Origin of the sequence: Nonomuraea fuscirosea (assembly GCF_003001935.1) — a bacterium.
Classification (GTDB): Bacteria; Actinomycetota; Actinomycetes; order Streptosporangiales; family Streptosporangiaceae; genus Nonomuraea; species Nonomuraea fuscirosea.
In genome coordinates, this window is record NZ_PVNG01000001.1 from 57672 (window position 1) to 171562 (window position 113891).

A 113891-nucleotide genomic window follows, 5' to 3' on the forward strand; every position below is an offset into this window, starting at 1 on the left:
TGAGCGGTTTGCCGCACCTGGTGTGAGCGTTCTGCCGTCCGTGTTGTGGTGTTCTGTTGCTCGGTGGTCTGCGCCGGTGGTCGTCGCGGGGGGGGGAGTGGGTCAGCGGCCCTGGCGGCCCTTGCGGTTGTGGCGAGGGGGTGGGGTGCGGCGGGGGGTGGGCTTGCGGGTGGTCTGTTGGGGTTTGGGGGTTTTGGTTTTGGTCTTGGGGGTGGGTTGGGTGCGGCCTCGGGAGCTGTTGGAGGTGCGGCCGCGGACTATGCCGATGAAATCCTCTACCTGGTCGGTGGTGGCTTCTGCGGGCCAGGCCAGGGCTATCTGGGATTGGGGGGCGTCCTGGACGGGGCGGTATGTGAGGTCGCGGCGGTGGTGGAGGCGGGCCAGGGATTGGGGGACCAGGAGGAGGCCGGTGCCGGAGGCCACGAGCTCGATGGCGTTGGCTGTGGTGGGTGGGCGGGTGAAGGCGGGGTTGCCTGGGAACGACGGCCATTCCAGGGTGTCGTCCAGGGGGTGGAAGATGTCTTCGTCGGCCAGGTCGGCGAGGGTGAGCTCGTCTACGGCGGCTATCGCGTGGTCCTTGGGGACGACGACCACCGTGGTCTCCACGTACAGGGGGATGACGCTCAGGCCGTCGCGGTCGATCGGGAGGCGGACGAAGGCGGCGTCGGCTGCACCCTCGCGCAGGAGGGGCACCAGGTCGGCGGCGGGGACCGTGGTGAGGGTGAGGGGGATGTCGGGTATCCGCTCGGTCCAGACGTTGACCCATTTCGCGGGGGTCACCCCGGGCGCATAAGCCAGGCGGAACTCGGTGCCGGTCTCCCCATCAGTCATGGGGTCAGGGTATCGATGTCATGAAACCCGTTCTGACTGGCTACCCTCGACGCCATGACCTCGTCCAAGCCGAAGACCGTCCAGACGATGAAGCCCGAGACCGCGGCCAAGAAGCTGGGGGTGCTGCTGGCCGCCACTCCCGAGGAGTTCCGGGCGGGTGTCGTCTCCAGGGACGAGCTGAACGCGTTGCAGTCGGCGCCGCCCGCCTGGCTCGCCGACCTGCGCCGCAACGGCCCGCACCCCAAGCAGGTCGTCGCCGCGAAGCTGGGTGTCTCCATCTCCGGCCTGGCCAGGGGTGGAATCACCGAGCCGCTCACCACCGCCGAGATCGAGCAGTTGAAGGCGGAGCAGCCGGAGTGGCTGGAGCGTGAGCGGGGCATCCAGGCCGAGGCCCGCAAGGAAGCCGCCCGCCTCAAGCAGCGCTAGGTCTGTCTTCCCTGGGTCTGCCCTGGGTCTGCGCAAGGTCTTCCCGGTGGTGGGATCGCTGTCGAGGGCGGGGGCTGTTCGACGGTGCGGGGCGCGGGATCGTTCCCCGGAGTCGCCCCGTTTCGCCGGCGGTGCCGCCGGGCTCAGGCGTGTGGATGCACGGTGAGGAACGGGCCGTGGGTCTGAGTGCCGTCCGGCTTCGACCAGGCGCCGGAGACGTGGCCGGTCGCTTCCGGTGGGAGAGGGGTGGCGGCGTGGAGGACGCGGTGCAGGCGGAGGGTTGTGCCGGGTGGGCCGGGGAGGATGGTGCCCTCCGCGTCGTCCGTGGTGCCGCTCGCCGAGGCCTGTGTTGAGGTGCTGTTCGCCGGGGTCTGTGCTGTGGTGGCGCTCGCCTGGGCTTCTGTGGTGGGGTCGCTCGGCTGAGCTGCTGTCGAGGTGGCGGTGTATGAGCGGGTGATGTGGGGGGCGGGGGCGTCGGTGGTGTTCTGGTCCTGGGGTTGGGCGCGGCCTTCGACCAGGGCCGTCAGTTCGGCGATCAGCACGGGGTCGTGGCAGCCGTCGTAGATCCAGCGCCGGCCCAGCACCCCGTGCTCGGCGGTGCCGATGAGCGCGTGGCCTGCCTCGTCGAGCGGAGCCCCGCGGTACGTGAGCGGCACCAGGTACGCCGTCGCCCGCCCGTCCGAGACGTCGTTGACCACCATGAACTCGATGCCGACCGCGCCCTCGGGGTCGTCCAGCCGGAAGCCGCCGCCCTTGGCCAGCTCGGGGCCGGCCGGGCCGCCGCGGTACCACGGCCGGGTGGGGAGCCAGGTGGTGAGCAGCTCCAGCTTGGTCGGGGTGAGGGTCGTGTGGTGGATGACGGCCATGCTGGAGGTCGCTTTCGTCGTGCGGGTAGGGACCTCCGGATTGTACGGATAGTACGGATGGAGGGGGCGGCGGGGGCAGATCGGGACAGGGCGGGCGTCAGGTCGTGACAGGAACGGGTGTCAGGTCGTGACCGGGGCGGGCGTCAGGTCGTGACGAGGGCCGGCGTCAGGTTGTGACGGGAGCGCCGTTGGCGGTGACGTTTTTGAGGACGAGGTTCTCGGGTTGAACCCGTGCCCAGGCCCCTCGAACCTGGTCGGGACCAGCGGCAGGTACGCCTTCGGGTCGGTGCTGAACAGCAGCGTGGCCCCGGCGGTGACGTGCGGGTCCACGTTGCTCAGCGGGTGGACGGCACCGGTGCGGAAGCGTCCCTCCGGCACGTCCACGTGGCTGCCGCCCGCCTGGTGGCAGGCTCTGATCGCGGTACGGATGGCCGCCGTGCAGTCCGTCACCCCGTCCCCGACGGCGCCGTAGCTCCTGATGTCGAAACGACGGTGGGGGAACTTCGGGCCTCGTACGTGGGCGGCTATCCGGTTGGCGCGGGCCCAGGGGTCGGGAGTGATGGCTGGTGCGGCCCCAGTGAAGAGGAGCGGAGTGGCGAAGGCGGAGGCGGCCACGGTGCGCATGGCGTCACGGCGACTGATCCCGGGTGCCCAGAATGGAGGCGGCTCCTGCTGGAGGAGGTGGGTGCGAAGGCGGGTCGGGTGTGGAGGGGTCGGACACGAAGGGCGGGAACGCCCGCCGCCGCTAGACCGGGCAGGCCACGGAGGTGCCCGAGCGGATCGAGTACAGGTACACCTGCCGCAACCCCGGCGGCACCACGCCCCGGCCCGCGCAGAGCACGAAGTCGCCGTTCAGCGCGTGCAGGACGACCTGGCAGTCCGGCGGCGGGGCGTTGGTGAAGGAGCCCACGGTCCGGCCGAGGAGTGAGCCGATGAACGGTGCGCACTCGTCGTACACGATCTGCTTGACCGGGTTGGTGTAGGTGGTGCTGGAGTAGAGCGTGAACTCCCCGGCAGGCGCCGCGGCGGAGGCGGGAACGGCGGCGGTCAGAGTGAGGGCGGCGATGGCGGCGGCGGCGATGGCCGCGCGGCCGTGGCGCAGGATGCGTAACATGCTTCTCCTCGGAAAGGACGGACGCGCGCTGTGCACGCCCGCGAAGAGGAACCCCGTTGCGCGGCGCATCCGCCATGAAAGTGCCCCAGGACGCGCGCGTGGCCTCATCATGAGCGCGGCGGGCACTTCTGTAAAGCGACCCCGCCGCACGAGGCCTTCGCCGCACGAGACCTCTCCGCACGAGACCTCCCCGCATGAGACCTCCCGCAAGAGACCTTCGCCGTAAAGCGACCTCGCCGTAAAGCGACCCCTGTTCCCTCTTGCCTGAGCGCGCCAGTAAGGCGAATGTGGAGGTACGCATCCCCGGGGGTCGCGATCCCCGGTGGACGGTCCGGCCCGGACAGCGAGATGGGTGGCGGTGGCCGAGAGGCCACCAGACCTGCCGCCGCTTGACGGTGCCTCTGCTGGTCCGGGCCGGATCTCGATCAGTGCGGCCGGATCTCAAGCCGTGCGGGTCAGCCTCGGGTCTCCACCCACATGCTGACCGTCGTGTGCGGCGTGATGCCCGTGTAGGACACGGTGCCGACGGGCTGCCACGGGCCCTCGATCGGGATGAGCCCGACCTCCGGCAGGAAGTGGCGCTGCAGGACGCGGATCCGGTGCTCGCCGGTGCCCGAGGTGCACAGGCTGTACGCCCCGCGCGTCTCGGTGGCGAACTGGGCCGTGCATCCGGTGGGGGTGGCGGAGGCGGCGGGGGAGGCCGCGATGAGCAGGGCGGTGGTCAGGGTGGCCGAGGCGGCGCCGGCCGCCCACCTTCTTCTCGCGTGCATGGTGGCTCCTCATGGGGGATGGGTGGAGCGGGCGAGAATGCTTAGGAAAGTTTCCTAAAAGTGGGCGGCGGCGTCAATGGGCTACCAGCGGTCGTGCACCTGCGGCCGGATGAGCTCGTCGTAGACGTCGCGCACCGCGTCGAGCGTGGCGGCGTCCAGCGGCGGCACCGAGGCGGCCGAGGTGTTGCCGGCGGCCTGGCCCCGGTTGCGCGCGCCGGGGATCACCACCGAGACGCCCTCCTGGTCGAGCACCCAGCGCAGCGCGAACTGGGCCATCGTGAGACCCTCGGGCACCAGCGGCGCCAGCCGGCGCACCGCCTCCAGGCCGGTGGCGAAGTCGACGCCGGAGAAGGTCTCCCCGACGTCGAACGCCTCGCCGTGCCGGTTGTAGGTGCGGTGGTCGTTGTCGGCGAACGTGGTGTGCTCGTCGTACTTGCCCGACAGCAGCCCGCTGGCCAGCGGAACGCGGGCGATGATGCCCACCCCGGCGGCCCGCGCGGCCGGGATGACCCGCTCCAGCGGCTTGAGCCGGAACGCGTTGAGGATGATCTGCACCGTCGCCACGCCGGGCCGGGCGATCGCGGTCAGCGCCTCCTCGCAGGTCTCCACGCTCACGCCGTACGCGGCGATCTTCTTCTCCGACACCAGCGTGTCCAGGGCGTCGTAGACCTCGTCGGAGGAGAACACGGAGCTCGGCGGGCAGTGCAACTGGACCAGGTCGAGTGTGTCCATGCCCAGGTTGCGGCGGGAACGCTCGTTCCAGGCCCGGAAGTTGGCCAGCACATAGTTCTCCGGGACCTGGTCCATCCTGCGGCCCATCTTGGTGGCCACGAACAGTCCCTGCCGCTCCTTGATGAAGCGGCCGATGAGGCGCTCGCTGCGCCCGTCGCCGTACACGTCGGCGGTGTCGATGAGGGTGACGCCCCCGTCCACCGCCGTCTCGAGCGTGGCGAGCGCCTCGTCCTCGGTCATCTGGCCCCAGTCCGCGCCCAGCTGCCAGGCGCCGAGGCCGACCACGCCGACCTGGCGTCCGGTACGTCCCAACACGCGCTGTTCCATGGTCGTCACCCTTTCTCGTACGTGAGCAGCACCAGTGTCGCGGATCGCGGGCGCTGCCACGTACCCGGCCCGATCAGGACACGGTCAGGCGGCGGTGCGGCGGGCCAGCCGGTGATCGTCGAGGGTGCGCGCGATCGTGTGCACGGCCCGGCGCAGCGTGACCCCGTCCAGGTGCCCGAACCAGAAAGCGATCCCGTTGCGGGGCGCCCGGCCGGGATGATGGAACGCGGCCAGCTCGGCCACGTGGACCCGGCGCGCCCGCAGCAGCCGGACCACCGACTCGGCCGGGACGGCGGACGGCAGCAGGAGCGCGGCCGAGGCGCCGGAGTGCGTGCCCAGCAGGCGGGTGCCCGGGTACGCCCCGAGTGCCTGGCGGACGAGCGCCCGCTTGGCGCCGTACAGGAGGGACAACTGCTCCGCCCGCCTGGCCACGAAGCCCGAAACCAGCAGCTCCGTGAGCGCGAGCTGGCACGTGACCGCCGGCCGCTCCCGCCGCGAGCGCACCGCGCTCAGGTCCCGCTCCACCTCTCCGGCCGGCCGGCGCGGCAGCACCGCGAACGACAGCCGCAGCGCCGGCGGGAGGAGATCGCGGAACGAGCCCGTCATGGCGGTCGACCACGGATCCCCGAGCGCCGGCCCGCTGGCGAACCGGCCGTCGAAGGCCGGCTCCAGCACCAGCCCGCCGCTGTCGCGGGCCCACGCGGCCAGGGCGCGGCGGCGTCCGAGCGGCAGGCGGGTGCCGTACGGGACGCCCCGGTCCGGCAGGACCACCACGACGTCGCAGGAGCGCGGGATCAGGTCGGGGCGGGCGCCGGAGCCGTCCGCGGGAAGGGGCAGCACGGTGCCGAGCCGGGCGAGCTCGGCCCTGAGCCAGGGCGGCGCGGGATCCTCCAGGGCGATGACGGGATCGGGCCCGCCCCGCGCGCGTACGGCCAGCGCGAGCGCGTCGGCGGCCCCGGCGGTGACGATCACGTCGTGGCCGTCGGGCACCAGGCCGTGCGTGTCGCGCAGGTGGGCGCCGATCGCGGCGCGCAGCGCGGGCAACCCGGCGGCGGGCGGCTCGCCGAGGTGCGGGGCGCGCTCACCGGCCCGCCGCCAGGCCGCCCGCCACTCCGCCAGCGGGAAGCCCTGCGTGCTGGGCAGGCCGGCGCGCAGGTCGATGGCCGTCTCGGTGGAACGCTCGGGCTCGCGGACCGGCGGGCGGCCGGTGGGGTGCGAGACGTAGGTGCCGGAGCCGTGGCGGCCGCTCACGTACCCCTCGGCCAGCAGTTTTTGGTACGCCGTCAGGGCCACGCCGCGCGAGGTTCCGAGAACGGCGGCCAGGGTGCGGGTGGACGGCAGCCGGGCGCCGGCGGCCAGCCACCCGTGCTGGATGGCGGCGCGGAGCTGGGCGGCGAGCTGCTCCTGCAGCGGCTCCGGCAGGTCGCGGTCGAGTGTGATCGCGACATTGAGCCCTTGCGGATGACGCATGGATGATCCCCCAGTGAGTGTCGGAACGTGGCCCCTCCCCTCGGGCGTGCCATCCCGTTCCACCGGCGTTCCATCCGCGATGCGGCCGGGGGATCACCGCGGCCGGTACGAACAGCGCACCCCCGTCTGCACGCAGGCGCGCAGCTCCTCGCCGAGCACCGCGTCCACGGCCTCGATCCGGGCCAGCGCCCGCCTGATCGCCTTGCCGACGGCGATCCTGGCCCGCTCGTCGCCGTCCGCGAACGGCCGCGCCCGCCCGCCGATGCCGGTCGCCGCCGCCAGCTCGCTGATCAGCCACTCGCGTTCCAGCCGCACCGCCGCCGCGCGTTCGAGGTCGTGCATGGACTCCAGCTCGTCGATCTCGGCCTGCAGCCCGGCCAGCCGCTGCCGGTAGGTCTCCCTGGCCAGGTCGTCGAGCATCGGCTGGGCCGAATCGCCCTGGCCGGCCGGCCGGCACGCGCCCGCCGCCAGGTCGGCGGCCGGGATCTCGCGCCCGGGGTTGCCGGCCAGCGTGGCCAGGTACCCCATGCCGACGCTGTGCTCGACGAGCGCCATCCGTCCGCCCAGCTCGACCTGCCAGTGCCGCCCGTGGCGGCGTAACCGGCACGGGCGGCCTGCGCCGCCGGCCCGCCCGGCGGCGGCGGGCAGTACCATGCCCAGCTCCCTGGCCTCCCGCGCGGCGGCCGCCTGCTCCGCCCGAGCCGCCTCGCTCGCGGGGCCGTCACGCTGGGCCAGCGCCTGCCCGAGCCGGCAGCGCGACAGCGTGGCGGCCGGCCAGTGGCTCAGCGCCAGGTTGTCGTGCACGGCCGCGCGCAGGTGCCGTACGGCGAGGTCGAGGTCGCCCTGGGTGAGCGCGGCCATGCCCAGCGAGTGCTGCGTCGAGCCGAAGCAGGCCACGCCGAGGCTGGCCACCATCGGCAGGTGCGCGTACGGGCTCAGCAGCGTGTACGCGCGGGCGGCCGTGCCGGCGTCCCCGAGCAGGTGCGCGGTCTCGACGACGCAGTACATCGACAGCAGCCACGTGCTGGAGCTCGGCAGGTCGCCCAGGTCCCGGCCGCGCAGCCGCGCGAGGTGGCCGGCCGCCTGGCGGCGGTCGCCGGAGACTGCCGCGGCCAGCGCCAGCCCGGCCAGGTAGGAGTTGTCGATGGGGCTGAGCGTGGGGGAGCTGACCAGGCCGTTCATGGCGGGCAGCAGCTCGGCGACGCGGCCCTGGTACCAGCGGACGGCGGCGAGCTGGCCGCCGTACCAGCCGGTCGCGTCCATGTCCCCGGCCGTCTCGCCGAGCTCGTAGCACTCGCCGGCCAGCCGCTCCGCCTCCTCGAAGCGGCCCGCCCTGATGGCGAGCATGACCCGCATCGCGGCGGCCACGTAGCCGACCGCCAGGTGCGGCTGCTCCGCCAGCAGGCCGCGCAGCTCCTCCAGGCAGCGCTCCGCGTGCGGGTCGGCGGCCAGGTACAGATCGGCCGTGCGCCACATGAGCCCCATCAGCAGGTCGCCCCTGCGCCGGGTGACGGCGGCCTGGCCGATCAGCTCGGCGGCCAGCTCCTTGCGCAGCCGTCCGTGCTCGGGGCCCAGCAGGCAGTGGTGCGCCAGGCTCAGCGCCTCCGCCAGCATCTCCGCGTCTCCCGCGCCCCTGGCCTGCTCCAGCAGGCGCAGGATCTCGTCGTGGGCGCCGCCGCGGTAGTCGTCCTCGCCGCACATCCGTACCCGCAGCCGCAGCGCGAGCGTGGATCCGGGGTCGATCAGCGACAGCGCGTGCCGCTGGCGGGCGCGCACCATCTCCGACTCGGCCGCCGTCCGGTGCTCGCGCACCCAGATCCCGCCCAGCCCCAGTGCCGCCCGGGCCAGCGCGGGCGGGTCCCCGCACGCCTGCGCCTGCCGGTAGGCCGCGTCGAACCAGCGCCGCGCGGTGCGCAGGTCCCCGTTCACGTACAACGCCCGCTCGCCCAGCACGAGGGACAGCCTGAGCTCCGCACACGAAGGCGGGCGCACGCCAAGCCCTTCCGCAACGCTCACGATTCCGCTCCCCTGTCGGTCATCCTTATGGAGCGTCGGCAGGGCCCTCCGAATACTGTTCTAAGAAACCGTGCACGTTTCAAGGGCCCGTACGCTGAACGTCATGATTCGTCCTGCCACACCCGCCGACGTCCCCGAGATCATCAGCATGATCCGGGAGCTCGCCACCTACGAGAAGGCCGCCCACGAGGTGCGCGTGACCGAGGAGCAACTGCGCGACACGCTCTTCCGCGACGATCCCGCCGCCTTCGCGCACATCGCCGAGCAGGACGGCGAGGTGGCCGGCTTCACGCTGTGGTTCCTCACCTACTCGACCTGGCGCGGCGTGCACGGCATCTACATGGAGGATCTGTACGTACGCCCCGAGCACCGGGGCGGCGGCCACGGCGTCGCCCTCATGCGGCGGCTGGCCGAGATCTGCGCCGAGCGCGGCTACCAGCGGCTGGAGTGGTCGGTGCTCGACTGGAACCCGGCCATCGGCTTCTACGAGAAGCTCGGCGCGGTCAACCAGGACGACTGGTACCGCTACCGGCTGACCGACGAGCCGCTGCGCCGCCTCGCCACTCTCCGCGACTGAGACTTCCGTCAAGACGCGCGTCCGACTTCACACCCGGACGCGCGTCACGCGGGTCACGCACGACGGCGTGGCCCGCGTGACGCGTCCGCTCAAACGCCGGCGTGGGACCGGCTCCGCGTGCTCTCAGCCTGCTCGAACACGCCCATCTCGCCTTCCTGCATGTCGCGATGCGTCTCCTCGATCCGCAGCGCGACGCCGAGGGCGAAGAACGTGGGCGCCCACTCCCCGATGAAGATCCCCCAGCGGTCGGCCCGGTCGAGCCCGGCCCGCTCGGTGTTCTTGGACATGAACCAGGTTCCGAAGGACAGAGCGATGGACGCCAGCCCCGCGGTGTACATGTGTCCGGATCGCACGCCCATCTGATGCAGCTTTTTGATCATGTTTCCCCCCTTGCTGTGAGTGCTGTTACCCCAGGCAGGGCCAGGTAACCGATCATTACCGGCATGTTTCGTACGTGACGCTTGTGCGGAGCTTGTTACCGCGGTGAATCACCCGTAACGAACTCACGGCCACGCAGGGTCAAAGTGCGTAACGAGCCCTTCCTACCGTGGTGAATCCGGACGCCGAGCGTAGGAGAGGTCGATGGCGCGCTGGATCGCCGAGTGGCATCCCGATGACCCAGCCTTCTGGGAGAGTTCAGGCAAGCGCGTGGCACGGCGCAACCTGATCTTCTCCATCGTTGCCGAACACCTCGGCTTCACCGTGTGGACCCTGTGGAGCATCGTGGCGACCAAGCTGGGGTCGTACGAGTTCACCACCGACCAGCTCTTCTGGCTGATCGCCCTGCCCAACCTGATCGGCTCGGTGCTGCGGGTCCCCTACACCTTCGGCCCGGCCAGGTTCGGCGGCCGGAACTTCACCGTGGTCAGCGCCCTGCTGCTGCTCATCCCCGCCGTGCTGCTCGGCGTGGCGGTGGGGAACCCGGGCACGCCGTACTGGCTGTTCCTGGTGATCGCGGCGCTGGCCGGGTTCGGCGGCGGGAACTTCGCCTCCAGCATGGCCAACATCACCTACTTCTACCCGCGCGGCAAGCAGGGCGTCGCCCTCGGGCTGAACGCGGCCGGCGGCAACATCGGCGTCAGCTCGGTCCAGCTCGTCATGCCGCTGGTGATCGGCTCGCTCGGGCTGGCCGCGGCCGGCTGGTTCTGGGTGCCGTTCGTCCTCGTGGCCGCGATCTGCGCCTGGTTCTTCATGGACAACCTGACCAGCGCCAAGGCCGACCCGCGCGAACAGCTCGCGGTCGCGGGCAAGGCCCAGACCTGGATCATGTCGTTCCTCTACATCGGCACCTTCGGCTCGTTCATCGGCTACTCCACCGCCTTCCCGCTGCTCAGCGCGAGCCTGTTCCCCGGCGCGCCGTTCGCCGCGGTGGCCTTCGCAGGACCGCTGATCGGCTCGCTGATCAGGCCCGTCGGCGGCTGGCTGGCCGACCGGCTCGGCGGCGCGCCCGTCACGCTGTGGAACTTCGCCGCGATGGGCGGCGGCGTGCTGCTGGTCTGGGCGGCCAGCACGTCGGGCAACTTCTGGCTGTTCTTCCTGGCCTTCCAGGTGCTCTTCCTCACCTCCGGCATCGGGAACGGCTCCACGTACCGGATGATCCCGGCCATCTTCCAGGCCAAGGCGGTGGCCGAGCGCGGCGAGGGCGAGGAGGCGCTGCTGTACGGCAAGCGCCAGGCCTCGGCAGCCATCGGCATCATCTCGGCGGTCGGAGCGCTCGGCGGGTTCCTGATCAACCGGGCGTTCGGGATGGCGTTCGCCGCGGCCGGCACCCCGGCCCCCGCCTTCCTCGCCTTCGGTGTCTTCTACGTGTCCTGCTTCGCCCTGACCTGGTGGTGCTACACCCGCAAGGTCGGCGTCAACGTGGTGGCGAGCCTCGCCCATGCCAGGGTCTGACGTGACGGCGACCCACTGCCCGTACTGCGCGCTGCAGTGCGGCATGGAGATCGGCCCGGGGGTGGCCATCACCCCCAGGACCGACATTCCGGCCAACGCCTCGGGCGCGCTGTGCCAGAAGGGGTGGACGGCGGGCGAGCTGCTCACCAACGGCGAGCGCCTGACCACGCCGCTTCTGCACGGCGAGCCGGTGGCCTGGGACGTCGCCCTCGACTACGTGGCGGACCGGCTGTCCGCCATCCGCGCCGAACACGGCCCCGACGCCGTGGCCGTGTTCGGCGGGGGCGGGCTGACGAACGAGAAGGCGTACTCGCTGGGCAAGTTCGCCCGGGTCGCGCTCGGCACCAGCCAGATCGACTACAACGGCCGGTTCTGCATGTCCTCGGCCGCCGCCGCCTCCATCAGGGCGTTCGGCATGGACCGGGGCATGCCGTTCCCGATCACCGACCTGGCCGAGGCAGACGTCGTCCTGCTGGCCGGGGCGAACGTGGCCGAGACCATGCCGCCCTTCGTCCGCCACGTGACCGGCCCGCGGGTGATCGTCATCGACCCGCGCCGCACCCAGACCGCCAAGCTGGCCTGGCTGCACCTGCAGCCCGCTCCCGGCACCGATCTGGCGCTGGCCCTGGGCCTGCTGCACCTGGCCGTCGCCGACGACCTGGTGGACGAGGCGTATGTCGGCGCCAGGACCTCCGGGTTCGAGGAGGTGCGCACCTCGCTGTCCGCCTGGTGGCCCGAGCGGGTCGAGCGGATCACCGGCGTGCCCGTGCACCAGATGCGGCAGGCGGTCAGGGCCATGGCGGCGGTGGACAAGGCGTACATCCTGACCGGGCGCGGCGCCGAGCAGCACGCCAAGGGCACCGACACCGTCACCGCGTACATCAACCTGGCCCTCGCGCTCGGACTGCCCGGCCGGCTCGGCTCCGGGTACGGGTGCGTGACCGGGCAGGGCAACGGGCAGGGCGGCAGGGAGCACGGGCAGAAGGCCGACCAGCTGCCCGGCTACCGCAAGATCGACGACCCGGCCGCCAGGGCGCACATGGCCGAGGTGTGGGGGATCGCGGCCGAGGACATCCCGGGGCCCGGGCGGTCGGCGTACGAGCTGCTCGACGCCCTCGGCACCAGGGAGGGGCCGCGCGCGCTGCTGCTGTTCGGATCGAACCCGATCATCTCCGCGCCCGCCTCCGAGCACGTGGCTGATCGCATCGCCGCCCTCGACCTGCTGGTGACCTGCGACTTCGTCATGTCGGAGACCGCGGCGCTGGCCGACGTGGTCTTCCCCGTGACCCAGTGGGCCGAGGAGGGCGGCACCATGACGAACCTGGAGGGCCGCGTCCTGCTGCGGCAGCGGGCGGTCGCGCCGCCCGAGGGCGTCAGGAGCGACCTGGACGTCATCTCCGCCCTCGCCGCGCGGCTCGGCCACCGCTTCGAGACCGAGCCGGTCAAGGTCTTCGACGAGCTGCGCCGCGCCAGCGCCGGCGGCCCGGCCGACTACTCCGGCATCACGTACGAGCGCATCACGGCCGAGACCGGCGTCTTCTGGCCCTGTCCCACTCTGGATCACCCGGGCACGCCGCGGCCGTTCCTCGACTCCTTCGCCACCCCGGACGGCCGGGCCAGGTTCGTGCCCGTCCAGCACCGGCCGCCCGCCGAGGAGATCGACGCGGACTACCCCCTCTACCTGAGCACCGGCCGGGTGCTGGCCCACTACCAGAGCGGCGCGCAGACCCGCAGGATCGCGCCGCTCGTCCGGGCCGCGCCGGAGCCGTACGTCGAGCTGCACCCCGACCTGGCCGAGCAGCTCGACATCGGCCCCGGCGACGTCGTGCGCGTCAGCAGCAGGCGCGGCGAGGCCAAGGCCGTGGCCAGGATCAGCGACGCGATCAGGAGGGACACCGTGTTCATGCCCTTCCACTGGGAGGGCGCCAACCGGCTCACCAATCCGGCCCTGGACCCGACGTCGAGGATGCCGGAGTTCAAGGTCAGCGCCGTCAGGGTGGAGAGGGACTCATGAGGCTCGTCGTCGTGGGCAACGGGATGGCCGGGTCGCGGCTGATCAGTGAGGTACGCGCCCGAGACCCGCACATGAAGATCACCGTGTTCGGCGCGGAGACGTGCCGGCCCTACAACCGCATTCTGCTGTCGAACGTGCTGGCCGGCAGCTCCAGGCCGGAGCAGGTCCGGCTGGTCGACCCCGCCTGGTACGAGGCCCACGACGTGGAGGCCGCCTTCGGCAGCGCGGTCGCCTGGATCGACAGGGAGACCAGGCACGTCGTGACCGAGGACGGCCGGCGCGAGCCGTACGACCTGCTGGTCCTGGCCACCGGCAGCGACGCCATCGTGCCGCCGATCCCCGGCGTGGACCGGGCGATCCCGTTCCGCACGCTGGAGGACTGCGAGCGGATCATGGCCGCGGCCGAGCACGCCCGCGGGGCCGTGGTCGTCGGCGGCGGCCTGCTCGGCATCGAGGCCGCCCGCGGCCTGGCCGGGCGCGGCCTGCCCGTCACGCTGCTGCACCTGGCCGGGCACCTCATGGAACGCCAGCTCGACAGCGAGGCCGGCGTCGTGCTGGGGGAGACGCTGGCCGGGCTCGGTGTGGGGATCCGTACCGGCGTCAGCGCCTCCCAGGTGGAGGAGGGCGGCGTCCGGCTCGACGACGGCGAACTGGTCGAGGCCGACCTGGTCGTGCTCGCCTGCGGCGTGCGCCCCGTCACGAAACAGGCCGCCGACGCCGGGCTGGAGGTGCGGCGCGGCGTCGTCGTGGACGACGAGATGCGCACCGACGACCCGTCGATCTTCGCCATCGGCGAGTGCGCCGAGCACGACGGCACGGTGTACGGCCTGGTCGCCCCCGCCTGGGAGCAGGCCGTGGTGGCCGCCGAGGTCATCACCGGCGGCAAGGCCCGCTACCGGGGCTCCCGGCTGGTCACCCGGCTCAAGGCCAAGAGCGTCGAGCTGGCCGCGATGGGTGAGACGCATCTCGGTGAGGAGCACGCCGAGGTGGTGCGCTTCAGCCACCGGGCCCGCGGCACCTACCGCAAGCTCGTCATCCGCGACGGCCGCCTGGTCGGCGCGATCCTGCTGGGCGAGAGCGACGCCGTCGGCACGCTCACCCAGCTCTTCGACCGTGGCGGTCAGGTGCCGGGCGACCGGGCCGGGCTGCTGTTCCCCGGGCTGTCGTCGGCGCCCGTGACCGACAGCCCGACGCTCATGCCCGACGCGGCCACGATCTGCCGGTGCAACAACGTGACCAAGGGTCAGATCAGGGCGTGCTGGGAGGCCGGGGCGCGGGACGTGGCCGGAGTGGCGGCCGCGACCAGGGCCACGACCGGATGCGGTACCTGCCGCGACGCCGTGGAGGGCATCGTCGGCTGGCTGTGCGAGCAGGAAGGGATCTCCGTGTGAACAGGATCGTCGTCGTCGGGTACGGCCCGACCGCGCACCGGCTCGTCGAGACGCTCACGAGCAGGGGCTTCGCCGGCACCGTGACCGTGATCGGTGAGGAGCCGCGCCCCGCCTACGACCGGGTGGCGCTGACCTCCTACCTGTCCGGCACCACCGTCGAAGACCTCACCTACGACGTGCCCGCGGGCGTCGTGACGAGGCTGAACACCCGCGTCACCGGCATCGACAGGGACGCCCGCCGGGTCGTCCTGGCGGACGGCGGCGCCGAGCCCTACGACGTGCTCGTGCTGGCCACCGGCTCCGCGCCGTTCGTGCCGCCGGTGCCGGGCGCCGAGCACGCCTTCGTCTACCGCACGATCGAGGACCTCGACGCGATCAGGGTGGCCGCCAAGGACGCCGTGGAGGGCGTCGTGGTCGGCGGCGGCCTGCTCGGCCTGGAGGCCGCCGACGCGCTGCGGGCGCTCGGGCTCAAGGCGCACATCGTCGAGATGAGCCCCTGGCTGATGCCGCGCCAGGTGGACGAGGGCGGCGGCTCGGTGCTCAAGTCGCACATCGAGGGGCTCGGGCTCAGCGTGCACGCCGGAGCCGGGGTGCAGGAGATCGTCGCCGACGACGAGGGCCAGGTCACCGGGCTGCGCAAGCCGGACGGCAGCCTGGTGCAGGCGCAGGTCGTCGTCTTCTCGGCCGGGATCAGGCCGCGCGACGAGCTGGCCAGGTCCTCGGGGCTCGACGTCGGCCCGCGCGGCGGCATCGTGGTCGACTCCGCCATGCGGACCTCCGACCCGTCCATCTACGCGATCGGCGAGTGCGCGCTGTCCGGCGGCATGGTGTACGGGCTCGTCGGGCCGTGCAACACGATGGCCGAGGTGGCCGCCGACCGCATCATGGGCGGCTCGGCCGCGTTCGAGGGCGCCGACCTGTCCACCAAGCTCAAGCTGCTGGGCGTGGAGGTGGCCCAGTTCGGGGCGATGGAGGGGGCGCTCGACGTCACCTACATGGACCCGGTGGGCGGCGTGTACAAGAAGCTGTTCATCAGCGACGACGCGCGGACCCTGCTCGGCGGCATCTGCGTGGGCGACGCCTCGCCGTACACCTCGCTGCGGCCGTTCGTCGGCAAGGAACTGCCCGCCGCGCCGTCCGACCTGCTGTTCAGCGGGGCCGGCGCGAGCCTCGACCTGCCGGACGAGGCGCAGGTCTGCTCGTGCAACAACGTGTGCGCGGGCGACATCCGCTCGGCGATCGCCGACAAGGGCGTCACCGACGTGCCCGGCATCAAGGCCTGCACGCGGGCGGGGACGACCTGCGGCAGCTGCGTGCCGATGCTCAAGCAGCTGCTGGAGAAGTCGGGCGTCGAGGTCAGCAAGGCGCTGTGCGAGCACTTCACGTACTCGCGGGCCGAGCTGTTCGACATCGTACGGGTGCGCGGCATCACCACCTTCTCCGAGCTCATCGGGCAGCACGGGCAGGGCCGCGGCTGCGACATCTGCAAGCCGGCCGTGGCCTCGATCCTGGCCTCGCTGCACAACGGGCACGTGCTGGAGGGGGAGCGGGCCGCGCTCCAGGACACCAACGACGCCTTCCTCGCCAACATCCAGAAGAACGGCACGTACTCGGTCGTCCCGCGCATCCCCGGCGGCGAGATCACGCCGGACAAGCTGATCGTGATCGGCGAGGTGGCCCGCGACTTCGGCCTCTACACCAAGATCACCGGCGGGCAGCGGATCGACCTGTTCGGCGCCAGGGTCGAGCAGCTGCCGGAGATCTGGCGGCGGCTGGTCGACGCCGGGTTCGAGTCGGGGCACGCGTACGGCAAGGCGCTGCGCACGGTCAAGTCCTGCGTGGGCTCCACCTGGTGCCGCTACGGCGTACAGGACTCCGTGGGCATGGCCATCGGGCTGGAGCTGCGCTACCGCGGCCTGCGCTCGCCGCACAAGCTGAAGTCGGCCGTCTCCGGCTGCGCCCGCGAGTGTGCCGAGGCCCGCTCGAAGGACTTCGGCATCATCGCCACCGAGCAGGGCTGGAACCTCTACGTCGGCGGCAACGGCGGCTTCAAGCCCCGCCACGCCGACCTGCTCGCCACCGACCTGACCACCGACGAGCTGATCAGGACCATCGACCGGTTCCTGATGTTCTACATCCGCACCGCGGACCGTCTGCAACGCACGGCCACCTGGATCGAGTCGCTGGACGGCGGCCTCGACTACCTCCGTGAGGTGATCATGAACGATTCACTCGGCATCTGCGCCGACCTGGACGCGCAGATGAACCACCACGTCGCCACGTACGCCGACGAATGGCAGGCCACGCTCGACGACCCGGAGAAGCTCAGCCGGTTCGTCAGCTTCGTCAACGCCCCCGGCGTGCCCGACCCGTCGATCGTGTTCGGCAGCGAGCGCGGCCAGATCAGGCCGGTGATGGCCCCATGAGCTGGACCTCGATCTGTGCCTACGACGCCCTGCTGCCGGAGCGCGGCGTCTGCGCCCTGGTGGACGGCGTCCAGGTGGCGCTCTTCCGTACGTACGAGGGAGAGCTGTACGCGCTGTCCAACCTCGACCCGTTCAGCGGGGCGTACGTGCTCTCCCGCGGCATCGTGGGCACCAGGCGCGGCGAGCCGACGGTCGCCTCGCCGCTGCACAAGCAGGTGTTCTCGCTCGTGACGGGGCTCTGCCTGGACGACGAGAGCGTGTCGGTGCCGGTCTACGCCGTGCGGGCGGAAGGCGGGTACGTCGAGGTCACTGTGCGTCAGCTCGTGGAGGCCGGCGTCTAGAGGGAACCTTCGCGGGGACGCACGGCGAAACGCCGCATCGCGCCCGGCCGTCTCGACGGTCCGGGCGTGATGCGGCGTTTCTGTGTTTCGCTGTTTCGACTGCGGCGGGGCGGGCGGCTGGCTAGGCTCTGGTCTCCACGGCGCCCACCTCTACCGGGGGGTAGACATGTGCGCTTCGGTGGGCCGCTGGAAGCACGCAGCGCCGCCCTGACTCGACGTTGTCACAGCGTTCGGCGTCGTCGCGCTGGGGGAGAGGCTCGGGGTTCGCCTGGGTTCGCGGCACTGGATGGACGCTATCGGCGCTCCCATGCCCACTGGGTATCAAGGTGGCAACGATCGCGGCACTGACCGGTCTCTTCAATTCCGGTGAAGCGTTACCGTGAGTAATACCCGGACCCGGTAAAGAGGGCGTGCGAAGTGCCTAAACCGCGCATTCGCCGCTGACCGGCGGGGGCATCAAGCGGCCATGACCAAGATTCCTCAGCACCGGGCACTCCTGCTGGCCGCGATCGTGCCCGCACTCCTGCTCGCGGGATGTTCCGCGAACAACCAGGCGATGAAGGGGGCGGCCAGTCCCGGCACGCCCACCGACATGGACTCCATGTCGCCCGGCACGACCGGCACCGCCACCGGCGAGGCCTCGCCGTCCGACACCGCCGGCGGCAGCCAGGCGGAGTCGGCCGTCCAGGGCTACTTCAACGCCCTCAAGGCGGGCAACCTCGACCAGGTCGTCAGCTCCTTCAGCGACGACGCGGTGGTCGCGGTGGACGGGCAGGCCACGGCGGAGGGCAGCGACGCCATCCGCACCCTGTTCCAGAAGCTGCAGGGCTCGAACGACATGAAGCAGGCCAAACACACGATCGACGAGTCGCGTACGGCCGGCGACCAGGACGCCTTCGTCCGCTCGACGAGCAAGCAGGGCGACGACGACTACCGGGAGCTGTTCCTGCTCACCAAGGACGGCGAGGAGTGGAAGATCTCGCAGTTCATGAACAACCAGGCGTCCTGACCCGCTTCCTGGCGTTCCGGCGCGCCGCGCAAAACCGCGTCGCCTGACCGGAGGTATATCGACCGGTCAGAAAGCCGCATTCAAGAAGGGTACGCGGGCAGCAGAACGGGCCGATTCCGGTGGTGCCACGGGGATCAATTCTGGGCGGTGTCGCCGGGGATGCGGGGACGGATGCGGCGCTGATCCACCAGCGCCAGATAGACGGCGAAGGCGCCCCGTGTCCACATGTCCGCCTGCTGCGCCGTCAGCCTGATCTCCTCGCCCTCGTGCGAGACGATCATGTACCCGCCGAGCGGCATCCTGCGCCAGGCGACCAAGAGGTTCTCGTAGACGAGCACGTCGAGCATCGCGGTCAGATATTCGCGTCCGGCGGCGGGCACGGCGCAAGCCTCCTCGCTCCTCGCCGAATTCTCGCCTTTCTCCTTTCCATTGTGCGCGCCCTATCGGGAAATGTCGCACTTTCCTTTCGGGGGCCGGGCGTTCGCCGGGGCGTGGGAACCTCGGGGCCGCCTGCGGTGTATGCAGACCGGAGGTGGTCCCATGAGAAGGGCACTGATGGCGCTGGCCATGGTCACGGCACTGGCGGCCGGAGGCGTGCCGGCCGCGGCGGCCGAGGAGAACGTGCCGGCCGCGGCGGCCGGTGAGAGCGTTCCGGCCTCGGTGGCCGGCGCATGGGCGGTGACGTACCTGGATCCGTCCCCGCCCCGCTTCGAGGGCGGCGATTCGTACACGCTGGGGTTCTGGGTGCTGCAACACGGCACACACCCGTTCGAGGGGCTCATGAACCCCGTCGCGCTCCGCTTCACCAGCTCTGACGGCACGAGCCTGACCTTCGACGGCAAGGCCCTGCCGGAGGCGGCACACTACGCGACGGCCGTGGCGCTGCCGGAGGGCACCTGGAAGGTGGAGGCCGTCCAGGGGCCGTTCCAGCCGTACGAGGTGGGATCCCTGACGGTGCCCGGCTCCCTGCGGATCAACCCCGTGCCGAAGGACCTGGTGGACAGCGTGGGCCCCGAAGCCGACAAGTACTGGGACACCATCCGGCCCCCGGCCCCGATCTTCGGCGACGCACCGCCCGCCGCCCTCGCCGAGAAGCCCGCCACACCGCCGTCCGGCGGCGAAAGCGGCGCCGTACCCGCCTGGACCCTGCTCCTGGCCGCGGCCGCCGGCGCCCTCCTGACCCTGACCGCCCTACGCCTCCCGGCCCTCCGGCGGAGGCGCCCGAGACCAGACCCCGACCCACCGGTGAACGACGAGGCGGACACCATCTCCATCCCCGGATGACCCCCCGGACAACCGGGATGCGCCCCGAGCAGCACCCCTCCGGGCGCATCCCGGCTCACCTCAGCGGGACGGGGTCAGAGGTCGCGTTCCTGCTGGTCCAGGATGGCGACCGAGACGGCGATCGCCTGGGCCGCGTCCGACTCCTCTATCGCGCGGAGCAGTGCCTCGTGTGAGGGGTCGGGCTCCAGGGCCGCCTGCTCCTGGTCCCTCACGCTGTCGCGCAGCGCGTCGCTCATGCTCCGGTAGAGGTCCCTGAGCAGCGCGTTGTGGGCCGCGTCCGCCACCAGCAGGTGGAAGTCCACGTCCGCGTCGGCGAAGCCGTCGAGGTCGCCCGCGCGGCCGGCCGCGTCTCTGCGGGCCAGGGCTCCGCGCATCGCGGTCAGGTCGTCCTCGGTGCGCCGGGCGGCCGCCAGCCTGGCGGCGACGAGGTCGAGGCCGCGGCGGACGTCGATGATGTCCATGGCGGCGGCGGTGTCGAGCCGGCGGCGCAGCGCCACCTGGGACTCGTCGGTCGCCGTCACGTAGGTGCCGTCGCCCTGCCGGGTGTGCAGCAGGCCCGCGTGGGCGAGGACCCGCACCGCCTCGCGTACGGACAGCCTGCTCATGCCCAGGCTCTCCGCGAGCCGGCTCTCGGAGGGGATCTTGGTGCCGACCGGCCACACCCCTTCGGCGATCTCCCTGCGGAGCTCGGCGATGGCGGCGTCCACGAGCGAGGTCCGAGCGACGTTACGCATGCACCCTCTCCTCAACGTGCTGACGGACATCCACCCTAGACGTTCAGGCGGGTGGGGCGGGGAGCCCCGTGGCGCGGCACCGCAAGCGGCAGTTCACGCACCATTCCACGCAACCACTCCACACGACCACTCCACGGGGCACTCCATCGGCCTGTCCGCGCGGGCTCACTACCGGGCTGATTACCAGGGCGCACCGACTGGTGCTCTTGCCACCTGTCAGGCCGTCTGAGAGATTGCGTTCTGGCTCCAGCACACCGTCCCGGAGGTCACGCGTGTCACAATTACGCCCGGCCCTCTTCGCCGTCGCGCTCACCCTCGCGATAGCGACGCCCGCCCAGGCCGCCGCCGCTCCCGCGATCACCGTCGAGAACGGCCGGACCCAGCCGGTCTTCTCCTACGCGGACGCCGTCCGCGAGCACGTGTACGTCGAGTCGACCGTCGACAGCGACCTCGACGGCAACCTCGACAAGGTCAGGGTGGACATCATCCGGCCCAAGGAGTCCGGCCCCAGGCTCAGGGTGCCGGTGATCATCGACGAGAGTCCGTACTACGACAACTCCGGTCGTGGGAACGAGGGCGAGCGGAAGGTCTACGACGCCGCCGGAAATGTCACGAAATTTCCGCTCTTCTATGACAACTACTTCGTCCCGCGCGGCTACGCCGTCCTCAACGTCGACATGCTCGGCACCACCAGGTCGGAGGGTTGCCCCGACATCGGCGGCAAGGCCGACGTGCTGGGCGGCAAGGCCGTCATCGACTGGCTGAACGGCCGCGCCAAGGCGGTCAAACCGGACGGCACCCCGGCCGTGGCCGACTGGACCACCGGCAAGTCCGCGATGATCGGCAAGTCCTACGACGGCACCCTGGCCAACGCCGTCGCCGCCACCGGCGTCAAGGGCCTGGAGACGATCGTCCCGATCTCGGCGATCAGCTCCTGGTACAAGTACCAGCGCTCGAACGGCGTCGTCTACAACTACGACTACGCCTCCTGGCTGGCGAACTACGTCGACACCGACCCCGAGGACAAGTGCCGGCCGGTACGCGACAAGATGGACGCCGAGGACGGCGACGACACCGGCGACTACAACGGATTCTGGGCCGAGCGCGACTACATCAAGGGCCTGCTCGGCGACGTCTCCAAGGTCAGGGCCAGCGTCTTCGTCATCCACACGGTCAACGACCTCAACGTCAAGCCGGACAACTTCTCCGCCTGGTGGAAGGCCCTGGCCGACAGGAACGTGCCGCGCAAGATCTGGGTCGGCCAGACCCAGCACGTGGACCCGTTCGACTTCGAGGGCCGCAGGGACCTGTGGGTGGACACGCTGCACCGCTGGTTCGACCACTGGCTGCACGGCGTGCGCAACGGCGTCACGAACGAGCCGCGCGCCGACGTCGAGATCGGCCCGGCGCGGTGGATCACGCAGCGCGACTGGCCGGCCCCGTACGCGCTCAAGGCGTCGCTGCGCCCCTCCGCCGACGGCTCGCTCGGCCTGCGGCCCGCCGCGCGCAACAGCACCGCGACGTTCACCGACGTCGCCATGAGCGAGACCGACATGGTGGCCGAGGTGGGTCAGCCGAACCCGGGGCGGGTGGCGTTCACCACCGGTGAGCTGCCGCTGAGCCTGCGCCTGTCCGGCACGCCGACCGCCGACCTGCGGGTCAAGCTGGACAAGCCGGCCGCCAACCTGACCGCGCTCCTGGTTGACTTCGGTGACGACACCCGCGTCGACTGGCGCCGCGGCCAGGGCATCACCACGCTCACCGAGGAGGACTGCCACGGGGAGAGCACCGCGGACGACGACGCCTGCTACCGCAAGGTCGTCACCAACGTGGCCACTCGTCCGCTGGAGATCGTCGCCCGCGGCTGGATCGACGTGCGCAACCGCGACTCGCTCAGCCAGGGCAAGCCGTTGCCCCTGGGAACGTACGGCACCGTCAAGTGGCTGACCCTGCCGCAGGACTACACCTTCAAGAAGGGTCACCGGATCGGCCTGGTGGTGGCCGGCACCGACTCGACGTACACCTCGGAGACCGGCACCGGGGCGAACGTCACCGTCGACCTGGCCAGGAGCAGTGTGACCGTGCCGTTCGTGCTCGGCACCCCGCTGCCCGACGTGCCGAAGGACACCTCCAGGTTCCGCGGGCCGGAGAAGCTGGACCTGCCCGAGCCCGAGCCCGGGTTCCACTTCTTCTAAAACACGGACCCCGCTCGGGCAGGGCCGTGGGTTCCCTGCCCGAGCGGGCCGTCTCAGCAGTCGCGCCAGTGGGTCCCGTCGCGGGAGTCGAGCGTCAGCACGCCGTCACCGCGCTCGACCGTCCAGGACACCTTCAGGCGCAGTGTGCCCCCGCCGGCGGTCGTGCCGCCGGTGTGGCGGCCGTCGCCGCTGGTCCTGCCCGCCCACCTGACGGCGATCTCCCCGCGCCGCACGACCGGCTCGTCGTCGCAGCGCCCCGATCGCGCCGTCTCCTTGATCCGGAAGCGGTTCCCCGACACGGCGATGCCGTCCGTGCCCGAGGCCGACACGACCTCGCACCGGCCGGTGCACGACAGCGCGAACGATCCGGTGCGCCCCTGTCCCAGAGACACCGACGCCGGGGACAGCCGGGCCGCCGGCGGCTCCGGCCTGGGCAATGCGGACGTCCTGGGCACGGCCTTCAGCGCCGACCCGGCGGTGCTCTCCTCCGAGCCGCCAGCCGTGGTGCCAGTGGTGCCAGTAGTGCCAGTAGTGCCAGTGGTGACTTCGGCCACCCATCGCGAGGGCTGCTCCAGCAGCACGCTCGTCTGCGCAGCGGCCTTGGTGAGCGTGGCCGGATGCTCGCGGGCGTTCATGACGGCCCAGATCAGGCCCGCCGCCAGCAGGCCCACGCCGAGGATCAGCCCCAGCCTGGCCACCGCCCTGATCGGCGTGCCCTGGTCGGGATCGTCGTCCTCGGGCTTGTCCCGCCAGTACTCCTGCCACTGCCCGGGATCGCCTCCCGAGCCCCCGCCGCCCGTGAACCGTTCCGCGCCGGACAGGGTGATGCCGCCGTAGCGGATGACCGCGTCGTCGTGGTGCACGCCGTTGCTCTCGCCCTTGACGACGGCGGTGTAGACGAGCTTGTCGCCGTTCGCGCCGCCGCGGAAGGCCCGGGTCCGGCTCGGCGGCGTGAACGGGTGCCGCCCGCGCACGGCGGGTGCGACGGGGTGCTCCTGGTCGGCGGCGGCCGCGCCCGCCGCCGACCAGGGCTTTCCCGAGGTCGCCGCCGTGGGGTCGGCGACCGGGGTAGGTGGCGTGACGTCAGCGACCGGGGGAGCCGGCGACGAGGAGCCGGTCTCGACCAGTGTGCGGGCCTGCACAGGAAAGCCGTCCGCCCGCCAGAGTGGTCCCTCGCCGGGCAGAGGCTGCGCTGACGCCAGCCGGTTGGGCAGTGTGCCGGGCAGTGCCGCGATCGGCAGGCGGCGCAGCAGCGCGCCCGCCGTCATGGTCCTGGGCGCGGCCCGGCAGGTCGCGCAGGACTGGATGTGGCGGCCGATCCTGGCCCTGGCCCGCCGGCCGGGGGCGGTGACCCACTCGCCCACCCGTGCCGTCAGGTCGGGGCAGCCGTCGCGGGAGCGCGCCGCGACGATGGCGGCGAACCACTCCTCCAGGCCGGCGGCGGCCCGCTCGATGATGGCGCGCACCTCGGCCTCGGGCAGCTCGAAGAGCGCGCTGAGCTCCGGGTCGGCCAGGCCGTGCCGGACGGACAGGTCGAGCAGTTCGCGCTGCGGCCGGTCCAGGGACAGCAGCGCCTCGGGCAGCAGCTCCGACATGCGGCCTGGACGCGACCACGAGCCGATGCTGGCCGGTTTGGCCACGACCGCCCGGTGGGCTCTGGCCACCGCGTACAGCCAGGGCCGGCGCAGGGCCGGATCGACCACCCGGTCCGCGTACAGGTGCGCCGTCATGACGGCGCCCGCCACCGCCTGCTCGGCGTCGCCGGCGGCGAGTTCGGTGCGGCAGTAGTCGTAGAGGCGGGCTCCGTGCTTGTCGCACAGGTCACGGATGGCCTGGCGGGCGTCGTCGGACAGGGTTCGCCACATCCGGTGTCACCTCCTCCTCTCGGTACGCGGACTGGTGCGTGCTCGTGATCGTCAGGTCCTCCCGGCCGGTTTCGGCGCGATGTCCAGGAGTGACGCCTGCGCCAGGTAGGCGCGGGTGGCGTCGGGATCGCCGGCGATGGCGCGCAGCCCGGCCATGGCCGCCGCGAGCCTGGCGCTGTCGTGCTCGCGCACGCCCGCCGGCCGCGTCTCGCCGCGCGGGACCACCCGGTGCAGCAGCACCGAGCGCCGCCGCCAGGCCCACGCCTCCAGCGCGGTCGGTTGGGCGTAGCCGCCGATCACCGCCGCGATGACCTGGCCGGCCTCGGCGGCGTCGTGGATGCCGGCGTTCATGTTCAGCCCGCCGATCGTGGACGTCAGGTGCGCGGCGTCGCCCACGAACAGCACCCGCCCGCACCGGTACGAGGGCAGCACCCCCCTCGACAGTCCGAACCGGTCGGCGCCGGTCACCCTGATCGGCTCGCTGGCACCCGGCAGGGCCCGGCGGACCAGCAGGGACAGGTTCGACGGGGACAGCGGCTCGTGCGCCTCGCAGGGGATCTTGAAGATGATCCGCCAGTGGTCGGGCAGGCCGAGCAGGGTGCACGACTGCTGCACATCCCGTACGTACGTCAGCGGCGCCAGGCTCGGCAGCAGCCGGTCCAGTGGCGAGTCGGTGAACACCCGCAGCGCCTGCGCAGGACAGGCGGAGCGGGGAAAGGACAGCCCCAGCGAGCCGCGCACGGTGCTGTGGGCGCCGTCGGCGGCGATCATGTACCGGGCCCGCGTCCAGGTGTGGCCGACGCGGACCCGGATGCCTGTGCCGCCCTCGGCGACGCCGTCCACGTGGGTGCCGAACCGCACGTCCACGTCCGGGTAGACGTTCAGGGCCGCAAGCAGCAGCGCGGTGAGCGCGGACTGGTCGGCGTGGATCCTGAACGGATGCCGGGTCAGGCCGTCCAGCCGGTTCATGCCCATCTCGGCGAGCACGATCCCGGACCGGTCGCGCCACTGCACCCGGTCCACGACGCGCCCGCCGGCCACCAGCCGGGAGGCCACGCCGAGGGAGTCGAGCAGGTCTAGGGTGGCGGGGTGAAACGTGCATGAGCGGGCTTGCCTTGGCAGTTCGTTCTCCCGCTCCAGCACGGTGACCGGGATCCCGGCCCTGGCCAGGGAGAGCGCGGCCGTCAGCCCGGCGGGACCGGCTCCGGCCACGATGACGCCGTTCATGCCGTGCGCCTCCCCTGCGAAGCCATGGGACGGCGGTAGGGCACCCGGCTGAGCTTCACGTGCCGGCCGACCGCGTGGGACAGGGCCCACCAGGCGGTGCACAGGTTGGAGGTGAGCAGGGTCCGGTCGTTGCCGTCGGCCAGCGGGCCGAGCACGGACAGCGTGCCCAGTCCGGTGCCGGTGAACAGCAGCGCCGCGTCGGGCGGCGGTTCGGCCAGCTCGACCTGGGTGATCAGTTCCTGGGGGGTGACCGCGTAGGAGGAGTAGCCCTCGCGGGCGCGTACCTGGACGATCTGGGTGACGTTCATGCCGGCCGTCTTCCAGAACCGTTCGGCCAGCTCCGTCACCCACGGTTCGTGCGGCGAGATCAGCACGATGTCGCTGACCATCACGTGTTCCATCGCCTCGCGCGTGGCCAGCGTGGCCGAGGCGAACGGCACCCCGGTCGCCGCCGTCAGCCGCTCGCACTGCTCCTTGTCCCCGTCGGGGCCGAGCAGGTACCGGGGCTCGCTGCAGGCCATGACCATCGCGTCCAGCCGCAGGCCGTCGAAGGCGTTGACCATGGCGGGCAGGTCCGCGTTGTAGCTTTCGAGCCGGTCTGCCATGGGCAGCCCTGGCCGTACGGGGAAGCGGGCGACGTGCATGTCCGCACGTGAGCCGAGCAGACGGGTCAGCTCGGGTTCCGCTGACGGGTTCGCCGGCGCCACGACGACGCCGACCCTGCCGCGGCTCACGGGATGCCCCGGACGGGTGCGCATGGATGTCCTCCTGTGCGGGAAGGCGAGCGGTGCGGGAAGGAGAGCAAGATCAGGACGCGCGGTGCCGCAGCGCCTGGTCGATCTCGGTGATGGCCTCGACGGACACCTGCCGGATGCGGCGCAGCCGGTGCACGGTGCGCGCCGGGGCCGGCGGCGGCGGATCGGCGACCTGGTCATCGCTCCAGGCCGGTGGTGACGTGCCGGGCCGTACGCCCCGCGCGTGCACTTCGTGTGGTCGTGACCTGGGCACTTCATCGGTGAGCATGATCGCTCCTCATGGTCGCGGATGAACGGGAGAGGTGCTCGAAGCCGGCCGGCCGCTGCTCACGTCCCGACGCCACGGCGACCCGCACCTGCGCCGTGGCGGCGAGCGGAACGGCGGCCGGCGGCACGGCCTGCCCCGGCCGGGAGCCGCCCGCGCGATGCCGCCGCGGGATCTCAGGGGATCCCGGCGGCGGCCCCGCGGACGTGCCCGCCCGGCCGGGCGGGCGGGAGAAAAGCCGACCCCAGGTGCTATCCCTTGAGATGGCCAGCACGCCAGCCGCTACCGCGCTGGCCATCAGCACCGTGCCGACCAGGTCGGGCACGTGCTTCACGGTGCCGGGGGGGTGGGATAGCGCCGGGGCCGGCGCTGAGGGCGCCGCCGCCATTCCCGCGATGGCGGCGAGCGAGGCGGCGAACGGTGTCGCGCCGCCTGAGTCCCGCACCGGTACGTCACGCACCGGTGTGTTCCGAATCGGCATGTTCCTCATCGGCACGTCCCGAACCGGTGCGTTCCGAAGAGAAATGTCCCGAAGAGAAATGTTCCGAACCGGTGCGTTCCGAAGAGGAACGTCCCGAACCGGGGTGTTCAGCTGAACCGGCCGTTCTCCCCGCGGCGCCTGCCGGAACGCGGCCGTGATGACCGCCGGCGCGTCCGGGCAGTTCAGGGCCGGGCCGAGCGCGAGCACGCTCGGCCGGCCGGAGGAGCCGGCCGGACGCCCCCGGCGCGCCACGGTCGCCTGGGCCGGTCGCCGGGGCCGCGTCGCGGCCGTCGGGACCGGGGCGACCGGGTGCTCGCGCAGGGGCGTCAACGTCATCGCGCCGTCACCGCGCTTCCCGCCACGTTCGGCACGCTGACGCAGACCATGCGTTCAGTCAGTCCCGCTCGTGGTCCCGCCGCACGCGGACGGGCCGGCCCCGCACCACCGGACACCGTACGTGCGACCTTGGTGGCGAGCGTGAGATGCTCGCCGCAGCGGCGGCTCACCTTGACCTCCAGGCCGGCCACCTGGGCCAGCCTGAGTCGCAGGGGCTCGAGCGACGACCGTCGTTCCAGGCCGTCGAGATCGGCCAGGCGGGCGGGCCAGCGCAGTGAGTCCGCGCAGCGCGCCTCCACCTCGGCCGGCAGGTCCTCGGCGGGGAACCCGTCGTGACGCAGCCGGGTGGCGACCATGACGGCGGTGAACGCCGTCTTGTCGAAGTCGGCCAGCCGGCCCTTGAGCGCGGCGCCCAGCATCCTGACGCGGTGGCTCAGGCAGACCGCACTCCACCCGAGCAACAGCAGCCGGTCAGGGCCGGTCTCCGTGTGCCAGCCGGACAGCCGCAGCTCGCGGGCCATCCGGTGGTAGAAGCGCCAGCGGTGGCGTGGGTCGTCCAGCCAGACCTGGACCCCGCCCAGTGGCAGGCTCGCGACGCGCACGCCGTCGCCGGCCAGCGGCCCGGCGACCCGGGCGCAGATGCGCTGGACGACGAGCTCCTGCCCAGGGGAGACCGGATCTTCCGTGAACCGGGAAGCGTCCGGGGTATCCATGGTCACGTCTGGCCACCTCCTTGCCGGGGATCTCTTCAGAACCCTTTGGCTGTTAAGCCTCAGTTACCACGTGCTCCGATAGTCCGCTTATGTGTGCGAGTATGTCAACTGACAGTTTGCGTATATGTTGCTACCTGCTCGCGTGGCAGAGCTTGCCCGCATGGCAGGGGACACTGGGGCTCGCGTCCCTTACGCTGAGAACGTTCACGGGCGGTAGGAGGTGTGCCGTGGCGAACTTCGCCGAGCGGCTCGATCTCGCGCTGACCAAGCGCGGCTTCACCGGCGCGCAGGTGGCCTCCGCCCTGACGGAGGCCGGCATCCCGATCACCCGCGCCTACGTCAGCCAGCTGCGCACGGGCAAGCAGACCAACCCGACGCTCCAGGTGCTGCGAGCCCTGGCCACCTGCCTTCAGGTGAGCGTCGGCTGGCTGGTCGGCGACGACTTCCTCGAGTCGGGCTCGGTCGAGGACCTGCAACTGCGCGCCGCGACCATCGGGCTGTCCGCCTCCGGCCTGTCGGAGGGCTCACTCGCCGTGCTGCGCGGCGTGGTCGAGCTGGCCCGCAAGGCCGAGGGGCTGCCCGAGGAGCCCGAGCCCACGTCCGACATCCCCGAGGCGGTCGCGCCGCTGAGCGGGCCGCAGCGCCGGGCGCTCGGCAAGCGGCTGCACGGCCTGCGCCTGACCGCCGGGCTCTCCGTCGAGCAGGTGGAGACCGCGGTCGGCAAGGGCGCGGCGGCGATCCCCGCCATCGAGGAGGGTCGCATCGCGCCCGCGCCGATCACCGTCGAGCGCCTGCTGACCGTCTACGGCGTCTCCGTCCCGCCCATCCGCGAATACGTGCTCGCCCTGGCCAGGGGCGAGCGCGAGGCCGCCTGGTACGACGCCCAGTCGGTGCCGGTCTGGCTGGCCACCGGCTACGCGCTCGAACAGCGGGCCACCGTGATCCGCACCTACCACAGCCAGTTCGTCCCGCCGCTGCTGCAGACCGAGGAGTACGCCAGGGCCGCCATCACCGTGGCCGGCCCGGCGACGCTCGGGCAGCAGACGGTCGAAGAGGCGCTCGCCCTCGTGCTGGCCCGCCAGGAGGCCGTGGCCCGCGACAGCGGCGTGGTGGTGTGGGCGGTGATCGACGAGAGCGTGCTGACGCGCTCGATCGTCGGGCTGCACGTCCAGCTGCGCCAGCTGGAGGTGCTGATCGAGCACGCCAAGCGGCCCAACGTCTCGCTGCACGTGGTGCCGATGGAGGATCCCGCGTACGTGCCGCGCACCGGCCCGTTCACCCTCTGGCGCTTCGCCGAGGCGTTCGAGCCCGACGTCGCCTGCGCCCACGGCATCGAGTCCGACACGCTGCTCACGGACTCGGCCGCGGTCGAGGCCTACCACCAGGCCTTCACCAAGCTGTCGGTGACTACGACCACCCGCGACGAGACGTTCGAGATGCTCAACCACCATCGCGAAAGGCTTTCGCGTTCACTGGGGAAATGATCTGCTTCCCGCTTGGGAGATCATTTATGCGTCGGAATGGTGACGCACATATACCCAAAACTAATGGCTTTTCCGGTTGTCTTTCCCCGTGTAGCGAGGATCATATGGTCTGGGTCATCGAGTGGGGTCCGAAAGGACAACTTTTCCCGAGATAGTGGGCGAGGGGAAAGGGGCAACACTCAATGCGTCAGCGTGCCATCCGAAACTTGGCGAAGCTGGACATGACCCAAGCGAGGATCACCAGGATTCTCGACGCCGCCGCAGGTGGGAAGAACCATTTCACGGCGGATCGAGACGCCGTGCGCCGTTACGACCTGGCCGCACCCGTCACGACGACGGCCGCACGGGCCGTGCTCCATTATCTGTGCCGTGTGGTCCGTCATCTGGCGGGCGAAGGTGTGGACCAGTTCGTCATCGTCGGGAGTGGCGTCCCGAGCGGCCTGCCACCGGGCGGGCAGTTGCACGACGTGGCCCGTGACGCGCTGCGCGTCTCGGCGCCCCGCGTGGTCTATGTGGAGAACGACCCGATGGTGCTCGCCGGAGCGCGGGCGACGATCGAGCCGATCACCGATCTCGTACGTGTCGTCGAGGGCGACATCCGTGAGATCGACGAATTGCTCGACGACCGGGTCCTGCAGACGTTCCTCGACTGGGACCGGCCCGTGGCCGTCTTGCTGCTCTCGACGCACAGCCTGAACGACGACGAGTACTTCCATTACGTGATCAAACGGATCAGGCAGGCGGTTCGGGAAGGCAGTTACCTGTCGTTGCTGCAGACCACGTTCGACGCCATTCCGCCGGAACTGCTGTCCGCCGTGCACGACCTGCTGGCGATGACGCTTCCCGGTCACGCGATTCGTACCAGGGAGGAGGTGGAGGCGCTGCTCCACGGTCTCGTGCTGGTGGACCCGGGGTTGGTGTGGATTCCGGATTGGCGGCCCGACGGCCAGGACGTCGAAGGTGCGGAACAACCGGGCGCGTCCGGCGGCTACGGCGCCGTGGCGCGGATTCCCTGAGCCCGCCGCGCGAGGGCCGGGTCGGCCGGCTCGGCACGGTCGTCCGGCGCGCCGGACACGGGATGCCCGGTCGCGGGAAGCCCGGTAGTGGGGGGCTCAGCCACAGGATGCCCGGTCGTGGGAGGTTCAGTCCCACCAGAACGACCAGGCGTGCGCCCCGATGATCTGCTCGGCGTAGCTCTGCAGGTCGCCGGGTCCCTGAACGACGTTGTCCGGGCAGAACGTCCAGTGCTCGGCCGCCACCTGTAACGCGTGCTCGGCATCGACCGGCGGCGCCGCCACGCTCAGATCGAGGGTGTTGAACCCGACGCCCACCACCCGCGCCCCGAACCGGTCCTCCCAGCTGCGCACCACGGCCGCCATCGGCACCATCCACTCGTTGTGGTGCAGCGCCCCCTGCCAGCCCATGATCGTCAGCGCGTCCGCGCTCCTGCCCGCGGCGACCAGGCCGAGCGGCATCCCCTTGACCGCCAGCTCGCCCGCCAGCCAGTCGGCGACCGCCTCGGGGTCCGCCTTCAGCACGCCGGGGGCCGCCGGTCCCGGGCAGATCGCGCCGTACGGCTCCAGCTCCTCCAGCGCGTCCTGCGGCATCTGGGCCACCCACTCCTGCCACACCTCGGTCATGAACCCCTCGGCGGTGAAGTGTTCGATCTGACGGGGATCGTCCGGGATTATCTGCCCGACCCCCCACGGCTGCGCCGACTCGTCCAGCAGCAGCGGCCACAGGCCGCTGTGCGGATGCCACTCCCGCATCAGCGACCACGCGGCGGCACTGATCGGCTCGTCGCTCATCCAGAACGCCGGCCGCGACGCCTCCCCGTGCCCGGTGTAGCCGGGGTCAGGCCAGACGACGTCACCGGGAGGCAGCTCCACGGGCAGCCGCCGCCCCTCGCCTCCGTCGGCGAACAGCTGGCACAGCTCACGTGGCAGCCGGAGATCGCTCATGCCCTACCGTTCCGATACCGAACCCTGTCTCGGAGATGGTAGTGCCGACGGTCGCCTCAGCACCTGTGACAGGCCCCATCACTCCCCTTACGGGGCAGAATGGTGAGCTGTGTTCCCCTTTGACGCGGTCCTCTCGGACCTCGACGGTGTGCTCCGCCACTTCGACCACGCGGCCCAGGCCGACATCGAGGCCCGTTACGGCCTGCCGCTGATGAAGACGGCCTTCGACCCCGAGCTGATCATGCCGCCCACGCTCGGCCAGGTCACCGAGGAGCAGTGGGCCGAGTCGATCGCCGTGGCGCTCGGCGGGGACGAGCGGGCCCGCGCGGCGGTGGCGGAGTTCATTCGGGTCGAGTTCTGGGTGGACGAGCAGGTCAGGGAGCTGCTGGCCAGGGCGCAGCAGCGCGTGCCGGTGATCATCGTGACCAATGCCATGGACACCCTGGAGCAGCACCTCGACCGGCTGGGGCTCACCTACTTCGCCGACGACGTGGTCAGCAGTGCCAGGGTCGGCGTGGCCAAGCCCGACCCGCGCATCTACGAGATCGCGGCCGAGCGGGCGGGGGTCACGCCCGAGCGCTGCCTGTTCGTCGACGACCGGCTGCCGAACGTGGAAGCCGCCAGGACGCTCGGAATGACCGGCGTCCACTATCGGTCATTCCACGACCTGGCGGCGGTCCTCGGCTGACCGCACGGCCGCGGTCACCTTCCTGGCCGCACCGCGCGGCCATGTTCGCCGGTCAGCCCGGCGTCACGTTCCGGGCCGCGCCGCCCACGGTCGTGCCGCGGCCGGTCAGCCCGCGTGATCGGCGGCCATGTCGAAGAAGGCGCGCTCCAGCTCCACGGCCCGGCGGAACACGCCGAGCACCTCCTGGCGCCGCTCCTCCGCCAGGCCCTCGCCCAGCCGGTCGAGCTCGCCGCGCAGGAAGCCCACCCAGGCGCGGAACTCCGCGCCCTCGTGCAGTTCGATCCACTCCCGGTGCACGAAGCGCTCGGGCAGCGGCTCACGGGCCCGCGAGGCCCAGCCCAGGTAACACCACTCGGCCACGCACAACACCGCGGCGACGAGCAGGTAGTCCTGAGAGGCGCGTACCTCGTCCATCAGTCCTCTGAACGCCGCCGTCACCGGTTCGAGCGGGGCGTCGGTGCGCCCGCCCAGCTCGGCCAGCGCCCGGTGGAAGTACGTCTTCTCCTCGGTGGTTGCCACCTGCCCGAGGAACTTCCCGTACGGCACCCGGGCCTCGAACGTGTCGGCGGCGGCCACGGCCGCCCCGAGCAGCGCCGTGAAGGAGTCGACGAACTGGAAGTCCTGCTCCAGATAGCGCCGCAACGCGTCGTCGGGCACCGTTCCCTCGTTGATCGCCGTCGCGAACGGGTGGGTCACCACCGCCGTCCACTCGGCCTCGCACTGTCGCCTGAGCCACTCGCTGAACATTCGCTCACTCACGGCCCCGACTGTAACTCGCGTTCGCCGGGGTCGTTTCCGGCGCGGCTCGCGCCGGCCGCGCCGGAAACCCCGAGTGACCGCCGCCCCCGCCGTACTACGGCGAGCTGCGCTTCTCGCCTGGCCGAGGGCGGCGGCGACCGAGCGCCCTGTCAGTACCCGCCGTACGGATTCTGGGAGGACGACGGGGTCTTGGGAGCGCTCGTCCGATGGCCCGACGAATGCGTCGGTCTGCTGGACGGCGTGCCCGCCGCCCCGTTGGAGCTCACCTTCGTGCCCTGCGGCGCGATCACGCCGATCAGGCCGTGCTTGGTGCCGTCGATGCCGGCGGAGAACCACAGCGAGCTCTCGCCGCCGGTGGCCGCGGTGCCGGGTTCGAGGTCCCACAGGCCGGGCAGCACGATCGCCCTGCCGTCCGAGCCGGCGATCGCGCCGAGGTGCCGGTTGCGCTTGTAGGCGTGCACGGTCCCGTCGCCGAAGTTGCCGATCAGCAGCGCGCCGGCGTACTGACGCCAGCCCTTGGGCGCGGCGGTGATGCCCCAGGGGGCGTTGAGCCCCACCCTGGAGATGCGCCCGGTCAGGCGGCCGGTGGCGTTGAAGCGGCTGACGAAGCCCTTGCCCTTGCCGAAGACCGGCTTGCCGGTGGCCGGGTCACGCAGGGCGTAGGACACCCAGACGCTGCCGTTGGCCACCGCGACGTTGTAGGCGTTGTAGCCCTCGGGCAGTGCCCGGTCCCTGAACTGCCAGCTGGCCAGGCGGATGCGCTTGAAGTCCTCGTCGAAGGCGTGGATGCGTCCGCCGGCGAAGTCCGCGGCCAGCAGGAAGGCCTCGTCGTCCTCGGTCTGGACGAGCTCCAGCCCCTTGTAGTCGGCGCCCCGGGTGAAGGCCGCGATGATCGCGTTCGCCGGGTCGACCTCCGCGTTCCATCCGGAGATGGCGCCGCTCGGGCTGGAGAAGATGAACGAGGCGGGCTTGCCCTTGACGGTGAAGCCGTCGCCCGGGTTGAACACCTGGCCCGTCGGGGCCCCGCCCGGAATGGCCACCTCCGTCTTCTCCTTCCGGCCCGTGCCGGAGTAGACGGTGGCGCTTCCGGTGCCGGTGTTCGACACCCAGAGTGTCTTGCCCATGGCCAGGCCCCAAGGGTTGACGACCTTGGGGTCGGTGACAGGGGCTTTGCCCTTGACGTCCGACACAAGGTTGATGACGTCGAATCGCGTCCTGGTGGTGGCGTGTGCGGGAGTGGTGAGAGTCGCTCCCAAGACGACCGCAACAGCGCAGAGTGTGATGATGCGTGGCCGCATCCGAGCCTCCTAGTTAGCGCTTGTGACGGGTGATACGCGGCGGGCCGGAGGCGGGTTCAGCCGGGGCCGGAATTGGCCGGACGGGAGTGTTCCGCGCCAGGCGGGGGAGATGCACAACCATGAACGTCCTCGGCATCGACATCGGCGGCTCCGGCATCAAGGGGGCGCCGGTCGACACGAAAGCCGGTGAGCTGCTGGAAGACCGGCTGCGCATCCCGACACCCGAGCCGTCGTCGCCCGACGCCGTGGCCCATGTCGTGGCCTCGATCGTCGAGCATTTCGGCTGGAAGGGCCGCGTCGGGGTGACCTTTCCCGGAGTCGTGGCGGACGGCGTGATCAGGTCCGCCGCGAACGTGGACCGCTCGTGGATCGGCGTGGACGCCGCCGGGCTGTTCGGCGGGGCCACGGTGCTCAACGACGCCGACGCCGCGGGCCTGGCCGAAATGCGGTTCGGGGAGGGGCGGGACCGGCGCGGGGTCGTGCTGGTGCTGACGTTCGGCACGGGCATCGGCAGCGCGCTGTTCGTGGACGGCGTGCTGGTGCCCAACACCGAGCTCGGGCATCTTGAGGTGCACGGCAAGGACGCCGAGCACCGGGCGTCCGCGCGGGCCCGGGAGGAGCACGACCTGAGCTGGGAGAAGTGGGCCGGGCGGGTGCAGGAATACCTGCGGCACGTCGAGATGCTCTTCTCGCCGTCGCTGATCGTGATCGGGGGCGGGGTCAGCAAGAAGGCCGACAAGTTCCTGCCGCACGTGCGCCTCGACACGCCGGTGGTGCCCGCGGGGCTGCAGAACGAGGCCGGCATCATCGGCGCCGCCCACGCCGCCGCCACTCCCGCGAAGACGCCCGGCCGTACGAGGGCGGCGGGCGGCGCGAAGCCGGCAGGCCGCCAGAAAGCGGCCGGCCGGACCTGAGCCGCGGCCGGGCCTGAGCGGCGGGCCGGCCCGATCCACGGCGCCGGCGGACGCGGTCGAGTCGCGGGCGACCGGGCTCAAGGGGCGACCCGGCTCAAGGGGGCGTCGACAGGGCGTCGGCCATCGCGGCGAGCTGGGTCACGAACGCCTGTGCCTGGGCCGGGTCCATGACCGCCGTCATACGGTGTTCGATCGCCGACACGTCGGCCTTGGCCGCCGCCAGGACCCGCGCCCCCGCCTCCGTCAGGCGCGTGGGCAGCGCGCGTCCCGAGGGGGCCGTCGCGGGCCGCTCCACCAGCCCCGCCTCCTCCAGGCCGCGCAGCAGCACGTTCATCGACTGCCGGGTCACGAACACCCCGCGCGCCAGCTCCGCGTTCGACAGCCCCGGCCGCAGCCGCAGCTGCTCCAGGCACGAGTACTGCGGCGTGGTGAGTCCGTGCGGGCGCAGCGCGCCGTCCATGGTCGCCCGCAGGGCGGCCTGCGCCCGTTTGAGCTGGTAGCCGATGCTGCGGCCCAGGTCTTGTTGCATCATGTCAGCATTCTGACATAAGCTTCTGGATGTCAAAGTCCTGACATTCAAAGGGGAGTGCCATGTCCGTCACCGGAATCGACTTCGTCGCCCTGCAAGTGCGCGACCTCGCCAGGTCCGCCGAATTCTACGAGAAGCGCCTCGGCCTGAAGCGGGCCCCCGGCGGCCCGCCGAACGCCGTCGTCTTCGCCACCGAGCCGATCGCCTTCGCCGTCCGCGAACCGCTCCCTGGCGTGGAGCTGCCGGAGCGCCCGGGCACCGGCGTGGTGCTCTGGCTCGCGACGGCCGCGGCCGGGGACGCGCAGCGCCTGCACGACGACCTCAAGGCGGACGGCGTGCCGATCGTGGCGCCGCCCGCCGACAGCCCCTTCGGGCGGACGTTCAGCCTCGCCGACCCCGACGGCTACGTGATCACCATTCACGATCGCTAGACTCGGCGATATTGAGGTGCGAGCGGCCGGTCCCGTGGGGCACCATGGGCGGTTGGCTCCGGGGACACGGAGCTCAAATATCCTGAAAGCAGTATGGGAACTCCTTCGTTGTCCTCTCCGATAGCCGAGCTCCAGTCCCGCCTGCCCGACCTCATGCCCCGCGACCAGCGGCGCCTGCGGCGCAGGCTCGACGGCATGCGCCGGGTCCGCTCCCGGGACACCCGGGACAAGATCGTCGCGGAGATCCTCGCCGACGTGGAGCGGGCCGAACAGCGGCTGGTACGGCGACGCGCGGCCGTGCCGACCGTGACCTATCCCGAAAACCTGCCCGTGTCGCAGCGCAAGGACGACATCCTGGCGGCCATCCGCGACCACCAGGTCGTGATCATCGCCGGTGAGACGGGCTCGGGCAAGACCACCCAGATCCCCAAGATCTGCCTGGAGCTGGGCCGGGGCGTGCGCGGGCTGATCGGCCACACCCAGCCCCGCCGCATCGCCGCCCGCACGGTCGCCGAGCGCATCGCCGAGGAGCTCGGCACCGGCCTCGGCGAGGTGGTCGGCTACAAGGTCCGCTTCACCGACCAGGCGAGCGAGCGCACCCTGGTCAAGCTCATGACCGACGGCATCCTGCTGGCCGAGCTGCAGAACGACCGCATGCTCGACCAGTACGACACGCTGATCATCGACGAGGCCCACGAGCGCAGCCTCAACATCGACTTCATCCTCGGCTACGTCAAGCAGCTGCTGCCCAAGCGCCCCGACCTCAAGGTCATCATCACCAGCGCGACCATCGACCCCGAGCGCTTCTCCCGCCACTTCGACGACGCGCCGATCATCGAGGTGTCCGGCCGCACCTACCCGGTCGAGGTGCGCTACCGCCCGCTGGCCGACGACGACGACCAGACGCAGGGCATCGTCGACGCCTGCCGCGAGCTGATCAGCGAGGGCCCCGGCGACATCCTGGTGTTCCTGTCGGGCGAGCGGGAGATCCGCGACGCCGCCGACGCGCTGGGCAAGGCGCAGCTGCGCAACACCGAGGTGCTGCCGCTCTACGCCCGGCTCAGCGCCGCCGAGCAGCACCGCGTCTTCCAGCGCCATACCGGCCGCCGCGTCGTGCTGGCCACCAACGTGGCCGAGACCTCGCTCACCGTCCCCGGCATCAAATACGTCGTCGACCCCGGCTTCGCCCGCATCTCCCGCTACAGCCACCGCACCAAGGTGCAGCGCCTGCCCATCGAGCCGATCTCGCAGGCCAGCGCCAACCAGCGCAAGGGCCGCTCGGGCCGCACCTCCGACGGCATCTGCGTCCGGCTCTACGAGGAGGAGGACTTCCTCAACCGGCCGGAGTTCACCGACCCCGAGATCCTGCGCACCAACCTGGCCTCCGTCATCCTGCAGATGACCTCGATCGGGCTCGGCGACATCGAGGCGTTCCCGTTCGTCGAGCCGCCGGACCGCCGCCAGGTGAAGGACGGCGTCAACCTGCTGCACGAGCTGGGCGCGTTCGACGCCCACGGCAACCTCACCGGCGTCGGCCGCAAGCTGGCCCAGCTCCCGGTGGACCCGCGCCTGGGCCGCATGGTGCTCGAAGCGGAGAAGAACGGCTGCCTGCGCGAGGTCATGGTGATCGCCGCCGCGCTGTCGATCCAGGATCCGCGCGAGCGGCCCGCCGAGAAGCAGCAGCAGGCCGACGAGAAGCACCGCCGCTTCGCCGACCCCGAGTCCGACTTCATGGCCTACCTCAACCTGTGGAACTACCTGCGCGACAAGCAGAAGGAGCTGTCGTCCAGCGCGTTCCGGCGGCTGTGCAAGGCCGAGTTCCTCAACTACCTGCGCGTCCGCGAGTGGCAGGACATCTACAGCCAGGTACGCCAGTCGCTCGGGGCGCAGCCCAACAGCCAGCCCGCGCAGCCGTACCACGTGCACGTGTCCCTGCTCGTCGGGCTGCTGTCGCACATCGGCGTCAAGGACGTCATCGACAAGCAGCGCGGCCAGGACGGCCGCAGGCCGATCCAGGAATACCTCGGCGCCCGCAACGCCCGCTTCGCCGTCTTCCCCGGCTCGACGCTGGCCAAGAAACAGCCGCAGTGGCTCATGTCGGCCGAGCTGGTCGAGACCTCGCGCCTCTGGGCCAGGGTCAACGCCAAGATCGAGCCCGACTGGGTCGAGCCGCTCGCCCAGCACCTGGTCAAACGCACCTACTCCGAGCCGCACTGGGAGAAGAACCAGGGCGCGGTGATCGCCCTGGAGAAGGTCACCCTCTACGGCGTGCCGCTCGTGGTCGGGCGCAAGGTCAACTACGGCCGGATCGACCCCGACCTGTCGCGTGAGCTGTTCATCAGGCACGCGCTGGTCGAAGGCGACTGGGACACCCACCACAGGTTCCTCAAGGACAACCGCCGGCTGCTCGGCGAGGTCGAGGAGCTGGAGAACCGCGCCCGCCGCCGCGACATCATGGTCGACGACGAGGCGCTCTACGACTTCTACGACCAGCGGGTGCCGGCCGACGTGGTCTCCGCCCGCCACTTCGACTCCTGGTGGAAGAAGGCCGGCAAGGAGCAGCCGGACCTGCTCGCGTTCTCGCCCGAGATGCTGGTCAACGAGGGTGCCGACATCAGCGCCCGCGACTACCCCGACACCTGGAAACAGCTCGGCCAGCGAATGAAGCTGACCTACCAGTTCGAGCCGGGGGCCGACGCCGACGGCGTCACCGTGCACGTGCCGCTCCAGGTGCTCAACCAGGTCAACGCCGACGGCTTCGACTGGCAGATCCCCGGGTTGCGCGAAGAGCTCATCACCGCGCTCATCCGGTCGCTGCCCAAGCACCTGCGCCGCAACTTCGTCCCCGCCCCCAACTACGCCAAGCAGGTGCTCGCCGGGGTCGCGCAGGGCGGTGAGCCGCTGCTGGCGGCCGTGGAGCGCGAGCTGCTGCGGCTCACCGGCATCCGCGTGCCGCGCGAGGCCTGGCAGCTCGACCAGGTGCCCGATCACCTGCGGATCACGTACCGGGTGATCGACGAGCGCAAGCGCACCGTGGCCGAGGACAAGGACCTCGACGCGCTCAAGCGGCGGCTCGCGCCGCGCCTGCGTCAGACGCTCTCCCAGGCCGGCGACGACCTGGAGCAGACCGGCCTGCACACGTGGAGCTTCGGCACCCTGCCCAAGGTGTTCGAACAGGGCCGGATGAAGGGTTATCCGGCGCTGGTGGACGCGGGCGACTCGGTCTCCATCAAGATCTTCGAGACGCAGGCCGAGCAGCGCCGCTCCCACTGGCCCGGCGTGCGCCGGCTGCTCATGCTCAACGTCACCAACCCGGCCAAGTCCCTGCTCGGCGGCCTGTCCAACCAGGCCAAGCTGGCGCTGTCACGCAGCCCGCACGGCGGCGCGGTGGCGCTGTTCGACGACGTGGTCGACGCGGCCGTCGACAAGCTGATGCTGGACGTGGGCGGCCCCGCCTGGGACCCGGTCGGTTTCGACCGGCTCTACCAGCACGTACGCGCCCACCTCTACGACACGGCACGCGACGTGCTGGCCAGGGTGGAGCAGATTCTCAGCGTCTGGCACGAGGCGGGCGCCCGCCTCGACGCGCTGCGGCCGAGCGCGGCCACCGACGACGTACGCGACCAGCTCGGCAGGCTGGTGTTCGCCGGTTTCGTCACGGCGACGGGCAGCCGTCGGCTGCCGGACATCCTGCGCTATCTGCGGGCCGTCGACCGCCGCCTGTCGAAGCTCCCCGAGGAGCCGTGGCGGGACCAGGAGTGGATGGACCGGGTGCACAAGGTCGAGGACGACTATCAGGACGTGCTGGACAAGCTGCATCCGGCGCGGCGGACGGATCCGGACGTGGTGGAGATCCGGTGGATGATCGAGGAGTTGCGGGTGAGCTTCTTCGCCCAGACGCTCGGCACCCCGACCCCCGTGTCGGAGAAGCGGATCGCGAAGGCGATGGAGAAACTCACACCCTGATCATGGAGGTGTCGAGTTCGAATCTGATGGGATCGGGCAGCAGGACCACCTTTCCCATGGATTCGGACAGGGCGTGGCGATATTTCCCGTCGACGATGTCGCAGTAGACGGTGACCGTGGGTGATGGAGCGATGGGGTCGATGAGAAGGTAGATCGGAATCTTGCCGAGCGCGTAGAGGCGGGGCTTCTCCTCTCGATCTGCGTAAACGCTGCTTGGTGAAACGATCTCGGCAACCAGGATCACTCCTGAAGAGAGCAGCTCATTGCCCCACCGCTCGCATTTCTCGTGTGTTAGCACATAGTCGGGCGAAAGCGCGTCTCGCGGGCCTTGGATACAGATTCCTGGCCCTTGCGGTGATCCGACCCAGCCGCGTTCCTTGCGGAGTGGATAGAACGCGTCGTGCAGATCTGCGGAGGCCCAGTGGTGCTCCGGGGTGCCGAGCGGGCTCACGATCAGTTTCCCTTCGATGACCTCGGCCCGGAAACCGGGGAGGGGGGGTAGGGCATCGAACAGCTCTCTTGCGGTTCTTGGCGTGTTTGCTGAGGGTTGTGGCATGTGCTCGCTGCTCTCCTCGGGCTGGATTGCCGGAGACTCGATCATCATGGCTACCATCGAACTATCCCTTCGTGTTCGAACGGGCACGCTAAGTATTCCACCAAGGGCCGGGTCGTGCGACTCGAACCGGCCTTCGCATCGTGCTCCGGCCGCGTGAAATGATCCTGCTTGGTGGTATTGCCGGACTTGTCCGGTGAAGAAAGCAGATGAGCAGGGGGAGCGATGGTCAAGGCAGTGGTGTTTGACGTCGGCGAGACGTTGATCAGTGAGACGCGCATCTGGTCACGCTGGGCCGAGCGGCTCGGCGTCAGCCACTTCCTGCTGATGGGCGCGCTCGGCGGCATGGCCGCGCTGGACCGCCCGCACAGCGACGCCTTCCACCTCGTCTGCCCCGGCGTGGACCTCGTGGCCGAGGAGGCCGCCTGGGAGCGGGACGACCCCGGCGGGCTGCGCAATCACTTCGACGCCGGCGACCTCTATCCCGACGTACGCGAGGCGCTGGCCGCCATCCGCGCGGCCGGGTACCAGGTGATCATCGCCGGCAACCAGCCGCGCCGCGCCTATGACGCGCTGGTGGCCATGGACCTGCCGGCCGACTCCGTGCACACCTCCGACGGGTGGGGCGTCCAGAAGCCGGATCCCGGCTTCTTCGCCAAGGTGGCGGCGGTGGCGGGGCGCGAACCTGGGGAGATCCTCTACGTGGGCGACCGGCTCGACAACGACGTGCTCCCGGCCGCCGCGGCGGGCATGCGGACCGCGCTGCTGCGCCGTGGCCCGTGGGGCTATCTGCACGCCGAGCGGCCGCGGGCGCAGGCCGCCGACGTGATCGTCGACGACCTGCACGCGATCCTGCCCGCCCTGCGGCTCATGTGAGGGTGTCGTCGGGGTCGATCCGGACGGCGCGCTCCTCCGCCGACAGGTCGTCGGCGTCGCCGTTCACGTCCTCCCCGATCTCCTCGTCTTCCGTGTCCGGTTCGAGCCCCTCGTCCGGCTGGGTCAGCCGGTGCTTGGGGCGGGGCCCGTGCAGCCGTTCCGGGGCCTCACGCCGCAGGCGCTCGTCGAGGGTGTCCCGGCGCTGCGGGTCGTCCTCGACGATCTCGTGGCGCTGGCCGAGATCGTCGGTCCACTCCGAGACCTCGATCTCCTGCTCGTCGCTCATTCCGTACCGGTTCGGAGGTAGTTCGGTCATACGTGATCCCTACCCTGGGTACGGTCCGGAATCCTAGAACTTGTTCTCTCCCAGTGCCCGGGACAGCTCTTCCTTGTCCATCTGCGACCGGCCGGGGATGTCGGCCCGCTGCGCCTGCTCGTACAGCTCGGCCTTGGAGGGCTCGGCGGGGGAGCCGAGCGCGGCCAGTTCCTCGGCCCTGCGCTGCTTGAACGCCGTGCCGAGCCGCTCCAGCTCCTTGGCGTCGGCCGAGCTCTTCAGCGCGGGCAGGAGCTTGGTCTCCTCCTCCTCGACGTGGTGGTTGATGGACTCGATGAGGTCGTCGAGCGCCTGGTCGAACTCCGCCGTGCCGGGCCGGGCCCGGACGAGGGAGTCGAGCAGGATCTCGGCCTCCTTGTGCTCCTCGACGCTGTGGTGGGCGTCGATGCCCGGATAGACCCGGTCCTCCTCGGCCCGCGCGTGCGCGATCAGGAGGGCGCGCAGCTCGGCGACCATGGCCTTCTGGTCGCCCTCCTTCTTCTTGAGCCGCTCGAACAGGCCTTCCACGACCCTGTGGTCCTGCGTGATGAGAGTGATGACGTCCGTAGCCATGGTGTCGCCCGCTACCCCGGCGTTCAGCGTCCAATCGCGGAACCGACGAGCGAACGGGGGTCGGCGGCCCCGGCCAGCATGCCGTCGGGGCGCACGTCGATCACGTGGGCGTGGCCGAACGAGCTCCCGGACGGCAGCGCCGCCACCCGGTGCCCGAGCGCCCCGAGGCCGTCGGCCCAGCTCCCGCCCTCCTCCAGGTCGAGCACGGCGTCGTCGGGCGCCTCCCAGGTGTCGAACCCGGTGCCGCCGGTGCCGAGCCGCCAGCGCGGTGCGGCCAGCGCCGGGCCCGGCTGCTCGCCGTGCCGCAGCAGGCGGGTGATGACCTGCAGCAGGATCTGCGGCTGGGCGTCGCCGCCCATCGTGCCGGCGACCGCTCTGAGCGTGCCGTCGCGGCGGGTGATCAGCGCGGGGGTGAGCGTGTGGGGCGGGCGCCGGCCGGGCCCGTACTCGGCGGGGTGGCCGGGCTTGAGTGAGAAGCCGATGCCGCGGTTGTGGAGATTGATCCCGGTACGGGGTTCGAACACCATGCTGCCGAACCCGGACGCGTTCGACTGGATCAGCGACACGCCCATGCCGTCGCCGTCGACCGCGCACAGGTAGGTGGTGTCGCCCTGCTCGGCGGGGGTACGCAGGCGCAGCCGGGAACGGGGGTCGATGAGCGCCCGTCGCCGGGCGATCTCGTCCCGGTCGAGCAGGTCCTTGGCGCCCTCGTGCAGCAGGTCGAGCCGGTCGTGGCCGGCCACCCTGGCGGCCTCGGCGAGCAGGTGCGCCCAGGCGGGGTGGTGCGGCGACGCGGGCAGGTCGAGGCCGTCGGCGATGGCCAGCGACATCAGCAGCAGGTAGCCCTGGGAGTTGGGCGGCATCGACCAGACGTCGTGACCGTACGCGCGCGTCTTGAGCGGCTCGACCCAGTCGGCGCCCGGCGTGGCCAGGTCGGCCTCGGTGTATTCGCCCGCGCCCAGGCCGATCAGGCCCTGTCCGAACTCGCCCAGGTAGAAGCCGTCGCGGCCGCGCTCGGCCACCGCCCGCAGCGCGCGGGCCACGCCCGGCCTGGTCACCCGGTCGCCCGCGGCGCGTACGCCGGCGAAGTCGGAGCCGCCCGGCCGCCTGGCCGCGTTGAGCGCGCCCGCCACCATCAGCGGCGAGGCGGGGAAGCCGCCGTCGGCCAGCCGGATCGCCGGGGCGAGCAGGTCGGCCATGGGCAGGCGGCCGTGGCGCTGGTGCAGCGCGGCCCAGCCGTCCACGCAGCCGGGCACCGGGACCGATCTGACGTCGTGCAGGTGAGGCATGCGCCGGTGGCCCTCGGCGCGCAGCCGGACGGGGTCGGCCCCCGACCCCGCCCGGCCCGAGGCGTTGAGCGCGCTCACCCCGCCGTCGTGGACGAGGGCGAACAGGTCGCCGCCCAGGCCGCACATGTGGGGGGCGACGACGGACAGGACGGCGTTCGCCGCGATGGCCGCGTCCGCGGCCGACCCTCCGCGCTCCAGCATCGACAGCCCGGCCGCAGAGGCCAGGTGATCGACGCTGCACACCATGCCGGAGGGCGCGTATCTGGTGTTGTGCACGTTCAAGAGCGTACGCGCCCGCGCGCCCGCCGCCGGACGCCCGCTGGCGGAGCCGCCTGAGCCCGCGCATCGGCGCGGGTTCAGGATCACCCCTGCTCGCCCAGCCTGGCGCGGGCCTCGTCGAGCTGGCGGCGCAGCGCGGCCACCTCCTGCTCCAGCTCCAGGATGCGGCGGATGGCGATGAGCGTCATCCCCTCCTCGGCCATCCGGGAGACGTGCCGCACGATGACGATGTCGTGACGCGAGTAACGCCGCTGCCCGCCGTTGGACCGGCTCGGCCTGATGACGTCGTGCTGGTCGAGCCGCCGCAGGAAGGCGTGCTGGACCTGCAGCATCTCCGCCACCTGCCCGAGGGAGTAGAGGGGGGCGTGCTCGTTGTCGATGGGCAGGTCGGGCATGTCGTGCTCTCCTCATGGCGCGGGGGCGGGCCGTGGCCCGCCCCCTGTGCCGTCGCTCAGGCCTTGATGGCCCTGGTCTCCCCGCGCTGGATCTCGACCTTGCGCGGCTTGGCCCGCTCGAGGACGGGGATGCGGACGGTGAGCACGCCGTTGGCGTAACCCGCGTCGATCTTGTCGCTGTCGAGGTGCTCGGACAGGTAGACCCGACGGGTGAAGGTGCCCATCGTGCGCTCACGGACGAACAGCCGCTCGTCGTCGGCGATCTCCTCCTCGCGGCGGGCGCTGACGCTGAGGACGCCGCGGTCGACGGTGACCTCGATGGAGTCGGGGTCGATGCCGGGGAGGTCGAAGCGCAGCAGCACGTCGTCCGCGCGCCGGAGCCCGTCCATCGGCATCGCGGCGGAGCCGTTGTCGAAGGCCTGCCGGGTCAGCCGGTCGAACTGCCGCTCGAACTCCTGGAAGAAGGGGTCGATCGAGGTCAGCAGCATTTTTCCACCCTCCTTGTCGTCGGCTTCGGAGGTAACCTCCAAATTCAGTTACAGGTTAGCTCCATCTCTGAGTGTGGGCAAGTGGTCCGTGGAGTCAGACGTTCTCCAGCCGGGGGCGTACCCGGATCGCCTGCTTGACCGTTCGTCCGGACGGCCTGGCCAGGCCCACGGCCGCGAGCAGGGACGCCGCCACGCAGGCCACGCCGCCGATCTCCAGCGCGGCCCGCGGCCCGAACGTGTCGCTCAGCCGGCCGAGCGGCGGCCCGCCGAGCGCGCCCGCCCCGGCGCTGACGATGGACAGGGCCGCGCCGGCCAGCGCGCCGCCCCACATGCCCAGCACCAGCGTGGGCAGCGCCTGCATGACGAGGCTCAGCCCGACGCTGGTCGCCGAGCCGGTCAGGGTGAGGATGGGCCAGTTGACGCCGAGCACCTGCATCCAGGTACCGGTGACGGAGACGACGTCAGCTCCCGCCCAGAGCCGGTGATTGTGGTGACGCGGGGCTCTGAACGTGGAGGAGGTGGGAGACGGAACGCGTCCTTGCCTTGGCAGTGCGACGCGGGGATGAACACGCTCCTCCGCGAGCAAGTGTCCGGCCTGACCGGAAGGTGAGGTAGTGCACGTTCGGCGGGAATTCAGACGAGTTCGAGCGGCTGGTCGCGGCTCACCAGCGCCGCGTAGTGGCCGCCGCGGGCCATCAGCTCGGCGTGGGTGCCGCGTTCGACGATCCGCCCGTGGTCGAGCACCACGATCTGGTCCGCGTCGCGGACGGTGGACAGGCGATGGGCGATCGTGATCGTGGTACGGCCCCTGGCCAGCGTGTCGAGCGCCTCCTGCACCGCCTTCTCCGTCTGGGTGTCCAGGGCGCTGGTCGCCTCGTCGAGGATCAGCACCGGCGGGTCGCGCAGCAGCGTGCGGGCGATGGCCAGGCGCTGCTTCTCGCCCCCGGAGAAGCGGTAGCCGCGCTCGCCCACCACGGTGTCGTAGCCGTCGGGCAGCGCGGCGATGTGGTCGTGGATGCGCGCGGCCCGCGCCGCCGCCACGAGCTCCTCGTCCGTGGCCGAGGGCCGGGCGAAACGCAGGTTGTCGGCGATCGAGGCGTGGAAGAGGTACGTCTCCTGCGAGACCACCCCGACGGCGTCGCTCAGCGTGTCGAAGGTCAGCTCCCGCACGTCCACCCCGTCGATCGTGACCCGGCCGCCGGTGACGTCGTACAGGCGGGGCGGCAGGTAGCTCAGCGTGGTCTTGCCGGAGCCGGTCTCGCCCACGACGGCCAGGCTGGAGCCCGCGGGAACGGTGAGGTCCACGCCGGTGAGCGTGGGGGCGTCGCCGTAGGAGAAGTCGACCCGCTCGAACCGGACCTCACCGCGTACGCCGGTCAGCTCGCGCGTGCCGGGACGGATGTCCACCGGCAGGTCGAGATACTCGAAGATCCGCCCGAACAGCGCCAGCGACGTCTGCACCTCGACCCCGAGCCGCAGCAGCGAGACCATCGGCCGGAACAGCCCGGTCTGCAACGTGGTGAACGCCACCAGCGTGCCGACGGAGATGGCGCCCGTGTGGCCGACGGCCCAGTAGATCATCGCCGGCATCGCGGCCATGACGAGCTGGATCGACGACTGGCGCCACCGCCCGGCCATGCTGGTCCGCACCCCCAGCTCGGCCAGCTCGTCGGAGGCGCGGCCGAAGCGCTCGGTCAGCTCGGCGGAGCGGCCCATCGTCCGGCCCAGCAGGATCCCGCTGATCGACAGCGACTCCTGGACCATGGAGGCGATGCCGGCCAGCTTGCGCTGGCGCTCGGCGGTGATGCGCTTGCGCTCGGAGCCGACCTTGCGGCTGATCCACACGAACACCGGCAGCAGCGCGAGCGAGACCACCGTCAGCCGCCAGTCGAGCGCGACCATGGCCACGATCGTGGCGATCACGGTGGTGAGGTTGGAGACGATGGAGGCGGCCGTGGAGGTGACGACCGCCTGCATGCCGCCGATGTCGTTGGCGATGCGCGACTGCACCTCGCCGGTCCGCGTCCTGGTGAAGAAGGCCAGTGACATGCGCTGCAGGTGGCCGTAGACGGCGATGCGCAGGTCGTGCATGACCCGCTGGCCGACGGTGGTGGAGACGAGCGTCTGCAGCGTGTCGAACACGGTCGTGACGACGGCCACGAGGATCATGCCGAGGGCGAGCAGCGTGAGCAGGCCGGCGTCCCTGGCCGGGATGGCCACGTCCAGCACCTCGCGCAGCAGGAACGGCGAGGCCAGCGACACCAGCGAGGACAGGACGATGAGCGCGCCCACGACGGCCAGCCGGCCGCGGTAGGCGCCGAAGAGTCTGATGATGCGCCCCAGCGGCGCGCGTGGTTCCTCCTCCAAGTGGAGCCCCCCTTGTGGATGCGGACTTCCTGATGCGGACTTGCTGATGTGGACTCAAACAGAGGTTAACTCATATTTGTTCCGGCTAAACTTACCTCCATGGCAGAGAAGGAGCTCTCGGAGCTCTTGTTCCTGGCCGGCCGGCGACTGCGCCACGGCTACTCCCGCCGGCTGGAGCCGCTCGGGCTCAATCCCGGTCAGGCGCGGGCGCTGCGGGTCATCGCCGAGGCCGAGCGGCCGCCGAGGATGGTCTGGCTGGCCGACCGGCTGCACATCGTGCCGCGCTCGCTCACGCCGGTCGTGGACGCGCTGGAGGAGGCGGGGCTGGTGCGCAGGGAGGTCGATCCGGCCAACCGCCGCTCGACCCTCGTCGTGATCACCGCCGAGGGGCGGGCCATGGCCGACAAGGCCCGCGAGGCGCGCAGGGAGGCGGGGCAGGAGCTGTTCGCGGTCCTGTCGGAGGAGCAGCGCGAGCAGCTCGCCGGGCTGCTGGCCCTGGTGGAGAGCCAGTTCGGCTGACCGCCGCAGGGGCCGGCTTCAGGACGACGAGGCGGGTGAGTTCCTGGGGGAGTAGCGCCCGGACAGCCGGGCCAGTTTCAGGCTGAGGTGCAGGGCCAGCCGCTCGCCGCCGTCCTTCAGGTCCGTACGCGCCAGCTGCTCCACCCGCTGCAGCCGGTAGTACAGCGAGGTACGGTGCAGCCGCAGCGCCCGCGAGGTGGCCACGGCGCTGCCCGCCAGGTCCAGGTAGGTCTCCAGCGTCTCCAGCAGCGTCAGGTGCTGGGCGTCCCCGATCAGCCCTTCGAGACCCGGATGCAGCTCCTGGTCGGGCAGCTGGGTGAGCATCCGGTAGACGCCCAGGCGGGCCCACTCCGCCGTGCGCCCGAGCCCCGGCACCCGCGCGGTCACCTCGGCGGCGTGCAGCGCCTCCCGGTACGACTCCGCCGCCCCCGCCAGCGTGTCCCTGGGCCGCCCGACCCCGACCACCACCGGCACCGGCATGACCGCGTGCAGCTCGTCGCCGGGGACCGGCTGGCCCGCGGTGAGCAGCACCGCGTGGTCGTAGCGCACCAGGTGCAGCGGATGGTGCCCGCCCAGCCGCCGCCGCAGCGCCAGCAGCCCCTGCTCCAGCGCCAGCCTGAGGGCGTCGTCGGGCTCGGCCGCGACCGGCCTGGCCACCTGCACCGTCACCGGCCGCGCCTGCGGGAACGCGCCCGCCTCGATGAGCTGCCTGGCGGCGTCCGGCTCGCCGAGCAGCAGCCCCGTGACGGCCTCCAGCTCCCGGTGCGAGGCGAGCCCGCTGGCCAGGCTCTCGTGGAACAGGGCCAGCGCCAGGGCGGGGGCGGCCGCCGCGGCCTCGGCGACGCGGCTCTTCGGCATGGGCGGCTCGGCGTCGATGAACCACAGGAAACCGAGCAGGCCGTCGGCGTGCCGTACCGGGACGCAGACGCGCGGCAGCAGCCCCAGGTGCGGCGCCCCGGGGATGCGCAGCGGCCGGGCGGCCTCGTGGATGCCCGCGTCGCGCAGCCAGCCCCGCACCTCGGGCGAGGTACGGCGGCGCAGGATCGAGTCGCGGCGGACGTCGTCCATGGCGCCGCTCTGCTCGCTGTAGACCACGACCTTCTGGACGCGGTCCTCAAGCAGCAGGGGGCGGTCGAGACGGGCGGCGAGCTCGTCCACGACCCGCTGGAGATCCGCCACAGCGCCACCTTTACGTGGATATTTCGACATTTGACGGAAACAGCCCTACAGGTCTTCCCTACAACTGCGCGGTGATCTCCGTCAACAACGTCTATACCGTCAATCCGTGAATGCCCCGAAGAAGCTGCTGAAGGGTCTGCTGGCGGCCATCGTGCTGATCCCGGTGAGCCTGATCGCGACCCCCGCTTCCGCAGCACCCCCCACAGATCCCGAGCACCCGTGGCGGCAGAACCACTGGCCGCAGACGCAGCCCTGGCAACGCGACGCACCCGCCGGGTCGCCGGCCGGTGAGCAGGCCCTGCGCACCCGTCCCCCAGGGGACATCAAGCCCATCGACCCGCAGAACTGGGAGAACCCCGACCACATGACGTGGGCGGACTACAAGAAGCCGCCCGGCACCAAGTGGAACGACCCCGCCGTGAAGGGGTCGCAGCGCACCTTCAAGGGCGCGCTGGTGCTGCTCGACTATCCCAACCAGCCGTTCGTGGTGACCCAGCCCCAGGGCTCGACGATCTTCGCCAACCCGAGCGCCGAGGCCCACGACGTGCCGCGCGACCAGGTCGCCCGGTTCTACCAGGACTTCCTCAACACCCCGAACGCCCTCAACAAGGGGCACACCATCCACGAGTACTGGATGGAGGACTCCGGCGGCCGGCTGGGCGTGGAGCTGACCGGGTTCGGGCCATACCAGATGACCGGCAAGGACCACGAGTACGCCATGGAGTTCCAGGCGGGCAACGGCTGCCCGGCCGGCGACACGTGCACGAAGAACCTGCGCACCGAGGGCAACGCCGCCTGGCTCGCCGACGTCGGCCAGGAGACGGCCGAGCAGTTCGACTTCGTCTTCTACCTGAGCGCCGGCCAGGACGAGTCGTCCACCTGGCAGGAGTTCGGGATGATGAAGTTCCCGACGAAGGAGGACGTCACCGACGAGTGGGGCCCGCCCGACCCCGCGCTGACCAACTGGGTCGACACCCGCTACGTCGAATGGACGTCCTGGCAGGCCGGCTCCACCTTCTGGCCCAACGCCCGCTTCGGCGTCGACTCCGTGCAGGCCGAGAGCTCCGGCATGGCGGTCTACGCCCACGAGCTGAGCCACATCATGGGCATCGCCGACAACTACAACAATCCCTACTCGGAACCGCCGCGCAGGTCGTACACCGGCATCTGGGAGATGCTCAGCCGCGGCAGCTTCAACGGCCCCGGCGGCCCGCACTCCCGCTGGCTGATCCCGCCCACCGGCGGCGCGTCCATGGGCGCCCAGCACATGCTGCGCAACAAGATCAAGCTCAACATGGTGGACGAGCGCAACGTCCTGCGCCTCTCCCGTGACGCGCTCGACGAGTCCGGCCTGGTCACGGCCACGGTCCTGGCCCGCGTGGCGCAGCCGGGCAAGAACGAGCTGTCGGGCGTCAACATCTCCTTCGACACCGGGGACAAGAGCTCCTGCCAGACCTCCGACCCGCTCTGCGACCGCGGCGGCTACGAGAACTACACGATCGAGGTCGTGGACCGCATGGGCAGCGACTCCTTCACCCCCGACTCCGGCGTGCTGCTGGCCAAGACCAAGAACGAGGACAGGGCCCCGTTCGAGTGGGTGATCGACGCCAACCCGGCCGACATCGGCATGACCGACTACGTCCTGCCCGACGGGACCGAGGTGCCGATCACGATCGGCGACTACCGCCAGCTCTCCGACGCCCTCTTCCACGCCGGCACCGACTCGGGCAGCCAGTACGAGTACGTCGACGAGGCCAACCGCCTGCACTTCTACGTCACCGACCTCAAGCGTGACCGCGCCGGCGAGCTGTCCTACACCGTCGCCGTCCGCTCGCTCGACGGCTCCGGCCCGCAGCGCCGCGGCGTCAAGCTGCTGCCCGCGGCCGGCATCCCCACCGGCAAGAACCAGTCCACCTGCGCGTTCCCGCTGTTCAACACCGGCAAGGCCGCTCCCGCCCAGGGGCAGCACCCGGAGAACGTCAGCGCCTACCTCGGCCACGACCTCTACCGGCTCAAGGCCGAGGTGCAGGGCAAGGGCTGGACCGCCCAGGTGCCCAACGCCCTGGCCTCCGTCGCGTTCGGCAAGCAGGCGCTCGTGAGCGTCAACGCCGTGCGCGCCTCCGGCGGCGACCGGCTGGCCCGGGTCAAGCTCACCGCCACCTCGGAGAGCGACCCGTCCAAAACGATGACGGCCACCTGTCACGTGATCGGGATTTGAGTGAAGGATGGGGTACGTCTGGCGTAGGACGTACCCCATCGGTTTGAATCACCCCCAAGGGGGTGTTCGTTGACCGGGGACTTACTGCCGGACAAACCGCGCCGGCGGAGGAGGCCGTGGGCGGCGCCCGTCTCCGCGGGGCTGGCCGCCGCGGCCGCGAGCGTGCTCGCCGCGTCGGTGGAGTGGGAGATCCCGCCAGCCGCCAAGATCGGCGTGACGCTGGGGGCGGCCGTGCTCGTCGGCCTGACCACCTGGGCCACCACCGACGTCCGCGGCACCAGGCGCCGCGGGCCGCTGGAGCCGGGAGTGTTCGCGCCCGAACAGTGGCCGCCCGTGCCCGAGCACTTCACCGGCCGCGCCGAGGCGCTGGCCGAGCTGCGCGAGGTGTTCGCCGCCCGCAGGCGCTCGTCCGACCTCGCCCCGCCGCTGGTCGTCTCCGTGTACGGCCGCGGCGGCGTGGGCAAGTCGGCGCTCATGGCCAGGTTCGGGCAGGAGGTCGCCGACCGCTACCCCGACGGCCGCCTCTACGCCGACCTGCGCGGCGGCGTGGACGCCCCCGTGCGGCCCGAGGAGGTGCTGATCGGGTTCCTGCGCGCGCTGGACGTCCGCCTGACCACCGACCCGGGAGGGCTGGAGGAGCTGCGCAGGCTCTGGCTGACCTGGACCAGGGGCCGCAGGATCCTCATCGGCCTGGACAACGCCCACGACGCCGCCCAGGTCGCGCCGCTGATCCCGGCCGAACCCGGCTGCGCGGTGCTGGTCACCTCCCGCTCGCCGCTGTTCCTCAACGGCACGCACGACACGCGGCTCGGCGAGTTCAGCGAGCCGCAGGGCGTGGAGCTGCTGGCCAGGCTGGCGGGCGGCGCGCGGATCGTGGACGACCTGGAGGCGGCCAAGGAGGTCGTGCGGCTGTGCGACTACCTGCCGCTGGCGATCAACATCTGCGGCGGCCGGCTGGCCACCCGCGAGCAGTGGACCATGCGCGAGATGGCCAACCGGCTGGCCGACCGCCGCCGCCGGCTCGACCAGCTCGAAGTGGCGCCCACGGTGGACAAGAGCGTGCGCGCCTCCGTCCAGCTCAGCTACGACGACTGCACCGGCGTGCAGCGCCGCCTGCTGCGCCTGCTCAGCGCGCTGCACTCGCCCGACGTGCCGGGCTGGGTGGCCGGCGAGCTGCTCGACGTCTCCGGGCTGGACGGCGCCGACCAGCTGGAGGCGCTGATCGACGCGGAGCTCGCCGAGTGCTCGGGCACCGACCAGACCGGCGCCATGCGCTACCGGCTGCACGACCTGGTCCGGGTGTTCGCCGCCGAGCTGGTGGGACAGGACGAGGACCGCCTCACCCCGGCGATCGAGCGCGTCCTGCACGCCTACCGCCGCCGCGCCGAGGAGGCCGCGCAGAACCGCTGGCCGCAGGACTGGAGCAGGAGCGGCAGGGGGTCGAGCGCCGGCGGGCAGGGCCGGGCCGGCGACTGGCTCAACGCCGAGCGGCTCTCGCTCATCGCCATGATCCACCAGGCCCACCAGCTCCGGCTCTGGGAGCTGACCTGGGGGCTGGCCAGGGCGTTCTGCTCGCTGTGCCACTCGCTGCGCGCGTACTGGGCCGACTGGGCGGCCGTCGCGGAGCTGGGCTGCGAGGCGGCCGCCGCGACCGGGGACCGGCGCTCGCTGGCCATCGCGCTGCTCGACGCCGCCTCCGTGCACGGCGGCATGGGGCTGCGCGATCGGGGGCTGGAGGAGGCCGAGCAGGCCCTGGAGATCTTCACCGACCTGGGCGAGTCCTGGTGGGCGGCCAGGGCCATGCGCACGGTCGGCATGACGCTGTTCAGCGACGGCCACCTCGACCGGGCCCAGGACTTCCTCATCGGGGCGATCACCGCGTTCAAGGGCGAGGAGGACCTGTGGTGGATGGCCCGCACCCAGCGCAACCTGGCCGAGATGCGGATGGCCGAGGGGCGGCCGAAGGACGCCGGGGAACTGCTCGAAGCCGCCCTGAAGATCTTCAAGCGGGACGGCAACCGCTACTCCGAGGCCCAGACCCTGCGCGTCTACGGCGAGGTGCTGGCGGCGCAGGCGCGCGGCGAGCGCCGGGCCGGGGACCACCGGCGCGCGGCCGAGCTGTTCACCAGGGCCGGCTACAGCCTCGACCGGGCCTCGGAGATGTTCCGGCAGCGCGGGGAGCTGTGGGAGGAGGCCCGCTGCCTGCGGGCGGCCGGCGAGGTCGGCGACCCCGACAACGGGCTGCGCGAGCTGGACCACGTTCGCCGGGCCGATGACATCCTGGCCGCGCTCGGCGACTCCTGGGGAGTGGCCCGCAACGCCGTCTCCGCCGGGCTGGCGCTGGCCAGGCTGGGCCGCATCGAGGACTCCGAGGGCGAGCTGCGCCGGGCGGTGCGGGAGTTCGAGGAGCTCAAGGACCGGTGGTGGATGGCCGAGAGCCTGCGCTACCTCGGCGAGGCGCACCTGAACGGGGGCGGCCCCGGCGCCGCGGTGGAGCCGCTGGAGCAGGCCAGGGACATCTACCGCAGCCTCGGCAACGAGGCCGGCATGCGCAGGACCCTGGAACTGCTCGGCCGCGCCGCCCCCTCGGACGAACAGGAATCGTGACGGCGCCGCCTCGTCGCGGGGTCCTTCAGGTGAGCGGGGACCGTAGCAGCTCTCCCGCCGCCTGCCGGGCCTGCAGGATGCTCTCCTCGAACAGCTTGCGCACGTGGGCCGCCTGGTCGGACAGCTCTCTGATCCGCTCGTGGGCCATCTCGTCGCGTACGGTCTCGGCGAGCAGCTGCTGGTATTCGGGCGTCTTGGCGGCCAGCCGCTCCAGGCGCTGGTGCGCGTGGTAGACCTTGTCCGCCTTGAGCACCTGCTTGGCGTACTTCTCCAGGTGGCGTACCCGCTGGGACAGCGACGTCCAGGCGGCGTCGAGCGCGCTCGTGTACGGCTTGAACGCGTCCTCCATCCCCGGCGGCAGCTCACGCGGGATGAGCTTGCCGTGCTCGGCGTGCATGGACGACAGCCGCCGCAGCCGCTCGCCGATCTGCCAGACCTCCTCGGGCAGCGACACCCGGTTCTCGATGGTGTCGATCAGCCCGGCCTTGTGCACCTTCGAGTTCATGATCGCCTCGACGGCGTTCTGCGCCCGGCGCAACAACATCTGACAGGGATAGTCAAGGTCTTCCGGCAGGATGTACCGCTCGGCGTGCGCCTGCGCGAGGCGGAGTCTTCGCCGGGTGGAGCGATAGGTGCTGTCCATCGCCATCCACCTGATCAGTACGATCATGCCGACTCCCAGGCCCGCGACGAACAGGCCCTCGCTGCCGGTCACCATGAAGATCAGGAGCAGGAAGGCGGGCAGCACGAAGAGCATGGCGGGGTTGTGCGTGGTGTCCATTCGCGCGCCCGATCGAGCCATGCGGAGAAGGTGGGGACTCGAGCGCAGCTCGACCGAGATCTCCGGGTGCAGCGATGGATCGATCACCAGCCGTGGAGGCAGAGCTCGTGGATCCATACGTTCATGCTGCGTTATGAACCTCGAATCCGCTCATATTTGGCGGACATATAGGGTCGCAATAATGAGCGAGATGACGAGGTGGATCGACCTGGAAGGCGCGGTCAACGCGCGTGACCTGGGCGGATTGCCCACTCGTGACGGCGGCCGCACCCGTCACGGGCGGATCTTCCGCTCCGACAACCTGCAGGGGCTCACCCCCGCCGACGTGTCCCTGCTGGTGGGCGAGCTGAACCTGCGGCACGTGGTGGACCTCCGGTCGACCCCCGAGGTGCGTCTGGAGGGCCCGGGCCCGCTGACCCGGGTGCCCGAGGTCAGCCACCACCACCTGACGCTGTTCGCCGAGGGCGGGCGGCACACCGACGTGGACGCCGACGTCATCGACGCCGACCGGGTGCTGCCCTGGGCCGAGCGGGTGCTGGACGAGGAGCTGCGCGTCACCGGCTTCTACTACGGCTACCTGCGCGACCGGCCGGACGCCGTGGTGGCGGCGCTGCGGGCGATGGCGCTGAACGACGGGGCCTCCGTGGTGCACTGCGCGGCCGGCAAGGACCGTACGGGCGTGCTGTCGGCGATGGCGCTGGAGATCGCCGGGGTGACCAGGGCGGCGATCGTCGAGGACTACCTGGTCACGGGGGAGCGGCTGGAGCGGGTGCTCAAGCGGCTGCGCGCCAGCGCGACGTACCGGGACGACCTGGACGCCAGGCCCGCCGACTACCACCTGCCCAGGGCGGGGAACATCGAGCAGTTCCTCGGCGTGCTCGACGACCGCTTCGGCGGGGTGCTGGGGTGGCTCGGCGGCAACGGCTGGACGGACAGCGACACGGAGACCATGCGCACCCGCCTGCGCGACTGACGGCGACGCCGGGGTACCGTGACGCCGGAGGCGGGGTGCCGGAGGTCAATCCAGGTGGACGACGGTTCGCTTGCTGGCCGACAGGCGGGCCGCCTCGATGACCGTCAGCACGTCGACCGCCTCGCGCGGATCCACCGGCGGCGGCGCGCCCTCCCGCAGCGCCGCCGCCACACCCCGGTAGAAGTCCAGGTATGACCCCGCCTCGGTGCGGACGACCTCCCGCGCCTCCTCGGTGCCGAGCACGCCCCAGCGCTCCTCCTCGTCGTCCCCGAAGCCGGGCGAGCCGGGCGGGATCCCGGCCCGCAGCCGCTCCTCCTGGACGTCCATCCCGTACTTCACGAACCCGGCCCGCGACCCGAGCACCCGGAACCTCGGCCCGAGCCGCGCGGCCACCGAGCTGACCCACAGGTGCGAGCGAGCCCCGCTGGTGTGGGTCAGCGCGATGAACGTGTCGTCGTCGGAGGCGACCCCCTCCCGCCTGACGTCGCTCTCGCAGTAGACCTCACGCACCGGCCCGAGCAGCCGCACGGCCTGGTCGACGAGGTGGCTGCCCAGGTCGTACAGCAGGCCGCCGATCTCCTCGGGGCCGCCGGTCTCGCGCCAGCCGCCCTTGGGCACCGGGCGCCAGCGCTCGAACCGCGACTCGAACCGGCGCACCTCGCCCAGCCGGCCCTCGCCGGCCAGGCGCAGCATGGTGCGGAAGTCGCCGTCCCAGCGCCGGTTGTGGAAGACGGTCAGCATGAGCCCGCGCTCCTCGGCCAGCCGTACCAGGTCACGCCCCTCCGCGGCGCTGCCCGCCAGCGGCTTGTCCACGACGACGGGCAGGCCGTGATCGAGCGCCGCGGCGGCGGTGCTCACGTGGGTCCTGTTGGGCGAGGCGACCACGACGAGGTCGCACCGCTCCCACAGGTCCCGTACGTCGGCGACGGCGACCGCGGAGTACCGCGCGGCCACCTCGGCCCGGCGATCGGGATTCCCGGTCACCACGGCCGCCAGGGACAGGCCGGGGGTGGCGTGGACGAGCGGGGCGTGGAAGTACGCCCCTGCGGTGCCGTAGCCGACCAGCCCGACGCGGATCTCGCTCATCCGGCCAGGCTATCCCGCCCCGGGCGACGGCCTCCGGCCACTCGGCCGGGGGAAGGTTCGCCGATCAACCGGCCGAGGTGAGGCCGGCGGGTCACTCGTCGTCGCGTTCGGCCAGGAAGCGCTCGAACTGGGCGGCCAGTTCGTCGCCCGTGGGCATGGGCGTCGTCTCGGCCATCAGGTTCTCGCGTTCGGCCCCGCCGGCGAACGCGTCGTACTGCTGCTCCAGCCCCGAGATGGCGGTGGACAGCTCGGCCGAGGCGCGGATCTGGTCCTCGATCTCCGTCGTGGTGCGCCGGGCGGCGTCACGCAGGGCGTCCATCGGGAAGACGAGCCCCGTGCCCCGCGTCACGGCCTCCAGCGCCGTCACGGCGGCGGTCGGGTATTCGGCCTGCGACAGGTAGTGCGGCACGTGCACCGCGTAGCCCACCGCGTCGTGGCCCTGCGCGCCGAGCCGCAGCTCCAGTAGCGCGGCCACGCTGCCGGGCACCTGGACCCGGCCGAACGCGCTGGTCTGCGCGTTGATCAGCTCGGGCCTGCTGGCATGCATGGTGAGGCCGAGCGGCCGGGTGTGCGGGACCGCCATCGGGATGCCGTGCAAAGTCACCATCTTGCTCACCTTCAGCTGCTGGACCAGCGCCCGCACAGCCTGGGTGAACAGCTCCCACTCCCGGTCGGGCTCGGGCCCGCTCATCACCAGGAACGGAGTGCCCGTCGAGTCCTCGGCCACATGGACGGCCAGCTCGGGGTTCTCGCACTCCACCCACCGGTCGGTGTCGAACGTCATGATGGGCCGCCGCGACCGGTAGTCGAGCAGCCGGTCCACGTCGAACGTCGCCACGACCCGGTGCTCCAGCTCGGCCAGCAGGTGGCCGAGCGCGAGGCGTCCGGCACCGCCCGCGTCGACGAAGCCGTCGAAGTGGTACAGCAACACCGGATCGGTCAGCTCGGGCGCATCGTCTGCGAGCTTGTAGAGATCCTTCGGGTCGAACACGGTTGGACAGCCTTTCCCTAGGTACTCTTCACCAGAACCTACGGCGCGCCGGAACGATTCCGTGCACGGCACCCTATCGATGGAAAAGGGGACGCATGGACGAGGACCCGGAGCTGGAGGAGTTCGCCACCAGGATGTTCGGCCTGGCCAGAGCGGGCGACACCGAGGCGCTGCGCGCGTACGTCGGGGCCGGGCTGCCGGTCAACCTGGCCAACGACAAAGGTGACACTTTGCTGATGCTGGCGGCTTATTACGGTCACGCCGAGACCGTACGCATGCTTGTCACAAGCGGCGCCGACGTCGACCGGGCCAACGACCGCGGGCAGACCCCGCTCGCCGGTGCGGTCTTCAAGAAGGAATCGGCTGTGGTCAGGGCGTTGCTGGACGGGGGAGCCGATCCCGACGCCGGGCGGCCGTCCGCGCGTGAGACGGCGCTAATGTTCGCGAATGACCAGTTTATCCAATGGTTCTCGCAAAGCGATTCATAGTATGAAATAAGCACTAAAGGGCCCGAAGTTGCTGAGTGTGGCCTTTCGAACACTCTCTAGTCATGCTGGGAGACGTGGCTACTTCTGCGCACTCCTTCAGTAGGCGACCGCTCCACATCCCTCCGCTGCCATGTCCGTTCCCGAACGAGATCAACGTGCATGCCTCGGAGGTCGACGCGGAGAGCCACGCATGGCTGGCCGCCTCAAGAATGCTCAACGGCGCCGAGACCATCGATCACTTCCGGCGCTCACAGATCGGCCTGCTCGCGGCACGTACCAACCCCACCGTGCCGCGCGAAAGCCTCAGGCTGATCAACGACTGGTACAACTGGCTCTTCGCCTTCGACGACGCCTTCTGCGAAGGCGAGCTGATGGGGCACCGGGCCTCCGCGCTGGCGCGGGCCCTTCCGCCGCTGCTCGAGATCCTCGACCGGCGACGGGAGCCGGACGCCGGCGACCCCTTCGGCCTCGCACTCAACGAGCTCCTCCGCCGCATCACCGAAGCCGCCACCCCCGCACAGGTGGACCGGTGGCGGATCACGGTGAAGGAGTACCTGTTCGCCCAGATCTGGGAGGCGGCAAACCGCGAGGTCGACCTCATCCCCACCCCCGAGGACTACGTCCTGATGCGCCGCATCACGGGGGCCACCTACACCTGCTTCGCGCTCATCGACGCCGGTGGCGGCTACCGGCTGGAAGCCGAGGAATGGCACCACCCCGACGTGCGCACGCTCTCCGACCTGGCGTGCGACCTCATCGGCTGGGACAACGACCTCCTGTCGTACGCCAAGGAGCGCGGCAACGACAAGGCCAGGCACAATCTCGTGACCGTGCTGGCCACGCACAGGTCCCTCACTCTGCAGGACGCGCTGCGCGAGGTCGCGCAGATGCACAACGACGCCATCGCGGCGTTCGTCCACCGGCGCACCGCACTGGAGCAGTGGGCTCCGCTGCCGGTGCGCAAGTACGTCCGCGGCCTCGAACACTGGGTACGGGGCCACATCGAGTTCTCGCTCGGCAGTGCGCGTTACGTGCACGCCTGGCCTGACGGCACCCGCTGGCCGCAGGCCGTCTAGGTCCCGTTTCAGCTCTCTTCGGGGGCGTCCGGATCCTCCAGCGCGAGCCCGGACGCCTCATCGAGATCGAGCCTGGCGCCCTCCTCGAACGCGTTCTTGTAGGCGAGCTCGCCCATGACCTGCTTGCACTCGCGTACGCACCGGTCGTGATCGTCGGTCATCCACGGCGCGCCCAGCTGCGGCAGACCGGCCGTGCGCCAGTTCTGCTGCAACGCGCCGAGCAGCCTGGCGGCCACCGGCGGCTGCGCGGCGGCGGCGAAGATGCGCGCCGCGGTCTCCAGCGCCATCAGGGTGCCGAGCGTGTCGTGGAAGTGGCGCTTGATCCGCAGCGCCTCCCTGACGTTCTGCAGCGCCTCACCGGTGCGGCCGGTGGCCAGCCTGGTGCTGGCCAGCGCCCACTGCGCGTGGGAGCTGACCCACAGCTCGCCGCGCTCCTTGCACACCTGCAGGCAGTCCTGCAGCAGCGACTCGGCCTCGTAGAGCTCGCCCTGCGTGGTCAGCACGATGGACAGCTCGACGATGGCGGGCAGCAGGCCCGGGTTGAGCTCCTTGTTGTCGGTGTTGAACTCGATCGCCACGCCCAGCAGCGCGCTGGCCTTCTGCAGGTCGCCCTGGAGCAGTGCCGCCGTGCCCTGCATCTTGGAGGCCAGGATCACCGCGCGGGAGTCGCCCACGCGCACCGCCTCGGTGCTGCACGTCTCGGCCGCCGTCAGCGCGCCCGCGCTGTCGCCCTGGGCGCTCTTGGTGTAGGAGAGCACCCAGAGGGCCTTGCACCGCTCCTTGCTCACGGTGGGGTTGGCCTCAAGGGCCCGCTCCAGGTAGAGGCGGCCCTCGCGGGCGAACCCGCAGCACACCCACATGAACCACAGCGACGACAGCAGGGTCAGCGCGAGCTGGGACCTGCCCGACGACCTGAGCGCGTGCTCCAGCGCGACGCGGACGTTGTCGTGCTCCTGGCGCATGCGGACGAACCAGTAGATCTGCCGCGGCCCCGACCAGGCGTCCTCGCTGCGCTGGGCCAGGCTCAGGTAGTACTCCAGGTGCCGCTGGCGCATCTGCTCCTTCTGGCCGAGCTTCTCCAGCCACTCCTCGCCGTATTCGGCCAGGGTGTCGATCAGTTTGTAGCGCACGCCGGCGTGGTTGCTCCTGATCAGCAGGATCGACTTCTCCACCAGCCCGGTCACCAGGTCGGTGATGTCCTCTGACGGCAGCCGCCCGTCGGAGCAGACGAACCGGGCCGCGTCGAGCTCGAAGTCGCCGGCGAACACCGACAACCGCGCCCACAGCAGCCGCTCGGCCGGCTCGCACAGCTCGTGGCTCCAGCCGATGGCCGCGCGCAGCGTCTGGTGCCGGGGCAGCGCCGTACGGCTGGCGCCGGCCAGCAGGCTGAACCGGTCGGCCAGCAGCCCGAGGATCTGCTCCACCGACAGCGCCCGCAGCCGCACCGCGGCCAGCTCGATGGCCAGCGGGATGCCGTCGAGACGGCGGCACAGCTCGGCCACCGGGGCGATGTTGTCCTCGTCGAGCACGAAGTCGGGCACGCTCGCCCCGGCCCTGGCCGCGAAGAGCTGCACGGACTCGTTGGTGAACAGGCTCTCGGCCGGATCGTCGCCGGGCACCTGCAGCGGCGGCACCGGCACGACGTGCTCGTAGGGCAGGTGCAGCGACTGGCGGCTGGTGGCCAGCACCTTCAGGTTGGGCGCGGCCTCGAGCAGCTCGTGGATCAGCTCGGCGCAGCCCTGCACCAGGTGCTCGCAGGTGTCGATGATGAGCAGCATGTCGCGCTCGCCCACCCACTCCGACAGCGACTCCGAGGCCTCCCGCGAGGACTGGTCGGCGATGCCGAGCGCGGAGGCGATGGTGTGCCTGACCATGCCCGCGTCCTGCAGCCGGGCGAGGTCGGCGAACCAGACGCCGTCGGGGTAGTGGGGACGCACCTGATGGGCCAGCCGCAGCACCGTGCGGGACTTGCCCACACCACCGATGCCGGTGACGGTCACCAGGCGGGATTCGCCGAGGTGCCGTTTGAGGTTGGCGAGGAGGCGGGTCCGGCCCACGAAGCTGGTCAGCTCCGCCGGCAGATTGCCTTCTCGCCGCCAGCCTGTCGGGGTGGCCATGCGCAGCCTCACGGGGGGATCGGCGACACCTGCACCGCCATCGTACCGCCGCGATCGCCGCATGTCCTTGGACCTGCGGACACGCTCGGTATGGGTTTGTACACCCGAGTAGTATGTTCGGCGTGGAAGATTTCCTACCTGAGCAGACGGCCGACGACACCGACCTCGCGTGGGGCGACTGGCGCGAGCGCGACACCGACGCCTTCTACCTGGAGAACCGGCCACCCCACTGGGGCTGACCCGGCATGACCCCGACCCTGCGCCCGACCCTGCGACAGGCCGCGCCCGGCGACTACGACGCCATCGCGGCCGTGGTCGACGGCTGGTGGGGCCGGCCGATCCTACCCGCCCTGCCCAGGGTGTTCCTCGACCACTTCCACCGCACGTCCCTGATCGCCGAGGACGCGGGCGCGCTGGCGGGCTTCCTCGTCGGCTTCCCGTCCCCGTCCCAGCCTGACGAGGCCTACATCCACTTCGTCGGCGTCGCGCCGGGCGCGCGGAAGAGCGGGCTGGCCCGCGTCCTGTACGAACGCTTCTTCGGCGTGGCCCGCGAGCACGGCCGCCACGTCGTCAGGGCGATCACCTCGCCGGTCAACACGGGCTCCGTCGCCTTCCACCGCCGGATGGGCTTCGACGTCACCGGTCCGGTGACCGGCTACAACGGGCCGGGCAAGGACGCGATCACCTTCTCCCGCACGATCTGAGGCGGCTCGCGGGGGCGCTTGGCCGTTACTTTCCGCAACGCGTCACGTACCTTCCGTATGCATCCGCTGAAATCGGGAATGGCACACAGCGGTGCGAGGGAGGTGACCGGTGGCCGGACGGCTCAACCGGATGGGGCACAGAGGCGAGCTCATCGCGGAGTTCGCTGGGACCGCGGTGCTCATCCTGTTCGGCGCAGGAGTGGTCGCGCAGGTGGTGGCGGGCGAGCTCGGCGACCACGACAGCATCGCGTGGGCGTGGGGCATCGGCGTGATGCTGGGCGTCTACGTAGCGGGACGCACGACGGGCGCGCACCTCAACCCCGCCGTGACGCTCGGGTTCGCGCTGTTCCGCGGCTTCCCGTGGCGCAAGGTGCTCCCGTACGTGGTCGCGCAGACGGCGGGGGCCTTCCTGGCCGCCCTCATCGTGCGCTGGAACTACACCGAGCTGCTGGCCATGGCCGACCCCGGGCACACGATCAAGACCCAGATCGTCTTCTCCACCCTGCCCGGCAACGGCACCCTGCCCGTGGGCCTGTGGGGCGGGCTGCGCGACCAGATCATCGGCACCGCGATCCTGCTCTTCGTCATCTTCGCCCTGTCCGACACGGCCAACATGGCGCCGAGCGCGAACATGGGGCCGTTCGTGATCGGGCTGCTCATCGTCGGGATCGGCATGTCCTTCGGCGCCGACGCCGGCTACGCCATCAACCCGGCCCGCGACTTCGGGCCGCGCCTGGCCAGCTTCCTCACCGGGTACGGCGGCGCGTGGCGCGACCAGTACGGCGACCTCTACTTCTGGGTCCCGATCGTCGGCCCGCTGATCGGCGGCGTCATCGGGGCCGGCCTGTATCAGGCGTGCATCGCCCGCTATCTCCCCCAGGGCGAGGACCGCGACACCGTGAAGCCGTCCGACTGAGACAGACCGGGGGAGAACCGCATGCCCGACTTCGTGGGCGCCGTCGACCAGGGCACCACCAGCACCCGCTTCATGATCTTCGATCACGACGGCGCCGAGGTGGCCAAGTACCAGCTCGAACACGAGCAGATCCTGCCCAGGTCAGGGTGGGTCGAGCACAACCCGATCGAGATCTGGACCAGGACCGCCGCCGTGATCCAGTCGACGATGCAGCGGGCCGGCCTGCACGACGGCGACCTCGTCACCATCGGGCTGACCAACCAGCGCGAGACCACGGTCGTGTGGAACGCCCGCACCGGGCGTCCCTACTACAACGCGATCGTCTGGCAGGACACCCGCACCGACCGGATCGCCGCCGAGCTCCAGCGCGACGGCCGCGGCCAGGTCATCCGCGACCGCACCGGGCTGCGGCCGGAGGCGTACTTCTCCGGCGGCAAGATCCAGTGGATCCTGGAGAACGTCGACGGCGTGCGCGCGGACGCCGAGCGCGGTGAGGCGATCTTCGGCACCACCGACACCTGGACGCTGTGGAACCTCACCGGGGGCGTCAACGGCGGCGTGCACATCACCGACGTGACCAACGCCAGCCGCACCATGCTGATGGACCTGACCACCCTCGACTGGGACGACGAGCTGCTGTCGTTCTTCGGCATCCCGCGCGCGATGCTGCCCGAGATCCGCCCGTCCGCCGACCCGACCGGTTACGGCGCCACGGTCAGGCAGGGGCCCATGGCCGGCGAAGTGCCGATCACCGCGATCCTGGGCGACCAGCAGGCCGCCACCGTCGGCCAGGTCTGCTTCGCGCCGGGCGAGGCCAAGAACACCTACGGCACCGGCAACTTCCTGCTGCTCAACACAGGGCCCGGCCCGGTGCGCTCCGAGAGCGGCCTGCTCACCACCCCGGCCTACAAGTTCGGTGAGGATCCCACGATCTTCGCGCTGGAGGGCTCGATCGCGGTGACGGGTTCGGCCGTGCAGTGGCTGCGCGACCAGCTGCACATCATCACCTCGGCGGCCCAGAGCGAGACGCTGGCGCGGCAGGTGGACGACAACGGCGGGATGTACTTCGTCCCGGCCTTCTCCGGCCTGTTCGCCCCCTACTGGCGCGCCGACGCCCGCGGCGCCATCGTCGGCCTGTCGCGCTTCCACACCGACGCCCACCTCGCCAGGGCCGCGCTGGAGGCCATCTGTTACCAGAGCCGCGACGTCGTCGAGGCGATGCAGCGCGACTCAGGGGTGGTGCTCGACGTGCTCAAGGTGGACGGCGGCGTGACGGCCAACGACCTGTGCATGCAGCTCCAGTCCGACATCCTGGGCGTGCCCGTCAGCCGGCCGACCGTGTCCGAGACCACCGCGCTCGGCGCCGCGTACGCCGCCGGCCTGGCCTTCGGCTACTGGGCCGACACCGCAGAGCTGCGCGCCCACTGGGCCGAGGACCGGCGCTGGGAGCCCCGGTGGAGCGAGGACCAGCGCGAGGAGGGCTACGCGGGCTGGAAGAAGGCGGTCACCCGGGCCCTCGACTGGGCCGGGTGACCTCCCATGGGCCCGGTCAGCTGACCACGTCCTTGCGGCGGAAGCGCCGGAACGCCACCGCGATCAGGATGGCCGCGTACGTGATCGAGATCGAGGCCCCCTTCGCCATGCCGCTCCAGTCCAGCTCGGGAGCCAGGGCGTCCAGCCAGGCGTTGTTCCAGAACGTGGGCAGGAACTCGCGCAGCACCCCCAGCGCCTCCACGGCCTGCAGGATGGTGCACACGATCCACAGGCCGACCGCCCCGCCCACGGCCCCCAGCGGGGAGTCGGTCATGGTCGAGACGAGGAAGGCCACGGCGGCCACCACGAGCTGGCTGACCAGCGCGTACGCGATCACGATGCCGAAGCGCGGCAGCACGTCGAACGCCGGGATCGTCTCACCCGTCCCGGGCACCTGGATGTCGTCCCAGCCGAACGCGAGCGTCCCCGCGAGCAGCGCCATCAGCGGCAGGCAGATCACCGCCGCCGCCGAGTAGCCGAGCGCCACGATCAGCTTCTGCCGCAGCAGCCGGTCGCGCGGGACCGGCGCCGCCAGCAGGTAGCGCAGCGACGACCAGTTGGCCTCGCTGGAGACCGTGTCGCCGCAGAACAGCGCGACCGCCACCACCAGCAGGAAGCTGGCCGACACCGACAGGGCGAAGGCGGCGAAGTTCAGGCCGCTCGCGGTGGCCAGGTCGGAGATGCGCAGCGCCGACTGGCCCTGCGCGTTCGACTGCGGCCCGAACTGGAACGCGATCACGAGGATCCACGGCAGCGCCAGCAGCAGCCCGAACGCGACGATCGTGCGCCTGCGCTTGAACTGCCTGACGATCTCCACCCGCAGCGGCAGCGTGCGGTTCGGCGCGTAGCCGGTCGCGGCGGTCATGCGTTGTCTCCGATGAGGTCGAGGAACACGTCTTCCAGGCGCGGCCCGTGCCCGTTGGACCGGGTGGCCGAGCCGAGCAGCTGCGACACCGGGCCGGTCGAGACCAGCCGTCCGCGCCGCATGACCACGACGTGGCTGCAGGTCTGCTCCACCTCGGCCAGCATGTGGCTGGAGACGATCACGGTACGGCCGTCGCGGGCGTAGCGCTTGAGCACCTCGCGCATCTCGCGGATCTGGGGCGGGTCGAGGCCGTTCGTGGGCTCGTCCAGCACGAGCAGGTCGGGCAGGCCGAGCATGGCCTGGGCGATGGCCAGCCGCTGGCGCATGCCCTGGGAGTAGGTGCGTACGGCCCGGTCGAGCGCCTTGCCCAGGCCCGCGATCTCCAGCGCCTCCTCGAAGTGCGCGTCGGCGGCGGGCCGGCCGGTGGCGGCCCAGTAGAGGGCGATGTTGTCGCGGCCGGACAGGTGCGGCAGGAACCCGGGGCCCTCCACGAACGATCCGAGCCGCGACAGCACGGGGGCGCCGGGGGCCACCGGCTCGCCGAAGATGCGGATCTCGCCGGCGTCCGGCTGGATCAGGCCCATCATCATCCGCATGGTCGTCGTCTTGCCCGCGCCGTTCGGGCCGAGCAGCCCGAGCACCTGGCCCCGTTCGACCCGGAACGACAGGCCGTCCACGGCCAGCTCACCGTTGCGGTACGCCTTCGTCAGCCCGCTGATCTCCAGCGGCACGTCCGCGTCGCCCTCCTGACCGCCCAGCGGCACGTCCGCGTCACCCTTCTGGCCGGCCGTCCGCCCGTTGGCGGCGGCGACGGCCTCGCGGCTCTCCGCGGCCGGCGCCCCGTCGCCGGGCCCGGCGTCCGGTGTCACGGCGGCGGCGGTACGGCGGCGGGAGCGGGACGGGGTGCGGCCGGTGGCGAGCAGGACGCCGGCGACCACCACGGCGGCCAGCGGCATCGCCCACACCCACCACGCGATCCCGGTCGGCGCGGCGGCCAGCGTGCCGACCGTCGGGACGGCGAGCGCGGGGGAGGCCAGCTCCACCTGGTACGCGGCCGGCTGGACGGGGGTCGCGAACCCCATGTCGGTCGTGGCCACGACCAGACGCAGCCGGTGACCAACCGCGAAGTTGTGGTCCACGGCGGGCAGGGCGACGGTGGCCTCCGCGCTGCCGGCGCCCTCGGGGATGCTCACCCGGACCGGCGCGACCAGGCCGGCCGGCAGGGCGGGTGGCTGGATGCTGTCCGCCACGTCGTACAGCTTCACGAACAGCGTGGCCTCGCCCTCGCCCGACACCCTGATCCTGACCGTAGGGCTGCCGGTGAGCTGGAGCGGGGCGGTGAGCGGCGCCGACTCGAACGCGGCCGACTGTCCCGGCATGTCGAGCGAGACGCCGCCGGTGTTCTGGCCGGCCAGCAGGCCGCCGATGCCCGGCACGGTGGAGATCGCCGCCGGGGCGCCGCCCGGCGGGTTGACGATGTTCTGCGCGGGGCCGCTCAGCCGGACGTCGGTGGTGCCGGTGCCCGCCAGGCCGGGATACGCGCCGGCCTCCGGGTGCAGCCTGATGCGCTGGCGGGTGCCGGGGTCGCGGCCGCCGTCACGCGTCACCGTGAACGCGCTCACCCGCGGCGCCGAGTCGTCGCCCTTCAGGTAGCGGGCGAACCAGGCCGCCGACTGGTCGAACAGCCAGTCGGCCTCGCCGTTGCCCCCGTCGTGCCCGCCGTCGAACCAGGCCAGGCTCACCGGGGTGCCCCCGGCGGCGATCGCCCTGGCGTTGGCGTCGGCGTGGCCGAGCGGGAACAGCGAGTCGCGCTGACCCTGGATGAGCAGCGTCGGGGCCTTGATCTGCCCGGCCACGGTGATCGGGCTGGACTTGCGCAGCAGCTCCACGGCCTCGGGGGTGGCCCGGCCGGTCTCGGCGACCTGCTGGTAGACCGCGCAGATCGCGGGCAGGAAGCGGCCGCACCGCGCCTGCTCGGGCGTCAGCGGCGGGGCGGCCTCGCGCCGGCCCAGCAGTGACGTGGGGTCCAGCGAGACACCCTGGCCGAAGAAGATGCCGGCCCACATGCGCTTGAAGACGCCGCCCACCGGGTCCGAAGGCTCGGCGGGGTCGGAGGTCCGGGCGGCGGTGGCCGGCGCGGCGGGCTGAGCGGCATTGGGGAAGAGCGCGTCGGCCAGGTCGGACCAGGTGATCTGGGGGACGATCGCGTCCACCCGCCGGTCGTAGGCGGCGGTCATCAGCGCGATGGCGCCGCCGTACGAGCCGCCCGCGATGCCGACGCGCGGGTCGCCCGAGGCGTCGAGCTGGACCTCAGGCCGCCGGGCCAGCCAGTCGATGAGCTGCTTGACGTCCTTGACCTCGTAGTCGGGCGAGTTGAGCGCGATCTGGCCGCCCGAGCGGCCGAATCCGCGCGCCGACCACGTCATGACGGCGTAGCCCTGCTGGGCGAGCCGTACCGCCTGGTCCCGCATGCTCCGCTTGCTGCCGCCGAACCCGTGCGCGAGCAGCACGGCCGGCGCCTTCCCGCCGCCGGGCGGCGCGAAATAGGTCGTGTCGAGCTCGACCTTCTCGTCGTCGGCCGGTCCGTCGACGACGGTTATTGTCTGATCCTGGCCCCGCACCTCGGGAGCCGACGGCCACACGAGCCACGTCGTCACCGCGATGAGGGCGAGCGCCGCTGTCCAAGCGGCCACACGCTTCATGCGGTGAGCCTACTTTCCGCACCTGAGAGATCCCTGAGACGACGATCATGAAGCGCGTCGGCGGGCGGAGTGCGCCGTGGCCACGGTCAGGCTGTCCTCGTAGATGTGGTAGCGGGTGATGCGCCCGTCCTCGACCGTGAGGTGCAGGGCGAACGGGGACGTGTACGCCTCGCCGGTGGCCTCGACCGTCTGGACCAAGTCGCCGAGCACGACGGCGTCGTCCCCGTCCACCAGGATGCGCGCCACCGAGGTGCTGTTCAGCTCGGGCACGTGGTAGGTGGCCAGCGCGCGGAACAGCTCGGCCGCGTCGTCGCGGCTCGACCGCGGCTTGATCCACGGCACCGCCGGGTGTCCTTCCTCCGGCCAGCTGTACTTCCAGTCGCAGCTCTCGGCGAACAGCCCGGCGGTGCGCTCGGCGTCTCCTTCGCCGATCCGGCGCAGCAGTTCCTGAACGGTGTCGCGAGTCGTCATGATCTGTCCTTCAAGTCCGGTTTCAGTGGTGCCGTCACACACTCTCCTCTCGTTCCCGCGGCACCGCGATTACCTCGGACGTAAGGGCGCCGCCTACCGCGCTCATCCCAGGAGGGCGTAGACCGTGCTCGCCCGCGCCACGACCTCGTCGCTCCCCTCGGCCGTCAGGGTGATCTCGGTGAAGGCCAGCGTCCGGCCCAGCTTCGTGATCCGCACGTCGAGCAGGACGTCCCTGCCCACCACCGGCCGCTGGAACGTCGTGGACTGCTGGACCGTGGTCATCGGCACGAACCCGCCCCGCGCCGAGGAGATGGCGACGACGGTCGCGGTGTCGGCCGCCGCCATCATCGCCTGCCCGCTCAGCCCGCCGCCCTCCCTGGCCAGGTCGTCGGACCACGGCAGCCGTACGACGGCGTGGCGCTCGCCCACCTCCTCCACGCGCAGTCCGAGCCGCTGGATCCAGGGGGCGAAGTACTGCCGCAGAATCGCCTCTGCGTTTTCCGGAGTCACGTGATCGTCATCCCCACCGGACGCGCGGACGTTACCGGCGGGGGCGGGCCAGTTGCCGGGGCGCCGGGCCGGAGCGCATCGTGGGGAGATGAGGTCAGCGGTCGAGGTGTTCCAGCCGTCCACGTACGAGACGGCCGTCCCGTACGACCTGTTCGCCACCCTCAGGGAGGAGTCTCCCGTCTGCTGGATCCCCGAGCCCGCCCTGGGCCCCTGGCGCGAGGGCCCCGGTTACTGGGCGGTGTTCCGGCACGCCGACGTCAAACACGTGCTGCGCGACGCGCAGGACTTCTCCTCCCACCTCGGCGCCACCCAGATCCGCGACCCCGACACCCCGGCCGACCTGCGCTTCGTCCAGTCGCAGATGCTGAACATGGACCCGCCGGACCACTCCAGGCTGCGCCGGATCGTGGCGGCGGCGTTCACCCCGAGGGCCGTGCGCGCCCTGGAGCGGGCGATCGCGGCCCGGGCGGCGGCGCTGTTCGAGGCGGGGGAGTGCGACTTCGTGGAGGTGGCCGCCGACCTGCCGGTGTGGACGCTGGCCCACGTCATGGGGGTTCCCGCGCAGGACAGGCGGCTGCTGTACGACTGGGCCTCGCGCGTGATCGGCTATCAGGACGACGACTACGCGGGCCTGTCCACGGCCGACGCGCGGGCGCTCACCCCGATCGGCCGGCTCGCCGTCGCGGCCAGGCCCGAGCCGCGTCCCGGGGTCAATCCGCGCTCCAGGGCGGCGCTCAGCGACATGTTCGCCTACGCGCACGCCCTGGCCGAGAGCCCCGTGGACGGCGAGTCGGTCATGTCGGCGATGCTGAAGGGCGGCCTGACCGAGGCCGAGTTCGAGAACATGTTCTTCCTCTTCGCCGTCGCCGGGAACGAGACCCTGCGCAACGGCATCCCCGGCGGCGTGCTCACGCTGCTCCAGCACCCCGCCGAGCTGGCCCGCCTGCGCGCCGACCCCTCCCTGCTCGGCCCGGCCGTGGAGGAGATGCTCCGGTTCTGGCCGCCGGTCATGCACTTCAGGCGGACCGCCACCCGCGACCTCACCCTCGCGGGACGGCCGATCCGGAAGGGCGACAAGGTGGTCGTCTACCACGCCTCCGCCAACCGCGACCCGTCCGTCTTCGCGGACCCGGACCGGTTCGACGTCGCCCGCACGCCGAACGACCACGTCAGCTTCGGCTTCGGCCCGCACTTCTGCCTCGGCGCCCACCTGGCCCGCGCCCAGTTCCGCTCGGTGCTGCGGGAACTGCTCGCCTGGGACGTCGAGCCGGCCGGCCCGCCCCGCCGGCTCACCTCGAACTTCCAGAACGGGCTCAAGCACCTCCCGGTACGCCTGCGCCGCCGCTAGCATCGTGATCATGGACGACTATCTGCAGGTCAACCGGGCCAACTGGAACGCGCGCGTCCCCGTTCACGTCGGCAGCGCCTTCTACGACGTCGAGGGCTTCAAGGCGGGCAGGAACGCGCTGCGGCCCTTCGAACTCGACGAGGTGGGCGAGGTCGCCGGCCGCAGCCTGGTCCACCTGCAGTGCCACTTCGGCCTCGACACCCTCTCCTGGGCCAGGGCGGGCGCCGAGGTGACCGGCCTCGACTTCTCCGAGGCCGCCATCGAGCAGGCCGGGCGGATCGCCGCGGAGTGCGGCCTGCCGGCCAGGTTCGTCACCGCCGACGTCTACGACGCGGCGCGGGCGCTGGGCGAGACGTACGACATCGTCTACACCGGCATCGGCGCCCTGGTCTGGCTGCCCGACCTCACCCGCTGGGCACGCACGGTCAGGGAACTGCTCAGGCCGGGCGGGTTCCTGTACGTGGCCGAGTTCCACCCCTTCGTGGACGTCCTCGACGACGAGAGCGGCACCAAGGTCACCGAGGACTACTTCGACCGCGGCCCCCACGTCTGGGAGTACCCCCACACCTACACCGGCCCCGAGATCCTGGAGCACCAGACCACCGTGCAGTTCCGGCACGGCCTCGGCGAGATCGTCAGCGCGGTCGCGGCGGCCGGGCTGCGGGTGGAGTTCCTGCACGAGCACGACCACACCCTGTTCCGCCGCTTCGGCACCCTGGTCGGGGACGGGGACGTCTACCGCCGCCCGGCGGGCGAGCCGAGGACGCCGCTCATGTTCTCCCTGCGGGCGTCGCTGCCCGCCGACGGCAGGTCGTAGCCCGCCGAACGAAGATCACGAAACAGGTCGAACGACTCATCGTGGGCCAGTGCGGCCGATGACCGTAAGATTCAGTCCCGTGAAGTCTCCAGCATCGTTCAAGAGGGCCGCCGAGTGGGCCCTGCCCTACTGGACTCGCGGCGAAGCGGGCCGCGAGACGCCCCAAGACCTGTTCAGGGTTCTCTACTACGGGTGGCTGGTGGCGTTCACGCTCAAGGTGCTCGGCTCGGCGTGGGACGTCTCGTGGCACTTCAGGTGGCTGCGTGACGACCTCGCCCCACCCCACCTGCTCAACTCCGCCGGCACGGCCCTGGTCGTCGCCCTCGTCATGATCCACGGCTACACCGGCTACGGCGTCGACAAGGCCGCGCTCAGGCTCATCCAGTGGGGCACCGGGATCTTCCTCGTCGCGGTGCCGCTCGACCTGATCAACCACCGCGTCAACGGGCTCGACATCACCTCGTGGAGCCCGTCCCACATCATGCTCTACGCCGGCACGTTCTTCATGATCGCCGGCGTGCTCCGGGGCTGGTTCATGGGCGCGCCCCCCGGGCGTGAGCGGACGGTCGTGCTCGGCGCGTTCTTCGCGTTCTTCCTGGAGAACGTGCACTTCCCCGAGCAGCACCAGGAGTACGGCATCCTGTCGCTCGGCGCCTGGGACAACGGGGTCGTCTACGCCGAGAAGATCCTGCTCCAGTTCGCCGCCGACCAGATGGGGCGGCCGGTGGACCGGACGATGGTCACCGGGTTCACGCTGCCCGTGCCCGACTACCTCTACCCGGTCTACGCCGTGGTCGCCGGGCTGTCGGTGCTGGTGGCGGCCAGGATGCTGATCGGCAGGTTCGGCGCCGCCACCCTCGTCGCGGCGAGCTACGTGGGGTTCAGGACGCTGATCTGGCCGATGCTCACCTACACCGGCTTCCCGCCGTCGGCGCTGCCGTTCTTCCTGGTCGTGGGCGCGCTGCTGGTGGACCTCGCGTTCCTGGTGCGGATCCCCGCCGTACGCGCGGTGCTCGGCACGGCCGTCGTCACGGTGGGTGCGTACGGGGCGCTGACGGCGCAGAACGCGGTCATGGGCCCGGTGTACGGCGCGCTCAAGGGCCAGCGGGAGCTGATGGGCTCGCCGCCGCTGGTCCTGGTGTCGGCCGGGTGGGCCGGGCTCGGGCTGCTGGTCGCCTGGGCGGCCATCGAGTGGTTCGCCCGGGGGCGCAGGCCCCGGGAGGTGCCCGCGCCGCCGCCGGCGACGACGCCCACGGTCACCGCGCCCGCGACCCCCTGAACGGCCGCCCCTGCCGCGGTCGGCGGATGCGGCCCGAGGCCGGTTCCGCCGGCCGCCCTGGTTCGAGGCGATCGAGTCTCTAGGCGATCGAGGCTCGGGTGATCGCCACCGCCACCCCGTACGCCAGCCCCATGATTCCCACCTCGGCCGCCGCCCACCCGACCAGGGCGGTGGCCCGGCCCTGGCGTACGGCGGGCATCAGCCGGAAGCGGATGTTGGCGGCCAGCGGCACCAGCAGCGCCACGAGCGCCGTCTTGGTCACGACCAGCAGCCCGTAGTGGCTGGTCACGATGGCCTCGGGCAGGACCACGCCGGGGGTGAGCGCCATCGTGCCCAGCCCCGTGACCAGCCCGGACAGCGCCACCAGCAGCAGGCAGACGGTCGCCATCCGGGAGAACTTCGGCAGCACGGCGGCCAGCAGGTCGCGGTGCGGGGCCAGGAAGACGACCGTGGCCGCCAGCCCGCCGGTCCACGCCGCCGCCCCCATGACGTGGATCTCCATCGAGATCATGATGGGGTCGTGCCAGACCGAGTTCACCGCGTGCCCGGTGACCGGGATCGGCAGCAGCCCGAACAGCGCCACGATCACCCGCAGCTCGGCCGGCACCTTCTCGCCGAACCGCACCGCCATCAGCCCGATGCCGGCCGCCGCCAGCGCGCACGCCGCGCTGAACAGCAGCCCCTGGCCGGTGCCGACGCTCTGCACGTAGTCGGCGATCATCCCGAACGTGGGCACGGCACCGGGGTTGAGCTCGGCGGTCTGGAAGACGATCGTGACCAGCGCGCAGATCGCCCACGCCCACGCGGCCATCACGGCCAGCGGGCGCACCTTGAGCAGGACCGGCTCCGAGCGCTCCGGGTTCCTGAAGCCGAGCAGCTTGGGCAGCAGGCTGAGCCCGACCAGCGCCACGGCGGCCACGTCGAGCAGCGCGCGGACGATCGGCAGGCCGACCGAGACGACGGGTCCCGGCATGGGAATGCCGGGGACGGCCTGCTGAGCGGTGAGCGAGCTGGCCGCCACGGCCGCGACGACCGCGCACACGCCGAACGCGCCCGCCACCAGCCGCCCGCCGACCCGCTGCTCGGCCACGGGGGGAGCGGCGACGGTGGTCACGAGCGCGTCTCTTCAACGCGCGGGGGGCCCGAGCGGCGCAGGGCGACGGCGGTGCCCGCGGCGAGCACCAGCAGGGCCCCCACGATCCACACCACGGCCATCCCCGCCCCGCCGTTGGCCGCCGCCTCGGCGGCCGCGGCGCTGTCGGCCGGCGCGGTCTGGCCGGCGGGGGCGGTCTGGCCGGCGGGGGCGCCCGAGGCGCCGGCGGCCAGGGTGAAGCTGATCTTCCCGGTGACGGGGTGCCCGTCGGCCGACAGGATCCGGTAGCCCACCGTGTACGACCCTCCGGCCGGCAGCGGCCGCACCTTCACCGAGACCCGCTCGGCCGCGACCTCGGCGCTCCCGTCGGCCCACGAGGACCCGTCGGCCCCGGTCACGCCCACCTGCGCGTATCCCTGCCGTACCGCCTGGTCGAACACCAGGGTGACCCGCTCGGGCGAGGCCGCCAGCGTGGACCCGTCGCGCGGGTCGCTGGAGATGAGCACGTTGTGCGCCTGGGCCGGAGCGCCGGCCACGCCCACGGCGGCGAAGGCGAGCAGCAGGACCGTGAGTAGCCGCCTCACAGATCAGAACCTTCCATCGGACAATTCGCGAACCCGTATATGGTCCCATCCATGGAGGACCTGTTCGGCGGCGCGGCTCCCTACTACGCGAAATACCGCTCCGGGCACGGCGACCCGGCCATCGAGCACCTGGCCATGACGTTCGGCGCCGGGGCGACGGCGCTGGACCTGGGCTGCGGGCCCGGCACGGTGGCCATCCCCCTGGCCAGGCGGGTACGCGAGGTGCTGGCCGTCGACCCGGACGCCGAGATGCTCGCCGAGGGCCGGCGCCTGGCCGCGCGGGCGGAGAACATCCGCTGGCTGCGGGGCGACTCGACCACGCTCGACCGGCTGCCCCCGTTCGACCACGTGGTCATGGGACGGTCGTTCCACTGGATGGACCGGCGCGCGGTGCTGGCGGAGCTGGACCGGCTGCTGCCCCCTGGCGGCGTGGTGGCGCTGGTCGGCCCCACCCGCGCGGGCGAGGAGCAGCCGTGGGAGCCGGCCATGCGGCGGGTGCGCGACGCGTTCGGCGTCAACACCTTCACCGCGAGCAACTCCTACCAGGCCACCGGCGAGCACCATGACGACGTGCTGGCCCGCTCGCCGTTCAGCGACCTCGACCGGGCCTGCTACGAGGTGCGGATCGGCTACGACCTGGAGGCGGTGATCGGCCTGCAGCTGTCCTACTCCTACACCGCCCCGGCCCGCCTCGGCGACCGGCTGGACGCCTTCAGGGAGGCGGCCAGGCAGGCGCTGCTCGCGTCGTGCCCGGCGGGCAGGTGGGAGCTGGTGACGGTCACCGAGGTGCTGCTCGCCCGCCGCCCTTCGGGGCCTCCCAGATCCCCATGACCCGCCAGACGCGCCGGGTCACCGCGTTGATCAGCCCGATCTCGGCGCACAGCTCGCGCGTCTTGCCGATCGAGTCGCGGATGTCCTGCCGGGCGCCGGGATCGCGGAGATAGACCTCGGCCACGACGCTCGCCGGGATCCTGAAGCGCCGGATCATCGCCCCCGGCGGGGCCAGCATGATGCGGGCCATGACGCCGAGGATGACCGGTGAGACGAGGCCGAGCAGGAGCCGCCGGTGCGCGGGCATCCTGGGGACGCGGTTGCGCAGGTAGTGCCGGGCGAAGGAGATGTGCCTGGCCTCCTCCGCGATGTGGATGCGCATGATCGTCTCTTCCAGCGGGTGGTGCGCCCGGCCGTCCTTGAGCACTTTGCGCTGGACGTGGTCGATCGGGTCCTCGCCGCCCAGCACGAAGACGAAGAACAGCTCGGTCGAGATCAGCGGGATCCAGGGCGCGACCTGGGCGATCACCGACAGCGGTCGCGGCATGCCGCGGATCGGCATCCCGGTACGGTTCACGAACTCCTGGAACATCATCCCGTGATGTCCCTCTTCAATGGTCTCGTGGTAGACGTACCGGAACTCGGGGGATCCGTTCGGTAAGCGGTAGGCGTAGTTGAGCAGCCCGCGCTTGAGCAGGTTCTCGAACTGCAGCCCGATCTTCATCGCCGTGGCCACCCGCCACAGCCCGATCCGCGCGCGCTCCTCGGGGGAGCGGCCCCGGTACCACGGATGGCCGCCCAGCCGGTCGACCTCGGGCAGCTCCCAGCGCGGATCCTCCGGATCCACCAGGAACTCCGGATCGTCCCAGGGGATGTCCCGGTACGGCTCCCAGTGCTTGTCGACCGACGCCTTCGAGAGGCGTTCGATGACCGCTCGGTAGGCGCTTCCGCTCGCGACCTGCTCGTCGCGTTCCCTGGCGGTGGTAGAGCTCGGTGCTTTCGTCATCGCGTGCACTCCTCTCCTCGCCCGCTAATTGTACGGAGAATCCAATAAGGCGGGAAAGGGGAGGATCACAGCTTTCCGGGTCAGAGTTTCTCTTGGGGGACCCCCAGTTCGATCGCCGCCGCCGTACGGATCAGCACGTTGACCCGGCGTCGTGACAACACCTTGGGATGGGTGTGCGTCTGGACCGCCAGCCCGTCGATCAGCGCGAAGAGCCGCCACGTCGTCCCGTCGGGGTCCGGGCAGGCGAACTCGCCGCCCGCCACGCCGGCCTCGATGATCGAGCGCATGAGCGTGCGCCCTCTGGCGTCGATGCGCCGCGAGGTCTCTTCGAGCTCCGTGCTGCGCATGGCCTCGGACCAGGCGTCGATCCACAACCGCCAGCCCTCGGTGGGGATCGCGGGCGAGCAGAGCCGCAGCAGCGAGCGCAGGCGGTCGAGGGGCGTGCCCGTCGAACGCTCCACGTCGGCCAGGGCGTCGAGATGCAGGCGGGCCGCGTACGCGAAGGCCTGGGCGAGCAACCGTTCCTTGGTCTCGAAGTGGTAGAAGAGCAGCGCCTGGCTGACGCCGGCCGCCCTGGCGATGTCCAGGGTCCTGGCGTGCCCGAATCCCCGCTCCGCGATCACCTCGCAGGCCGTCTTCAGTAGATCCTCGCGCCGTAATCGGCTGAAACCTGTTGTCACAGCGAGTAACTCTAACTTCTGATCACTAGTATTTATAGGACAAACCGGGCGTCAGTGTCTCTGACCTGAGATATCCCGGTACGGTACGGCGGCCTCATTCACCGACAGTCATGTTGATCATGGTAACCGGTAAGGACCGAACGTCCTTCGGCGGGGGGTCATAAAAGCGGCTCAGTCGCCTATTTCGCCACGCATGTGATGAAACGGGCGGCCCTTCAAGGGTGTGGCCGGGCGAGCCGCGCGGGAAAGACCTCCAGAGCAATGCTCTATGCGGGCCAGGGCGACCTGACTAGAGTAAGTGGGCACTGATGCCGAGGAGTCGATGTGAACCTTGCTGATTATCGGCGTGCGGCCGGAGCCTGGCTGCGGGACAACGCTCCATCCGACGACCATCCGGAGGCCGACGGGATCGCCCGCGCCAAGGACTTCATGGCCAAGCTCTACGACGCCGGCTACTCCGGCATCACCTGGCCGGAGCGGTGGGGCGGCCAGGGGCTGACCCAGGCCGAGGAACGCGCCTTCGCCGAGGCGGCCCGCGACTACACCCTGCCCACCTACGTCTTCATGATCGGCCTGGGCATGACCGGGCCCACGCTCGTCGACCGGGGCACCGACGCCCAGCGCGAGCGGTTCGTCCGGCCGCTGCTGCGCGGCGAGGAGATCTGGTGCCAGCTCTTCTCCGAGCCGGGCGCCGGCAGCGACGTGGCCAGCCTGCAGACCAGGGCCGAGCGCGACGGCGACCACTGGATCGTCAACGGCCAGAAGGTGTGGACCTCCGTCGCCCACCACGCCGACTGGGGGCTGCTGCTCGCCCGCACCGACGTGGACGTGCCCAAGCACAAGGGCCTGACCATGTTCGTGGTGGACATGCACCACCCCGGCGTGACGGTCAGGCCGCTGAAGGACATGTCCGGCAGGGCCAACTTCAACGAGATCTTCTTCGACAACGTCCCCGTTCCCGACGAGCACCGCGTCGGCGAGGTCAACGACGGCTGGAGCGTGGCCGTCACGACCCTCCTGCACGAGCGGCTGTCGATCTCGGCGGGCGTCGGCATGGGCGGGCAGAAGGACAACCCCGCCTCCGTCGAGGCGCTGCGCCGGGTCGTCGACACCGACGACCCGCTGGTCCGCGACGAACTCGTCGAGCTGCACATCCGCACCCGCGCGCTGGCGCTGTTCAACCAGCGGCTGGCCCAGGAGACCAGGGCCGGGATCTTCCCCGGCGCCCGGGGCAGCGCCGCCAAGCTGCTGCTGGCCGAGCTGACCCAGTTCGAGGCCGACGTCGCCACCCGGCTCGTCGGGCCCGAGGCGATGCTGGCCGGCCATCCCCTCGCCCGCGCGATCTCGACGGCCCCCGGCATGGCGCTGGGCGGCGGCACCAACGAGATCATGCGCAACATCGTCGGCGACCGCGTGCTCGGCCTGCCGCCCGAACCCCGGGTGGACAAGACCGTGCCGTTCAAGGACCTGAAGGTGGGGACGCAGACGTGAAGCTCGTACTCAGCGAGGAACAGCGCGAACTGCGCGAGGCCGTACGCGGCTTCCTGCGTACCGCCTCCCCCCTGCCCAAGGTCCGCGACGGCTACGACCCGCAGGTGTACGCGCGCCTCAACGGCGAGCTCGGCCTGTCCGGCCTGATCGTCCCCGAGGAGTACGGCGGCGCCGGAGCCGGCCTGTCCGAGCTGGCCGTCGTGCTGGAGGAGACCGGCGCGGCCCTGCTGCCCGGCCCGTTCCTGGCCACCGCGTTCACCGCACTCGCGCTGACCGGGACCCCCGACAAGGAGCTGCTGACCGGCATCGCCGAGGGCCGCGTCGCCGCCACGCTCGACCAGGGCGAGCTCTCCTTCGACGGCTCGGCCGCGAGCGGCACCCTGCCGCGCGTGCTCACCGGCATGGAGGCCGACGTGCTCGTGGCGCCCGCCCCCAGCGGCGACGGTGGCGACGGGGGCGGGAAGGTCCTGCTGGCCGTCGAGCTGGCCGGGCCCGGCGTGCGCAGGACCGCGCTGGAGCCGCTCGACCTCACCCGCGGCCTGGCCGAGGTGGTGCTGGAGGGCGCGCCCGCGCGTGTGCTGGGGCCGGCCCCGAAGACCGGCGTCGGCGACCGGCTGTGCGTGGCGCTGGCCGCCGAGCAGCTCGGCGTGATGCGGGCGGCGCTGGAGTCGATCGTGGCCTACGCCAAGGTCCGCGTGGCCTTCGGCCGCTACATCGGCTCCTATCAAGGGGTCAAGCACAAGCTCGCCGACATGCACGGCAAGCTCGAACAGGCCGAGTCCATCGTCCGCTACGCCGCCTGGGCCGCCGACGAGTCGCCCGGCGAGCTGCCCGAGGCCGCCGCGCTCGCGCAGGCGTACGTCGGCCGCGCCTGCTTCGAGGTGGCCCGCGACCACCTGCTGCTGCACGGCGGCATCGGCTATACCTGGGAACACGACGCGCACCTGTTCTACAAACGGGCCAAGGCGGACGAGGTGCTGCTGGGCCCCCCGAGGATCCACCGTGCCAGACTCGCGCACCTGCTGGAGCTGTAAATGGACGTCAGCGACCTCCCCGGCTTCTACGCCATCGCCGCCGCCGATCCCGGCCGCCGCGCCGTGATCGACACCGACGGCTCGGAGACCTCCTACGGCGACCTGCTCGCCCGGGTCAACCAGGTGTCGCACGGCCTGCGGGCGCGCGGGCTCGGCACCGGTGACGTCGTCGCGGGCGTGCTGCCCAACGGGGTCGACGCCCTCGTCCTCGTCATGGCCACCGGGCAGATCGGGCTCTACTACGTGCCGATCAACTGGCACCTGACCGCCGCCGAGGTGGCGTACATCCTGGGCGACTGCGACGCCAAGGTGGTCGTCACCAGCGCCGGGCACGCCGTGCCGGGCGGTGAGATCGGGACGGACGGCCTGGCCGCGGGGCAGCCGGCGAGCGCGCCCGCCGACCGCACCGCCGGAGCCGTCATGTGGTACACCTCCGGCACCACCGGCTTCCCCAAGGGTGTGCAGCGCCCGCTGGCCGGCGCCGAGCCGGAGCAGCTCGTGCCGCTCTACACGTGGTTCTTCGGGCAGGTCGTGGACCTCAGGGCGGGCGACGAGGTGCACCTGGTCACCTCGCCGATGTACCACTCCGCGCCGTGCGCGCACGCCCAGTTCGCGCTGCACCTCGGCCACACCGTGGTGATCACGCCCAGGTTCGACCCGGTGAACATCCTGGAGCTGGTCGAACGGTACCGGGTGTCCAACGCGATGATGGTGCCGACCATGTTCCACCGGATGCTGCAGCTACCCGAGGACGTCAGGGGCAAGTTCGACGTGTCGAGCCTGCGTCAGGTCATCCACACCGCCGCCGCCTGCCCGGTCGCGGTCAAGCAGCAGATCATGGACTGGTGGGGGCCGGTGCTGTACGAGTACTACGGCTCCACCGAGTCCACCATCGCCTTCGCCGTCAAGCCGGACGAATGGCTGGCCAGGCCCGGCACCGTGGGCCGGCCCGCGCCCACGTTCGAGGCCAGGATCCTGGACGAGGCCGGCCAGGAGCTGCCGCCCGGCGAGCCCGGCCTGATCTACGTCAAGTCCAGCATGGGCACGTTCGAGTACCGCAAGGACCCCGGCAAGACCGCCGCCAGCATGCGTGGCGAGTGGTACGCGCCCGGCGACATCGGCTACCTCGACGCCGACGGATACCTGTTCCTGTGCGACCGGCGCACCGACCTCATCGTCTCCGGCGGGGTGAACATCTACCCCGCCGAGATCGAGGCCGCCCTGCTCGAACATCCCGCCGTCGCCGACGTGGCCGTCATCGGGGTGCCCGACGAGGAGTGGGGCCACAACGTGGTCGCGCTCGTGCAGCCCGCCCCCGGCCACCCGCCGGGCCCCGAGCTGACCGCCGAGCTGCTGGAGCACTGCGGGCCGCGCATCGCCAGGTTCAAGCAGCCGAAGCTGATCGCCTACCGCGAGAGGCTGCCGCGCACGCCGACCGGCAAGCTGTCGCGCTCGAAGGTCCGCGCCGACTACCTGGCGGACCCGTCGGCCGAGAACACCAGCTCCTCGCTGTAACGGCCGCCGTCGCCCAGGTAGAAGCGGGCCGACAGGGTACGGGCGGCGGTGTCGAAGACCGTCGTCCACAACGTGCGGAACGGCAGGTCGCCGGTCTCCGGCTGGCGGACCGCGTCCATGCCGTCCCGCACGTCCTCGGCCGTCATCACGCTGCTGGCGCGGTCGTACAGGGTGCGCAGGCGTCCGAACGTGCCGAAGCTGTGCGGGCCGTCCGCGGGCAGCCTGGCCGGGTCCGGATGGCGGTGCAGCAGGTGGTTGGTGACGCAGAGCGGGGCGTCGCCGAGGTCGATGACGTGCTCACTGCCGTCCGTGCCCCGCTCCCACACGAACGCCTGCCCGTACGCGTCGGCCACCAGGTAGTGCAGCGCCACGCCGAAGTCGTAGTGCTTGGCGCCCAGCAGCGCCTGCTTGGCCTGGTCGGCGTTCGCGCAGGTGTCGACGAGGAACCTGGGCAGCTGCACACTCGCCAGGCCCACCTGCGGCGTGGCCGGGCCCTTCGGCGGTTCCGCGTGCTCGAAGTCGGCGACCAGCAGCATGACCGCCAGGCCCGCCGCGTTGATGCCGTCCATGCAGCCGTCGAGCTCGTTCATGGTGAGCACGACCGAGGCGAGCCCCTCGTCGGGCAGCGTCGTGATCACGTACGGGCGCGACGCCATGGGCAGCTCGCCCGGGCCCGGGGTGCCGCCCATGATCTCGCTGGTCGTCGTCGGGAAGAAGTCGTAATTGCGGCCTGCCCTGCCGTGCCCGTCGGCGGCGGCCGACGGCGGGATCCACATCGCTGAGCAGCCGGAGCCCTCGGGGACGAAGGCGAGCGCGTCCAGGGCCAGCTCGTCCTGGTCGGGATCGAGGCCGAGCGCCGCCGCCGCGCCGTCCATGCGCGCGTGGTGCTGCGGCCAGTGCCGCTCGAACCAGGTCCTGCGCGCCCGGCCCACGACCGGGTCGATCGGCGTGGGCGCCCAGCCGAGCCGCCTGGCCTCCTCGGCCAGTGCCCGGCCGATCTCGACCTGGCCGCCGGCCAGCGTCAGGTGGCGGACCAGCTGGAAGTCGTTCTTGCCGCCCGCGACATGTGTCAGGTTCTTCATGCCGCCGACCCTGCCGGACCCCGCTGACCGCCCCCTTACCGGCCGCTGACCGCCCGCCGGTAGCGTTCGGAGAGGCGCAGGACGTGCTCGGCCAGCTCCGGCGGGTCGAGCACCTCGAAGTCGACGCCGAGGAAGCCGATCCACACCGCCATCCCGTTCACGTCGTCGCCGCCCAGCCGGAGCAGGCAGGTCGACTCGTCCACCGGCTCGACGTCCTGGTTCGGCGACACCGCCCGGATCCGCTCCTCCGGCGCGTGCAGCAGCACCGTGGCGTGATGACGCCACATCGCCGTGCTGACGCCCTTCTCCACGTACGCGGCGACGTCGCCGCCCTGCGGCAGCTCGCGCGGCGTGAAGCGGGGGCCGGGCGGCGTGCGCGGGCTCAGCCTGTCCACCCGGAACGTGCGCCAGTCCCGACGGTCGAGGTCGTAGCCCACCAGGTACCAGCGCCCGCGCCGGTGCGCCAGCCGGTACGGCTCCGCGGTCCGCGGGGCGGCCGCGCCGTCGTGGCCCGTGTAGTCGAAACGCAGCACCTCGTGGTCGCGGGCCGCGTTCGCGATCGTGGTCAGCACGTCCGGCGCGACGGAAGGGGCGGTGCCCGGGATCTGCACGGTGTAGGCGTTCAGCGCGCCGACCCGCCGCCGCAGCCGGGAGGGCAGCACCTGCTCCAGCTTGGCCAGCGCCCGTACGGAGGACTCCTCGATCCCTTCGACACCGCCCCCGGCGGCGCGGCCGAGGCCGACCGCGACCGCGACGGCCTCCTCGTCGTCGAGCAGCAGCGGAGGCAGCGCCGCCCCCGCGCCCAGCCGGTAGCCGCCCGCCACGCCGGGGGTGGCGTGCACCGGATAGCCGAGCGCGCGCAGGCGCTCGACGTCGTTGCGGATCGTCCTGGTCGAGACGCCGAGCCGGGCGGACAGCTCGGGGCCCGGCCAGTCGCGCCGCGTCTGGAACAGGGACAGCAGCTTGAGCAGGCGGGCCGAGGTGTCGAGCATGCGCACCAGTGTGCCCGCTAACGCGGAAAGGCGTCTTCCGCGTTGATGATCAGCTTGCCCAGGAAGTGGCCGTCCTCGCTGCGACGATGGGCCTCAGCGGCCCGCTCCAGCGGGAACACCTCGGTGACCGGCACCCGGATCCCTCCCACGGCCGCTCCCGGATCCTCCGCGCTGTCTCGATCACCTCGCGCCGCCCTCAGCGGATCCGCCGTCCCTCGCGCCGCCGTCTGCCGGTCTCCCGCGCTGTCTCCGTTGCCGCGGGCCGCCGTGAGCGGGTCGCGCAGGGCCCGTACGTCGTCCTCGGCGCTCGCGCCCCGGCCCGAGGAGAAGCGCACGCCGAACTCGCCCGCGCCGGCCATGTCCGCGATCGTGATCACCTTGGCGGGATCGCCGGTCAGCTCGACCGACAGCTTCAGCACGCTCCTGCCCGAGGCGTCCAGCACCCGGTCCACGCGGCCGGGCAGGCGCTCCTCCAGGCCGTCCCCGTACTGACGGGATGGACGCCGAGGCCGCGCAGGACCTCGTGGTGGCGCTCACTGGCGGTGCCGATCACGCGGGCGCCGAGCGCGCGGGCCAGTTGCGCGGCGGCCAGGCCGACGCCGCCCGCCACCGCGTGGATCAGCAGCGTCAGCCCCGGGCCGACGCCCAGCTCGCGCAGGGTTCTGACGGCCGTCCCGACGGCGACGGGCAGCGCCGCCGCCTCCGCGTACGAAAGCTCCGCCGGCTTGCCCACCAGCCGGTCCGCCTCGGCGATCGCGTGCGTGGCCAGCGCCCCCGAGGCCACCTGGCCGAACACCGCGTCGCCCAGCCGCCATCCGGTCACCCCGGGGCCGAGCGCGTCGACCGTGCCCGCCAGCTCGATCCCCGTCCCCTGGGGGCCGTCGATCGTGGCGCCGGGGAAACCGGCGCGGATCTTCCTGTCGATGGGGTTCACGCCCGCGGCCCTGACCGCCACCCGCACCTGGCCCGGCCCCGGCCGGGGCATCGGGACCTCCTCCAGTTCCAGCACCTCGGGCCCGCCGAGCTCGCGGTAGCGGACGGCCTGGGCGGTGACGAGCAGGACGGCCTTGCCGACCAGCTCGCGGGCCTCCAGCGCCGCGTGCGCCTCTCGCGCCCGTTCCAGGGGTACGGCCAGGCCCACGACGGTCGCCAGCCGGCCCGCCGCGATCTCCCGCATGGTCTCCTCCGCGAGCCTGCTGAACTCGGCGGGTGCGAACTGGACCTGCTCCATGCCGGTCACCCGCACCCCGCGCCGGTCCGCCTCCGCCGGATCGATCGCGGCGGTGGCCCCGCTCGGCACCCCGTACGCGAAGAATCTTCCACCCGGCCCCAGCAGCCGGAACGCGCACCCGCCGACCTCACCGCCGACCCCGTCGAACACGACCTCGAACCGCCCGCCACCGTCCGGCGCAGCCGGGCCGCCCGCGTCGGTGCGGTCGTCCGGCCGGGACAGGCCGGTCGAGTCGCCCGGGTCGTGCGGCCGGGACAGGCCGGTCGAGTCGCCCGGGTCGGTCAGGGCGTCCGGGTCTTCGAGCCGCGGATAGTCGACGACCGTCGCCGCGCCCGCCTCCAGGGCCGCCCGCTGTTTGGCCGGGCCGTGCGCCGCCGCCGTGACCCGGGCCCCTGCCGCGGTCGCCAGCCCGACGAGCGCCAGCCCCAGCGCCCCGCCGGCTCCGGTGACCAGCACCCGCGTCCCCGGCTCCAGCCCGGCCGCCCGTATCAGACTCAACGCCGCGGGACCCACCTGGACCAGCGCCGCCGCCCGCCAGAGGGGCACCTCGTCCGGCACCGTCACGACCGTCTCCGCGTCCGCCGCGACCCGCTCGGCGTACCCGCCGCCGGGAACCAGCGCGGCGACCCGCCGCCCGATCCAGCCGGCGTCCACCCCGTCGCCCACCGACAGGACCCGCCCGGCCACTCCTGTGCCCGGCACGTACGGCGGCTCGCCCGGGAACCACTCGCGCCCCCACCCGGAACGCAACTGCGCGTCGATGGACATGACGTCCGCCACCGACACGCCGATCACCAGCTGTCCCGCCCCGGCTACGGGATCCGGTGCCCGCCCCGCCACGAGCACCTCGGGGCCACCGTACTTCGTCACCTCGACCACGTTCATGCGGCCGAGTCTGCAACCTCAGGTGCGCTTGAGGTCAACCGGCGGGGGAGCGGGCGGCCCGTACCGGCCGCCCGCTCCCCACCGTGCGCTCAGGCGATCAGCCGAACAACCGCTGCGCCTGCTGGAACACCACGATCACGGTCAGCGTGCCGAAGAACGCCACCGACCAGACCAGCGCCCCCAGCCGGTACGACCGCACCTTGATGGCCTCGGGCAGCGCCCGCCGGTTGAGGATGATCAGCAGGATGGAGTAGACGAACATCATCACGGCCGCGAAGCACGCCGAGAACACCAGCAGGATCAGCGGCTGGTCCAGGCCCGCCAGCAGGATCCCGGTGCCGATCACCGCCATCGCCCAGACCACGATGAAGTAGACCCGGTTCACCGAGACGGCCTTGTCGCGCAGGTAGACCGTCTTGATCGTGTCGGAGGCCAGCCGCGAGGTGTAGTCGACGATGCCCATCGCCGAGGCGAACAGGGCCAGCGCCCCGATCACCCAGAACAGCACCCCGAACCAGGGCCCGACGACGTCCTGCAGCACCTGGCCCTCGACCTCGAGGAAGGCGATGCTGTTCTCCAGCCCCTCACGGCCGAAGACCGTGGAGTAGGCCAGCATCGACATGAGCGCGATGGTCACGAACGACACCATGGCGAACGTCCACGCCTGCTCCACGTTCGCGAAGCGCCACCACTGCTTCCAGCGTTCCAGGTTCTCCTTCGTCGGGGCGAACTGGAAGCCGGTCGAGGCGGCCGCCTCCTCGTGGCCGGTGACCGGGCTGACCAGGCGTGGCACGTACTGGCCCATGCCGAAGCCCTTGTCGCGGATCCAGTTGCTCTGGCACAGGTTCTGGCCGCCGCCCGCTCCGGCGTACGCGATGGCGCCCATGAGCACCGCGAAGTCCAGCGGCGGCACGGGGAACTGGGCGCCGACGGACAGGCCCTTGCCCAGCTCCACCCAGCTCTCGGCGTTGATCGCGAAGACGACCGCGACCACGGCGAGGATGGCCACCAGGGCGATCTTCACGAAGATCACCTTTTCCAGCGCGGTGTAGATCACCGGCGCCAGTGTCAGGCCGAGCGCGATCACGATCAGCATGCCGATCGCGATCCACCGCACCGAGCCCTCGCCCGACCCGGTCAGGTACGTCACCATGGTCGCCGACGTGGTCACCCACCCCGGCCAGAGATTCGAGGCCAGGGCCATCAGGACGAAGACCAGACCCCAGTGTTTCCACATCCGGCTGAAACCGGTCAGCGCGGTTTCGCCGGTGGCCAGGGTGTAACGCTCGATCTCCATGTTGAGAAACCACTGGGTGATGATGCCGATCGCGGCTCCCCAGATGAAGACCAGGCCGACTTGTGAGGCGATGTACGGCCAGAGGATGAATTCTCCCGAGGCCAGGCCCACACCGGCGCCGACCAGGCCGGGGCCGATGATGCGCCAGGTTGATCGGGGTGGTTCGGGAAGGTCGCGGACGGCGACGGCGGGCAGGACTCGCGCAGGAACGGTGGGGGTGAACTCCGCCATGCGGATCTCCTTGTTCGGGCTTACCTGGACGTCACATTACAGAGACCCAAATGGTGAGTGGAATAGCCAGTTAATCATCGCCGCACATTCCCCCTGATCCGTGAAACCCACGCCGTGGCCGCCCGCTTCCCTGGCTCCGCCCGGCGTCCGGCTCATGGGCCCGGGCTCGCCTGGCACCACCGGCGGGCCTGCCTATGACCAGCGAAGACACCATTCTGTGTCCGATCGAACACGATCAGATGCCCTTGTGATCGCTGGTGGCGCTGCGATTACGCACGGTAGTCATGACGGGTGCGCCGTCCCGCTCCGGGACGACGCTGACCAGGGAGGTTCTCATGACGCTCGTGCTGACCGCGGCCCGCAGGCTGGCCGCGCTCGGACTCTGCGTGGCCGCCACGTTCGCCGTGCCGTTCGCGGCGCTTCCCGCCCAGGCCGCCGCGGGAGCCGAGCTCTTCATCACGGTCACCCCGCGCGCGGGCGGCGCCTACGCCACCCGCCTGACGTGCGACCCGGACGGCGGGGTCCACTCACATCCGCGGGCCGCCTGCGACGCATTGCACGGGGTGGACGGGCACGTCCACGATCTGAACGTCGACCCTGGGCCCTGCCCGTTGATCTTCGACCCGGTGGAGGTCGAGGTGAAGGGCCACTGGTACGGCCGGCCGACGTCGTTCCACGAGACGTTCAGCAACCGCTGCGACATGGACCGCAGGCTCGGCCCGCTCGTCTGACCGAGGCGTCAGGGGGCGGGCTCGGCCGGCCCCCTGACACCGGAGGGCCGAGCGGATCAGCTAGCGGACGGCCTCGATCAGCGCCCGCAGCAGCGCGGTGCGGCCGGGCATCTCGGCCACGATGACGTGCTCGTGGTCGGCGTGCGCCCCGCCGCCCACCCCGCCCAGCCCGTCGAGCGTCGGGCAGCCGACGCCGGCGGTGAAGTTGCCGTCGGAGGCGCCGCCCACCGAGGCCGAGGTCAGCGGCTCCAGCCCCAGCCCGGCCGCCAGCTCCCGCGCCTTCGCGAAGAGGCCGGCCGACATCGAGGTCTCCAGCGGCGGCCGGTTGGGGCCGCCGAGGATCTCCAGCCGGGTGCCCGGCAGCACCGGCCGCAGGGCGTGCATCGCCGCGTCCACCCTGGTCTGCTCGGCCACCTCCGCCGCCCGCACGTCCACGCCCACCGTGGCCGCCGCGGGAACCGTGTTGAGCGTGGTGCCGCCCGACAGGGCCGTCGGGGTGACGGTGGTCGCGCCCGCCCCCAGGGCCGCGATCGCCAGGATCTGGTGGGCCAGCTCGATCCCGGCGTTCGCCCCCTTCTCCGGTTCGAGGCCGGAGTGGGCCGCCTTGCCGTGCACGTTGACGTGGTAGAGCGAGGTGCCCTTGCGGGCCGTCTTCAGCGCGCCGCCGTCGGCGCTGGCCTCCATCACGAAGGCGGCGGCCAGCCCGCGCGCGGTCTCCTGGATCAGCGGGGCCGAGCTGATCGAGCCGACTTCCTCGTCGCCGGTGACCAGCAGCGTGACGCCGTCGAGCGAGTCGAGCCCGGCCAGGGCGTGGAAGGTCTGCACCAGCCCCGCCTTCATGTCGAACACCCCCGGCCCCCTGGCCACGCCGTCCACCACGGACCAGGGGTGGGTGGCGAGGCTGCCGATCGGCCAGACGGTGTCGTGGTGGCCGAGCAGCAGGACCCTGGGCGTGCCGAACGACCAGCGCAGATGCGTGACGCCGTCGATCATCAGCACTTCCGGGGCCGTGCCCAGGTAGCGGGTCCCCATCGCGGCGACGACCTTCGCGCTGCGGGCCACGGCCTCGAGGTCGCTGGAGAACGATTCGCAGCGGACCAGCTCTTCGAGGTCCTCGATCATGCTCGCGGTGTCGTTCACGCCAGCCGCTCCCCGAGGAAGCGGTGCACGTTGCCGCCGATGATCGCCATCACGTCCTTCTCAGGCAGGCCGCGCGCCAGCAGCCCCTCGGTCACCATGGGCAGCCCGGCCGGGCCCTCCAGCCCTGGCACGGCCCGCTTCGGGTCCACGCCTCTGGCGTAGACGTCCTCGCAGCACGGCGGCGTCAGGTCGTCCATCACCTCGCGGATGAAGTCGGGGCCGAGCCCCACGTGCTCGACGCCCGCGACGGACACGATGTGCTCGATGTGGTCGAGCAGGCGGTCGAGCGTCATGTCGCGCGGGTCCTCCGCCAGGAAGGGGGCGAAGAAGTTGACGCAGATCACGCCCCCGGTGGCGGCGACGGCGCGGAGCTGGTCGTCGGTGAGGTTGCGGTGGTGGTCGCGCAGGGCGCGGGCGGAGGAGTGGGTGGCCATGACCGGCTTGGTGGCCAGCTCCAGCACGTGCTCGACGCCGGAGGCGCCCAGGTGGGAGACGTCGAAGACGATGCCGAGCCGTTCCATCTCGGCCAGCGCGGCGACGCCGTCCGTGGTCAGGCCGCTGCCGGTCGCGTCCTCGCCGCTGCCGTCGGCCAGCGGCGTGCGGCCGAAGTGGGCGATCGAGGCCACCCGTACGCCCAGCCGGTGCACGGTCGAGATCAGCTCGACGCTCGCGTCGAGGCCCGGCATGCTCTCCATGGCCAGCACCAGGGCGATCCTGCCGTCGGCGAGCGCCCCGTCGATGTCGGCGGCGTCGAGGCAGAGCCGTACGTGCTCGGCGTTCCCCTCGGCCAGCACGTGAGCACACTCGATCATGCGCAACGTCTGCCGCAGCGCGCCCTCAGGCCGGTACTGGTCGTCGATGAAGACGGGCAGCACCTGGAGGTTGACGCCGCCGTCACGCAACTGGGGCAGCCATCTCTCACGGAAGAACGAGGCCCACTGACGTGGCGGCCTGGCCGAGACGGCCATGAGGAGATCGTTGTGGGTGTCGGCCACGATCGCGCGCTCGTGCAGGGAGTTCGTCATGGGACGGACGGTATCGCGGGCCTCGTTCCAGCTCCACAAAGCACTCCGGTTTTTCACCCCAGGCGTGTACATCTGCCACCAGGGAGAATCGCTGGACCTGGCGAGGGCGGGCCTCCTCAGGTGGCGCCGTCAGGTGGCCCCCTCAGGTGGCCCCTTCAGGTTGCGCCTGCGCTGCGGTACGCCGGTCGTGGCGGCCGGGCCGTGAGCCGGCGGTAGAGCGTCGTCGGCCCCGGCCAGTTGTTCGTGACGCGCCCGTCGGCCGTCTTGTACCAGCTCCGACAGCCCTCACCCCACACCATCCGCGCCATGGCCGCGTCGAGCTGGCGCCGCCAGGCCGCCATCGCCTCGGGCCGCACCTCGATGGGCCCGTGCCCGGCCAGGTACGGCAGGCACGCCATGACGTGGTTCACCTGGCATTCGATCATGAAGATGATGGAGTTGTGCCCGAGGTTGGTGTTGGGCCCGTACAACATGAACAGGTTGGGGAAGGCCGGCAGCGAGATGCCCAGGTAGGCCTCGGCGCCGTCCTTCCACCGCTGCTCCAGGGAGAGCCCGTCGCGGCCGATCACCTCCATCGGCGCGAGGAACTCGGTGCTCCGGAAGCCGGTGCCGTAGACGATGGTGTCGACCTCGTACGAGCCTTCGGTGGTCTCGACGCCTTTGGGGGTGATCCGGACGATCTTGTCGGTGACCAGTGACACATCGGGTCTGGTGAGGGCCGGGTAGAAGGAGCTGTCGATGACGACTCTCTTGCAGCCGGGCGGATAGCCGGGCGTGAGCCTGGCCCGCAGCTCGGGGTCGGGCACCTGGTCGCGCAGGTGGCGCAGCGCCCGCTGCTTGAGCATCCCCTCGCTCCAGCCCTGGGCGAGCGCGGGGTAGAGGGTGCCCTCCGCGTAGCGGTAGATCCATTCGCGGTAGGCGCGCTGCAGCCCAGGCACGTAGTGGAAGGCGAGCCTGACGAGTGGCCCGAACGTGGCGTCCGGCTTGGGGATGACCCAGTTGGGCGTGCGCTGGAAGACGCTGAGGTGCCCCGCCCGTTCGGCGACGCGCGGGATGAACTGGGCCGCCGACGATCCGTTCCCGATCACCGCGACGCGCCTGCCGGTGAGGTCGTGCTCGTGGTTCCAGCGGGAGGAGTGGAACGAGACGCCCTCGAAATCCGACATGCCAGGAATGTCAGGCATCCGAGGCCGATTGAGCTGCCCCACCCCCATGACCACCACGTCGAACCGCTCCGTACGCTCCGCGCCGTCCTCTGCGGCCGTGGTGACCCGCCAGGCCGAGCCGTCGAACGCCGCCCGCCTGACCTCCGTACGGAACCGGATTTTTCCCCTGACGTGGTACTTGTCCGCACAGTGGTCGAGATAGCCGAGGATCTCGGGCTGCTCGGGGTAACGCCGCGACCAGCTTGAGTACTTCTCGAATGAGTACGAGTACAGATGCGAGGGAATGTCGCACCCGGCTCCCGGATAGCTGTTGTCCCGCCAGGTGCCGCCGAGATCACCGGCCTTCTCGAAGACCGTGTACGACCGGATGCCGGCGCGTTCGAGCCGGATCGCCATGCACAGCCCACCGAACCCCGCACCGACGATCGCCACGCTTGGTGCCATGCCGTCCTCCCGCCTCGAAGTCAGGATCCACTTACGTTACGCCGAACCCCGTTCCGAAGACACCCCGCGAACCCGGCGGACCGGTAGTCTGCGCAGGTGGCTGCTGTGACGTTGACGAACGTGATCGAGGTGCTGGAGGCGGCCTACCCGCCCGCCAGGGCGGAGTCGTGGGACGCGGTGGGGCTGGTCAGCGGAGATCCGGCCCAGGAGGTGCGCCGGGTGCTGCTCGCGGTCGACCCCGTCGCCGCCGTGGCCGAGGAGGCGCTCGACTGGGGGGCCGACCTGATCGTCACCCATCACCCGCTCTACCTGCGCGGCACCACGACCGTCGCGGCCACCACGCCGAAGGGCCGGCTGATCCGCACCCTGATCAAGAACGACATAGCCCTCTACACCGCCCACACCAACGCCGACGTCGCCAATCCGGGGGTCTCCGACGCCCTGGCCAGGGCCGTCGGGCTGGTGGGCGACTTGGTGCCGCTCAAGCCGTTCGCGGACGATCCGTGGCGCGGGCTGGGCCGCATCGGGGAGGTGGCGGCGGGCATGACGCTGGAGGAGTTCGCCGAGCAGGCGGCCAAGGGCCTGCCGCGGACCTCCGCGGGCATCCGCGTGGCGGGCGATCCGTCCCGCCCGGTCGCGCGGGTGGCGGTCAGCGGCGGAGCGGGCGACTCGCTGCTCGCCACGGCCGCCGCCGCGGGCGTCGACGTCTTCCTGACCGCCGATCTGCGGCACCATCCGGCCAGCGAGTTCGTGGAGTCCGGCGGCCCCGCGCTGATCGACGCCGCCCACTGGGCGACCGAGTGGCCGTGGCTCGACAGCGCGGCGTCCATCCTGCACGCCAGTGGCGTTACCGTTGAGACGCGTGTCTCCGCCACGGTCACCGATGCTTGGACAAGAGGATATTGATCATGAAAGCAGCCCCCGAGGCCCAGAAGCGACTGCTCGACCTGGCAGAGCTCGACTCCGTGATTGACCGGCTGGCCCACCGCCGCCGCACCCTTCCCGAGCTGGCCGTGATCGACGAGCGGTCCAAGCTGCACGCCAGGCTCGCTACCCAGGTGATCGAGGCCGAGACCGAGTCGGGCGACCTGGCGCGTGAGCAGAGCAAGGCCGAAAGTGACGTCGAAGCCGTGCGCACCAGGGCCGACCGTGACCAGAAGCGCCTCGACTCCGGCGCCGTGACCTCGCCCCGCGACCTGGCGAGCCTCCAGTCCGAGATCGTCTCGCTGCACAAGCGCCAGGGCGATCTGGAAGAGGTCGTGCTGGAGATCATGGAGCGCCGGGAGGCCGCCGACACCAAGGTGACCGACCTGGTGACCAAGCGCGACGAGGTCCGCGCCGAGCTCTCGGCGGCCGAGGACCGCCGCGACGCCGCGTTCGGTGAGATCGAGAAGGAGTCGGCCGAGGTCCAGGGCCGCCGCACGGGCGTCGCCGGTGAGATCCCCGCCGACCTGCTCAAGCTCTACGAGAAGCTCAGGGAGCAGTACGGCGTAGGCGCCGCCATGCTGCACGGCGGCCGGTGCCAGGGCTGCAAGGTGGCCCTGTCCATCGCCGAGATGAACCGCATCAAGGCCGCTCCCCACGACGAGGTGCTCCGGTGTGAGGAGTGCCGCCGCATCCTCGTCCGTACGGCAGAGTCAGGGCTGTGACCTCCTACGTCATCGAGGCCGACGGCGGCTCGCGGGGCAACCCGGGGCCGGCCGGCTACGGCGCGGTCGTCAAGGACGCCGCCGACGGCCAGGTGCTGGCGGAGGCGGCCGAGGCGATCGGCGTCACCACCAACAACGTCGCCGAATACCGCGGCCTGATCGCGGGCCTGCAGGCGGTGCTCGACCTGGGCGGCGACGGCTCGGCCGTGGCCGTGCGGATGGACTCGAAGCTGGTCGTCGAGCAGATGGCCGGCCGCTGGAAGATCAAGAACGAGGGCCTGCGCCCGCTGGCGGCGCAGGCCGGCTCGCTGGTCAGGCGGCTGCGCGTGACCGAGTGGACGTGGATTCCGCGCGAACGCAACAAGCACGCCGACCGCCTGGCCAACGAGGCCATGGACGCCGCCGCCAAGGGCCTCACCTGGACGGCGGGCGGCACGTTGGGGGACGACGGCGCCGCCAAGACCGACAGAAGCGATGGCACCGCCAAAAAGGCGACCCAGGCCGACAGAGGCCCTCAAACCCCTGTGAAGGGATCGAGGAAACCGGCGCCCACGGGCCAGACCGACCTCCTCGACGCGGGCGACATCTCCGAACTGTCCGGCCCCACCGCCTCCCTCGCCACCGCCCAGCAGACAGCCAGACCCGCGGGCACGGCCACCGGCACCGGCTGGGCCCCGCCCACCCGCGTCGCCACCTCCCTGCTCCTCCTCCGCCACGGCGAGACCGAACTGTCGGTCGAACGCCGGTTCTCGGGCCGGGGCGACGCCGAGCTCACGCCCGCCGGCCTGGCCCAGGCGTCGGCGGCGGCGGAGCGGCTGTCGCGGGAGCCGTACCGGCTCGACGTGATCGTCACCTCCCCGCTCACCCGCGCCCGCCAGACCGCGCAGGCGGTCGCCGCCCGCACCGGCCTCGACGTGGAGGTGTGCGAAGACCTCAGAGAGGCCGATTTCGGCGCCTGGGAGGGCCACACGTTCACGGAGGTGCAGCGCCGCTGGCCCGCCGAGCTCGCGGCCTGGCTCGCCGACCCCGAGGTCGCCCCACCGGGCGGCGAGAGCTTCGCCACCACCGCCCGCCGCGTCGAGGCGGCCAGGGAACGGCTGGCGGAACGGCACGAGGGCAAGACGGTGCTGGCGGTCTCGCACGTGACGCCCATCAAGCTGCTCCTCAGGCAGGCCCTGATGGCGCCGCTGGAGTCGCTCTACCGCATGCACCTCGACCTGGCCTGCCTGTCGCTGATCGAGTACTACGCGGACGGCCCGTCCGTGGTGAAGTCGTTCAACGACACCTCCCACCTGCGCTGACGGGGGCCGTGCCGGGACTGTGTCACCCGGCACGGCCGCCGACGTCGCCACCACCCCCCTCAGGCGATGACCACCCCATCCCAGCCGCTCGATCTTGCGCTTGAGTGGGAAACCACTTGAAGTTTGATAGCCTTCCGCAGACGAGTCGGCCGGGCGACCGCGTCGGGCCTCATCAGGCCCGCCGAGGAAGGTCCGGGCTCCACAGGGCAGGGTGGTCGGTAACGCCGACCCGGGGTGACCCGCGGGAAAGTGCCACAGAAAGCAGACCGCCTTCCGGCCTGGCCGGGAGGTGAGGGTGAAAGGGTGGTGTAAGAGACCACCAGCGCCCACGGCGACGTGGGCGGCTAGGTAAACCCCACCCGGAGCAAGGTCAAGAAGGGACGCTCTCCGGAGCGTTCCGCGCGCGACGTTCGAGGGCTGCCCGCCCGAGCCGCGCGGGTAGACCGCTTGAGACCGCTGGCAACGGCGGCCCTAGATGGATGGTCGCCCCTTCGTCAGAAGGACAGAACCCGGCCTACAGGCCGACTCGTCACCCCATCACTTTCCTTAGTTCGCCCGCAACGGGCATCCGGTGCCGACGCGGGCGGTGAGTTCGGCTCGCAGGGCGCCGAGTTCGGCCATGCGCTCATCGATGACCTGGATCTTCTCTTCGAACAGCGTGGACAGGGCTTGCGCGCTGTCCGGTGCGTCGCGCAGGTCCTCGCCGTGCCGGGCGATCTCCGCCAGCGAGAAACCGAGTTTCTGCGCCGTGCGTACGTAGTGCAGCCAGACCACGGTCTCGGGCGGGAAATCGCGGTAGCCGTTGGCCAGCCGATGACCTGCGACGAGCCCGACCTTCTCGTAGAACCGAATGGTGTCCTTGGTCATGCCCGCCTGGGCGGCCAGTTCTCCGATGCGCATGATCCTCCGTCGGCTCCTGACTTGACCTTGGAGCCTACTCCACCCTTTAGCGTGGCACTCCCGCTGAGCAACCGCAGGAGGTCCATCGTGATTCATCGTCTCACCCCTTCCCGCCCTGCCTATCTGCACGTCGTACGTGCCAGCGCCTGGTACGACCTCGTCGTCACGGCCGGATTCGTGACACCGTGGACCTACGCCCTCGTCCACGGCGCCCTCTCCTCCTTGGGCGCCACCCTCGGACTGGGCGTCCTGCCGTCCCTCGACCCCCTGCAGATCCTGTACGCGAATCTGATGGGTTCGGTGGTCGTCGTCTGGGCCGTTCTGCGCATCGTCAGACCGCTGCCGGTGCACGGACTGTTCGACGGCGTCGCACGCACGCTATTCGCGATCTGGCAGGCCTATGCGTTGAGCCAGGGCGTCACACGGGTGTTGTGGCTGTTCCTCGTGGTCGAGGCGACGTTCGGGGTGCTTCAGCTCGCACCTTGGCGGCCGAGCCGTGCGGCGAAGTCTGTAGCCGCATGACCTTTCGTCGAAGCGTCTGCTTCTTGACGCCCTGGAGACATGTACCGGCAGGCCGCGCTCTGACATATTGAGCCCATGAGCCCGGCGGACCGCAGGCCCTGGTGGGACGGCCTCCCCGTCACACAGAAAATCATCGCGTTCACCGCTCCGCCGATCATCGCGATTTTCGGCCTGACCAGGCTGGTCTTCGTCCGTCCTTCCGGCTTCGAATTCGCGACACTTCTGGCCCTCGTACTCTTGGGCGTCGTACTTTGCGTCACCACGATGCGCGATCTCTTACGCACGAGGACCCGGCAGACCCACGGGAATCCGCGCTTCGAGATCACGATGCGCGGTTACCGCCGGCACGACGTGGACAGCTACATCGCGTCGCTGGAACGGCCGCATGAGAACGCTTCTCCCACAAGCGGGACACCTCATTTCGTGACAGTGTGGCGCGGCTACAACCCGCGCCAGGTGAACGAATACCTTGCTGAAACAAGAGACGACCGCCGGATCGGTGAAGGCGGAGACACGATCTCCTGAGCTCCGATATTTGGTCAGTGGCCGCGCGATTGCGAGGGTTATGCATGCCGGACGTGACGAAATCCATCGCCCAGCGTAATGCCGAAGTCGTCCGCCGCTACTTGCGGATCTTCGAGGACCGTCGAACAACTGACCTAGAGGGCCTAATGGCCGAGGATGTGCTCATCCATGGCGCGGGCCAGCACGTGCGAGGGCGGCACCATGTCGAAGCGTCGATCTTGACGCCCGGATTGTCGAACTGCCGCGTGCGCATCGACGACATCTTCGCGGCTGGGACCGGGTCACTGCGGCCTTCACGCTGACCTATGCGCACGACCGCACGGGCAGAGATCTGACCATGACAGGGATCAAGTCGTACCGACTGCATGATGGCAAGATCGTCGAGTTCTGGGGCGAGACCGACGTGTACGGGTTGCTCCGTCAGGCGGGGCTCGTCCCCGAATCGATCCCAGCCTTCTAGACAGCAGTCGACGCCGCAAGCCGTGGCACCGGTTCGTGCCCCGAATGCCGTCCCCCGGGGACTCCGAGCACGCGCGATCTCCGCCGACGCCCGCGGGCGGCGGGCTGAGACCGGGGAGGAAGGAGGTCAGCCGGCGTTTCGGAGGAGCGACGTCGGTCAGCGCCCATTTCGGCGGCTTTTGTTCGCGTCGGCTGTCACACAGCGGCGGCGGGCGGTTGCCCGCCGTTACCTGAACCGCCGCCGCCTGAACCATGGAAGGGATAACCTGCGAGCCGCTGGTCACCTCAGCGCGGCCCGCAGCGTTTCTGATGTCGGCTCACCCTCGGCGCCAGAACAGATCCGCCTCAAGAAAGTCGATCATCATGACGGCTGAACCAGCATTCGCCACTCCGGCTTCCGGGCCCCGACCCGCCCTCACCTCGGTGTGGTTCCTGGAGTTGGAGCTCACCCAGCGGTGCCAGTTGCGGTGCCCGAGCCTCTGCTACGCCGACGCCGGCCCTACCAAGGGTCGTGGGCAGATGACCTGCGCCGACTGGGAACGGCTCCTCGACACCGCTCCCGCCGCCGGCATCACAACGGTCCAGCTCATCGGTGGCGAGCCGACCGTTCACCCGGACTTCTCGCGCCTGGCCGAGCAGCTCTCGGGGTGGGGCTGCGCGTCCAGGTGTATTCCAACCTGTACCGCGTCACCGCCCCGTTGTGGGAGCTGTACTCCCACCCGGACGTGACGCTGGCGACGTCCTATTACAGCGACGTCGCCGCCGAGCATGACAGGATCACCGACCGCCGAGGCAGCCATGCCAGGACCCGTGCCAACATCCTGCGGGCGATCGAACGCGGCATCGCGCTCAAAGTCGGCATCGTTGACCTCGGTGGGTCTGGTCAGCGTGCTGACGAAGCTCGTGAGGAGATGATCAGCATGGGCGCTGCTCATGTCGGGGCTCCCGACCGGATACGTGCGGTCGGCCGCGCCGCCCGCACCATGGGTGTGCAGTCGAACGTGAACGAGTTGTGTGGCCAGTGCGGTGACGGTCGTGCTGCCGTCTCCTGGAACGGCGACGTCCGGACGTGTGTCCTGTCCCGATTCCTGCCTTCAGCCGGCAACGTCCGCACCACTCGGCTGGCCGACATCTTCGGCAGTGCCGCCTGGTACGAGCTGCTCGCGCAGGTGCCTCGCCGGCCTCAGCCGCGAGACGGCGACTGCAAGCCGAACACCCCCTGCAAGCCGAACCAGGACGGCGGTGACTGTAAACCGGCCGAGACCATCTGCGAGGGCGACGCACTGGTTCTGCCACGGATTTCCGCACGCGAGATTCGACCGGAGACAGGAGGCGGTCGGTGACCGGCGTCGGTGAGTGCTCTGCGATGGAGTGGAGGAAGCACGCGCGGGCCCTGGCCGCGGTCGCCACCCCGCCCGGCTCCAGGTGGCGCGGCGCCGTCGAGTCCGTACCGCGGCACGCGTTCGTTCCTCGGTGGTGGGAGTACGCCTCCAGCGGCTGGGAGCTTCGCGACGGTACGTCCGATCACCGCATGTGGTTGGAGGCGGCGTACAGCGACCAGACGCTTGTGACCCGGGTCGGCGCCCTGCACGCGGATCACGCCGGGCCGGGTGCGGTTCCGGCCGGTCTGCCCACCTCGTCGTCCACCCTGCCGGGGCTGGTGGTGCAGATGTACCGGCACGCCTCGATCGGCGACCGATGCACCGTGCTGGACGTCGGGACCGGCAGCGGGTACGGCACCGCCGTACTCTGCGCCCGGCTCGGGGCGGCTCGCGTCAGCGCCGTCGACGTGGACCCGTACCTCAACAGCGCGGGGCGAGACCGGCTGGACGAGCTCGGTCACCAGCCGGAGCTCATCACCACCGACGCCCAGGGCCCGCTGCCCGGGCGGTGGGACCGCGTCGTCGCCATGGTGTCGGTGCGGACCGTCCCGCCCTCATGGCTGGAGGCGCTGCACGTCGGCGGCCGGTTGGTCACCACGCTCGCCGACATGGGGCTCGTTCTCACCGCCGAGAAACGGGAGGACGGCACCGCGGCCGGCAGGATCGAGCGTGACCAGGCCATGTTCATGCACGCCAGGACCGGCGACGACTACCCACCGTATGATCCGGCGCTGAGCGAGCTAGCCGAAACGGCGGCGGGCGAGTACGTCACGCGCGGCCGTTATCCGGTGCTGGACGTGGTCGAGGCGTGGGACGTCCGCACCATGCTGGAGATACTCGCGCCCGGCATCGAGCACCACTACCTGGAGAAAGGCGACCTCCGCGTCGCGGTCATGACGCACGAGGACGGCTCGTGGGCCCGCGCCGAGGAGCGCGAGGGTGACGTCACCGTGCATCAGGGCGGGCCGCGCCGCCTGTGGGACCACCTCGACGTCGTGCGCGACCATTGGATCCGCCATGGCGAGCTGCCGTTTCGTGGCGCCCGGGCGACGATCGGCCACGACGGGGTGATCACGCTTCGGCGCGGCCGTTGGAAGGCCATCATCGGCCGGTAGGAGGCGGGGCACCCTCAGGGTTTCGTGGTGCGGGCGTGGCCCAGGATGTGGGCGGTGCGGGGGACGAAGGGCTGGGGGGAGAAGGTGAACCGGTCGGATTCGGTCGCCTCGAAGCCCGCTCGTTCGATCGCCCGCAGGGTGTCCCGGTTCGGGTGGCAGCCGCCCGCCGCTCGGCGCCAGACCGGGGTGATGGCGTCCTCCAGCAGGGCGAACAGCGGGTTCGCCGAGCGTACGTGCTCGTAGAAGCACAGCCGCCCGCCCGGGACGAGCACGCGCGCGATCTCCGCCAGCGCCCGCTGCTGCGACGGCACCGAGCACAGCACCAGCGACACCACCGCCGTGTCGAAGTCGCTCTCCGGGCCGGGCAGGGCCTCGGCGTGGCCGGCCATCACGGAGACGGGCACCGGGGCCGACCTGGCCGCGGCGGTGGCCAGGCCGCGCAGCGTGTCGTCCGGCTCCACGGCCACGACCTCCGTCACAGCCTTCGGGTAGTGCGGGAAGTTGAGGCCGTTGCCGGCGCCGATCTCGATCACCCGGCCCTCGGCGCCGGCCAGCAGCCGCCGCCGGTGCTCGTACGCGCCGCGCTGGTCGGTGAGCACGCTCATCCGTGCGTACGCCTGCGCGAAGCGCGGGTTCTGGAAGTCTGATGTCATGGCGTCCCCCGGGTTCTGTTTCTACCAGAATGCCCGGCTCAACGCGTTCCGGCCGGTGAGGGGCGGAGGTGGGTCGCGCTCCGTCCGGCTACCATCGGCGGCCCCGAGAGGGGGCATAGCTCGAACGGCGGGCGCCTCCGCCCCTCCGGCCCCTGGGAGTGAGGACCGGCGTCGCGAGGGGCGCCGTGGGCAACGGGAGCACCTCGCTGGCACCGCGACCCTAACCCGCCTTCCCCGGGCCGTTCTGCGGAGGATTACGCAGAACGGCCCGGGCTCTACTCCTCGCCCGCGGCCACCGGATGGTCGAACGTCCTGGGCGCGTTCGACGGGCGCAGTGGCGGCACCATGTGCACCCGCGCCGAGCCGATGTCGAAGAACAGCCCCACCAGCTCCAGCTTGCCCGCCCTGACCTGCTCGTCGACCTTGCGGTAGGTGCGCAGGTTCTCCAGCTGCTGCTGCACGTTCACCCGGCACAGCACGTCCAGCGCCCCGCTGTGCAGCCGGTCGCCCTCGGTGTCGATGAACGTGGCCAGGCTGTGGTCACCGTGCCGCAGCCACCGGCGCAGCCCGGGCAGGCTGCCCGCCTGCACCCCGCCGCTCAGCACCCCGGCCATCGCGCCGCAGCCCGAGTGGCCGCACACCGTGATGGTGTGCACGCCCAGCACCTGCGTGGCGTACTCGATGGCCGCCACCATCGAGTCGTCGTGCGGCTCGGAGCCCCTGCGCGGCACCAGGTTGCCGATGTTGCGCACGGTGAACAGGTCGCCGGGACCGCTGGCGGTGATCAGGCTGGGCATGATCCGGGAGTCGGCGCAGGTGATGAACAGGTGGGTCGGCTGCTGCTTGCGGGCCAGCTCGGTGAAGATCGGGCGGACGAGCGGCGCCGTACTGCGGTGGTACTCGCGTGCCCCGGCCGTGAGCAGGCACTCCTGCGCGCCCGCGACGGCGCCGTCCAGCGGGACCGGCTCGGGACGCCGCCGCCGCTGCGCCCACGGCAGCCACCAGCGGTCCGGCGCCTTCGGCGGTGACTTCACCGGCAGCATGTGGGCGCCGCTGGCCGCCAGCGCGTACCACTCGTCGTGCAGCTCGTCGATGTCGACCGTGCCGCCCATGCGCTCGTGGTCGAGCCGCCAGGAGTGGATGGCCTCGAAGGCGCCGTTGTCCATGAAGTCGATGTTCAGGTCGAGGTCGACGGGCGTGCCCGCGGGGATCGTGCGCAGCTCGCGCGTCAGCCGCGGCACCCCGAGGAACGTCAGCGACCCCGAGATCGTCACGTGCAGCCGCCCGTCGCCCTCCGCCCGCTTGAGCACGGTCACCCAGGTCAGGCGGCGCAGTGCGAGCAGCGCGGCCAGGGCCAGACCCGCCAGCACACCCTCGGCGAGGCCGAGCAGGATCACGGTGACGAGCGTGACGACGTACACCGGCACCTCGCCGTGCCCGTGCACCTTCCTGATGTGGCCCAGGTTCACCATCTGCATGCCGATGAACACCAGCAGCGCCGCCAGCGCCTCCAGCGGGATCAGTGTGATCGACCAGCCGAACCCGGTCGCGAACACCAGCACCCACACTCCGTGCAGAATCGTCGACCAGCGGGTACGCCCGCCCGCCGCCACATTCGCGGTGCTGCGCACGATCACCCCGGCCAGCGGCAGGCCGCCGAGCGCGCCGCTGACCATGTTGGCCACGCCCTGGCCGGTCAGCTCCTGGTCGAGGTCGGCGCGGCGGCCGCCGTGCATGCCGTCCACCGCGACCGAGCACAGCAGCGACTCGCACCCGGCCAGCAGCGCCACCAGCAGGACGGAGGCCACCACGAGATGCCAGTCGCCCTGCGGCAGCACGGGGAAGGCCCAGTCGGTGAAGCCGCCCGACAGGTCCACCCGGGTGACGTCCCAGCCGAACGCCCACGCCGTCACCGCCGCCGTGAGCAGCGCCGCCAGTGGCGCGGGCACCGCCTTGATCCGCCGGGGCAGGCGCGTCCACAGCGCCAGCACGGTGATCGTGAGCACGCCCACGGCGACCTTGTGGCCGTGCAGGTGCAGGATCTGCCCGGGCAGCTCGACGAGGTTCGCGATGGCGGAGCGCTGCGAGCTGCCGCCCAGCACGATGTGGAGCTGGGAGAGGGCGATGATGACGCCGACCGCGGCCAGCATGCCGTGCAGCACGGCGGGTGACACCGCCAGCGCGGCCCTGGCCGCCTTGAACACTCCGAGGACGAGTTGTACGGCCCCGGCCAGCAGGGTGATCATGCAGGTGGCACGCCATCCGTACGTGTGCACCAGATCAACGACCACCAGCGAGAGACCGGCGGCGGGACCGCTCACCTGGACGGCGGAACCGCCCAGCGCGCCCGCCACGATGCCGCCCACCACGGCGGCGATGAGCCCGGCTGTCAGCGGCGCGCCGGAGGCCATCGCGATGCCCAGGGAAAGGGGCACCGCGACGAGGGAAACCACGAGCGAGGCTGGCACGTCATGCCGGAGGGTGCTCAGCCAGCTACTCTGCGTGTCGCGGAACATGGAGCAAACCCTATTGCTCCGTCGACCCCGCTTTAGGGGGGCGTCACGCGGGTTTTACGCATTAATGGGCGCTAAAGATCATCGGTAGTAGTCGTTCGGATAGTCCTGCTCCGGGCCCCGGCGGTGGTTGCCACGGCCGTTGTCCTGCGCCGGAGGCTGCCCGGCGTACCCGGGCCAGGTGCCCTGAGCGCCGTTGCCCGCGGCCGGAGGGTCGGGCCAGGCGGCGGCGGGGGCGGTGGTGATGTCGCCCGTCTCGTAGGCGCCCGGCCCGAACGGCGACTGCGGCGGCGTCGGGGCCGAGAGCACGTCGTCGTAGTTGGAGACCGCGCGGGCGGGCGCGGTCGGGGTGCCGGTCGCGGGGGAGGGGGCGGTGAGCGGGTCGGAGTCGTCGGCCACGGCCCAGCCGGCCCGCACCTCGTAGGAGGCGGGATAGGAGGAACGCTCGGCGGGCTGCTCGAACGCCGGCCACGAGCTCGCGCCGGGATAGGCGGCGGCCGCGGGGGCGGGGTCGTCGAAGATGTCGGGAGAGGCGGGCCAGGAGCCGGACGAGCTCGCCGCCGCGGGCGGGTAGGTGGTCTCCAGGGCGTCGGCGCCGCCGTACGCGGGGAACGGGTCGCTCGTCGGCGCGCCGTGGATGGGCCCGGCGGGGACGGCGGGGAAGCTGCCGCTGGAGGCGGGGTTCACCGGGTTGCTCACCGGGCTCGCCGGGTTGCTCACCGCGGGGAACGAGCCGCTGCCGCTCACCGAGGGCTGGGCCGGGAACGAGCCGCTGCCGCCGCTCGCCGGATAGGCGTTGGAGGAGACCCCGTTGGAGGCCACCGGGGCGGGCCTGGCCGCCGGGCGCTCGGCCCGCGCGGGCCGGCTCACGGGCGACGACTCGGGACGGGTGGGGGCGGGCACCGGCTGGGCGCCCGCGCCGAGGATGCTCATCACGTCGGCCGTCGGGGCCGCGAAGGTGACGGTGCGCTGGTCGGCCAGCTCGGACTGCGAGGGAGTGGCGCGCTTCTGCGGCTCGACGAGGTCGGCCAGGTTGGCGGCCGCGGGCTGACGCTGGGGGAGGGGGGCCTGGACGGTGGCGGCGTTGGGGTCGGCGCCGGCGGTCGCGGGCTGCGGCTTGGCGGAACGGCTGGACCGCTTGGCGGGCCGCTCGGAACGGCGCTCGGCGGGCCGCTCACGCGGAGCGGTGCGCTCGCGTTCCGCGGGCCGCTCGCGCTCGGCCGTACGCTCACGCTCGGCAGGACGCTCACGCTGGGCCGGACGCTCGGCGGCGGGCCGCTCACGCTCGACGGGGCGGGAGGCGCCCTTGCGCGCGGCGACGGTGCCGCCGGCGCCGAAGCCGCCCTCCTCCGCGTCGCTGCGGATGTTGGCCCAGAACTCCTCGTCGTCGTCGTCCGTGCTCGGGTTGCCCCACTCGTCGACGCCGCGCCTGCCCCGCTGACCGGTACGGACCGGCTTCGGTTTCGGCTCGTCGATCGGGCTGAAGTCGGGGCTGAAGTTGGCCATGCGCGGCTCGTGCGCCGCGAACTGGTCCGTGGAGCGCGTGAGCGTGTTCTCCTCCTTCTCGGCCATCTCCTTCAGCCGTTCCGGAGGTAGCGAGCTCTCCCTGCGGTTCATGGAGCGCATGCCCAGTGCCACGACAGCGAGCACGGCGAGCACGACAGCGACCAAGCTGATGACGACCGCGATCATTGCACCACCCTCAAAGTCATGGCCTCCCTCTGGCACCGATGAGATCGCGCGGCCATCGACGCGACCTGCCCCCTTTGATCACCAGTGCCTAACGATTGGATCTGATTGTGTCGGACCACTATGAGAGTTGTCACACCCTACGTGAAGAATTGGTACACCGGTACTACATGTCGTATTTGACTGCTCACTCAATGTTCACCGCGGTGAGCCTGCCGCGGGCGATGGTCTGATCCGCGATCTTCTTCAGAACTTCGGGAAGCTCGGAGCCTCCCGGCAGATCGACCTTGCCGTCCAACGTGTAGACGGTGAACCGGTAGCTGGCCCGGTCCTGGCAGGGGGGCTCGTAGCCCACCTTCCCGCTGGTCACCTTCGCCTGCCCGGATCCCTCGGGGGGATCGGCGGCGGCATCGGGGCCGAGCTCGGTCGTGGTGGCCGGGATGTTGTACAGCACCCAGTGCACGGCCGACTCGGATGACGTGTGGCTGTCGACCACGATGGCGATCGACTCCGCCTCGGACAGGGGCTGGCTCGACCAGCGCAGCGGCGGACTGCCCTGATCGCCCCGGCAGGAGTATTCGCGCGGCAGCGGCTCGCCGTCGCGCAGCTCGGGGCTCGCGACGTTGATCTCCGCGATGTCCTTCGCCTCTGACCTGCCGAAAAAGCTGCCACAACCCGCCAGCGCGAACGCGAGTGCCACCACTGTCACACTGACAGTGATGCGTCGCATGCGTGATGCCGTGTTACACAGCCCCATGCCGGATGATGCTACGCGGGTCTCGGCGGTGCGCAGACCGTTTCTCGATGGTCGGTGGTAGGTAAAGGATCCGAAAACTGCCGGAATGACGGCATCCGCGTAGTGAACTTGGCCACAACGGAGCCGGTAGGAGCGCCAGGTCGGGGGATGATCCGGACATGCCGGCGGACCATTTCTGGGCTGCGCGTTCGCCGCGGCCGCACATGGAGGCGGTGCGGGCCCTTGGCCGTCGCTGACGGGGCCATCGTTCCATTAACGGGTCCGGACGAAAAATCGGGTGCGCCAGGTCGCGCCGTTCGGCTAAAGGGGCTTGCCCGATGGGGTGGCGTTCGCGGGCGAGGGCGCGGACGGCGGCTGCCACGTTGCGTTAGGCGCTCGCGCTGTGGTGCGGTCCCCGCGCCGCCCGAGCCTGGCTGGCACGAACGTGGCGCCGCCGACGTGGCCAAGCTCGACAGCCTGCGGCCGGGCCGCCAACGAGCATGCACCCGCGTGAAGTCCCCGGGTGGCAGACACGCCGGAGCGTCCGGCGGATCTTTACCGGCCCGCTGGCAGATCACCCCGGCGGTTCGCACCCTAAGCTGGCTTTGTGACGTCAAATGGCCCGCTGCGCGATCCGGCGAACCGCGTCTCGCCCAAGGCCGTACGGCTGTGGTTGCTGGAGTCGCTGATCGCCTTCGTGTTCTTCGCCGGCATCTCGCTGCTGCTCTCGCGGTGGGCCGGCGGATGGTCCTGGGTGCCCGCCTGGTTCGCCCGTGACCCGTGGCTGCTGCCGGCCGCGGTCGTGGTGGCGACGCTGCCGTTCCTCGCGGCCGAGCCGTTCGTACGGTACGCCGTGCATCGCTGGGAGCTGTCAGGAGACGTCGTCTACGCCAGGTCGGGCTTCCTGACCAGGGAGTGGGTGTTCGTGCCTGTGAGCCGCATCCAGACGGTCGACAAGGGGCAAGGGTGGTTCGAGCGGATGCTCGGTCTGGCCACCCTGGAGATCCGCACGGCGTCGCACGCGGGCTCGTCCACGATCAAGGGGCTCGACTACCGGGTGGCGGCCGGGCTTGCCGAGGAGCTGGCCCACCGGGCCGAACAACTGAGGGACGACGCGACATGACCGGCCCCCACCCGGACGACCCGCCTTCTTCGTCAGATCCGTCCGGACCCGTCGACCCGTCCGGACCCGTCGACCCGTCGCGGTCCAGCGCCCCGCCGCCACCGCATGACGGGCGGCCTCCCGCGCCGGTGCCTCCTCAGGGCGGCGGATGGTCGCCGCCGGCCGGGCCGCCCCCGGACGCCCGGGAAGGCGGACACGTCCCGCCTCCGCCGGGTCATCCCGGTATGGGGCCGGGGCCTGGACCTGGGCCGTTTCCCGGGCCCGCCGTACGGGTTCCGCAGCGGCTCAGCCCCAAGGTGCTGCTCATCGACCCGGTGCGCATGCTCCCCTCGCTGCTCCTTCCCCTGGTCGGCGTCCTGTTCGTGGGCGGTTTCTCAGCCAGGTCGTACGGCTACGCCGCCGCGGGCGTCATCGGCGCCGTGGTGTTCGCGATCATCCGCTGGGCCACGTTCACGTACGAGATCGTCGGCGACCGCCTGGAGACCAAGCGCTCGCTGATCAGCCGCTCCGTCCGTACCATCCCCCTGGAACGCATCCGCGGCGTCGACGTCTCCACCCCGCCCATGCACCGGCTGCTCGGCCTGACCATCCTCAAGATCGACACAGGGGCGAGCGGCGGCGAGGAGGAGGCGAAGCTGGCCGGCGTCACGCCGGAGGAGGCCGAACGCCTCAAGGCGGTGCTCCTGCGCCGCACCGCCGAGCCCGTGCCGCACGCTCCCGGCGAGGCGGCGCCGGCCGCCGGGCCCAGGGAGCGCCCGATCATCGCCGTGCCGCGCAGGTGGCTGCTGTACGGGCCCCTCTCGGGCGCGTACCTGCTGACCCCCTTCGCCTTCGCCGGCGGCCTGGTGGGGCTGGCGTTCCAGTGGGGCGACGAGCTGGGGTTCAGCCGGGACACCGCCTGGAACGCGGGCGAGTGGCTCTGGGAGCACCCCTACCTGCTGCTGGCGCTGGCGGTGCTGCTGGTGGTGGCGATGCCGTTCGCGGGCGGCCTGATGTACGCGATCTTCAACTGGGACTTCACGCTCAAGCGCCGCGACGGCTACCTCGTGGCCGAACGCGGGCTGATCAACCGGCGCAGCGTGTCGCTGGAGTCGCAGCGGGTACGCGGCTACGAGATCGTGGACGGCCTGGCCGAACGGTGGGCGGGCGTCACCCGCGTCTGGGCCATCGTCACCGGGCTCGGCGACTCGGAGACGCGGGGGCAACTGCTGCCCGACGTACCCCGCGACGTGGCCTTCCAGGTGACCGGCGACGCGATCGGCCCCTACCGCGGTGAGCTCAGGCCCCATCCGCCGGTGGCGCGCCGGCGGCGGCTGTTCCGCGCCGTCTTCCCCTGGCTCCTCACCGCCCTGCTCGCCGCCGTCGCGGCGGCGCTCACCGGGGCGGTGCTGTGGTGGGTCCTGCTGGTGCTGCTGCTGGCCATGGCCGGCATCGGGGTGCCGCTCGGACTCGACCGCTACGCCTCCCTGGGCCACGGCTACGACGGGGTACGCCTGTCGGTACGGTCCGGCTCACTGCGCCGCGCCCAGGCCGTGGTCGAACGCCGGGCCGTGGTGGGCTGGCGGCTGCGGCAGACATGGTTCCAGCGACAGGCCGGAGTCCTCACCCTCATCGCCGGGGTCGGGGCCGGCAAGGGGGGTTACTCGGCCATCGACGTGTCCCTGCCACAGGCGGTCGGCTTCCCCACCGAGGTGACCCCGGAGTGGCTCACACCTTTCCTGGAGCACGACAAGCCCTGACCGAGGACTCACCGGTGACAGTCCTGATGCGGCCGGGGCAGTTCGGGTTCGCCCGGGCGGTCCTGGCCTGAACCCGGTCAGGCCGGGCTCGGCCCGGTCGGTTCAGGGCCCGTGCTGGTCAGGCTTGGGTCGTTCTGATCAGTCCTGGCGGCGGGCGCCGAACATGATCTCGTCCCAGGTCGGCACGGAGGCCCGGCGGCCCCTCGAACCCTTGCGCGCCTGACGGGCGGCCGGAGCGGGCGGCGGAGAGGGCACGGGCACGGCCGGGTCCTCCTTCGGCTCGTCCTTGGCCGCGCGCGCCGCCGGAACCGCAGGAGCGGGCTTCGGCTTGGGCGCCGGGGGCTTGCCCTCCCGAGCCGGCTGCTCGGGCGCGGGCCGCCCCGCCTTCTTCTGCGCCGCCAGCTTCGCCGGGGTCGGCGTCTCAGATTCGGTCGCCGCCGCAGGAGCGTCTTCGGAGGCGGGCGTCTCTTCCTGAACGGCCGCCGCCTGGGAAGCGGGTGCCCGTTCGGGAGCGGGCGTCGGTTCGGGAACGGAGACCGTCTCAGAAACGGGCGTCGCCTCAGGAGCGTCAGCGGCCTCGGGGACGGGCGTCGCGTCGGGAGCCGGCGTCGTCTCGGCGGCGACCTCGGCGGCCGACTTCGTCTCGTCACCGGTGGACGGCTCGGCGGTGGCGGCTGTTCCGGTGCTGGTCGTTTCGGCGGTTGCCACTTCCGAAGCGGACGCCTCGCCGGCGACCTCCGCGCCGGTGGCCGGAGTCTCGGCAGCGCTCGTTCCCTCGGGGGTCGCAGCGGTTGCCGGGGTGGTACCGGTGGCGGCCGACGCAGCGGCGGCCGTCGTCTCCGAAGTCGCCGTGGTCTCGGAAGCAACCGTCTCGGGAGTGACCGTAGCCTCGGCAGCGACCGTGGATTCGGCGGCAGCCGTGGAAGCCGTGGAGCCGGTAGTGGTGGACTCGGCAGCCGTGGAGCCGCCAGTCGCCGGGGTCTCGGCAGCGGCTGTGGCTGCGGTCTCAGTAGCCGGCGTCGTGTCGGTTGCGGCCAGGGTCTCTGATGCGGCCCCGGGCTTGGCGGCGCTTTCGACGGTGGCTGTGGAGCCCGGAGCAGACGTGGTCTGGGCCGGGACCGTGTCCTTGGCCGTGCCCGTCGTCTCGACCGCGTCCTCGGCTGTGCCCGTCGTCTCGGTCGTTCCCCTAGCCGTGCTCTCGGCCGTCGAGTCGGATGCGGTTGCCGTATTCGAGGCGGTCGTCGTCTGGGACGAGGACGCCTGGGATGCCGCAGCCTGAGATGCCGCAGTCTGGGACGCGGTCGTCTGAGGCGTGGTGGCCTCGGACATGGTCGTCTCGGCCATCGTCGTCTCGGGCGTAGGCGTCGTCCCGGACGCGGTGGTCACTTCGCTGACGATCGGCTTCTCGTTGTCGGCCTGCTGCTCGGCGGCGACCGGCTGATCGGCGGTGGTTGCAGCCCCCGGGGCTCCGGCCGTGGCGGTCTCGTCGCTCTTGGCGGGCTCGGCGGCAGTGGCCGTGTCGCCGGCTTCGACGGCCTCCGCGTCAGTGGCCTCGGCGGCGGTCTCGCTGCTCTCGACGGGCTGGGCCGGTGCGGATCCGGACGCGAGCTCGGGCTGGGCCTCGGTCGCGGGAGTCACGGCCTTCGCGGCGGGAGCGGGTGTCGTCTCCGAGGTGGCCGTGGCAGCGGGCTCTGCGGTGGTGGATTGCCCGACCACTTCCACCGTGATGTCCGTGGAGGCGGCCGGCGCAACGGATGCGGTGGCCGCTTCCGTGGCGGTCCGCGAGGTGTCCTCCGCCGTGGGAACGGATGCGCCGGTGCCGGCCTGGCTCGCTGCAGCCCCGGGCGGCGCGTCCGCCCGGACGACGGCGGTCTCAGCCTGAGAGGCCGGCTCAACCTGGGCGCTCGGCTCGGTCTGGGTGCCCGACCCGGCCTGGGTGCCCGACTCCGTGTGGACGGCCGGAGACGTGGGCTGGGCAGCCTGAGCCTCGGGTCGCGCGGTGACCGTCTCCGCCTGGGCGGTCGGTCCCGTTTGGTGGGTCGGCGGCGTGGGCTGGACGGCCTGAGTCTCGGGCTGCGTGGTGGCTGTCTCAGCGTGGGCGGCCGGTTCCGTCTGGCGGGCCGGGTGCGCGGGCTGGGCGGATGGCGGCTCGGACTGGGTGGTCGCCGTGTTGCGCAGGTCGGCGACCGGCTGAGCCTGGGCGGGGGAGAGCGCGTCGGCGGGTGCCTGCGGCTGTGCCGTCTGCCGGTCCTGGGCGGACGTCGGCCCGTTGGGGCGGTGGTCCTGGGTGGGCGCGGGACGGTGCGAGGGGCGGTGGTCGTCGGACGGAGTGAAGTGCTGGTCGGCGTGGGACGGGGTGTCGTCGGTGGGCGGCCAGGGCGTGGGGCGGGAGGACGGCGGCGTGGCCGGGGCGTAGATCGAGTCGGTCTCGCGGTCGCCGGAGCGTCCCGCGCCGAAGTCGGGCAGCCACGGCGAAGACCCGCCGCGGCGGGACGAGGTGTCGCCGGGGCGGGTGTGGCCGGTTTCGCGGGCGGGCGGTTCGGGCCGGTAGGGCTCGCGTACGGAGTCCTGCCGGTGGCCGGGGTCGGCGCGGTGGCCGGAGTCCCTGGCAGGGGAGTCGTGGCGGGCGGCCGGTTCCTCGCCCTGGTCGTAGTCCTGGCGCGGGCCGGGGGCGAAGGGCGCCTCGCGCGGCGGCGTCTCGGGCGGCCGGGTGTAGGCGGTCTCCGGCGACCGGACCGGCGGGGTGTAGCCGACGGCCGGCTCCTCCGGCTCGCGGCGTACCACCGACGGGAACGGCAGCGCGTCGGAGGCGAGCGGCGGCACCGGCTGCAGCTTGGCCACCCGCGGCGCGAACGGCATCACCGTGGTGTCCTCCACCACGGCGGGATCGGGGTCGAAGTCGGCGGACGACAGCCGCAGGGCCTCGTCGTCGTGGGGTGTCACGTGCCGCTTGCGCGGGTCGAAGAGCCACTCGGCGTGGCGCGTGTGACCGTTCCACACGTAGCCGAGCTTGACCCGCCACAGGCCGTCGTCGCGCTTGGCGGAGTCCCAGTCGATCTCGTCGGTGGGCACGCCGCGCCTGGTCAGCCGCTCCGCGACGAGGTCGCCGAGCGTCGGCCCGGGAGCGGACTCGCCCGGCATCCGTACGGCCACACGTTGCGCCTGCTGGGCGACGTACTCCCGCTCCTGCAGCACCGGCCCCTCGAACCAGCGGACGCGCTCGACGGGGATCCCGGCGGTCGCCGCGATCTCCTCCGCCGTCTCTCCGGCTCGGATGCGGGCCTGGATCTCCTTGGGGCGCAACGGACTCTCCACTTCGATCTCGTACTGGCCGAGACGGGAGAAGTTGCCGCGGACGGCAGCACGGAGCCGGTCGTCCACGGGAAGCGTGAAGCGCGTACCCCGTCCGGCAGTAGCCAGCACGAGGTAGGTGCCGTCCTCACTTACCGCGACGAGTCGGAGCTCCTGCATGCGAGTCCCTTCGTCAGCGTCGCCATTCTTCCCCCGGACCCTTGAGTCTCTCGCGTGTGCCGGTTGCCTGCCAGCACCGTACCCGGCATGTCCGAACATCGCCTTCCTGGGATAGCCCGCAGGCGTTGTGACGCCGGTCACATTTGTGGAATCCATCACTCTAGAGCCCGCCATCGCGCATGAGGAGGTTAGATGCCCTCGACGGGTTCTGGCGAATCGCGGCACGGGTGGGTGTGCACTTCAGCCACGTGGCGAGCGCGGCGGGGCCGGCTTCGGGGTGAAGTTCCAGGTGACGGGCGGCGGCGCCGGCGAGATACGGGGTGTGCGGAGAGTATGCCCGGCCATCCGGAGTGACGTGACATGTGCCGGTGGATGAGGCTCCGACCACGAACACGCCTTTACGTACCAGCGACCGCGCGGCGCGGTCGAGGGCGGGGGAGCCGGCGCCGTCGATCGCCATGCTCGTCACGGCGGGTCCTCTGGCGTGCCTGCGGATCCAGTCCAGCCCGGCCAGGACGTCCGACAGCGTGCCCGAGCCGCCGCAGCCGAGCACCCGGACGGAGGCGAGGCCGGCCTCCGGCGCGACGCCGTGCGTGCGGGAGGCGGACTGCGTGCCGTGGCCGCCGCAGTCGCGTCCGGTGCCGCCGGTGGCGTCGAAGGCCCGCCAGGCCCGGTCACCGAAGATCCGCCGGCCCCCGGTCTCCGTGCCCGTCTCGACGCCGCTGTCCACGACGTACACGGTGACGCCCGCGCCCTCCGCCTCCACGGCGTACGGGCGGGAGGGTCTGGCGCCGGTCATGGGGCGGATCTGGCGGTCGGGCTCGATCGAGCGCACCCGCCGGTCGGCGCGCAGGTCGTCCAGCTCGGAGGCGGTGAGGAAGGTGGCGAAGCCGGGCAGCGCCGAGGTGTAGTAGCGGCGCACCCGCCAGCGGACCTCGCCGACGAGGTCGCGGGCGGCCACCCGGCTGCGGGCGATGACGATGTACGGGCGGGCGGGCTCGGACAGCGAGGGACGCAGGGCGAGACCCGAGGCGGGCGTCATGGCGGAGGGTACGGCGGTCGCGGCGGCCGTGGCCACGGCCGCGGCGAGGTAAACGGAGGGCAGGCCGAGTCGTCGGGGCACGAGCTATAAGGGTGCCTGTCGCGCAGGTCACAGGAACAACAGGACACGCACTCGCGTCTATTCACGAGACAGCTCTTTACCAACACCGAACGCATGACGAGGAAGGACTGAACCGGGGGATGAGTGACGGGCAGCGGAGGTTCGAGCTGAGCGTCCCACAGATCCTGGGCAGTGCCCTGGCCGCGGTGACGGCCGCGGTGGCCGCGTCGTACCTGGGCGTGGCGGGCACGGTGATCGGGGCGGCGGTGGTCAGCGTCGCCAGCTCGGTCGCGACGGCGATCTACACGCACTACCTCAAGCGCACCGGAGAACGGGTCAAACACCACACCCTGGTCCCGAAGGGGGGACGCGACCCCGAGCAGGGCGGCCTGCTGGCGGCCGCCGCGCACGCGACCCCGGCCGACCGGGAGACGACCCCGCGCACGGCCTCGGGTGACGCTGGGAGCACGCTGGTGATGCCGGCCGTACGCGGGCCGGGGCGCGGGCTGCCGTGGATCAAGGTCGGTGTGGCGGCGGCGACGGTGTTCGCGGTCAGCATGGGGAGCATCCTGGTCTACCAGGCGGTGGCCGAGCGGACGGTGCACGAGCAGGTCACCGGGAAGGCGCCGGTGAAGGCGCGCGAACACAGGACGCCGGTCACCCGCGAGCCGGAGAACCGGGCGCCCGCGTACCCGCCGCACACCTTCACCCGCGAGCCCGCCACCCCGACCCCGACCCCGACGCCCACGCCGACCCCCACCCCGACCCCGAGCAGGACGCCGGACGCGCGTCCCACGCCCACGCCGACGCCCACCCGGTCGGAGCCGGTGGAGCCGTCGCAGGGAACGACGGACGCGCCGCCGCAGGAGCAGCCCGAGCAGCCGGACGGGACCGACGAGGCGCCGTCGGCCACCGAGGAGCCGTCTCCGCCCGCGGGCCGGGACGACCCGGAAGACCATCCCGCCGGCCGGGACCGCCTCTGGTGACCTGTCGTCCGGCCGGGGGTGGTCCGTGGTGGCCGGCTGTCCGGCCGGAGCGTCCCCTGGCGACTCGCTCAGCGGCGGGATGACGGGTCGGCGGGCTGAGCGGGGTCAGCCGAGCACGGTGTCCAGGTAGTCGTTGGTGAACAGGCGCCCCGGGTCGAGGCGGTCGCGCAGGGCGGCGAAGTCGGCGTGGCGCGGGTACACCTTGGCCAGGTAGGCGGCGTCGCGCGTGTGCAGCTTGCCCCAGTGAGGACGCCCGTCCAGGCGGGTCATGATCTCCTCGACGCCCGCGAAGTAGGCGGGGTTCGGCGTCGGCCGATAGACGTGGCAGGCGACGTACGCCGTCGGCCGCCCGTACGCCGTGGACAGCCACGCGTCGCTGGGCGGCGTCACCCGCACCTCCACCGGAAAAGTGATCTTCCAGTCCATCCGCCCGATCAGGTCCCCGGTCTCGCGCAGGGCCTGGGCCAGGCGCTCGCGCGGGACGGCGTACTCCATCTCCAGGAAGCGCACGTCCCGCCGCGCCGTGAACACCTTGTACGACGCGTCCACCGACTCCGAGTCGCCCAGCGCCGCCGCGCTGACGGCGTTGATCTTCGGGATGAGCCCGGGGGAGCGGGCGCCGAGCGCGCAGGCGGCGCCGAAGAGGGTGTTCTCCAGGAACACGTTGTCCAGCCAGTGCCGCACCGCGCCGGGCGGCCGGGCCGGGCCCGGGCTGCGGTTGTTGGTCTTGACCAGGCAGGCGTCGGTGTGCGGCAGCCAGAAGAAGTCGAGGTGCTCGTTCGCCGCGGTCAGGTCGTCGAGCGAGCGCAGGATGTCACTGAGCGCGAGCTTGCGCCGCCGGTTGTGCAGCAGGAACGCGGGTTCTACCCGGAACGTCACGGCCGTCAGGATCCCGAGGGCGCCGAGCCCCACGCGGGCCGCGTCGAAGAGGTCCTCGCCCGGTGCGGCGGTGGTCACGGAGCCGTCGGCGAGGACGAGTTCCAGCTCGGCGACCTGGTCGGCGAGGCCGCCGCTGTCGCGGCCGGTGCCGTGGGTGCCGGTCTGGATGGCGCCGGCGACGGTCTGCTCGGTGATGTCGCCCATGTTCGCCAGGGCCAGGCCGCGTTCGGCGAGCAGTTCGTTGAGCGCGCGCAGCGGGGTCCCGGCCGCCACGGTGACGAGGCCGTCCCCGTACGACCTGATCCCCGTCAGCGCGCCGGGGCGGAGCATGATGCCGTCGGTCAGGGC

103 protein-coding genes and 1 other RNA gene (1 of these 104 only partly in view) are annotated in these 113891 nt (G+C 71.5%); 47 read left to right on the plus strand and 57 right to left on the minus strand.

The annotated features are described in order from the left end of the window. Positions 1-102: 102 nt before the first annotated feature. Positions 103-831, minus strand: a complete 729-nt coding sequence (locus B0I32_RS00270) for a LysR family substrate-binding domain-containing protein (protein WP_106233892.1) — start codon at positions 829-831, stop codon at positions 103-105. A gap of 54 nt (positions 832-885) precedes the next feature. Between B0I32_RS00270 and B0I32_RS00275 the strand changes: the two genes are divergently transcribed. After that, positions 886-1257: a DUF5997 family protein gene (locus tag B0I32_RS00275; RefSeq protein WP_106233894.1), complete on the plus strand. Its 372-nt coding sequence runs from the start codon at positions 886-888 to the stop codon at positions 1255-1257. A 143-nt stretch (positions 1258-1400) separates the two neighbouring features. Here B0I32_RS00275 and B0I32_RS00280 read toward each other — a convergent pair whose 3' ends face one another. From B0I32_RS00280 to B0I32_RS00310, 7 genes are all read right to left on the minus strand, one after another. Next, positions 1401-2123, minus strand: a complete 723-nt coding sequence (locus B0I32_RS00280; RefSeq protein WP_106233895.1) for a maltokinase N-terminal cap-like domain-containing protein — start codon at positions 2121-2123, stop codon at positions 1401-1403. A gap of 120 nt (positions 2124-2243) precedes the next feature. Beyond that, the gene (locus B0I32_RS00285) at positions 2244-2747 is read right to left on the minus strand and encodes a glycosyl hydrolase family 28-related protein (protein ID WP_106233897.1); all 504 of its coding nucleotides are present in this window, start codon (positions 2745-2747) and stop codon (positions 2244-2246) included. 121 nt (positions 2748-2868) lie between these two features. Further along, on the minus strand, positions 2869-3237 hold the full coding sequence (locus B0I32_RS00290; protein ID WP_106233898.1) for a hypothetical protein: 369 nt from the start codon (positions 3235-3237) through the stop codon (positions 2869-2871). Between the two features lie 455 nt (positions 3238-3692). Continuing rightward, positions 3693-4007, minus strand: coding sequence for a hypothetical protein (locus tag B0I32_RS57365; protein ID WP_181306868.1), 315 nt, complete (start codon positions 4005-4007; stop codon positions 3693-3695). A gap of 81 nt (positions 4008-4088) precedes the next feature. Then, positions 4089-5066 carry an aldo/keto reductase gene (locus B0I32_RS00300; RefSeq protein ID WP_106233902.1) on the minus strand — a complete coding sequence of 326 codons (978 nt, stop codon included), beginning with the start codon at positions 5064-5066 and terminating at the stop codon, positions 4089-4091. Between the two features lie 84 nt (positions 5067-5150). Next, positions 5151-6536 carry an aminotransferase-like domain-containing protein gene (locus tag B0I32_RS00305; RefSeq protein ID WP_106233904.1) on the minus strand — a complete coding sequence of 462 codons (1386 nt, stop codon included), beginning with the start codon at positions 6534-6536 and terminating at the stop codon, positions 5151-5153. Positions 6537-6629: 93 nt separating this feature from the next. Then, a complete protein-coding gene (locus B0I32_RS00310) occupies positions 6630-8552 on the minus strand; it encodes a hypothetical protein (protein WP_245955414.1) in 1923 nt (640 codons plus the stop codon). Positions 8553-8655: 103 nt separating this feature from the next. Between B0I32_RS00310 and B0I32_RS00315 the strand changes: the two genes are divergently transcribed. Continuing rightward, complete coding sequence (locus B0I32_RS00315) at positions 8656-9129, plus strand: GNAT family N-acetyltransferase (RefSeq protein ID WP_106233907.1); 474 nt, start codon at positions 8656-8658, stop codon at positions 9127-9129. 89 nt (positions 9130-9218) lie between these two features. Here the strand turns inward: B0I32_RS00315 and B0I32_RS00320 are convergent, their stop codons facing one another. Next, a complete protein-coding gene (locus B0I32_RS00320) occupies positions 9219-9509 on the minus strand; it encodes a hypothetical protein (protein ID WP_106233909.1) in 291 nt (96 codons plus the stop codon). Between the two features lie 202 nt (positions 9510-9711). Between B0I32_RS00320 and B0I32_RS00325 the strand changes: the two genes are divergently transcribed. The 6 genes from B0I32_RS00325 to B0I32_RS00350 all read left to right on the plus strand — a co-directional run bounded on the left by B0I32_RS00325 (position 9712) and on the right by B0I32_RS00350 (position 18203). After that, positions 9712-11022 carry an MFS transporter gene (locus B0I32_RS00325; RefSeq protein WP_106233910.1) on the plus strand — a complete coding sequence of 437 codons (1311 nt, stop codon included), beginning with the start codon at positions 9712-9714 and terminating at the stop codon, positions 11020-11022. A 1-nt stretch (position 11023) separates the two neighbouring features. Continuing rightward, on the plus strand, positions 11024-13036 hold the full coding sequence (locus tag B0I32_RS00330) for a molybdopterin oxidoreductase family protein (protein ID WP_219911577.1): 2013 nt from the start codon (positions 11024-11026) through the stop codon (positions 13034-13036). Next, complete coding sequence (locus tag B0I32_RS00335) at positions 13033-14427, plus strand: FAD-dependent oxidoreductase (RefSeq protein ID WP_106233914.1); 1395 nt, start codon at positions 13033-13035, stop codon at positions 14425-14427. The genes B0I32_RS00330 and B0I32_RS00335 overlap by 4 nt, the downstream gene beginning before the upstream one ends. After that, a complete protein-coding gene (gene nirB, locus B0I32_RS00340) occupies positions 14424-16853 on the plus strand; it encodes a nitrite reductase large subunit NirB (protein ID WP_219911578.1) in 2430 nt (809 codons plus the stop codon). Before B0I32_RS00335 ends, nirB begins: the two co-directional genes overlap by 4 nt. Further along, the gene (gene nirD, locus B0I32_RS00345; RefSeq protein WP_106233917.1) at positions 16850-17194 is read left to right on the plus strand and encodes a nitrite reductase small subunit NirD; all 345 of its coding nucleotides are present in this window, start codon (positions 16850-16852) and stop codon (positions 17192-17194) included. Before nirB ends, nirD begins: the two co-directional genes overlap by 4 nt. A gap of 466 nt (positions 17195-17660) precedes the next feature. Continuing rightward, positions 17661-18203, plus strand: coding sequence for a YybH family protein (locus tag B0I32_RS00350; RefSeq protein ID WP_106233918.1), 543 nt, complete (start codon positions 17661-17663; stop codon positions 18201-18203). A 134-nt stretch (positions 18204-18337) separates the two neighbouring features. Here B0I32_RS00350 and B0I32_RS00355 read toward each other — a convergent pair whose 3' ends face one another. Next, a complete protein-coding gene (locus B0I32_RS00355) occupies positions 18338-18583 on the minus strand; it encodes a hypothetical protein (RefSeq protein WP_106233919.1) in 246 nt (81 codons plus the stop codon). A 160-nt stretch (positions 18584-18743) separates the two neighbouring features. Between B0I32_RS00355 and B0I32_RS00360 the strand changes: the two genes are divergently transcribed. Continuing rightward, entirely contained in the window at positions 18744-19487 is a 744-nt protein-coding gene (locus B0I32_RS00360; protein ID WP_181306870.1) for a hypothetical protein, read from the plus strand. A 74-nt stretch (positions 19488-19561) separates the two neighbouring features. Here the strand turns inward: B0I32_RS00360 and B0I32_RS00365 are convergent, their stop codons facing one another. Beyond that, positions 19562-20221: a FadR/GntR family transcriptional regulator gene (locus B0I32_RS00365; protein WP_106233922.1), complete on the minus strand. Its 660-nt coding sequence runs from the start codon at positions 20219-20221 to the stop codon at positions 19562-19564. Positions 20222-20493: 272 nt separating this feature from the next. On the opposite strand from B0I32_RS00365, the gene B0I32_RS00370 reads away from it, so the two are divergent. Then, entirely contained in the window at positions 20494-22416 is a 1923-nt protein-coding gene (locus tag B0I32_RS00370) for a Xaa-Pro dipeptidyl-peptidase (protein WP_106233924.1), read from the plus strand. Positions 22417-22469: 53 nt separating this feature from the next. On the opposite strand, the gene B0I32_RS00375 is transcribed toward B0I32_RS00370, so the two are convergent. The 5 genes from B0I32_RS00375 to B0I32_RS00390 all read right to left on the minus strand — a co-directional run bounded on the left by B0I32_RS00375 (position 22470) and on the right by B0I32_RS00390 (position 28064). Further along, positions 22470-24281: an RNA polymerase sigma factor gene (locus tag B0I32_RS00375; RefSeq protein ID WP_106233925.1), complete on the minus strand. Its 1812-nt coding sequence runs from the start codon at positions 24279-24281 to the stop codon at positions 22470-22472. A gap of 51 nt (positions 24282-24332) precedes the next feature. Then, the gene (locus B0I32_RS00380; RefSeq protein WP_106233927.1) at positions 24333-25508 is read right to left on the minus strand and encodes an FAD-dependent oxidoreductase; all 1176 of its coding nucleotides are present in this window, start codon (positions 25506-25508) and stop codon (positions 24333-24335) included. Then, positions 25505-26266, minus strand: a complete 762-nt coding sequence (locus B0I32_RS00385; protein WP_106233929.1) for a maleate cis-trans isomerase family protein — start codon at positions 26264-26266, stop codon at positions 25505-25507. The genes B0I32_RS00380 and B0I32_RS00385 overlap by 4 nt, the downstream gene beginning before the upstream one ends. A gap of 49 nt (positions 26267-26315) precedes the next feature. Further along, the gene (locus B0I32_RS56250; RefSeq protein ID WP_146177987.1) at positions 26316-26531 is read right to left on the minus strand and encodes a hypothetical protein; all 216 of its coding nucleotides are present in this window, start codon (positions 26529-26531) and stop codon (positions 26316-26318) included. Between the two features lie 810 nt (positions 26532-27341). Next, the gene (locus B0I32_RS00390; protein WP_106233931.1) at positions 27342-28064 is read right to left on the minus strand and encodes a hypothetical protein; all 723 of its coding nucleotides are present in this window, start codon (positions 28062-28064) and stop codon (positions 27342-27344) included. Between the two features lie 221 nt (positions 28065-28285). Here B0I32_RS00390 and B0I32_RS00395 point away from each other — a divergent pair, with 221 nt between their 5' ends. After that, positions 28286-29542: a helix-turn-helix domain-containing protein gene (locus B0I32_RS00395; protein ID WP_181306872.1), complete on the plus strand. Its 1257-nt coding sequence runs from the start codon at positions 28286-28288 to the stop codon at positions 29540-29542. Between the two features lie 206 nt (positions 29543-29748). Continuing rightward, entirely contained in the window at positions 29749-30558 is an 810-nt protein-coding gene (locus tag B0I32_RS00400; RefSeq protein ID WP_245955416.1) for an SAM-dependent methyltransferase, read from the plus strand. A gap of 126 nt (positions 30559-30684) precedes the next feature. Here the strand turns inward: B0I32_RS00400 and B0I32_RS00405 are convergent, their stop codons facing one another. Next, positions 30685-31503: a DUF4253 domain-containing protein gene (locus B0I32_RS00405; RefSeq protein WP_106233936.1), complete on the minus strand. Its 819-nt coding sequence runs from the start codon at positions 31501-31503 to the stop codon at positions 30685-30687. A gap of 109 nt (positions 31504-31612) precedes the next feature. Between B0I32_RS00405 and B0I32_RS00410 the strand changes: the two genes are divergently transcribed. Beyond that, complete coding sequence (locus B0I32_RS00410; protein WP_106233938.1) at positions 31613-32191, plus strand: HAD family hydrolase; 579 nt, start codon at positions 31613-31615, stop codon at positions 32189-32191. Positions 32192-32296: 105 nt separating this feature from the next. Here B0I32_RS00410 and B0I32_RS00415 read toward each other — a convergent pair whose 3' ends face one another. Further along, positions 32297-32950 (minus strand): TenA family protein, encoded by a 654-nt coding sequence (locus tag B0I32_RS00415; RefSeq protein WP_245955418.1) that lies wholly within the window; start codon positions 32948-32950, stop codon positions 32297-32299. Positions 32951-33099: 149 nt separating this feature from the next. Next, the gene (locus B0I32_RS00420) at positions 33100-34248 is read right to left on the minus strand and encodes a TIGR03118 family protein (protein ID WP_106233941.1); all 1149 of its coding nucleotides are present in this window, start codon (positions 34246-34248) and stop codon (positions 33100-33102) included. A 119-nt stretch (positions 34249-34367) separates the two neighbouring features. On the opposite strand from B0I32_RS00420, the gene ppgK reads away from it, so the two are divergent. Further along, complete coding sequence (gene ppgK / locus B0I32_RS00425; RefSeq protein WP_106233943.1) at positions 34368-35162, plus strand: polyphosphate--glucose phosphotransferase; 795 nt, start codon at positions 34368-34370, stop codon at positions 35160-35162. A 94-nt stretch (positions 35163-35256) separates the two neighbouring features. Here the strand turns inward: ppgK and B0I32_RS00430 are convergent, their stop codons facing one another. Continuing rightward, the gene (locus tag B0I32_RS00430; RefSeq protein WP_106233945.1) at positions 35257-35694 is read right to left on the minus strand and encodes a MarR family winged helix-turn-helix transcriptional regulator; all 438 of its coding nucleotides are present in this window, start codon (positions 35692-35694) and stop codon (positions 35257-35259) included. Positions 35695-35753: 59 nt separating this feature from the next. Between B0I32_RS00430 and B0I32_RS00435 the strand changes: the two genes are divergently transcribed. Then, positions 35754-36122, plus strand: a complete 369-nt coding sequence (locus B0I32_RS00435) for a VOC family protein (RefSeq protein ID WP_106233947.1) — start codon at positions 35754-35756, stop codon at positions 36120-36122. 93 nt (positions 36123-36215) lie between these two features. Continuing rightward, a complete protein-coding gene (gene hrpA / locus B0I32_RS00440) occupies positions 36216-40088 on the plus strand; it encodes an ATP-dependent RNA helicase HrpA (protein ID WP_106233949.1) in 3873 nt (1290 codons plus the stop codon). On the opposite strand, the gene B0I32_RS00445 is transcribed toward hrpA, so the two are convergent. Further along, positions 40078-40701 carry a Uma2 family endonuclease gene (locus tag B0I32_RS00445; RefSeq protein ID WP_106233951.1) on the minus strand — a complete coding sequence of 208 codons (624 nt, stop codon included), beginning with the start codon at positions 40699-40701 and terminating at the stop codon, positions 40078-40080. The genes hrpA and B0I32_RS00445 overlap by 11 nt on opposite strands. Positions 40702-40878: 177 nt before the next feature. Here B0I32_RS00445 and B0I32_RS00450 point away from each other — a divergent pair, with 177 nt between their 5' ends. Next, positions 40879-41517: an HAD family hydrolase gene (locus B0I32_RS00450; protein ID WP_245955421.1), complete on the plus strand. Its 639-nt coding sequence runs from the start codon at positions 40879-40881 to the stop codon at positions 41515-41517. On the opposite strand, the gene B0I32_RS00455 is transcribed toward B0I32_RS00450, so the two are convergent. From B0I32_RS00455 to B0I32_RS00485, 7 genes are all read right to left on the minus strand, one after another. Next, complete coding sequence (locus tag B0I32_RS00455) at positions 41510-41833, minus strand: DUF5709 domain-containing protein (RefSeq protein WP_245955422.1); 324 nt, start codon at positions 41831-41833, stop codon at positions 41510-41512. The two genes, B0I32_RS00450 and B0I32_RS00455, sit on opposite strands and share 8 nt — an antisense overlap. A gap of 33 nt (positions 41834-41866) precedes the next feature. Beyond that, complete coding sequence (locus B0I32_RS00460; RefSeq protein ID WP_106233956.1) at positions 41867-42403, minus strand: hemerythrin domain-containing protein; 537 nt, start codon at positions 42401-42403, stop codon at positions 41867-41869. A gap of 23 nt (positions 42404-42426) precedes the next feature. Beyond that, positions 42427-43968 carry a gamma-glutamyltransferase family protein gene (locus tag B0I32_RS00465; protein ID WP_106233958.1) on the minus strand — a complete coding sequence of 514 codons (1542 nt, stop codon included), beginning with the start codon at positions 43966-43968 and terminating at the stop codon, positions 42427-42429. An 86-nt stretch (positions 43969-44054) separates the two neighbouring features. Further along, positions 44055-44366, minus strand: coding sequence for a MerR family transcriptional regulator (locus B0I32_RS00470; RefSeq protein ID WP_106233959.1), 312 nt, complete (start codon positions 44364-44366; stop codon positions 44055-44057). Positions 44367-44422: 56 nt separating this feature from the next. Continuing rightward, complete coding sequence (locus tag B0I32_RS00475; protein ID WP_106233961.1) at positions 44423-44854, minus strand: Hsp20/alpha crystallin family protein; 432 nt, start codon at positions 44852-44854, stop codon at positions 44423-44425. A gap of 94 nt (positions 44855-44948) precedes the next feature. Next, positions 44949-45290 carry a hypothetical protein gene (locus tag B0I32_RS00480; RefSeq protein WP_106233963.1) on the minus strand — a complete coding sequence of 114 codons (342 nt, stop codon included), beginning with the start codon at positions 45288-45290 and terminating at the stop codon, positions 44949-44951. 197 nt (positions 45291-45487) lie between these two features. Next, positions 45488-47221, minus strand: coding sequence for an ABC transporter ATP-binding protein (locus B0I32_RS00485; protein ID WP_245955424.1), 1734 nt, complete (start codon positions 47219-47221; stop codon positions 45488-45490). 99 nt (positions 47222-47320) lie between these two features. On the opposite strand from B0I32_RS00485, the gene B0I32_RS00490 reads away from it, so the two are divergent. Beyond that, entirely contained in the window at positions 47321-47740 is a 420-nt protein-coding gene (locus tag B0I32_RS00490; RefSeq protein ID WP_106233966.1) for a MarR family winged helix-turn-helix transcriptional regulator, read from the plus strand. Between the two features lie 18 nt (positions 47741-47758). Here B0I32_RS00490 and B0I32_RS57370 read toward each other — a convergent pair whose 3' ends face one another. Then, complete coding sequence (locus B0I32_RS57370; protein ID WP_106233968.1) at positions 47759-48919, minus strand: PucR family transcriptional regulator; 1161 nt, start codon at positions 48917-48919, stop codon at positions 47759-47761. A 106-nt stretch (positions 48920-49025) separates the two neighbouring features. On the opposite strand from B0I32_RS57370, the gene B0I32_RS00500 reads away from it, so the two are divergent. Both B0I32_RS00500 and B0I32_RS00505 read left to right on the plus strand, forming a co-directional pair. Then, positions 49026-51137 carry a M6 family metalloprotease domain-containing protein gene (locus B0I32_RS00500; protein ID WP_245955426.1) on the plus strand — a complete coding sequence of 704 codons (2112 nt, stop codon included), beginning with the start codon at positions 49026-49028 and terminating at the stop codon, positions 51135-51137. 69 nt (positions 51138-51206) lie between these two features. Continuing rightward, positions 51207-53744, plus strand: a complete 2538-nt coding sequence (locus tag B0I32_RS00505) for a tetratricopeptide repeat protein (RefSeq protein ID WP_106233969.1) — start codon at positions 51207-51209, stop codon at positions 53742-53744. Positions 53745-53769: 25 nt separating this feature from the next. On the opposite strand, the gene B0I32_RS00510 is transcribed toward B0I32_RS00505, so the two are convergent. Beyond that, a complete protein-coding gene (locus B0I32_RS00510; RefSeq protein WP_146177988.1) occupies positions 53770-54546 on the minus strand; it encodes a hypothetical protein in 777 nt (258 codons plus the stop codon). Positions 54547-54706: 160 nt separating this feature from the next. On the opposite strand from B0I32_RS00510, the gene B0I32_RS00515 reads away from it, so the two are divergent. Next, on the plus strand, positions 54707-55498 hold the full coding sequence (locus tag B0I32_RS00515; RefSeq protein WP_106233972.1) for a tyrosine-protein phosphatase: 792 nt from the start codon (positions 54707-54709) through the stop codon (positions 55496-55498). A gap of 45 nt (positions 55499-55543) precedes the next feature. On the opposite strand, the gene B0I32_RS00520 is transcribed toward B0I32_RS00515, so the two are convergent. Both B0I32_RS00520 and B0I32_RS00525 read right to left on the minus strand, forming a co-directional pair. Then, positions 55544-56584: a Gfo/Idh/MocA family oxidoreductase gene (locus B0I32_RS00520; protein WP_106233974.1), complete on the minus strand. Its 1041-nt coding sequence runs from the start codon at positions 56582-56584 to the stop codon at positions 55544-55546. A gap of 91 nt (positions 56585-56675) precedes the next feature. After that, the gene (locus B0I32_RS00525; protein ID WP_106233976.1) at positions 56676-57575 is read right to left on the minus strand and encodes a proteasome assembly chaperone family protein; all 900 of its coding nucleotides are present in this window, start codon (positions 57573-57575) and stop codon (positions 56676-56678) included. A 95-nt stretch (positions 57576-57670) separates the two neighbouring features. Here B0I32_RS00525 and B0I32_RS00530 point away from each other — a divergent pair, with 95 nt between their 5' ends. Then, positions 57671-58063, plus strand: coding sequence for an ankyrin repeat domain-containing protein (locus tag B0I32_RS00530; RefSeq protein WP_106233978.1), 393 nt, complete (start codon positions 57671-57673; stop codon positions 58061-58063). A gap of 155 nt (positions 58064-58218) precedes the next feature. Beyond that, on the plus strand, positions 58219-59139 hold the full coding sequence (locus B0I32_RS00535; protein WP_146177989.1) for a terpene synthase family protein: 921 nt from the start codon (positions 58219-58221) through the stop codon (positions 59137-59139). Between the two features lie 8 nt (positions 59140-59147). Here B0I32_RS00535 and B0I32_RS00540 read toward each other — a convergent pair whose 3' ends face one another. Beyond that, positions 59148-61256: an ATP-binding protein gene (locus B0I32_RS00540; protein WP_106233981.1), complete on the minus strand. Its 2109-nt coding sequence runs from the start codon at positions 61254-61256 to the stop codon at positions 59148-59150. 245 nt (positions 61257-61501) lie between these two features. On the opposite strand from B0I32_RS00540, the gene B0I32_RS00545 reads away from it, so the two are divergent. From B0I32_RS00545 to glpK, 3 genes are all read left to right on the plus strand, one after another. Next, positions 61502-61960: a GNAT family N-acetyltransferase gene (locus tag B0I32_RS00545; RefSeq protein WP_106233983.1), complete on the plus strand. Its 459-nt coding sequence runs from the start codon at positions 61502-61504 to the stop codon at positions 61958-61960. A 109-nt stretch (positions 61961-62069) separates the two neighbouring features. After that, positions 62070-62876, plus strand: coding sequence for an MIP/aquaporin family protein (locus tag B0I32_RS00550; RefSeq protein ID WP_245955428.1), 807 nt, complete (start codon positions 62070-62072; stop codon positions 62874-62876). A 21-nt stretch (positions 62877-62897) separates the two neighbouring features. After that, positions 62898-64409, plus strand: coding sequence for a glycerol kinase GlpK (gene glpK, locus B0I32_RS00555; protein WP_106233985.1), 1512 nt, complete (start codon positions 62898-62900; stop codon positions 64407-64409). Positions 64410-64425: 16 nt separating this feature from the next. Here the strand turns inward: glpK and B0I32_RS00560 are convergent, their stop codons facing one another. The 4 genes from B0I32_RS00560 to B0I32_RS00575 all read right to left on the minus strand — a co-directional run bounded on the left by B0I32_RS00560 (position 64426) and on the right by B0I32_RS00575 (position 68957). Then, positions 64426-65274, minus strand: coding sequence for an ABC transporter permease (locus B0I32_RS00560; protein ID WP_106233986.1), 849 nt, complete (start codon positions 65272-65274; stop codon positions 64426-64428). Then, a complete protein-coding gene (locus B0I32_RS00565) occupies positions 65271-67976 on the minus strand; it encodes an alpha/beta fold hydrolase (RefSeq protein WP_181306874.1) in 2706 nt (901 codons plus the stop codon). The genes B0I32_RS00560 and B0I32_RS00565 overlap by 4 nt, the downstream gene beginning before the upstream one ends. 45 nt (positions 67977-68021) lie before the next feature. Then, positions 68022-68447: a nuclear transport factor 2 family protein gene (locus B0I32_RS00570; RefSeq protein ID WP_106233990.1), complete on the minus strand. Its 426-nt coding sequence runs from the start codon at positions 68445-68447 to the stop codon at positions 68022-68024. Positions 68448-68549: 102 nt separating this feature from the next. Further along, positions 68550-68957, minus strand: a complete 408-nt coding sequence (locus tag B0I32_RS00575) for a PaaI family thioesterase (protein WP_106233991.1) — start codon at positions 68955-68957, stop codon at positions 68550-68552. 88 nt (positions 68958-69045) lie between these two features. Here B0I32_RS00575 and B0I32_RS00580 point away from each other — a divergent pair, with 88 nt between their 5' ends. The 3 genes from B0I32_RS00580 to B0I32_RS00590 all read left to right on the plus strand — a co-directional run bounded on the left by B0I32_RS00580 (position 69046) and on the right by B0I32_RS00590 (position 72401). After that, positions 69046-70305: a cytochrome P450 gene (locus B0I32_RS00580; RefSeq protein ID WP_106233993.1), complete on the plus strand. Its 1260-nt coding sequence runs from the start codon at positions 69046-69048 to the stop codon at positions 70303-70305. 10 nt (positions 70306-70315) lie between these two features. Beyond that, on the plus strand, positions 70316-71122 hold the full coding sequence (locus B0I32_RS00585) for a class I SAM-dependent methyltransferase (RefSeq protein ID WP_106233995.1): 807 nt from the start codon (positions 70316-70318) through the stop codon (positions 71120-71122). Between the two features lie 79 nt (positions 71123-71201). Next, positions 71202-72401, plus strand: coding sequence for a hypothetical protein (locus B0I32_RS00590; RefSeq protein WP_245955429.1), 1200 nt, complete (start codon positions 71202-71204; stop codon positions 72399-72401). 79 nt (positions 72402-72480) lie between these two features. Here B0I32_RS00590 and B0I32_RS00595 read toward each other — a convergent pair whose 3' ends face one another. Next, complete coding sequence (locus B0I32_RS00595; protein ID WP_106233997.1) at positions 72481-73515, minus strand: copper resistance D family protein; 1035 nt, start codon at positions 73513-73515, stop codon at positions 72481-72483. Continuing rightward, complete coding sequence (locus B0I32_RS00600; RefSeq protein WP_106233998.1) at positions 73512-74078, minus strand: copper resistance CopC family protein; 567 nt, start codon at positions 74076-74078, stop codon at positions 73512-73514. The genes B0I32_RS00595 and B0I32_RS00600 overlap by 4 nt, the downstream gene beginning before the upstream one ends. A 51-nt stretch (positions 74079-74129) precedes the next feature. Here B0I32_RS00600 and B0I32_RS00605 point away from each other — a divergent pair, with 51 nt between their 5' ends. Next, positions 74130-74909, plus strand: a complete 780-nt coding sequence (locus B0I32_RS00605) for a class I SAM-dependent methyltransferase (RefSeq protein WP_181306876.1) — start codon at positions 74130-74132, stop codon at positions 74907-74909. Here B0I32_RS00605 and B0I32_RS00610 read toward each other — a convergent pair. Together B0I32_RS00610 and B0I32_RS00615 are read right to left on the minus strand one after the other, a co-directional pair. After that, the gene (locus B0I32_RS00610; protein WP_106234001.1) at positions 74857-75855 is read right to left on the minus strand and encodes an AurF N-oxygenase family protein; all 999 of its coding nucleotides are present in this window, start codon (positions 75853-75855) and stop codon (positions 74857-74859) included. The genes B0I32_RS00605 and B0I32_RS00610 overlap by 53 nt on opposite strands. A gap of 80 nt (positions 75856-75935) precedes the next feature. Continuing rightward, positions 75936-76535 (minus strand): TetR/AcrR family transcriptional regulator, encoded by a 600-nt coding sequence (locus B0I32_RS00615; protein ID WP_106234003.1) that lies wholly within the window; start codon positions 76533-76535, stop codon positions 75936-75938. A gap of 324 nt (positions 76536-76859) precedes the next feature. Here B0I32_RS00615 and B0I32_RS00620 point away from each other — a divergent pair, with 324 nt between their 5' ends. Genes B0I32_RS00620 through B0I32_RS00630 form a run of 3 tightly spaced genes read left to right on the plus strand, consistent with a single transcriptional unit; the run spans position 76860 to position 80575 of the window. Further along, complete coding sequence (locus tag B0I32_RS00620; RefSeq protein ID WP_106234004.1) at positions 76860-78026, plus strand: acyl-CoA dehydrogenase family protein; 1167 nt, start codon at positions 76860-76862, stop codon at positions 78024-78026. Next, positions 78023-79060: an acyl-CoA dehydrogenase family protein gene (locus tag B0I32_RS00625; RefSeq protein WP_106234006.1), complete on the plus strand. Its 1038-nt coding sequence runs from the start codon at positions 78023-78025 to the stop codon at positions 79058-79060. The genes B0I32_RS00620 and B0I32_RS00625 overlap by 4 nt, the downstream gene beginning before the upstream one ends. Next, positions 79061-80575, plus strand: a complete 1515-nt coding sequence (locus tag B0I32_RS00630; RefSeq protein ID WP_106234008.1) for an AMP-binding protein — start codon at positions 79061-79063, stop codon at positions 80573-80575. Here B0I32_RS00630 and B0I32_RS00635 read toward each other — a convergent pair. From B0I32_RS00635 to B0I32_RS00655, 5 genes are all read right to left on the minus strand, one after another. Then, a complete protein-coding gene (locus B0I32_RS00635; RefSeq protein ID WP_219911579.1) occupies positions 80530-81657 on the minus strand; it encodes a C45 family autoproteolytic acyltransferase/hydrolase in 1128 nt (375 codons plus the stop codon). The genes B0I32_RS00630 and B0I32_RS00635 overlap by 46 nt on opposite strands. Positions 81658-81692: 35 nt before the next feature. Next, positions 81693-82649 carry a helix-turn-helix transcriptional regulator gene (locus B0I32_RS00640; RefSeq protein ID WP_146177990.1) on the minus strand — a complete coding sequence of 319 codons (957 nt, stop codon included), beginning with the start codon at positions 82647-82649 and terminating at the stop codon, positions 81693-81695. A gap of 17 nt (positions 82650-82666) precedes the next feature. Beyond that, on the minus strand, positions 82667-83101 hold the full coding sequence (locus tag B0I32_RS57375; RefSeq protein ID WP_181306878.1) for a zinc-binding dehydrogenase: 435 nt from the start codon (positions 83099-83101) through the stop codon (positions 82667-82669). Next, a complete protein-coding gene (locus tag B0I32_RS57380) occupies positions 83062-84765 on the minus strand; it encodes an alcohol dehydrogenase catalytic domain-containing protein (RefSeq protein WP_181306880.1) in 1704 nt (567 codons plus the stop codon). The genes B0I32_RS57375 and B0I32_RS57380 overlap by 40 nt, the downstream gene beginning before the upstream one ends. 97 nt (positions 84766-84862) lie before the next feature. Then, entirely contained in the window at positions 84863-86293 is a 1431-nt protein-coding gene (locus B0I32_RS00655) for an Nramp family divalent metal transporter (RefSeq protein ID WP_106234013.1), read from the minus strand. A 335-nt stretch (positions 86294-86628) separates the two neighbouring features. Between B0I32_RS00655 and B0I32_RS00660 the strand changes: the two genes are divergently transcribed. Continuing rightward, positions 86629-87024 (plus strand): SSI family serine proteinase inhibitor, encoded by a 396-nt coding sequence (locus B0I32_RS00660; RefSeq protein WP_181306882.1) that lies wholly within the window; start codon positions 86629-86631, stop codon positions 87022-87024. 60 nt (positions 87025-87084) lie between these two features. Here B0I32_RS00660 and B0I32_RS00665 read toward each other — a convergent pair whose 3' ends face one another. From B0I32_RS00665 to B0I32_RS00675, 3 genes are all read right to left on the minus strand, one after another. Next, positions 87085-88164, minus strand: coding sequence for a M20/M25/M40 family metallo-hydrolase (locus B0I32_RS00665; RefSeq protein ID WP_245955431.1), 1080 nt, complete (start codon positions 88162-88164; stop codon positions 87085-87087). Then, positions 88161-89189, minus strand: a complete 1029-nt coding sequence (locus B0I32_RS00670; RefSeq protein WP_106234017.1) for a dipeptidase — start codon at positions 89187-89189, stop codon at positions 88161-88163. The genes B0I32_RS00665 and B0I32_RS00670 overlap by 4 nt, the downstream gene beginning before the upstream one ends. A 155-nt stretch (positions 89190-89344) precedes the next feature. Then, positions 89345-90799 (minus strand): flavin-containing monooxygenase, encoded by a 1455-nt coding sequence (locus B0I32_RS00675; RefSeq protein WP_106234018.1) that lies wholly within the window; start codon positions 90797-90799, stop codon positions 89345-89347. 105 nt (positions 90800-90904) lie between these two features. Between B0I32_RS00675 and B0I32_RS00680 the strand changes: the two genes are divergently transcribed. The 4 genes from B0I32_RS00680 (at position 90905) to rnpB (ending at position 94282) form a co-directional block, all read left to right on the plus strand. Beyond that, positions 90905-91705 carry a Nif3-like dinuclear metal center hexameric protein gene (locus B0I32_RS00680; RefSeq protein ID WP_106234020.1) on the plus strand — a complete coding sequence of 267 codons (801 nt, stop codon included), beginning with the start codon at positions 90905-90907 and terminating at the stop codon, positions 91703-91705. Positions 91706-91707: 2 nt separating this feature from the next. Further along, positions 91708-92448 (plus strand): zinc ribbon domain-containing protein, encoded by a 741-nt coding sequence (locus B0I32_RS00685; protein ID WP_106234022.1) that lies wholly within the window; start codon positions 91708-91710, stop codon positions 92446-92448. After that, positions 92445-93749: a bifunctional RNase H/acid phosphatase gene (locus tag B0I32_RS00690; RefSeq protein WP_106234024.1), complete on the plus strand. Its 1305-nt coding sequence runs from the start codon at positions 92445-92447 to the stop codon at positions 93747-93749. The genes B0I32_RS00685 and B0I32_RS00690 overlap by 4 nt, the downstream gene beginning before the upstream one ends. A gap of 141 nt (positions 93750-93890) precedes the next feature. Next, positions 93891-94282, plus strand: an RNA gene (gene rnpB / locus B0I32_RS00695) — RNase P RNA component class A. A gap of 13 nt (positions 94283-94295) precedes the next feature. Here the strand turns inward: rnpB and B0I32_RS00700 are convergent. Continuing rightward, positions 94296-94649 (minus strand): MerR family transcriptional regulator, encoded by a 354-nt coding sequence (locus B0I32_RS00700; RefSeq protein ID WP_106234025.1) that lies wholly within the window; start codon positions 94647-94649, stop codon positions 94296-94298. An 87-nt stretch (positions 94650-94736) separates the two neighbouring features. On the opposite strand from B0I32_RS00700, the gene B0I32_RS00705 reads away from it, so the two are divergent. From B0I32_RS00705 to B0I32_RS00725, 6 genes are all read left to right on the plus strand, one after another. After that, positions 94737-95171, plus strand: a complete 435-nt coding sequence (locus tag B0I32_RS00705; protein WP_106234026.1) for a hypothetical protein — start codon at positions 94737-94739, stop codon at positions 95169-95171. Between the two features lie 75 nt (positions 95172-95246). Beyond that, complete coding sequence (locus tag B0I32_RS00710) at positions 95247-95696, plus strand: hypothetical protein (protein ID WP_106234027.1); 450 nt, start codon at positions 95247-95249, stop codon at positions 95694-95696. Between the two features lie 44 nt (positions 95697-95740). Continuing rightward, complete coding sequence (locus B0I32_RS59530) at positions 95741-95998, plus strand: nuclear transport factor 2 family protein (RefSeq protein WP_106234029.1); 258 nt, start codon at positions 95741-95743, stop codon at positions 95996-95998. 35 nt (positions 95999-96033) lie between these two features. Continuing rightward, the gene (locus B0I32_RS59535; RefSeq protein ID WP_146177991.1) at positions 96034-96156 is read left to right on the plus strand and encodes an ester cyclase; all 123 of its coding nucleotides are present in this window, start codon (positions 96034-96036) and stop codon (positions 96154-96156) included. Positions 96157-96802: 646 nt separating this feature from the next. Further along, positions 96803-97498: an SPASM domain-containing protein gene (locus tag B0I32_RS00720; protein WP_219911580.1), complete on the plus strand. Its 696-nt coding sequence runs from the start codon at positions 96803-96805 to the stop codon at positions 97496-97498. Next, positions 97495-98652: a methyltransferase domain-containing protein gene (locus B0I32_RS00725; protein WP_245955432.1), complete on the plus strand. Its 1158-nt coding sequence runs from the start codon at positions 97495-97497 to the stop codon at positions 98650-98652. Before B0I32_RS00720 ends, B0I32_RS00725 begins: the two co-directional genes overlap by 4 nt. Before the next feature lie 14 nt (positions 98653-98666). Here B0I32_RS00725 and B0I32_RS00730 read toward each other — a convergent pair whose 3' ends face one another. The 4 genes from B0I32_RS00730 to B0I32_RS00745 form a co-directional block, all read right to left on the minus strand. Beyond that, complete coding sequence (locus B0I32_RS00730; RefSeq protein WP_106234033.1) at positions 98667-99305, minus strand: class I SAM-dependent methyltransferase; 639 nt, start codon at positions 99303-99305, stop codon at positions 98667-98669. 275 nt (positions 99306-99580) lie between these two features. After that, on the minus strand, positions 99581-101821 hold the full coding sequence (locus tag B0I32_RS00735; protein WP_106234034.1) for a SulP family inorganic anion transporter: 2241 nt from the start codon (positions 101819-101821) through the stop codon (positions 99581-99583). 78 nt (positions 101822-101899) lie between these two features. Continuing rightward, entirely contained in the window at positions 101900-103510 is a 1611-nt protein-coding gene (locus tag B0I32_RS00740) for a hypothetical protein (protein WP_106234036.1), read from the minus strand. A gap of 184 nt (positions 103511-103694) precedes the next feature. Beyond that, positions 103695-104264 (minus strand): YbhB/YbcL family Raf kinase inhibitor-like protein, encoded by a 570-nt coding sequence (locus tag B0I32_RS00745; protein WP_245955434.1) that lies wholly within the window; start codon positions 104262-104264, stop codon positions 103695-103697. A 586-nt stretch (positions 104265-104850) separates the two neighbouring features. Between B0I32_RS00745 and B0I32_RS00750 the strand changes: the two genes are divergently transcribed. Together B0I32_RS00750 and B0I32_RS00755 are read left to right on the plus strand one after the other, a co-directional pair. Continuing rightward, positions 104851-105366 (plus strand): PH domain-containing protein, encoded by a 516-nt coding sequence (locus tag B0I32_RS00750; RefSeq protein ID WP_245955435.1) that lies wholly within the window; start codon positions 104851-104853, stop codon positions 105364-105366. A gap of 224 nt (positions 105367-105590) precedes the next feature. Further along, positions 105591-107105 carry a PH domain-containing protein gene (locus B0I32_RS00755; protein WP_245955436.1) on the plus strand — a complete coding sequence of 505 codons (1515 nt, stop codon included), beginning with the start codon at positions 105591-105593 and terminating at the stop codon, positions 107103-107105. 138 nt (positions 107106-107243) lie between these two features. On the opposite strand, the gene sepH is transcribed toward B0I32_RS00755, so the two are convergent. Continuing rightward, on the minus strand, positions 107244-110576 hold the full coding sequence (sepH, locus tag B0I32_RS59540) for a septation protein SepH (protein WP_245955437.1): 3333 nt from the start codon (positions 110574-110576) through the stop codon (positions 107244-107246). Positions 110577-110736: 160 nt separating this feature from the next. Next, complete coding sequence (locus B0I32_RS00765; protein WP_146177992.1) at positions 110737-111699, minus strand: protease inhibitor I9 family protein; 963 nt, start codon at positions 111697-111699, stop codon at positions 110737-110739. A gap of 119 nt (positions 111700-111818) precedes the next feature. Between B0I32_RS00765 and B0I32_RS57390 the strand changes: the two genes are divergently transcribed. Continuing rightward, on the plus strand, positions 111819-112664 hold the full coding sequence (locus tag B0I32_RS57390) for a hypothetical protein (protein WP_181306884.1): 846 nt from the start codon (positions 111819-111821) through the stop codon (positions 112662-112664). 105 nt (positions 112665-112769) lie between these two features. On the opposite strand, the gene B0I32_RS00775 is transcribed toward B0I32_RS57390, so the two are convergent. Next, positions 112770-113891, minus strand: partial view of a D-arabinono-1,4-lactone oxidase gene (locus B0I32_RS00775; protein ID WP_106234800.1) — the 3' portion only. 156 nt of this gene lie beyond the right edge of the window; 1122 of the gene's 1278 nt are visible here — the last part of the coding sequence; the start codon falls outside the window, past its right edge — the gene reads right to left on this strand; its stop codon occupies positions 112770-112772.

Bases quoted from the DNA above. Each gene is read 5' to 3' on its own strand.
- B0I32_RS00375 (WP_106233925.1), bottom strand. From the start codon at position 24,281: ATGTGGCGAACCCTGTCCGACGACGCCCGCCAGGCCATCCGTGACCTG.
- B0I32_RS00740 (WP_106234036.1), bottom strand. From the start codon at position 103,510: ATGATCGCGGTCGTCATCAGCTTGGTCGCTGTCGTGCTCGCCGTGCTC.
- B0I32_RS00460 (WP_106233956.1), bottom strand. From the start codon at position 42,403: ATGGCTACGGACGTCATCACTCTCATCACGCAGGACCACAGGGTCGTG.
- B0I32_RS00755 (WP_245955436.1), top strand. From the start codon at position 105,591: ATGGGGCCGGGGCCTGGACCTGGGCCGTTTCCCGGGCCCGCCGTACGG.
- B0I32_RS59530 (WP_106234029.1), top strand. From the start codon at position 95,741: ATGCCGGACGTGACGAAATCCATCGCCCAGCGTAATGCCGAAGTCGTC.
- B0I32_RS57380 (WP_181306880.1), bottom strand. From the start codon at position 84,765: ATGAACGTGGTCGAGGTGACGAAGTACGGTGGCCCCGAGGTGCTCGTG.
- B0I32_RS00530 (WP_106233978.1), top strand. From the start codon at position 57,671: ATGGACGAGGACCCGGAGCTGGAGGAGTTCGCCACCAGGATGTTCGGC.
- B0I32_RS00510 (WP_146177988.1), bottom strand. From the start codon at position 54,546: ATGGCTCGATCGGGCGCGCGAATGGACACCACGCACAACCCCGCCATG.
- B0I32_RS00540 (WP_106233981.1), bottom strand. From the start codon at position 61,256: ATGGCCACCCCGACAGGCTGGCGGCGAGAAGGCAATCTGCCGGCGGAG.
- B0I32_RS00275 (WP_106233894.1), top strand. From the start codon at position 886: ATGACCTCGTCCAAGCCGAAGACCGTCCAGACGATGAAGCCCGAGACC.
- B0I32_RS00300 (WP_106233902.1), bottom strand. From the start codon at position 5,066: ATGGAACAGCGCGTGTTGGGACGTACCGGACGCCAGGTCGGCGTGGTC.
- B0I32_RS00430 (WP_106233945.1), bottom strand. From the start codon at position 35,694: ATGATGCAACAAGACCTGGGCCGCAGCATCGGCTACCAGCTCAAACGG.
- B0I32_RS00635 (WP_219911579.1), bottom strand. From the start codon at position 81,657: ATGAAGAACCTGACACATGTCGCGGGCGGCAAGAACGACTTCCAGCTG.
- B0I32_RS00515 (WP_106233972.1), top strand. From the start codon at position 54,707: ATGAGCGAGATGACGAGGTGGATCGACCTGGAAGGCGCGGTCAACGCG.
- B0I32_RS00660 (WP_181306882.1), top strand. From the start codon at position 86,629: ATGACGCTCGTGCTGACCGCGGCCCGCAGGCTGGCCGCGCTCGGACTC.
- B0I32_RS00270 (WP_106233892.1), bottom strand. From the start codon at position 831: ATGACTGATGGGGAGACCGGCACCGAGTTCCGCCTGGCTTATGCGCCC.
- B0I32_RS00655 (WP_106234013.1), bottom strand. From the start codon at position 86,293: ATGGCGGAGTTCACCCCCACCGTTCCTGCGCGAGTCCTGCCCGCCGTC.
- B0I32_RS00480 (WP_106233963.1), bottom strand. From the start codon at position 45,290: ATGCAGGTGCTCGGCGTCAACTGGCCCATCCTCACCCTGACCGGCTCG.
- B0I32_RS00490 (WP_106233966.1), top strand. From the start codon at position 47,321: ATGGCAGAGAAGGAGCTCTCGGAGCTCTTGTTCCTGGCCGGCCGGCGA.
- B0I32_RS00675 (WP_106234018.1), bottom strand. From the start codon at position 90,799: ATGGCACCAAGCGTGGCGATCGTCGGTGCGGGGTTCGGTGGGCTGTGC.
- sepH (WP_245955437.1), bottom strand. From the start codon at position 110,576: ATGCAGGAGCTCCGACTCGTCGCGGTAAGTGAGGACGGCACCTACCTC.
- B0I32_RS00630 (WP_106234008.1), top strand. From the start codon at position 79,061: ATGGACGTCAGCGACCTCCCCGGCTTCTACGCCATCGCCGCCGCCGAT.
- B0I32_RS00290 (WP_106233898.1), bottom strand. From the start codon at position 3,237: ATGTTACGCATCCTGCGCCACGGCCGCGCGGCCATCGCCGCCGCCGCC.
- B0I32_RS00670 (WP_106234017.1), bottom strand. From the start codon at position 89,189: ATGACGAACTCCCTGCACGAGCGCGCGATCGTGGCCGACACCCACAAC.
- B0I32_RS00320 (WP_106233909.1), bottom strand. From the start codon at position 9,509: ATGATCAAAAAGCTGCATCAGATGGGCGTGCGATCCGGACACATGTAC.
- B0I32_RS00350 (WP_106233918.1), top strand. From the start codon at position 17,661: ATGACCAAGATTCCTCAGCACCGGGCACTCCTGCTGGCCGCGATCGTG.
- B0I32_RS00315 (WP_106233907.1), top strand. From the start codon at position 8,656: ATGATTCGTCCTGCCACACCCGCCGACGTCCCCGAGATCATCAGCATG.
- B0I32_RS00610 (WP_106234001.1), bottom strand. From the start codon at position 75,855: ATGACGAAAGCACCGAGCTCTACCACCGCCAGGGAACGCGACGAGCAG.
- nirD (WP_106233917.1), top strand. From the start codon at position 16,850: ATGAGCTGGACCTCGATCTGTGCCTACGACGCCCTGCTGCCGGAGCGC.
- B0I32_RS00380 (WP_106233927.1), bottom strand. From the start codon at position 25,508: ATGAACGGCGTCATCGTGGCCGGAGCCGGTCCCGCCGGGCTGACGGCC.
- B0I32_RS00700 (WP_106234025.1), bottom strand. From the start codon at position 94,649: ATGCGCATCGGAGAACTGGCCGCCCAGGCGGGCATGACCAAGGACACC.
- B0I32_RS57365 (WP_181306868.1), bottom strand. From the start codon at position 4,007: ATGCACGCGAGAAGAAGGTGGGCGGCCGGCGCCGCCTCGGCCACCCTG.
- B0I32_RS00520 (WP_106233974.1), bottom strand. From the start codon at position 56,584: ATGAGCGAGATCCGCGTCGGGCTGGTCGGCTACGGCACCGCAGGGGCG.
- B0I32_RS00365 (WP_106233922.1), bottom strand. From the start codon at position 20,221: ATGCGTAACGTCGCTCGGACCTCGCTCGTGGACGCCGCCATCGCCGAG.
- B0I32_RS56250 (WP_146177987.1), bottom strand. From the start codon at position 26,531: ATGCTCACCGATGAAGTGCCCAGGTCACGACCACACGAAGTGCACGCG.
- B0I32_RS00565 (WP_181306874.1), bottom strand. From the start codon at position 67,976: ATGAAGCGTGTGGCCGCTTGGACAGCGGCGCTCGCCCTCATCGCGGTG.
- B0I32_RS00455 (WP_245955422.1), bottom strand. From the start codon at position 41,833: ATGACCGAACTACCTCCGAACCGGTACGGAATGAGCGACGAGCAGGAG.
- B0I32_RS00325 (WP_106233910.1), top strand. From the start codon at position 9,712: ATGGCGCGCTGGATCGCCGAGTGGCATCCCGATGACCCAGCCTTCTGG.
- ppgK (WP_106233943.1), top strand. From the start codon at position 34,368: ATGAACGTCCTCGGCATCGACATCGGCGGCTCCGGCATCAAGGGGGCG.
- hrpA (WP_106233949.1), top strand. From the start codon at position 36,216: ATGGGAACTCCTTCGTTGTCCTCTCCGATAGCCGAGCTCCAGTCCCGC.
- B0I32_RS00445 (WP_106233951.1), bottom strand. From the start codon at position 40,701: ATGGTAGCCATGATGATCGAGTCTCCGGCAATCCAGCCCGAGGAGAGC.
- B0I32_RS00405 (WP_106233936.1), bottom strand. From the start codon at position 31,503: ATGAGCGATCTCCGGCTGCCACGTGAGCTGTGCCAGCTGTTCGCCGAC.
- B0I32_RS00305 (WP_106233904.1), bottom strand. From the start codon at position 6,536: ATGCGTCATCCGCAAGGGCTCAATGTCGCGATCACACTCGACCGCGAC.
- B0I32_RS00280 (WP_106233895.1), bottom strand. From the start codon at position 2,123: ATGGCCGTCATCCACCACACGACCCTCACCCCGACCAAGCTGGAGCTG.
- B0I32_RS00730 (WP_106234033.1), bottom strand. From the start codon at position 99,305: ATGACATCAGACTTCCAGAACCCGCGCTTCGCGCAGGCGTACGCACGG.
- glpK (WP_106233985.1), top strand. From the start codon at position 62,898: ATGCCCGACTTCGTGGGCGCCGTCGACCAGGGCACCACCAGCACCCGC.
- B0I32_RS00585 (WP_106233995.1), top strand. From the start codon at position 70,316: ATGGACGACTATCTGCAGGTCAACCGGGCCAACTGGAACGCGCGCGTC.
- B0I32_RS00470 (WP_106233959.1), bottom strand. From the start codon at position 44,366: ATGCCCGACCTGCCCATCGACAACGAGCACGCCCCCCTCTACTCCCTC.
- B0I32_RS00570 (WP_106233990.1), bottom strand. From the start codon at position 68,447: ATGACGACTCGCGACACCGTTCAGGAACTGCTGCGCCGGATCGGCGAA.
- B0I32_RS00580 (WP_106233993.1), top strand. From the start codon at position 69,046: ATGAGGTCAGCGGTCGAGGTGTTCCAGCCGTCCACGTACGAGACGGCC.
- B0I32_RS00475 (WP_106233961.1), bottom strand. From the start codon at position 44,854: ATGCTGCTGACCTCGATCGACCCCTTCTTCCAGGAGTTCGAGCGGCAG.
- B0I32_RS00435 (WP_106233947.1), top strand. From the start codon at position 35,754: ATGTCCGTCACCGGAATCGACTTCGTCGCCCTGCAAGTGCGCGACCTC.
- B0I32_RS00285 (WP_106233897.1), bottom strand. From the start codon at position 2,747: ATGCGCACCGTGGCCGCCTCCGCCTTCGCCACTCCGCTCCTCTTCACT.
- B0I32_RS00420 (WP_106233941.1), bottom strand. From the start codon at position 34,248: ATGCGGCCACGCATCATCACACTCTGCGCTGTTGCGGTCGTCTTGGGA.
- B0I32_RS00640 (WP_146177990.1), bottom strand. From the start codon at position 82,649: ATGCTCGACACCTCGGCCCGCCTGCTCAAGCTGCTGTCCCTGTTCCAG.
- B0I32_RS00560 (WP_106233986.1), bottom strand. From the start codon at position 65,274: ATGACCGCCGCGACCGGCTACGCGCCGAACCGCACGCTGCCGCTGCGG.
- B0I32_RS00745 (WP_245955434.1), bottom strand. From the start codon at position 104,264: ATGGGGCTGTGTAACACGGCATCACGCATGCGACGCATCACTGTCAGT.
- B0I32_RS59535 (WP_146177991.1), top strand. From the start codon at position 96,034: ATGACAGGGATCAAGTCGTACCGACTGCATGATGGCAAGATCGTCGAG.
- B0I32_RS00685 (WP_106234022.1), top strand. From the start codon at position 91,708: ATGAAAGCAGCCCCCGAGGCCCAGAAGCGACTGCTCGACCTGGCAGAG.
- B0I32_RS00335 (WP_106233914.1), top strand. From the start codon at position 13,033: ATGAGGCTCGTCGTCGTGGGCAACGGGATGGCCGGGTCGCGGCTGATC.
- B0I32_RS00385 (WP_106233929.1), bottom strand. From the start codon at position 26,266: ATGCGCACCCGTCCGGGGCATCCCGTGAGCCGCGGCAGGGTCGGCGTC.
- B0I32_RS00360 (WP_181306870.1), top strand. From the start codon at position 18,744: ATGAGAAGGGCACTGATGGCGCTGGCCATGGTCACGGCACTGGCGGCC.
- B0I32_RS00605 (WP_181306876.1), top strand. From the start codon at position 74,130: ATGGAGGACCTGTTCGGCGGCGCGGCTCCCTACTACGCGAAATACCGC.
- B0I32_RS00710 (WP_106234027.1), top strand. From the start codon at position 95,247: ATGAGCCCGGCGGACCGCAGGCCCTGGTGGGACGGCCTCCCCGTCACA.
- B0I32_RS57390 (WP_181306884.1), top strand. From the start codon at position 111,819: ATGAGTGACGGGCAGCGGAGGTTCGAGCTGAGCGTCCCACAGATCCTG.
- B0I32_RS00545 (WP_106233983.1), top strand. From the start codon at position 61,502: ATGACCCCGACCCTGCGCCCGACCCTGCGACAGGCCGCGCCCGGCGAC.
- B0I32_RS00735 (WP_106234034.1), bottom strand. From the start codon at position 101,821: ATGTTCCGCGACACGCAGAGTAGCTGGCTGAGCACCCTCCGGCATGAC.